The 114,645-nt window shown below is 65.7% G+C and carries 103 protein-coding genes (1 of these 103 only partly in view); 30 read left to right on the forward strand and 73 right to left on the reverse strand.

What is annotated here, in order from left to right; genetic code table 11:
* Positions 1 to 456: 456 nt before the first annotated feature.
* The gene (tyrS, locus tag AB4Y63_RS04920) at positions 457 to 1,758 is read right to left on the reverse strand and encodes a tyrosine--tRNA ligase (RefSeq protein WP_441789929.1); all 1,302 of its coding nucleotides are present in this window, start codon (positions 1,756 to 1,758) and stop codon (positions 457 to 459) included.
* Between the two features lie 165 nt (positions 1,759 to 1,923).
* Here tyrS and AB4Y63_RS04925 point away from each other — a divergent pair, with 165 nt between their 5' ends.
* Both AB4Y63_RS04925 and AB4Y63_RS04930 read left to right on the forward strand, forming a co-directional pair.
* The gene (locus AB4Y63_RS04925) at positions 1,924 to 2,589 is read left to right on the forward strand and encodes a DNA-binding protein (protein WP_441789930.1); all 666 of its coding nucleotides are present in this window, start codon (positions 1,924 to 1,926) and stop codon (positions 2,587 to 2,589) included.
* Positions 2,586 to 3,206, forward strand: a complete 621-nt coding sequence (locus tag AB4Y63_RS04930) for a hypothetical protein (protein WP_441789931.1) — start codon at positions 2,586 to 2,588, stop codon at positions 3,204 to 3,206. Before AB4Y63_RS04925 ends, AB4Y63_RS04930 begins: the two co-directional genes overlap by 4 nt.
* Before the next feature lie 135 nt (positions 3,207 to 3,341).
* Here the strand turns inward: AB4Y63_RS04930 and AB4Y63_RS04935 are convergent, their stop codons facing one another.
* From AB4Y63_RS04935 to infC, 19 genes are all read right to left on the reverse strand, one after another.
* Positions 3,342 to 3,938 carry a DNA-3-methyladenine glycosylase gene (locus AB4Y63_RS04935; protein ID WP_441789932.1) on the reverse strand — a complete coding sequence of 199 codons (597 nt, stop codon included), beginning with the start codon at positions 3,936 to 3,938 and terminating at the stop codon, positions 3,342 to 3,344.
* 31 nt (positions 3,939 to 3,969) lie between these two features.
* A complete protein-coding gene (gene argH, locus AB4Y63_RS04940) occupies positions 3,970 to 5,406 on the reverse strand; it encodes an argininosuccinate lyase (protein ID WP_441789933.1) in 1,437 nt (478 codons plus the stop codon).
* A gap of 8 nt (positions 5,407 to 5,414) precedes the next feature.
* Complete coding sequence (locus tag AB4Y63_RS04945; RefSeq protein WP_441789934.1) at positions 5,415 to 6,614, reverse strand: argininosuccinate synthase; 1,200 nt, start codon at positions 6,612 to 6,614, stop codon at positions 5,415 to 5,417.
* A 99-nt stretch (positions 6,615 to 6,713) separates the two neighbouring features.
* Positions 6,714 to 7,073: a hypothetical protein gene (locus tag AB4Y63_RS04950; protein ID WP_441789935.1), complete on the reverse strand. Its 360-nt coding sequence runs from the start codon at positions 7,071 to 7,073 to the stop codon at positions 6,714 to 6,716.
* A gap of 2 nt (positions 7,074 to 7,075) precedes the next feature.
* The gene (argF, locus tag AB4Y63_RS04955) at positions 7,076 to 8,005 is read right to left on the reverse strand and encodes an ornithine carbamoyltransferase (RefSeq protein WP_441789936.1); all 930 of its coding nucleotides are present in this window, start codon (positions 8,003 to 8,005) and stop codon (positions 7,076 to 7,078) included.
* Positions 8,006 to 8,066: 61 nt separating this feature from the next.
* Positions 8,067 to 9,287: an acetylornithine transaminase gene (locus tag AB4Y63_RS04960; protein ID WP_441789937.1), complete on the reverse strand. Its 1,221-nt coding sequence runs from the start codon at positions 9,285 to 9,287 to the stop codon at positions 8,067 to 8,069.
* A complete protein-coding gene (argB, locus tag AB4Y63_RS04965) occupies positions 9,284 to 10,216 on the reverse strand; it encodes an acetylglutamate kinase (RefSeq protein ID WP_441790124.1) in 933 nt (310 codons plus the stop codon). The genes AB4Y63_RS04960 and argB overlap by 4 nt, the downstream gene beginning before the upstream one ends.
* An 11-nt stretch (positions 10,217 to 10,227) precedes the next feature.
* Positions 10,228 to 11,409, reverse strand: coding sequence for a bifunctional glutamate N-acetyltransferase/amino-acid acetyltransferase ArgJ (gene argJ / locus AB4Y63_RS04970; RefSeq protein WP_441789938.1), 1,182 nt, complete (start codon positions 11,407 to 11,409; stop codon positions 10,228 to 10,230).
* Positions 11,406 to 12,449, reverse strand: a complete 1,044-nt coding sequence (gene argC / locus AB4Y63_RS04975; RefSeq protein ID WP_441789939.1) for an N-acetyl-gamma-glutamyl-phosphate reductase — start codon at positions 12,447 to 12,449, stop codon at positions 11,406 to 11,408. Before argC ends, argJ begins: the two co-directional genes overlap by 4 nt.
* 254 nt (positions 12,450 to 12,703) lie before the next feature.
* Entirely contained in the window at positions 12,704 to 15,241 is a 2,538-nt protein-coding gene (gene pheT, locus AB4Y63_RS04980; protein WP_441789940.1) for a phenylalanine--tRNA ligase subunit beta, read from the reverse strand.
* Positions 15,241 to 16,284 (reverse strand): phenylalanine--tRNA ligase subunit alpha, encoded by a 1,044-nt coding sequence (gene pheS / locus AB4Y63_RS04985; protein WP_441790125.1) that lies wholly within the window; start codon positions 16,282 to 16,284, stop codon positions 15,241 to 15,243. The genes pheT and pheS overlap by 1 nt, the downstream gene beginning before the upstream one ends.
* A 62-nt stretch (positions 16,285 to 16,346) precedes the next feature.
* On the reverse strand, positions 16,347 to 17,210 hold the full coding sequence (locus AB4Y63_RS04990) for an amino acid ABC transporter permease (protein WP_441789941.1): 864 nt from the start codon (positions 17,208 to 17,210) through the stop codon (positions 16,347 to 16,349).
* Positions 17,207 to 17,854, reverse strand: coding sequence for an amino acid ABC transporter permease (locus tag AB4Y63_RS04995; RefSeq protein WP_441789942.1), 648 nt, complete (start codon positions 17,852 to 17,854; stop codon positions 17,207 to 17,209). The genes AB4Y63_RS04990 and AB4Y63_RS04995 overlap by 4 nt, the downstream gene beginning before the upstream one ends.
* 112 nt (positions 17,855 to 17,966) lie before the next feature.
* Complete coding sequence (locus AB4Y63_RS05000) at positions 17,967 to 18,866, reverse strand: glutamate ABC transporter substrate-binding protein (protein WP_441789943.1); 900 nt, start codon at positions 18,864 to 18,866, stop codon at positions 17,967 to 17,969.
* A 57-nt stretch (positions 18,867 to 18,923) separates the two neighbouring features.
* Positions 18,924 to 19,712 (reverse strand): amino acid ABC transporter ATP-binding protein, encoded by a 789-nt coding sequence (locus tag AB4Y63_RS05005; RefSeq protein ID WP_441789944.1) that lies wholly within the window; start codon positions 19,710 to 19,712, stop codon positions 18,924 to 18,926.
* Positions 19,713 to 19,853: 141 nt separating this feature from the next.
* Positions 19,854 to 20,654, reverse strand: a complete 801-nt coding sequence (locus tag AB4Y63_RS05010; protein ID WP_441789945.1) for a TrmH family RNA methyltransferase — start codon at positions 20,652 to 20,654, stop codon at positions 19,854 to 19,856.
* A 126-nt stretch (positions 20,655 to 20,780) separates the two neighbouring features.
* Positions 20,781 to 21,167 carry a 50S ribosomal protein L20 gene (rplT, locus tag AB4Y63_RS05015; protein ID WP_441789946.1) on the reverse strand — a complete coding sequence of 129 codons (387 nt, stop codon included), beginning with the start codon at positions 21,165 to 21,167 and terminating at the stop codon, positions 20,781 to 20,783.
* A 32-nt stretch (positions 21,168 to 21,199) separates the two neighbouring features.
* A complete protein-coding gene (gene rpmI, locus AB4Y63_RS05020; RefSeq protein WP_179577345.1) occupies positions 21,200 to 21,394 on the reverse strand; it encodes a 50S ribosomal protein L35 in 195 nt (64 codons plus the stop codon).
* Complete coding sequence (gene infC / locus AB4Y63_RS05025) at positions 21,387 to 22,049, reverse strand: translation initiation factor IF-3 (protein WP_441789947.1); 663 nt, start codon at positions 22,047 to 22,049, stop codon at positions 21,387 to 21,389. The genes rpmI and infC overlap by 8 nt, the downstream gene beginning before the upstream one ends.
* Before the next feature lie 198 nt (positions 22,050 to 22,247).
* On the opposite strand from infC, the gene AB4Y63_RS05030 reads away from it, so the two are divergent.
* Positions 22,248 to 22,598 carry a DUF1844 domain-containing protein gene (locus AB4Y63_RS05030; RefSeq protein WP_345069105.1) on the forward strand — a complete coding sequence of 117 codons (351 nt, stop codon included), beginning with the start codon at positions 22,248 to 22,250 and terminating at the stop codon, positions 22,596 to 22,598.
* Between the two features lie 99 nt (positions 22,599 to 22,697).
* Here AB4Y63_RS05030 and AB4Y63_RS05035 read toward each other — a convergent pair whose 3' ends face one another.
* The 7 genes from AB4Y63_RS05035 to AB4Y63_RS05065 all read right to left on the reverse strand — a co-directional run bounded on the left by AB4Y63_RS05035 (position 22,698) and on the right by AB4Y63_RS05065 (position 31,907).
* Entirely contained in the window at positions 22,698 to 27,353 is a 4,656-nt protein-coding gene (locus AB4Y63_RS05035) for an ATP-dependent helicase (RefSeq protein WP_441789948.1), read from the reverse strand.
* An 80-nt stretch (positions 27,354 to 27,433) separates the two neighbouring features.
* Entirely contained in the window at positions 27,434 to 28,228 is a 795-nt protein-coding gene (locus AB4Y63_RS05040; protein ID WP_441789949.1) for an SseB family protein, read from the reverse strand.
* Positions 28,212 to 28,958: a bifunctional 1-(5-phosphoribosyl)-5-((5-phosphoribosylamino)methylideneamino)imidazole-4-carboxamide isomerase/phosphoribosylanthranilate isomerase PriA gene (priA, locus tag AB4Y63_RS05045; protein WP_441789950.1), complete on the reverse strand. Its 747-nt coding sequence runs from the start codon at positions 28,956 to 28,958 to the stop codon at positions 28,212 to 28,214. Before priA ends, AB4Y63_RS05040 begins: the two co-directional genes overlap by 17 nt.
* Positions 28,959 to 29,087: 129 nt before the next feature.
* Positions 29,088 to 29,723, reverse strand: a complete 636-nt coding sequence (gene hisH, locus AB4Y63_RS05050) for an imidazole glycerol phosphate synthase subunit HisH (RefSeq protein ID WP_441789951.1) — start codon at positions 29,721 to 29,723, stop codon at positions 29,088 to 29,090.
* Entirely contained in the window at positions 29,720 to 30,343 is a 624-nt protein-coding gene (gene hisB, locus AB4Y63_RS05055) for an imidazoleglycerol-phosphate dehydratase HisB (RefSeq protein WP_441789952.1), read from the reverse strand. The genes hisH and hisB overlap by 4 nt, the downstream gene beginning before the upstream one ends.
* A 9-nt stretch (positions 30,344 to 30,352) precedes the next feature.
* Positions 30,353 to 31,447: a histidinol-phosphate transaminase gene (locus AB4Y63_RS05060; RefSeq protein WP_441789953.1), complete on the reverse strand. Its 1,095-nt coding sequence runs from the start codon at positions 31,445 to 31,447 to the stop codon at positions 30,353 to 30,355.
* Between the two features lie 106 nt (positions 31,448 to 31,553).
* Positions 31,554 to 31,907, reverse strand: a complete 354-nt coding sequence (locus AB4Y63_RS05065; RefSeq protein WP_441789954.1) for a LysM peptidoglycan-binding domain-containing protein — start codon at positions 31,905 to 31,907, stop codon at positions 31,554 to 31,556.
* A 313-nt stretch (positions 31,908 to 32,220) separates the two neighbouring features.
* Between AB4Y63_RS05065 and lexA the strand changes: the two genes are divergently transcribed.
* Positions 32,221 to 32,925, forward strand: coding sequence for a transcriptional repressor LexA (gene lexA / locus AB4Y63_RS05070; RefSeq protein WP_441789955.1), 705 nt, complete (start codon positions 32,221 to 32,223; stop codon positions 32,923 to 32,925).
* 81 nt (positions 32,926 to 33,006) lie between these two features.
* Here lexA and metE read toward each other — a convergent pair whose 3' ends face one another.
* From metE to hflX, 3 genes are all read right to left on the reverse strand, one after another.
* Positions 33,007 to 35,337: a 5-methyltetrahydropteroyltriglutamate--homocysteine S-methyltransferase gene (metE, locus tag AB4Y63_RS05075; protein WP_441789956.1), complete on the reverse strand. Its 2,331-nt coding sequence runs from the start codon at positions 35,335 to 35,337 to the stop codon at positions 33,007 to 33,009.
* Positions 35,334 to 36,344, reverse strand: coding sequence for a methylenetetrahydrofolate reductase (locus AB4Y63_RS05080; RefSeq protein WP_441789957.1), 1,011 nt, complete (start codon positions 36,342 to 36,344; stop codon positions 35,334 to 35,336). Before AB4Y63_RS05080 ends, metE begins: the two co-directional genes overlap by 4 nt.
* A 424-nt stretch (positions 36,345 to 36,768) precedes the next feature.
* Entirely contained in the window at positions 36,769 to 38,295 is a 1,527-nt protein-coding gene (hflX, locus tag AB4Y63_RS05085; protein WP_441789958.1) for a GTPase HflX, read from the reverse strand.
* Positions 38,296 to 38,336: 41 nt separating this feature from the next.
* On the opposite strand from hflX, the gene AB4Y63_RS05090 reads away from it, so the two are divergent.
* Both AB4Y63_RS05090 and AB4Y63_RS05095 read left to right on the forward strand, forming a co-directional pair.
* Positions 38,337 to 38,948: a class I SAM-dependent methyltransferase gene (locus tag AB4Y63_RS05090; protein ID WP_441789959.1), complete on the forward strand. Its 612-nt coding sequence runs from the start codon at positions 38,337 to 38,339 to the stop codon at positions 38,946 to 38,948.
* A gap of 213 nt (positions 38,949 to 39,161) precedes the next feature.
* Positions 39,162 to 39,296 carry a hypothetical protein gene (locus tag AB4Y63_RS05095; RefSeq protein WP_441789960.1) on the forward strand — a complete coding sequence of 45 codons (135 nt, stop codon included), beginning with the start codon at positions 39,162 to 39,164 and terminating at the stop codon, positions 39,294 to 39,296.
* 246 nt (positions 39,297 to 39,542) lie between these two features.
* Here AB4Y63_RS05095 and dapF read toward each other — a convergent pair whose 3' ends face one another.
* From dapF to dapA, 15 genes are all read right to left on the reverse strand, one after another.
* Entirely contained in the window at positions 39,543 to 40,424 is an 882-nt protein-coding gene (gene dapF, locus AB4Y63_RS05100; protein ID WP_441789961.1) for a diaminopimelate epimerase, read from the reverse strand.
* 9 nt (positions 40,425 to 40,433) lie between these two features.
* Positions 40,434 to 41,363: a tRNA (adenosine(37)-N6)-dimethylallyltransferase MiaA gene (gene miaA, locus AB4Y63_RS05105; RefSeq protein ID WP_441790126.1), complete on the reverse strand. Its 930-nt coding sequence runs from the start codon at positions 41,361 to 41,363 to the stop codon at positions 40,434 to 40,436.
* A 4-nt stretch (positions 41,364 to 41,367) separates the two neighbouring features.
* Positions 41,368 to 42,972: a tRNA (N6-isopentenyl adenosine(37)-C2)-methylthiotransferase MiaB gene (gene miaB / locus AB4Y63_RS05110; protein WP_441789962.1), complete on the reverse strand. Its 1,605-nt coding sequence runs from the start codon at positions 42,970 to 42,972 to the stop codon at positions 41,368 to 41,370.
* 22 nt (positions 42,973 to 42,994) lie between these two features.
* A complete protein-coding gene (locus AB4Y63_RS05115; protein WP_441789963.1) occupies positions 42,995 to 43,759 on the reverse strand; it encodes a regulatory protein RecX in 765 nt (254 codons plus the stop codon).
* A 51-nt stretch (positions 43,760 to 43,810) separates the two neighbouring features.
* The gene (gene recA / locus AB4Y63_RS05120; protein WP_345069140.1) at positions 43,811 to 44,926 is read right to left on the reverse strand and encodes a recombinase RecA; all 1,116 of its coding nucleotides are present in this window, start codon (positions 44,924 to 44,926) and stop codon (positions 43,811 to 43,813) included.
* Between the two features lie 309 nt (positions 44,927 to 45,235).
* On the reverse strand, positions 45,236 to 45,460 hold the full coding sequence (locus AB4Y63_RS05125) for a DUF3046 domain-containing protein (protein WP_441789964.1): 225 nt from the start codon (positions 45,458 to 45,460) through the stop codon (positions 45,236 to 45,238).
* A gap of 15 nt (positions 45,461 to 45,475) precedes the next feature.
* The gene (locus AB4Y63_RS05130) at positions 45,476 to 45,784 is read right to left on the reverse strand and encodes a helix-turn-helix domain-containing protein (RefSeq protein WP_345069144.1); all 309 of its coding nucleotides are present in this window, start codon (positions 45,782 to 45,784) and stop codon (positions 45,476 to 45,478) included.
* 146 nt (positions 45,785 to 45,930) lie between these two features.
* Positions 45,931 to 46,548, reverse strand: a complete 618-nt coding sequence (locus tag AB4Y63_RS05135) for a CinA family protein (RefSeq protein WP_441789965.1) — start codon at positions 46,546 to 46,548, stop codon at positions 45,931 to 45,933.
* The gene (pgsA, locus tag AB4Y63_RS05140) at positions 46,541 to 47,137 is read right to left on the reverse strand and encodes a CDP-diacylglycerol--glycerol-3-phosphate 3-phosphatidyltransferase (RefSeq protein ID WP_441789966.1); all 597 of its coding nucleotides are present in this window, start codon (positions 47,135 to 47,137) and stop codon (positions 46,541 to 46,543) included. Before pgsA ends, AB4Y63_RS05135 begins: the two co-directional genes overlap by 8 nt.
* A gap of 5 nt (positions 47,138 to 47,142) precedes the next feature.
* Positions 47,143 to 50,010 carry a DNA translocase FtsK 4TM domain-containing protein gene (locus tag AB4Y63_RS05145; protein ID WP_441789967.1) on the reverse strand — a complete coding sequence of 956 codons (2,868 nt, stop codon included), beginning with the start codon at positions 50,008 to 50,010 and terminating at the stop codon, positions 47,143 to 47,145.
* 304 nt (positions 50,011 to 50,314) lie between these two features.
* A complete protein-coding gene (locus AB4Y63_RS05150; protein WP_441789968.1) occupies positions 50,315 to 51,601 on the reverse strand; it encodes an ABC transporter permease in 1,287 nt (428 codons plus the stop codon).
* Entirely contained in the window at positions 51,598 to 52,317 is a 720-nt protein-coding gene (locus AB4Y63_RS05155) for an ABC transporter ATP-binding protein (protein ID WP_441789969.1), read from the reverse strand. Before AB4Y63_RS05155 ends, AB4Y63_RS05150 begins: the two co-directional genes overlap by 4 nt.
* Positions 52,314 to 53,381 carry an efflux RND transporter periplasmic adaptor subunit gene (locus AB4Y63_RS05160; RefSeq protein WP_441789970.1) on the reverse strand — a complete coding sequence of 356 codons (1,068 nt, stop codon included), beginning with the start codon at positions 53,379 to 53,381 and terminating at the stop codon, positions 52,314 to 52,316. The genes AB4Y63_RS05155 and AB4Y63_RS05160 overlap by 4 nt, the downstream gene beginning before the upstream one ends.
* 177 nt (positions 53,382 to 53,558) lie before the next feature.
* Positions 53,559 to 55,235 (reverse strand): ribonuclease J, encoded by a 1,677-nt coding sequence (locus tag AB4Y63_RS05165; RefSeq protein WP_441789971.1) that lies wholly within the window; start codon positions 55,233 to 55,235, stop codon positions 53,559 to 53,561.
* Positions 55,236 to 55,264: 29 nt separating this feature from the next.
* Positions 55,265 to 56,242 carry a 4-hydroxy-tetrahydrodipicolinate synthase gene (gene dapA / locus AB4Y63_RS05170; protein ID WP_441789972.1) on the reverse strand — a complete coding sequence of 326 codons (978 nt, stop codon included), beginning with the start codon at positions 56,240 to 56,242 and terminating at the stop codon, positions 55,265 to 55,267.
* Positions 56,243 to 56,384: 142 nt separating this feature from the next.
* Between dapA and AB4Y63_RS05175 the strand changes: the two genes are divergently transcribed.
* Complete coding sequence (locus AB4Y63_RS05175; protein WP_441789973.1) at positions 56,385 to 56,801, forward strand: hypothetical protein; 417 nt, start codon at positions 56,385 to 56,387, stop codon at positions 56,799 to 56,801.
* Positions 56,802 to 56,868: 67 nt separating this feature from the next.
* Here AB4Y63_RS05175 and AB4Y63_RS05180 read toward each other — a convergent pair whose 3' ends face one another.
* A complete protein-coding gene (locus tag AB4Y63_RS05180) occupies positions 56,869 to 57,252 on the reverse strand; it encodes a hypothetical protein (RefSeq protein WP_441789974.1) in 384 nt (127 codons plus the stop codon).
* A gap of 230 nt (positions 57,253 to 57,482) precedes the next feature.
* Here AB4Y63_RS05180 and AB4Y63_RS05185 point away from each other — a divergent pair, with 230 nt between their 5' ends.
* The gene (locus AB4Y63_RS05185) at positions 57,483 to 59,702 is read left to right on the forward strand and encodes a S9 family peptidase (RefSeq protein WP_441789975.1); all 2,220 of its coding nucleotides are present in this window, start codon (positions 57,483 to 57,485) and stop codon (positions 59,700 to 59,702) included.
* Positions 59,703 to 60,269: 567 nt separating this feature from the next.
* On the opposite strand, the gene AB4Y63_RS05190 is transcribed toward AB4Y63_RS05185, so the two are convergent.
* From AB4Y63_RS05190 to AB4Y63_RS05220, 7 genes are read right to left on the reverse strand one after another with little or no spacing between them, the layout of a single operon-like run.
* A complete protein-coding gene (locus tag AB4Y63_RS05190; protein WP_441789976.1) occupies positions 60,270 to 61,451 on the reverse strand; it encodes a M20 metallopeptidase family protein in 1,182 nt (393 codons plus the stop codon).
* Positions 61,452 to 61,486: 35 nt separating this feature from the next.
* Positions 61,487 to 62,833: a glutamine synthetase family protein gene (locus tag AB4Y63_RS05195; protein ID WP_441789977.1), complete on the reverse strand. Its 1,347-nt coding sequence runs from the start codon at positions 62,831 to 62,833 to the stop codon at positions 61,487 to 61,489.
* Positions 62,834 to 62,848: 15 nt separating this feature from the next.
* On the reverse strand, positions 62,849 to 63,745 hold the full coding sequence (locus AB4Y63_RS05200; protein ID WP_441789978.1) for a MurR/RpiR family transcriptional regulator: 897 nt from the start codon (positions 63,743 to 63,745) through the stop codon (positions 62,849 to 62,851).
* On the reverse strand, positions 63,742 to 64,779 hold the full coding sequence (locus AB4Y63_RS05205; protein ID WP_441789979.1) for a branched-chain amino acid ABC transporter permease: 1,038 nt from the start codon (positions 64,777 to 64,779) through the stop codon (positions 63,742 to 63,744). The genes AB4Y63_RS05200 and AB4Y63_RS05205 overlap by 4 nt, the downstream gene beginning before the upstream one ends.
* The gene (locus AB4Y63_RS05210) at positions 64,776 to 65,651 is read right to left on the reverse strand and encodes a branched-chain amino acid ABC transporter permease (protein WP_441789980.1); all 876 of its coding nucleotides are present in this window, start codon (positions 65,649 to 65,651) and stop codon (positions 64,776 to 64,778) included. Before AB4Y63_RS05210 ends, AB4Y63_RS05205 begins: the two co-directional genes overlap by 4 nt.
* Positions 65,648 to 66,400 (reverse strand): ABC transporter ATP-binding protein, encoded by a 753-nt coding sequence (locus AB4Y63_RS05215; RefSeq protein WP_441789981.1) that lies wholly within the window; start codon positions 66,398 to 66,400, stop codon positions 65,648 to 65,650. Before AB4Y63_RS05215 ends, AB4Y63_RS05210 begins: the two co-directional genes overlap by 4 nt.
* A 1-nt stretch (position 66,401) precedes the next feature.
* Complete coding sequence (locus AB4Y63_RS05220) at positions 66,402 to 67,160, reverse strand: ABC transporter ATP-binding protein (RefSeq protein WP_441789982.1); 759 nt, start codon at positions 67,158 to 67,160, stop codon at positions 66,402 to 66,404.
* Between the two features lie 376 nt (positions 67,161 to 67,536).
* Here AB4Y63_RS05220 and AB4Y63_RS05225 point away from each other — a divergent pair, with 376 nt between their 5' ends.
* Positions 67,537 to 68,694, forward strand: a complete 1,158-nt coding sequence (locus AB4Y63_RS05225; RefSeq protein ID WP_441789983.1) for an amidohydrolase family protein — start codon at positions 67,537 to 67,539, stop codon at positions 68,692 to 68,694.
* A 4-nt stretch (positions 68,695 to 68,698) separates the two neighbouring features.
* Here AB4Y63_RS05225 and AB4Y63_RS05230 read toward each other — a convergent pair whose 3' ends face one another.
* A complete protein-coding gene (locus AB4Y63_RS05230) occupies positions 68,699 to 69,001 on the reverse strand; it encodes a helix-turn-helix domain-containing protein (RefSeq protein ID WP_441789984.1) in 303 nt (100 codons plus the stop codon).
* 66 nt (positions 69,002 to 69,067) lie between these two features.
* On the opposite strand from AB4Y63_RS05230, the gene map reads away from it, so the two are divergent.
* On the forward strand, positions 69,068 to 69,838 hold the full coding sequence (map, locus tag AB4Y63_RS05235; protein ID WP_441789985.1) for a type I methionyl aminopeptidase: 771 nt from the start codon (positions 69,068 to 69,070) through the stop codon (positions 69,836 to 69,838).
* A gap of 70 nt (positions 69,839 to 69,908) precedes the next feature.
* Here the strand turns inward: map and AB4Y63_RS05240 are convergent, their stop codons facing one another.
* The 5 genes from AB4Y63_RS05240 to mgrA form a co-directional block, all read right to left on the reverse strand.
* Entirely contained in the window at positions 69,909 to 71,174 is a 1,266-nt protein-coding gene (locus AB4Y63_RS05240; protein WP_441789986.1) for an ABC transporter substrate-binding protein, read from the reverse strand.
* Positions 71,175 to 71,244: 70 nt separating this feature from the next.
* Entirely contained in the window at positions 71,245 to 72,555 is a 1,311-nt protein-coding gene (locus AB4Y63_RS05245) for an aspartate aminotransferase family protein (protein ID WP_441789987.1), read from the reverse strand.
* A 46-nt stretch (positions 72,556 to 72,601) separates the two neighbouring features.
* Entirely contained in the window at positions 72,602 to 74,104 is a 1,503-nt protein-coding gene (locus AB4Y63_RS05250; RefSeq protein ID WP_441789988.1) for a GMC family oxidoreductase, read from the reverse strand.
* A 248-nt stretch (positions 74,105 to 74,352) separates the two neighbouring features.
* Positions 74,353 to 75,534 (reverse strand): pre-mycofactocin synthase MftD, encoded by a 1,182-nt coding sequence (gene mftD / locus AB4Y63_RS05255; RefSeq protein ID WP_441789989.1) that lies wholly within the window; start codon positions 75,532 to 75,534, stop codon positions 74,353 to 74,355.
* 610 nt (positions 75,535 to 76,144) lie between these two features.
* Positions 76,145 to 77,173 carry an L-glyceraldehyde 3-phosphate reductase gene (mgrA, locus tag AB4Y63_RS05260; RefSeq protein ID WP_441789990.1) on the reverse strand — a complete coding sequence of 343 codons (1,029 nt, stop codon included), beginning with the start codon at positions 77,171 to 77,173 and terminating at the stop codon, positions 76,145 to 76,147.
* A 187-nt stretch (positions 77,174 to 77,360) separates the two neighbouring features.
* On the opposite strand from mgrA, the gene AB4Y63_RS05265 reads away from it, so the two are divergent.
* The 10 genes from AB4Y63_RS05265 to AB4Y63_RS05310 all read left to right on the forward strand — a co-directional run bounded on the left by AB4Y63_RS05265 (position 77,361) and on the right by AB4Y63_RS05310 (position 89,770).
* Positions 77,361 to 80,540, forward strand: coding sequence for a DEAD/DEAH box helicase (locus AB4Y63_RS05265; protein ID WP_441789991.1), 3,180 nt, complete (start codon positions 77,361 to 77,363; stop codon positions 80,538 to 80,540).
* A gap of 118 nt (positions 80,541 to 80,658) precedes the next feature.
* The gene (locus AB4Y63_RS05270) at positions 80,659 to 81,795 is read left to right on the forward strand and encodes a baeRF11 domain-containing protein (RefSeq protein WP_441789992.1); all 1,137 of its coding nucleotides are present in this window, start codon (positions 80,659 to 80,661) and stop codon (positions 81,793 to 81,795) included.
* A gap of 84 nt (positions 81,796 to 81,879) precedes the next feature.
* Positions 81,880 to 82,470 carry an NADPH-dependent FMN reductase gene (locus AB4Y63_RS05275; RefSeq protein ID WP_441789993.1) on the forward strand — a complete coding sequence of 197 codons (591 nt, stop codon included), beginning with the start codon at positions 81,880 to 81,882 and terminating at the stop codon, positions 82,468 to 82,470.
* Positions 82,471 to 82,524: 54 nt separating this feature from the next.
* Complete coding sequence (locus AB4Y63_RS05280) at positions 82,525 to 83,397, forward strand: MurR/RpiR family transcriptional regulator (RefSeq protein WP_441789994.1); 873 nt, start codon at positions 82,525 to 82,527, stop codon at positions 83,395 to 83,397.
* Positions 83,398 to 83,608: 211 nt separating this feature from the next.
* Positions 83,609 to 84,760: an ABC transporter ATP-binding protein gene (locus AB4Y63_RS05285; RefSeq protein ID WP_441789995.1), complete on the forward strand. Its 1,152-nt coding sequence runs from the start codon at positions 83,609 to 83,611 to the stop codon at positions 84,758 to 84,760.
* Positions 84,761 to 84,823: 63 nt separating this feature from the next.
* Positions 84,824 to 86,176: an extracellular solute-binding protein gene (locus tag AB4Y63_RS05290; RefSeq protein WP_441789996.1), complete on the forward strand. Its 1,353-nt coding sequence runs from the start codon at positions 84,824 to 84,826 to the stop codon at positions 86,174 to 86,176.
* Positions 86,173 to 87,003 carry a tyrosine-protein phosphatase gene (locus AB4Y63_RS05295; protein WP_441789997.1) on the forward strand — a complete coding sequence of 277 codons (831 nt, stop codon included), beginning with the start codon at positions 86,173 to 86,175 and terminating at the stop codon, positions 87,001 to 87,003. The genes AB4Y63_RS05290 and AB4Y63_RS05295 overlap by 4 nt, the downstream gene beginning before the upstream one ends.
* On the forward strand, positions 87,000 to 87,902 hold the full coding sequence (locus tag AB4Y63_RS05300) for a phosphodiesterase (RefSeq protein WP_441789998.1): 903 nt from the start codon (positions 87,000 to 87,002) through the stop codon (positions 87,900 to 87,902). The genes AB4Y63_RS05295 and AB4Y63_RS05300 overlap by 4 nt, the downstream gene beginning before the upstream one ends.
* Before the next feature lie 2 nt (positions 87,903 to 87,904).
* Positions 87,905 to 88,849, forward strand: a complete 945-nt coding sequence (locus tag AB4Y63_RS05305) for a carbohydrate ABC transporter permease (protein ID WP_441789999.1) — start codon at positions 87,905 to 87,907, stop codon at positions 88,847 to 88,849.
* A 9-nt stretch (positions 88,850 to 88,858) separates the two neighbouring features.
* The gene (locus AB4Y63_RS05310; RefSeq protein ID WP_441790000.1) at positions 88,859 to 89,770 is read left to right on the forward strand and encodes a carbohydrate ABC transporter permease; all 912 of its coding nucleotides are present in this window, start codon (positions 88,859 to 88,861) and stop codon (positions 89,768 to 89,770) included.
* 96 nt (positions 89,771 to 89,866) lie between these two features.
* Here the strand turns inward: AB4Y63_RS05310 and AB4Y63_RS05315 are convergent, their stop codons facing one another.
* The 3 genes from AB4Y63_RS05315 to AB4Y63_RS05325 form a co-directional block, all read right to left on the reverse strand.
* Complete coding sequence (locus AB4Y63_RS05315) at positions 89,867 to 90,673, reverse strand: DUF4433 domain-containing protein (RefSeq protein ID WP_441790001.1); 807 nt, start codon at positions 90,671 to 90,673, stop codon at positions 89,867 to 89,869.
* Positions 90,674 to 91,062: 389 nt separating this feature from the next.
* Positions 91,063 to 94,668, reverse strand: coding sequence for a TM0106 family RecB-like putative nuclease (locus tag AB4Y63_RS05320; protein ID WP_441790002.1), 3,606 nt, complete (start codon positions 94,666 to 94,668; stop codon positions 91,063 to 91,065).
* Between the two features lie 132 nt (positions 94,669 to 94,800).
* Positions 94,801 to 95,172 carry a TM2 domain-containing protein gene (locus tag AB4Y63_RS05325; protein WP_441790003.1) on the reverse strand — a complete coding sequence of 124 codons (372 nt, stop codon included), beginning with the start codon at positions 95,170 to 95,172 and terminating at the stop codon, positions 94,801 to 94,803.
* 180 nt (positions 95,173 to 95,352) lie between these two features.
* Here AB4Y63_RS05325 and AB4Y63_RS05330 point away from each other — a divergent pair, with 180 nt between their 5' ends.
* Positions 95,353 to 95,637 carry a GNAT family N-acetyltransferase gene (locus AB4Y63_RS05330; protein ID WP_441790004.1) on the forward strand — a complete coding sequence of 95 codons (285 nt, stop codon included), beginning with the start codon at positions 95,353 to 95,355 and terminating at the stop codon, positions 95,635 to 95,637.
* Positions 95,638 to 95,817: 180 nt separating this feature from the next.
* Positions 95,818 to 96,858, forward strand: coding sequence for an NAD(P)-dependent alcohol dehydrogenase (locus AB4Y63_RS05335; RefSeq protein WP_441790005.1), 1,041 nt, complete (start codon positions 95,818 to 95,820; stop codon positions 96,856 to 96,858).
* Between the two features lie 381 nt (positions 96,859 to 97,239).
* Here the strand turns inward: AB4Y63_RS05335 and AB4Y63_RS05340 are convergent, their stop codons facing one another.
* Genes AB4Y63_RS05340 through AB4Y63_RS05360 form a run of 5 tightly spaced genes read right to left on the reverse strand, consistent with a single transcriptional unit; the run spans position 97,240 to position 102,898 of the window.
* Positions 97,240 to 98,238 (reverse strand): carbohydrate kinase family protein, encoded by a 999-nt coding sequence (locus AB4Y63_RS05340; protein ID WP_441790006.1) that lies wholly within the window; start codon positions 98,236 to 98,238, stop codon positions 97,240 to 97,242.
* Positions 98,239 to 98,267: 29 nt separating this feature from the next.
* Positions 98,268 to 99,557 carry a trans-sulfuration enzyme family protein gene (locus tag AB4Y63_RS05345; RefSeq protein WP_441790007.1) on the reverse strand — a complete coding sequence of 430 codons (1,290 nt, stop codon included), beginning with the start codon at positions 99,555 to 99,557 and terminating at the stop codon, positions 98,268 to 98,270.
* Between the two features lie 56 nt (positions 99,558 to 99,613).
* A complete protein-coding gene (locus tag AB4Y63_RS05350; RefSeq protein WP_441790008.1) occupies positions 99,614 to 100,564 on the reverse strand; it encodes a carbohydrate ABC transporter permease in 951 nt (316 codons plus the stop codon).
* Positions 100,561 to 101,556: a carbohydrate ABC transporter permease gene (locus AB4Y63_RS05355; RefSeq protein ID WP_441790009.1), complete on the reverse strand. Its 996-nt coding sequence runs from the start codon at positions 101,554 to 101,556 to the stop codon at positions 100,561 to 100,563. The genes AB4Y63_RS05350 and AB4Y63_RS05355 overlap by 4 nt, the downstream gene beginning before the upstream one ends.
* 37 nt (positions 101,557 to 101,593) lie before the next feature.
* Complete coding sequence (locus AB4Y63_RS05360; protein ID WP_441790010.1) at positions 101,594 to 102,898, reverse strand: ABC transporter substrate-binding protein; 1,305 nt, start codon at positions 102,896 to 102,898, stop codon at positions 101,594 to 101,596.
* A gap of 119 nt (positions 102,899 to 103,017) precedes the next feature.
* Here AB4Y63_RS05360 and AB4Y63_RS05365 point away from each other — a divergent pair, with 119 nt between their 5' ends.
* The 8 genes from AB4Y63_RS05365 to msrA all read left to right on the forward strand — a co-directional run bounded on the left by AB4Y63_RS05365 (position 103,018) and on the right by msrA (position 108,724).
* Positions 103,018 to 103,869, forward strand: coding sequence for a MurR/RpiR family transcriptional regulator (locus AB4Y63_RS05365; RefSeq protein ID WP_441790011.1), 852 nt, complete (start codon positions 103,018 to 103,020; stop codon positions 103,867 to 103,869).
* Positions 103,870 to 103,970: 101 nt separating this feature from the next.
* Positions 103,971 to 104,648 (forward strand): phosphoribosylanthranilate isomerase, encoded by a 678-nt coding sequence (locus AB4Y63_RS05370; RefSeq protein ID WP_441790012.1) that lies wholly within the window; start codon positions 103,971 to 103,973, stop codon positions 104,646 to 104,648.
* A gap of 335 nt (positions 104,649 to 104,983) precedes the next feature.
* Positions 104,984 to 105,670 (forward strand): DedA family protein, encoded by a 687-nt coding sequence (locus AB4Y63_RS05375; RefSeq protein WP_441790013.1) that lies wholly within the window; start codon positions 104,984 to 104,986, stop codon positions 105,668 to 105,670.
* Positions 105,671 to 106,004: 334 nt separating this feature from the next.
* Positions 106,005 to 106,448, forward strand: a complete 444-nt coding sequence (locus tag AB4Y63_RS05380; protein WP_441790014.1) for a DUF1294 domain-containing protein — start codon at positions 106,005 to 106,007, stop codon at positions 106,446 to 106,448.
* A 48-nt stretch (positions 106,449 to 106,496) separates the two neighbouring features.
* Entirely contained in the window at positions 106,497 to 107,072 is a 576-nt protein-coding gene (locus AB4Y63_RS05385) for a hypothetical protein (RefSeq protein ID WP_441790015.1), read from the forward strand.
* 77 nt (positions 107,073 to 107,149) lie between these two features.
* The gene (locus AB4Y63_RS05390; RefSeq protein ID WP_441790016.1) at positions 107,150 to 107,440 is read left to right on the forward strand and encodes a DUF4287 domain-containing protein; all 291 of its coding nucleotides are present in this window, start codon (positions 107,150 to 107,152) and stop codon (positions 107,438 to 107,440) included.
* A gap of 238 nt (positions 107,441 to 107,678) precedes the next feature.
* Positions 107,679 to 108,203: a peptide-methionine (R)-S-oxide reductase MsrB gene (msrB, locus tag AB4Y63_RS05395; RefSeq protein WP_441790017.1), complete on the forward strand. Its 525-nt coding sequence runs from the start codon at positions 107,679 to 107,681 to the stop codon at positions 108,201 to 108,203.
* A complete protein-coding gene (gene msrA / locus AB4Y63_RS05400; RefSeq protein WP_441790018.1) occupies positions 108,200 to 108,724 on the forward strand; it encodes a peptide-methionine (S)-S-oxide reductase MsrA in 525 nt (174 codons plus the stop codon). The genes msrB and msrA overlap by 4 nt, the downstream gene beginning before the upstream one ends.
* A gap of 164 nt (positions 108,725 to 108,888) precedes the next feature.
* Here the strand turns inward: msrA and AB4Y63_RS05405 are convergent, their stop codons facing one another.
* The 6 genes from AB4Y63_RS05405 to AB4Y63_RS05430 all read right to left on the reverse strand — a co-directional run.
* Complete coding sequence (locus tag AB4Y63_RS05405) at positions 108,889 to 109,545, reverse strand: TMEM175 family protein (RefSeq protein WP_441790019.1); 657 nt, start codon at positions 109,543 to 109,545, stop codon at positions 108,889 to 108,891.
* A 103-nt stretch (positions 109,546 to 109,648) separates the two neighbouring features.
* A complete protein-coding gene (locus AB4Y63_RS05410; protein ID WP_441790020.1) occupies positions 109,649 to 110,116 on the reverse strand; it encodes a hypothetical protein in 468 nt (155 codons plus the stop codon).
* A 312-nt stretch (positions 110,117 to 110,428) separates the two neighbouring features.
* Entirely contained in the window at positions 110,429 to 112,234 is a 1,806-nt protein-coding gene (locus AB4Y63_RS05415) for a SulP family inorganic anion transporter (protein ID WP_441790021.1), read from the reverse strand.
* 454 nt (positions 112,235 to 112,688) lie between these two features.
* On the reverse strand, positions 112,689 to 113,408 hold the full coding sequence (locus tag AB4Y63_RS05420) for a hemerythrin domain-containing protein (protein WP_441790022.1): 720 nt from the start codon (positions 113,406 to 113,408) through the stop codon (positions 112,689 to 112,691).
* A 150-nt stretch (positions 113,409 to 113,558) separates the two neighbouring features.
* Entirely contained in the window at positions 113,559 to 113,939 is a 381-nt protein-coding gene (locus tag AB4Y63_RS05425; protein ID WP_441790023.1) for a hypothetical protein, read from the reverse strand.
* Positions 113,940 to 114,073: 134 nt separating this feature from the next.
* Positions 114,074 to 114,645, reverse strand: partial view of a Na+/H+ antiporter NhaC family protein gene (locus tag AB4Y63_RS05430; protein WP_441790024.1) — the end only. Its footprint extends 865 nt past the window's final position; only the last 572 of its 1,437 coding nucleotides appear in the window; its start codon lies beyond the right edge, outside the window — the gene reads right to left on this strand; it ends in the stop codon at positions 114,074 to 114,076.

Here is a 114,645-nt window from a genome sequence, read left to right on the forward strand (position 1 = left end):
CAAACTCATCAAACAACAAACTCATCAAACAAAGAATGAAACGAACAAGTCCGTTTGTGTTTTGTTTGGGATTGGCCCCGCTTGAGGCCGCTCAGCTTGCCGCTGACCGAACCTTTGGGGTGACAAGAGATGACTATACGTGGGTTTTCGCAGACCCCGCAAACCGCACCTCATCCCGGGCGTGTCGCCAGCCGCCCCCACCCGGGCACCCCCGGCGCGGCCTGCCACCGTGTGCCGCCGAACCGCGGTAATTCACCATTTTTGTCGCCCGCAACTCGATCCCCCGAGAGGGCGCCCTTCGTGCGGGATCGGCTCCCCTCGGTCTCGACAAGCTCGACCACCGGCCCATCTGCCGGCCAACGACATCGACTTAACGAGAATCGGGCCCCAGCAAAAAGCTGGAGCCCGTTCGTGCGCGCGCTCCCCCTAGAGGGAGTTCGCACAGAGAGGAGAAAGTTACTCGACGAAGATTCCGGCGAGCGTCTTCTTGCCGCGACGCAACACTGCCACGCCCCCGGGAAGAACCGAACCCGCAACGGTTTGCGCTTCGTCGGTCACCTTCACGTTGTTGAGGTAAACCCCGCCCTGGGCCACGGCCCGACGCGCTTCGCCCAGGCTCGAGGTCAGTTCGGTGTCAACGAGAAGCTGCACGACCTGCGCGTTCGGCGCCGTTGTCGTGTTCGGGAGCAACCGCAATGCCGCCTCGAGCGTGGCCGGGTCAAGCTCGGCCAGGTCACCCTGACCGAAGAGTGCCTGCGCGGCGTGGATCGCAGCATCCGTTGCCGGCACGCCGTGAACCAGACTCGTCACCTCGAACGCCAGTGCGCGCTGCGCCTCACGCTTGAACGGCTCGGCCGCCACAGCCTGCTCGAGTCGCTCGATCTCGACGCGATCGAGGAACGTGAACACCTTGAGTCGGCCGATCACGTCGGAATCGTCGGTGTTCAACCAGAACTGGTAGAAGGCGTAGGGGCTCGTGAGCGACGGGTCAAGCCAGACGGCGTTGCCTTCGCTCTTGCCGAACTTGGTTCCGTCGCTGTTCGTGATCAGCGGGGTGCCGATGGCGTGAACGCTCGCACCCTCAGCCTTGCGAATGAGGTCGGTGCCGCTGGTGAGGTTGCCCCACTGGTCGCTGCCGCCGGTCTGCAACACGCAGTTGTAGGTGCGGTAGAGCTCGAGGTAGTCGAGGCCCTGCAGCACCTGGTAGCTGAACTCGGTGTAGCTGATGCCTTCGTCGCTGTTCAGGCGCGCGCTGACGGCATCCTTCTTGAGCATGGTGCCGACGCGGAAGTACTTGCCGATTTCGCGCAGGAAGTCGATGGCCGAGAGCGGCTCGGTCCAATCGAGGTTGTTCACCAGCGTGACGGCGTTACTGCCTTCGGCGCTGAGAAAGCGCGACACCTGCGACTGCAGGTAGCCCACCCACTCGGCGACGGTGTCGCGCGTGTTCAGGGTGCGCTCGGCGGTCGGCCGCGGGTCGCCGACGAGGCCGGTCGAACCGCCGACAAGGCCGAGCGGATGGTGGCCGGCGAGCTGCAGACGGCGCATCAGCAGCAGCTGCACCAGGTTTCCGAGGTGCAGGCTCGGTGCGGTCGGGTCAAATCCGCAGTAATACGTGATCGGCTCACCGGCGAGAAGATCGCGCAGTTCGGTCGCGTCGGTGGAGACATGAACGAGGCCGCGCCAGGTGATCTCCTCCCACACGTTGTCGAAGGAGGGATCGTTGGTCTGCTGGGTGAGGATGCTGGGGTCTGACACGTTGCCCAGATTACCAGCGCGACGCGCGTCGATTGCGTTCGTGCCGGGGCCACCTTCTTCTGATTGGCGTACCCGATGGTCAGTGAATTAAGGCCAGCAGCTTAATCGAGCTTGATTAAGTCTTGTGACTTGATTATGCTCGGTTCGAGATGGAGGCTTAACGCAATGTATGTCGTCACCGCCGATCAAATAGACAGTCGAACCGACCGCGACCGCGCCGGCGAACTGATCCACGCCCTGACCGATCAATTCGGGCCCGCATTTGTGCTGCCTCCCGATCAAACGGCGGGCGACGAGATCCAGGTCATGATCGTGGATGCCGCGGCAACGCTTGACGCGATCCTTCTGGCGCATCGCGCCGGTCACTGGAGTATCGGCCTCGGCCTCGGATCGGTGCGCACCCCGCTCCCTGCCGCAACACGGCAGGCCGCCGGCACTGCATTCATCGCGGCGCGCGATGCCGTCACCCGAGCGAAACGCAGCGACACCCGGTTCGCCGTGACCACGCTCGGTGCCGAATCTACGGCGAGCGGAGGCTCAGCCGATGAGCTCGAATCGAACAATCTCGCAGCGGCCGACCTCGAGGCGCTCCTCGGGCTGCTCCTGCTTCTGCGCCAACGCCGCTCGGACGAAGGCTGGCACGCCATCGACCTCGTGCAGTCCGGTCTCAGCCAGGCCAAGGCCGCAGCCCGACTCGGCATCTCCACCGCCGCGATCAGTCAGCGCCTCAAGACCGCGAGCTGGCGGGCCGAGCAGGCCGCGCGACCCGCACTCATTAAGCTCTTAACCGACCTGCACCGCCGAATAACCGAGACGGATCCCGCCGCATGAATTTCTATCCCGCTATCGACCTTTTCGGCTACGCGTATTGGTTGTTGCTGATTCTCGTCTCCGTCGCCTCGCTCGTCGCCGCAGCATTCGCCTTCAAGTTCGCGAAACCGGTCTACGCGATCGTGTCGGGCGGAACGCTTGCGGCCGCGTTGATCCTGGCGGCCATGCCGAACCCCGATGCGCATAGCTCGTTCGGCACGCTCCTCGGAATCATTGCGCTGGCCCTCTCGGTGATCGGTGGCGGCCCGGTTGCCGCCTACTCCCTCCGGCTTGCCACCCGCGGCTCGGTCGCCCCCGGCAGCCACGGCGGGATTCTGGTCGAAAACTCACCCAGCGCTGCCGCTGCCGTGTCGTCTGGCGCCGCGGGCGAGGGCGCCGCGGTGCACGAGGTGCTGCGCGGCGGCCTGGCCATCGGCATCCTGGAACGCCTCGCGGTGACCGGTGCGATTCTCGCCGGCTTCCCGGAGGCGATCGCCGTCGTCGTCGCGATCAAGGGTGTTGGCCGGTTCACCGAGCTGGCGGCATCCGAGGCCCGCGAACGGTTCATCATCGGCACCCTCGCCAGCCTGACCTGGGCCTGCGCCTGCGCTGCGCTGGTGTCGCTCGCGATCGCGTAACGGATCTCGAGAGTCTCGATCGGCGGACCTTCGGTGGTCGAGCTTGTCGAGACCACGCGTGCCGATCTCGAGAATCGGTCACCGGATCTCGACAGGCTCGATCACCGGTGCAGCTCGATCACCGGTGCAGCTCGATCACCGAGATCGAGGATGCCGCTTGTACGGCGACACCGATGGCTCCCCCGGCATCCAAAACCGCCACGGAAACTGTTCCGCAGCGCCGCCGTCGCCGCTGACCCCGGTGCGCGGACCGGTCTGGTACGCCACCGGATGCTCCGGCAACGTCAACTCGAACGGCTCCGCGAACAGGTCGGCGCCGTTTTCATCGAGCCTGATTCCGAGCGCAACGCTCAGGCGGGCCGGGCCACGGGCCAGATCCCGGTCGGACCGCGAGGTGGGGCGCCGCTCGCGAGCCAGTTCAAGCCCCTCGACCACGTCGCCCGCGCGCAGCAGCAGTCCCGACGCCTGCCCCACCGGTGAGCACACCACATTCGCGCAGACGTGCATGCCGTAGGTGAAGTAGGCGTAGAGATGGCCGGAGGGGCCGTACATGCTCGAGTTCCGGGCGGTCTGACCGCGGAAGGCGTGCGAGCCGGGATCGACTCCCCCGCCGAGATACGCCTCGACCTCGGTCAAACGTACCGAGACGCCCGCGTGGCTGAGCACGGCGCCGAGCAGAAATGGAGCGGCCTCGACCGCCGGCTGATCAAACAACGTGCGGTCGAGGCCCATGAGCGTCGCGGTGCGATCTACTCGGTTGTGATTATTCGGTCAGCGCCGTCGCCAGAACACGCACGCGTTCCACGAGGTGGGCGCGCTGCTCGGCGACACGAACAGGAGCGGTGCCCCCCTGTCCGTCGCGACTTTCAACTGAACCGCGGATGGTCAACACCTCGCGCACCTCGGGAACAAGGTGCACCGAGATGGACTGCAACGCAGCATCGTCGACCTCGTGCAGGTCGAGTCCGTGATCTTCGGCGTACTTGACCAGCGAACCGGTGATCTCGTGAGCGTCACGGAACGTGACATGACGCTTGACCAGCCATTCGGCGACATCCGTGGCCAGCGAGAAGCCCTGCGGGGCGAGTTCGGCCATGCGCTCGGTGTGAAAACGCAAGGTTGCGATCATGCCGGTGAAGGCCGGGAGCAACACCTCGAGCGTTTCGATCGAGTCGAAGACCGGCTCTTTGTCTTCCTGCAGGTCGCGGTTGTACGCGAGCGGCAGGCCCTTGAGCGTGGTCAGCAGACCGGTCAGGTTTCCGATCAGGCGACCAGACTTGCCGCGCGCGAGCTCGGCGATATCGGGGTTCTTCTTCTGCGGCATGATCGACGAACCGGTCGAGTAGGCGTCGTCGAGAGTGACAAAGCCGAACTCTTTCGTGTTCCAGAGAATGATCTCTTCGGCCAGGCGCGACAGGTCGATGCCGATCTGCGCGGTGATGTAGGCGAACTCGGCGACAAGGTCGCGGCTGGCGGTTCCGTCGATCGAGTTCTCGACGACAGCACCGAACCCGAGATCGGTGGCGACCAGGCGCGCATCCAGCCCGAGCGTGTTGCCGGCAAGTGCGCCGGAACCGTAGGGCGAGAAGTCGGCGCGACGGCTCCAGTCGGCGAAGCGTTCGAGGTCACGCACAATCGGCCAGCAGTGCGCGAGCAGGTGGTGCGAGAGCAGAACCGGCTGAGCGTGCTGCAAGTGGGTGCGGCCAGGCATGATCGCGTCGGCGTGCGCCTCGGCCTGCGAGGCCAACGCGTCGATGAGCTCGATCAGCAGGGTCGCGAGCTTTGCGGCGTGGTCGCGCAGCAGCATCCGGATGAGCGTGGCGATCTGGTCATTGCGGCTCCGGCCGGCGCGCAGTTTGCCGCCGAGCTCGACACCGGTCAGATCGATCAGGCCGCGCTCCAACGCCGAGTGCACGTCTTCGTCGGTGGCTGCCGGATGGAATCGACCGTCGATGACGGCTTCTTCCAACGTGTCGAGTGCGCTGATCATGCCGGCGAGCTCGTCATCGGTCAGGTAGCCGGCCGCAGCCAGCGCACGGGCGTGAGCACGCGATCCACGGATGTCGTACTCGGCCAGCTGCCAGTCGAAATGAGTCGACTTGCTCAGCCGAGCCAATTCGGGCGAGGGCCCGCCGGCGAAGCGGCCACCCCAGAGGGCACCCGCTTCACCGGCACGGTTTGCGACGTCGTCGCCAGACATGCGGATGCCTACTTGCCGGCGAGGTCGCGGCGTGCGGAGATCTTGCTCGGCAGCGACCACAGGTCGATGAAGCCCTTGGCCAGCGACTGGTCGAAGGTGTCACCGGTGTCGTAGGTGGCGAGGCTGAAGTCGTAGAGGCTCTGTTCCGACTTGCGACCGGTCACGACAGCGGTGCCGCCCTGCAACTTCAGGCGGATGTCGCCGGAAACGTACTTCTGGGTGTGGTCGATGAACGCGTCGAGCGAACGCTTGAGGCCGGAGAACCAGAGACCGTCGTAGACGAGCTCAGACCACTTGGCTTCGATGGAACGCTTGTAGCGGTTCTGGTCGCGCTCGAGCGTGACGTTTTCGAGCTCTTCGTGCGCAGCGATCAGGGCGATGCCGGCGGGAGCCTCGTAGACCTCACGGCTCTTGATGCCGATCAGACGGTCTTCGACGATGTCGATGCGGCCAATGCCGTGCTTGCCGGCGAGGGCGTTCATAGCGACGACCATTTCGAGCGGGGTGTGCGGCACACCGTCGATGGCGATCGGAACACCCTGGTCGAACGTGATGACGACCTCGTCGGCTTCGCGGTAGACACTGGGGTCCTGGGTGTACTCGTAAAGGTCTTCGATCGGCGCGTTCCACGGGTCTTCCAGGAAGCCGGTCTCGACCGCGCGGCCCCAGACGTTCTTGTCGATGGAGTACGGGTTCTTCTTCGACTGCAGAATCGGCAGGTTGTGCTGCTCGGCGTAGATGATCGCCTTGTCGCGGGTGAGCGCGAGGTCGCGCACGGGGGCGATGCTGGTCAGGTCGGGCGCGAGCGCGGCAACCGCGGCCTCGAAGCGCACCTGGTCGTTGCCCTTGCCGGTGCAACCGTGGGCGACGGAGTCAGCGCCGAGTTCTTTGGCGGTCGATGCCAGGTACTTCGCGATCAGCGGACGGCTGAGGGCGGAAACCAGCGGGTAGCGCTTCTGGTAGAGCGCGTTGGCCTTGAGCGCCGGAACGATGTAGTCGTCGGCGAACTCGTCTTTGGCGTCAACGACGATCGATTCGACGGCGCCGCAGTCGAGTGCACGCTGACGGATGTCATCCATGTTCTCGCCGCCCTGTCCCACGTCAACGGCGAGGGCGACGACCTCTTTGCCGGTTGCGTCTTTGAGCCAGCCGATGCCGACCGAGGTGTCGAGTCCGCCCGAATAGGCGAGGACGATGCGTTCAGCCATGGTTCTCCTTCAGAATTGATCACTTCGAGTTTACGCAGGTTACGGCTGGTGCCGTGCCCGGGTCTATCACTGGATGCCGTGCGGGCGACGAACGAGTTGCTACTCGTTCTCGTCGTCGATGTCGGCGATCAGGTCGTGCACGTCGGCTTCGAACTCGCCGGCCGCCTTCTCCAGGCGGGCACGCAATGCGGCCGCTTCGGCCGGGGTCGTGGTAGCCGAGTCGGCGACGGTCTGCAGACGGTCGCGCAGGATGCCGACGGTATCGAGATCGCCGTCGCTGATGACGCCTTGGCGGAGTTCGGCGCTGACGCGCCTGACTCGGTCAAGGGCGGAGGTGAGCTCGGTCGCCGCCGCGGTGATGACCCGCAGGTCGTCGGCATCCGTGTCGCTCAGCAGCTGGTCGAGCAGGTCGAGGTAGGCGGCAGCGGCGAGCAGGTTGTCGCGATCGTTGTCAGTCATGATCAGGCCGCGTTCTGAGCGAGCAGCCAGACGAGCAGAGCCTTCTGCGCGTGCAGGCGGTTTTCGGCTTCGTCCCAGATGATGCTCTGCGCGCCGTCGATGACGTCGGCGGTGACCTCAAAGCCGCGGTCGGCCGGGAGGCAATGCATGAAGTGGGCGTCGGTCTTGGCCAGCGACATCAGCGCGCTGTCGACGCGGTACGCGCCGAGGTCGGCCAGTCGTGCTGCCTTCTCTTCTTCCTTGCCCATCGACACCCAGGTGTCGGTGATCACGATGTCGACACCGGCGACGGCCTCGGCCGGGTCGGTGAACAGCGTCACGGAGCCGCCGGTCTGAGCGGCGATGGCCTTGGCATCCGCGACGACCTGGGGGTCGGGCGAGTAGCCGGCCGGCGATGCGATGCGCACGTGCATGCCGGCGGTGGTGCCGGCGAGCAGGTAGGACTGGGCCATGTTGCAGGCGCCATCGCCCAGGAAGACGAGGGTCTGCCCGGCGAGTTCGCCGCGGTGCTCACGAATGGTGAGCAGATCGGCGAGCAGCTGGCACGGGTGGAATTCGTCGGAGAGTGCGTTGACGACCGGAACCGTGGTTCCCTTCGACATCTCTTCGAGCCCGGCCTGGCCATAGGTGCGCCAGACGATGGCGGCGACCTGACGCTCGAGCACGCGTGCCGTGTCCGACGCCGTTTCCTTGCCGCCGAGCTGGCTGTTCGCGGTGCTGATGATCAGCGGGATGCCGCCCAGGTCGGCGATTCCGACCGCGAACGAAACGCGTGTGCGGGTGGAGGACTTGTCGAAGATCACCGCGACCGTCTGCGGCCCGGCGAGCGGCTTGACCGCAAATCGGTCTCGCTTCAGTTCCAGTGCAAGGTCGAGGATCTCGGCTTGTTCGGCCGGAGAGAGGTCATCGTCGCGCAGGAAATGGCGGGTCACGGGATCACTTTCGGTTGTGTCTGAATCTGTGTCTGGAATCAGACGGGGGGTTTGGACAACTCTAAAGGCTGGCGAGAGCAGACCGGAATCGTCGCTCGAACTCGGCCAGTTCGGCGTCACCGACGATCAGCGGCGGTGCGAGCCGAATCGTCGAGGCATTCGGGGCGTTGACGATGAGGCCATTGGCCATCGCGGCGGCCGCAAGCTCGGCGGCGACGGGCTGTGACAGGCCAAGGCCGAGGAGCAGACCGCGGCCGCGCACCTCAGTGATCAGCGGCGAGTCGATGCGGGCGATGATCTCGCGCAACTGCTGGCCACGGCGGGCGGAGTTGGCGACCAGGTCATCGGTCTCGATCACGGTGAGCACGGCGTTCGCGGCCGCGGTCGCCAACGGGTTTCCGCCGAAGGTCGAACCGTGCTGGCCACGGCTGAACAGGTCGGATGCCGCGCCGAAGGTGACCAACGCACCGATCGGCACACCGCCACCCAGGCCCTTGGCGAGGGTGAGGGCATCCGGCTGGATGCCGTCGTGCTGAAAAGCGAACCAGTCGCCGGTGCGGGCGACGCCGGTCTGGATTTCGTCGAGAATCAGCAGCACGCCGTGCGCGGTACAGAGTTCGCGGGCCCGCGCCAGGTATCCGGCGGGCAGGTCGAAGACTCCCGCCTCGCCCTGTACGGGTTCGACGACGAGGGCTGCGACGGTGTTGTCGATGGCCGCTTCATGCGCCTCGATGGTGGGTTCGATGTGGTCGACTCCGCCGGGCACCGGCAGGAACGGCCCACGCATCGCCGGCTTGCCCGAGAGGGCGAGGCCGCCCATCGTGCGGCCGTGGAACGAGTCGGTCAGGGTCAGGATGCGGGTGCGCGAGCCGTCGCCCATGTTCAGGCGGGCGAGTTTCAGCGCCGCTTCGTTGGCTTCGGTGCCCGAGTTCGCGAAGAACACCCGGCCCGCCGCGCCGGCGCCGGTCAGGCGCTGCAGGCGTTCGGCGAGTTCGATCTGTGGCGGCGAGGCGAAGTAGTTCGAGACGTGGGCCAGGGTGGCGACCTGCTCGGAGACGGCGGCGACGAGCGCCGGATGCGCGTGACCGAGGGCGTTCACGGCGATTCCGGCGAGAAAGTCGAGGTACTCGGTGCCTTGGTCATCCCAGACATAGCAGCCTTCGCCGCGCACGAGCAGGGCGAGCGGCATGCCGAACACCGGCAGCAGGGAGTCGCTGTAGCGCTGCTGCCAGGTCGCGGCTGCGTCGTTAATGCTGTCGCCGTTCAGGGTGTCGGTGCTCATGCGGGTACCACCTCGGTGCCAATTCCATCTTGCGTGAAGATCTCGAGCAGGATCGAGTGCGGGATGCGTCCGTCGATGATCGCCGCCTTCTCGACTCCGCCGTCGACGGCGTCGAGGCAGGCGGTCATCTTCGGGATCATTCCCGATTCGAGGCTCGGCAGCAGTGCGCGGAGCGCGCTCGTGTCGATGCCGGAAACGAGCGAATCCCGGTTGGGCCAATCGCTATAGAGCCCGGCGACATCGGTGAGAATTACGAGCTTGGCGGCGCCGAGAGCCACGGCGAGGGCCCCGGCGGCGGCATCCGCGTTGACGTTGAGGGACTGGCCCGGCACGTCCTCGTCGGGCGCGATCGAGGAGATGACGGGAATGCGGCCGGCGTTCAACTGGGCGTGCACGGCTTCGGGATCGACACCGACGACATCGCCGACGAGTCCGAGATCGACCTCTTCGCCGTCGATGACCACGCCGCGGCGGCGACCGCGGAACAGGCCGGCGTCTTCCCCGGAGAGTCCGGCGGCCAGCGGGCCGTGCTCGTTGATGTGGCCGACGAGGTCGCGGTTGATCTGCCCGGTGAGCACCATCCGCACGACCTCCATCGCCTCGGGGGTGGTGACGCGGTAGCCGCCGCGGAACTCGCTTTCGATGCCGAGCCGGTCGAGCATCGCCGAGATCTGCGGGCCGCCGCCGTGCACGACGACCGGGCGGATGCCGGCGTAGCGCAGGTAGACCATGTCCTCGGCGAACGCGCGCTGTAATTCTTCACTGACCATGGCGTTGCCGCCGAATTTCACCACCACGATCTGGTCGTGGAAGCGCTTCAGCCAGGGCAGCGACTCGATCAGGGTCGCGGCCTTGACCGCGGCTTCGGCGGGGGTGTTCGTGTCGGCGGCGGCGTCCGCTGCGGAGTCCGCTGCGACCCGGCTCGTCATCTCGTCGCCCATCAGCTGGAGTACGCGCTGTTCTCTTCGACGTAATCGTGGGTCAGGTCATTGGTCCACAGGGTCGCTGCGGCCGATCCCTCGTGCAGGTCGATGACCACCGAGACGGCGCGGGGTGTGAGGTCGACGAGCTCGCGCGGCTGGTCGGGCTCGCCCGCCGTGCACACCTGCACGCCGTTGATCGCGACGTCGATGCCGTACGGGTCGAAGGCGGCATCCGCCGGGTCGACGGTTCCGACGGCGGCGAGCACGCGGCCCCAGTTGGGGTCGTTGCCGTAGATGGCTGCCTTGAACAGGTTGCTGCGGGAGACGGCGCGGGCGACCCGCACTGCTTCGTCTTCGCTGCCGGCGTTCTGCACGGTGATCGCCACATCGTGAGCGGCGCCTTCGGCATCCGCCTGCAGCTGCAGAGTGAGGTCGGTGCAGAGCGCGGTGAGCGCGTCGGTGAACTCGGTGAGGTCGGCGTCGATGCCGCTGGCGCCGGAGGCGAGCAGGCTCACCGTGTCGTTCGTGGACATGCAGCCGTCGGAGTCGAGGCGGTCGAAGGTGACCCGGGTGGCCGCGCGCAGGGCCACATCGAGCTGCGGGGAGCTGAGAATCGCGTCGGTGGTGATGACGACGAGCATGGTGGCCAGGCCCGGCGCGAGCATGCCGGCGCCCTTGGCCATTCCGCCGATCGTCCACCCGGTCGGCGAGCGGTGGCTCGACAGTTTCGGCCGGGTGTCGGTGGTCATGATGGCCTGCGCGGCGGCCAATCCGGCGTCGGCGGATGCCGCGGCATCCGTGGCCAGGGCGGCGGTCGCCTCCTGCACGCCGGCGGTCAGTTTGCCGAGGTCGAGCTGTTCGCCGATCAGGCCGGTGGAGCAGACGAGCACGTCTCCGGCGGACACCTCGAGAGCGGTTGCGACGGCTTCGGCCGTGGCGTGCGTAGTCTGGAAGCCGATTTTGCCGGTGTAGCAGTTGGCTCCGCCGGAGTTCAGCACGATGGCGCTGACCCGGCCGTCGCTCATGACCTGCTCACTCCAGAGCACGGGGTTGGCCTTGCATCGGTTGCTCGTGAAGACGGTGGCCGCGTTCTGCAGCGGGCCGAGGTTCTGCACGAGCGCGAGGTCGAGGCCGCCCGACTTCTTGAGGCCGGCGATGACGCCGGCTGCGATGAATCCGGCGGGGGCGGTCACACTCACGGGGCAACTCCATTCACGCTAAGTCCCGAGGTTTCGGGGAGTCCGAGGGCGATGTTCGCCGATTGGATGGCGGCACCGGCGGTGCCTTTGGCCAGGTTGTCGACGGCGGTCACCGTGACGACGCGGCCGGCGGCCTCGTCGACGGCGAGGCCGATCAGGGCGGTGTTGGCGCCGAGCACGTCGGCGGTGCGCGGAAACTGCCCGGCCGGCAGCAGCTGCACGAACGGCTCGCTCGCATAGGCGTTCTCCCACGCGGCGCGCACCTCGGCGGCCGAGGTGCCGGGCACGATGCGCGCCGTCGAGGTAGCGAGGATGCCGCGCGACATCGGCACGATCACGGGCGTGAACGAGATGGTCGGGTCGACGGCCCCTGCCCAGCGCAGGTTCTGCTGGATTTCGGGGATGTGCCGGTGCACGCCACCCACCGCATACGGGTTGRCGGAGCCGAGGATCTCACCGGCCAGGTTCGGAACCTTCAGCGCCTTACCGGCACCGGACGGGCCGACCGCGAGCACGGCGACGATGTCGGTTGCTTCGATCACACCGGCGTGGATGCCGGGCGCCAGGGCGAGCGAGACGGTGCTCGCGTTGCAGCCGGGGGCCGCGATGCGGCGCGCGCCGACGAGGCGGTCGCGCTGTTTCCCTGTCGCCAGCGGGAGTTCGGGAACGCCGTAGGCCCAGGCGCCGTAGTATTCGCCGCCGTAGAACGCCGCCCAGTCGCTCTCGCTTTCGAGACGGTGGTCGGCGCCGCAGTCGACGACGAGAGTGTCATTCGGCAGGTGCGAGGTCAGTTCGCCCGATTTGCCGTGCGGCAGCGCCAGAAAGACGATGTCGTGACCCGAGAGGGTTTCCGGCGTGGTTTCGACGAGAGTCAGGTGGGCGAGGGAACGCAGATGCGGTTGTACCTCGACGAGTCGGGCGCCGGCGTTGCTGTTCGCCGTGACGGTTCGCACCTCGAAGTCCGGATGTCCGGCGAGCAGCCGCAGCAGCTCACCGCCCGCGTAACCGCTTGCGCCCGCCACTGCTACCGAAAAAGCCATAGAACAAACCTACCGGCCCGGACTGTTGCTGGTCGCCCCGGTCGCTCCTGGTCGCTCCTGGTCGCCAGTCGACCGCATCCGTGCACCGCCCGAACGCATCCGTCGCGTGCGGCGCGCAAAGCGAGAATCGCCGTTTGTGCCGAGAATCGCTGTTCTAGCGGCGACTCTCGGCAGAAACGGCGACTCTCGGCACAAACACCTCGCCGAGCTTGAGCGTTCCGGTCGAGTTTGCCTGGTACTGGGATTACGTGGAATTACTCGCGCAAGCTCGCGTTGAAACGCGCCGCCGCGACGGAGACGCCGTCGAGCTTGGCCGCACTGGCCTCTGCCGCGGTCAGCGTGCGGTCCGGCGCCCGGAAGCGCAGTGCGAAGGTAAGCGACTTGAGACCCGACGGAACTCCGGCGCCCCGGTAGTCGTCGACGAGTTCGATGTGCTCGAGCAATGCGCCCGCGCCATCCTGCACGGCGGTGAGAACATCGCCGGCCGGCACCGAGGCGTCGACGACGAGCGACAGGTCCTGCGTCGCCGCCGGCTTCGTGCCAATAGGGCTGGCCACGATCTGCGGATCGCTCAGCTCGATGATCAGAGACAGGTCGAGTTCGGCAACGCCGACAACGCTCGGAAGCTCTGCCGCGCGGGCGACGGCGGGCAGCAGCTCGCCGGCGTATCCGACGACCACATCCTCGCCCTCCACGCTCACGAACAGTTCGGCGGTGCGACCCGGGTGCATCGCCTGGTGGCTGCCCTGGCGCACGCCGATGCGGGCACCGGTCGCAAGGGCGACCTGCTGCACCGCGGCGAGGGCGTCTTCCCAGCTGGCCGCGATCGGAGTCTGGCCGGGCTGGTGGGTGACCACATTGCCGGTGAGCACGACGCCGATGAAGTGCGGCTGCGGCGGGATGCCCGCGTTCAGCTCGTCCTCGAGGGCTGCGCTCGGGCGTACCGCTCCGGCGGGCAGTGTGGCCGCGCCGTAGGTCACGCCGGGCTCCGGTCGGAAGACCAGGCCCTGTTCGAAGATCGACAGGTTCACCAGCCCGCGCGAGCGGTTGCGGTGTGCGATCTGCAGCAGGCCGGGCAGGATCGAGGTGCGCAGGAACGGCACCTCACCGTCGAGCGGGTTGGCGATCTTGATCTGGGGAACTCCGCCGGCAACCATTGAGCCGAAGAGGTCGTTCTGCTTCTCCGACACGAACGGGTAGGCGAGCACCTCGGTGTGACCGGCGGCGGCCAGGGTGGTCGCGACGGCACGGCGCAGCACCTGGGCGCGGGTCAGACCCCGGCCGGGAGGCGCGATCGGCAGCACCGACGGGATGCGGTCGTAGCCGACGATGCGGGCCACTTCTTCGGCCAGCGTCCACTTGTCGGTCAGGTCGGGGCGCCAGCTCGGCGGCGTCACGGCAAGTCCGGTTGCGGTTTCGGCCAGAGAGGCGCCGATCTCGGCGAGCGAGGTGCGTACCTCTTCTGCCGTGTATTCCAGGCCGATCAGGCCGGAGATGAACCCCTTCGGCAGGTCGATGGCGACGGCGTCGGGCGTGGCGTCGTGCAGCGAACCGAGATCGTCGGCCACTCCCCCGGCGAGCTCGACGAGCAACTGCACGACACGGGCCGCAGCAACGATCGCGACCTCAGGGTCAACGCCACGTTCGAAGCGCTTGGATGCCTCGCTCGGCAGCTTGTGACGTCGCGCGGAACGCGCAATCGACACGGGGTCGAAGTTCGCCGACTCGATCAGCACGTTGCGGGTGGTGTTGCCGACCTCGGTCGAGGCGCCGCCCATCACGCCGGCGAGGGCGATCGGGCCGGAGTCGTCGGCGATCAGCAGGTCTTCGGGGCTGAGCGTGCGGGTGACGCCGTCGAGCGTCTCCAGCTTCTCGCCCGGCTGGGCGCGACGCACGAGCATGCCGCCGGCCAGCTTGTCGAAGTCGTAGCCGCCGATCGGCTGGCCGAGTTCGAGCATCACATAGTTGGTCACGTCGACGACGAGCGACACCGAGCGCATGCCGGCCAGCTTCAGCCGGGCGATCATCCAGGCGGGGGTCGGCGTGCTTGGGTCGACGCCCCGCACGACACGGGTGACGAACACACTCGCGCCGACGCGGCCGCGAATCGGCGCCGCATCGTCGATGGTGACCGGGAACTCGGAGGCGGCCGTGACGGGCGGAACCGACAGGGCCGGGTCGCGGAAATCCACGCCGGTCGCGTGCGAGTATTCCCGTGCGATTCCGCGGATCGAGAAGGCGTAGCCACGATCGGGCGTGACGTTCACCTCAACCGCGGCGTCGTCCAGACCCAGCAAACTCAGCGCATCCGCACCCACCGGCGCATCGAGGCCGAGCTCGACCAGGCGCAGGATGCCGTCGTGCTCGTCGCCGAGACCGAGCTCGCGGGCCGATGCGATCATGCCGTCAGACACGTGACCGTACGTCTTGCGGGCGGCGATCGGGAACGGGCCGGGCAGCACTGCGCCTGGCAGGGTCACGACGACCTTGTCGCCGACGAAGAAGTTGTGCGCTCCGCAGACGATGCCGTGGACGGCCGGGCCGCCGTCGGCGGCGAGCGCGGTCCCCTCGGGTGCAACGCGCACCTGGCACCAGCGGATGACCTTGCCGTTGGACTGCGGTTCGTCGACGAATTCGAGCACCTCACCGACGACGACCGGACCGGTCACTTCGAAACGGTGAATCTCTTCTTCTTCGAGGCCCACACTGACCAGGGCAGCATGCACGTCTTCCGGTGTGGTTCCGGCTTCCAGGTCGACGTACTCGCCGAGCCAACTCAGTGGAACGCGCATCAGACGTTCATCCCATACTGCTGGCTGAACCGAACATCGCCCTCGACCATGTCGTGCATATCCTTTACATCGTTTCTGAACATCAGTGCCCGTTCGACGCCGACGCCGAACGCGAACCCGGAGTACACCTCGGGGTCGATTCCGGCCGAGCGCAGCACGTTGGCGTTGACCATGCCGCAGCCGCCCCACTCGATCCAGCGGGCCCCGCCGGAGAAGGTCGGGTGCCACAGGTCGAGCTCGGCGCTCGGCTCGGTGAACGGGAAGTAGTTGGGGCGCAGGCGCACCTTGGCCTCGTCGCCGAACATCGCCTTGACGAAGTGGTCGAGCGTGCCGCGCAGGTGAGCCATGGTCAGGCCCTTGTCGATGGCGATGCCCTCGATCTGGGTGAAGACCGGAGTGTGCGTGGCGTCGAGCTCATCGGTGCGGTAAACGCGACCCGGGGCAACAACGTAGACCGGCAGTTCACGGCTGAGCAGCGCGCGCAGCTGCACCGGCGAGGTGTGGGTGCGCAGCACGAGGTGCGCGTTGGTCGGCTCGATGAAGAAGGTGTCCTGCATCGCGCGGGCCGGGTGGTCCTCGTCGAAGTTGAGCGCGTCGAAGTTGAACCATTCGCTCTCGAGCTCCGGGCCTTCGGCGACTTCCCAACCCATGCCGACGAAGACGTCGGCGATGCGCTCCTGCAAGAGGGGCAGCGGATGACGCGCCCCGGCCGTCCAGGTGGAGGCGGCGGCCGTCACGTCAACGGCTTCAGCCGCGAGCTGAGCCGTGGCTTCGGCCTCAAGAATCTCGGTTTCCTGCGCGGTGAGCGCCTGGTTGACCCGGCCTCGGGCGGCGCCCACGAGCTTGCCGGCGGCGGCCTTCTGGTCGCCGGGAACGCTGCGCATCAGCGCGTTGAACTTCGCGAGCGGAGAAAACTCGCCGGTGTGCTCGGTGCGCACGGTCTTGAGGGCAGCGGAATCGGTGGCTGCGGAAATGGCGGCGAGGGCGGCATCGACAGCCGCGCTCACGCCTGATTCAGTGATTTCAGCGGGGTCGCTGTTCATAGGCTCTGACACGAGACCCAAGTTTAGTGCGTGCGGTTGCGTCAGCCACCTGCCGTCGATCGCTAGGCCTCGCCGACCCGGAGTTCGATCTTCTCGACGTCAATCGGCTTCGACTCCCGGTGGCTGCCGCGGCTGCGGATCTCGACCCACTTCGCGAGCCCGGCGAGCAACAGGCAGAGCGACACGTAGATGGCGCCGAAGACCAGTGTCGCCGGAATGATGGGCGAGCCGTATGTCACCTGCGATCCGTAGAACTTCGCCAGGTACAGCAATTCGTTGAACGTGACAATGAATCCGAGCGCCGTGTCCTTCAGCACGACGACCAGCTGTGAAATGATCACGGGCATCATCGCCCGGATCGCCTGGGGATAGAGCACGAGTCGCATCACGCCGCTCTTCCGCAGGCCGATCGCGTACGCGGCTTCCTTCTGTCCGTTCGGCAGCGACTCCACGCCGGCACGGAACACCTCCGCCAGGACCGGGCCGTTGTAGAGGGTCAGGGCCGTCACCACCGCGACGAGTGGGGTGACGAACGTCACCCCGAGCGGCGGCAGCCCGTAGTACATGATCATCATCAGGATCAGCACGGGTATCGCCCGGAACAGTTCGATGAATATCGTCACGGGAATGCGTATCCAGGCATGGGCCGAGAGGCGCCCGACCGATAGCAGCAGCCCGAGGATCAGGCTGAACACCGAAGCGAGACCGAACGCCGTGAGGGTGGAGAGAGTGGCTTTCACGATCGCCTGTTGCACGAGCGGGAACGTGAAGATCTGCCACTTCGCGGCCGTGAACTGCCCCGTCACCCAGAATCGGTAGACGATGAAAGCCAGCACGCCGAGAACAACGAGCACCGTGACGATCCCCCAGATCAGATTGCGCCGGATAGCGCGAGGGCCCGGCACGTCATATAGAACGCTGCTCATCGCAACACCTTCCATCGGCGCTCGAGATATCGCTGCAGGAGGGAGAGCAACCCGACCAGGAGCACAAAGATGGCGGCCACCCAGAGCAGCACCACGATGGCCGGTTCACCTCGTTCAGAGAGGGTAGCCCTGATCGCTCCCGCTTCGGCCACCGAGAAGCCGGCGGCGACTGTCGTGTTCTTCAAGAGCGCGATGAACACACTCATCATCGGCGGGATGACCGCGCGCATGGCCTGCGGCATGACGACGAGCGTCATGGTCTGCGCAAACGGCAGGCCGATCGCCCGCGCGGCCTCGGCCTGGCCGACGGGCACCGTGTTGAAGCCGGAGCGCAGCACCTCCGCGACGTACGTCGCCGTGTACAGGCTGAGCGCGATGATGGCGAGCACCTCGTACGGCCAGTGAATGAGGTTGAGCTTCGGATAGCCGAAGGCGAAGAAGAACATGATCAGCGTCAACGGGGTATTGCGCACCAGGTTGACGTACACGGTGCCGACACCGCGCATGATCGGTACCGGCGACACGCGCATCGCCCCGACGACGGTGCCGAGGATCAAGGCGAAGATCGCCGAGAAGAAGAAAAGAATCAGGGTGTTCCGAAACCCCGACACAAACAAGTCGAGGTTGTTGATCAAGGTGTCCATGCCGGATGCTTCTCACTCCCGCTCGTGACGTTCACATGCGACGGATGCCCACCGCACTCGATCCGCGCGGCGGCAGCCCCCGAAGGGAACTGCCCCCGCGCGCCGGTCGTCGTTAGTACTGATCGACCGCCGGCTGCTCGACACTGGTACCGGACTGGCCGAGTGTCGAGTCGTAGATCGCGGTCCACGTCTCGCCGCCATTGGTGAACATCTCATTGATGAAGGTGCGGAGTGCCTCGTCGCCCTTCGGAAGGCCGACACCGTACTTCTCGACGGTGAACGGTTCACCCACCACCTTGAGGGCATCCGGCTCTTGCGCCGCATAGCCGATCAGGATCGCGGCATCCGTTGTGACAGCGTCGACCGAGCCGTCTTTCAGCGCGTCAACGCACTGTGAGTAGGTGTCGAACTCGACGGTCTTGGTGTCGGGGAAATTGTCCCTGATGTTTTGGATGGGCGTCGAACCTGTCGCCGAGCAGACGGTCTTTCCGGCGAGGTCGTTTTCACTCTTGATGTCGGTGTTGTCGGAGGCAACCAGCAGTCCCTGCCCGGTCTCGAAATAGGGTCCGGCAAAGTCGACCTGCTCCTTTCGTTTGTCGGTGATCGAATAGGTGCCGACGTAGTAGTCGATGTCGCCGTTGACGATCGCGGCCTCCCGGTTCGCGCTCGGGATCGCGATAAACTCGATCTGATCCTCGGAGAACCCGAGCGAGGCGGCAATCCAGCGCGCGATCTCAATGTCGAAACCGGTACGTTCCCCCGTCGCCGCATCGAGGTAGCCGAGCCCCGGCTGGTCTTCCTTCACCCCGACCTTGACCGAGCCCCGTTCCGTCATGGCGTCAAACGTGGGGCTGCCGGTCAGGTCGACCGTCTTCGCCACTTCGAACGGCGCCCCCGACGGGCTGGACCCCGCGTCGGTGGAGCCGGTGGTTCCCGAGTCAGAACCCGAACATCCCGCCAAGGCGAGCGCTGCAACGGCCACGGTGGCCAGGAGAGTCATTCTCTTTCGCATTTTCGTCCCTTTCTTGGTGTGGGGCGGCTGGGCCGCCCCCGGCTCAGTGACTCGCAGTCAATGCGAGAGCAATTTCGACAAGAAGTCCTTGGCCCGGGTGCTGCGCGGGGCGGTGAAGAATTCTTCAGGCGTCGCCTCTTCGACTATCTCGCCGTCGGCCATGAAGATGACCCGGTCGGCCGCCTTCCGCGCAAACCCCATCTCGTGGGTGACGACGATCATGGTCATCCCGTCGTTGGCGAGATCGATCATCACCTCGAGCACCTCGTTGATCATCTCGGGGTCGAGTGCGCTCGTCGGCTCGTCGAGGAGGATCACCTTGGGGTCCATGGCCAGGGCACGGGCGATGGCCACGCGCTGCTGTTGACCGCCCGACAGCTGGGCAGGCATCTTCTTTGCCTGGTTCGCGACGCCGACCCGTTCGAGCAGTTTCATCGCGCGGGCGTCTGCCTCTCGTTTCGAGACGCCACGCACCTTGATGGGGCCCAGGGTGACGTTCTCGAGCACGGTCTTATGCGCGAAGAGGTTGAAGGATTGAAAAACCATTCCCACGTCGGCGCGCAGGTGGGCGAGAGCCTTGCCCTCAGCCGGGAGCACCGTGCCGTCAATCGTGATGACACCGTCGTCGATGGTCTCGAGTCGGTTGATCGCCCGGCACAGCGTTGACTTGCCGGAGCCGCTGGGTCCGATGACCACGACGACCTCGCCGCGGTTGACTTGGGCGTTGATGTTCTTCAGTACATGAAGCTCACCGAAATGTTTGTTGACATTGGTGACGACGACGAGTGGTTCGCCGCGTCGCACGCTGATGTTCGACGTTGGGGGCAGAGACTCAGATTGCTCCATGCCCCCCAACCTAGGGACAAGACGCGGTCTTCCCTATGGTTCCGGCCCGACGGTTACCGAGTTGTAACACACGCCGGCGTGCTTCTGCACGCCGGAGTTGTAACACACGCCGGCGTGCTTCTGCACGCCGACGTGTACGGCTTAGCTGCGCTGCGCGAAGGCACTCTCGTAGAGGCACACCGACGCGGCTGTCGCCAGGTTCATCGACTCGGCGTGGCCGTAGAGCGGTACCGAAACCGAGGTGTCGGCCAGCAGCAGGTCGTCGTCGGTGAGCCCGCGCGCCTCGTTGCCGAACAGCCAGGCGGTGGGCTTGGCCAGGAGTCCGGAGTTGCGCGCCTCCAGGAGGTCGCCACCCTTGACATCCGCAGCAAGAATCTGCAGCCCGGCGGCACGTGCACGCTCGCGCACATCGGCCAGGTTGGCGCCGACGGCGACCGGGAGGTGGAAGATCGAGCCGGTGGAGGAACGCACAACCTTGGGGTTGTAGAGGTCGACGCTGCGACCGGTGAAGATCACGGCATCGGCGCCGGCGGCATCCGCTGCACGGATGATCGTGCCGGCGTTGCCGGGGTCGCGCACCTCTTCGAGGATGGCGATGAGCTTGGGCTCGTCGTTGAAGATGTCTTTGACCGAGGTCGGGAACTGGTGGCAGACCGCGACGAAACCCTGCGGGGTGACGGTGTCGGCCATCGCGTCGAGCACCTGCTCGCTGACGAACTCGATGTCGACGCCGGCGTCGGTGGCCAACTGTGCGATGTCGGTGTAGCGCTCGAGCGCGGTCGGGGTGGCGAACAACTCAACGACCAGGTTGGGGCGGAAGGTCAGTGCTTCTGAGACAGCCTGGGGGCCTTCGAGAAGAAACATTCCCGTCTCTAAGCGAGCGGCACGCTTTTCGAGTTTGGCAACGGCGCGAACGCGCGGGGAACGGGGGTTATCAAGCATGGGTCAAGCCTACTTGAGGCTTTCTCGCCCGAAGTGCGTGGAGGAGCGTTAAAAACAGAACGGGAGCAGGCGGTGAAGCCTGCTCCCGTTCGGAGGTAAAGCGCGGGCGTGAGCCCGGGGGTCTGACTACGCAGCAACCTTCGGTGCTGAGGTGTCAGCCGGAAGAGCCTTCTTGGCGGACTCAACGAGTGCCGCGAACGTGGCGGGCTCGTTGACGGCCAGCTCGGCCAGCATGCGACGGTCAACCTTGATCTCAGCAATGCCGAGGCCCTGGATGAGACGGTTGTAGGTCAGGCCGTTGGCACGCGATGCCGCGTTGATGCGCTGGATCCACAGGCGACGGAAGTCACCCTTGCGGGCGCGACGGTCGCGGTAGCTGTAAACCAGGGAGTGTGTGACCTGCTCCTTGGCCTTGCGGTACAGGCGCGAACGCTGTCCGCGGTAGCCCGAGGCGCGCTCAAGGATGACGCGACGCTTCTTGTGGGCGTTGACGGCCCTCTTTACTCTTGCCATTTTTCTATATTCCTAACGAGATAACGAGGGTCTTAGTGACCGAGAAGCTTCTTGGCGGTCTTGCTGTCAGCCTTTGACAGGACCTGGTCCTGGTTCAGGCGAGCCTTGCGCTTGGCAGACTTGACCTCCAGGTTGTGACGCATTCCAGCCTGCTGCTTCATGACCTTGCCGCTACCGGTGATCTTGAATCGCTTCTTGGCCCCGGAGTGGGTCTTCTGCTTAGGCATTCTTTTCCTCCTGTTTCGCTGCTTTATCAGCAGCACGGTGTGCGAGGGCCTCGCCCTTGACCTCTGACTTGTTCTTCAGAGGGCCAATGACCATGACCATATTTCGACCGTCGATGGTGGGGGTCGATTCCACAGAACCGAACTCCGCCACATCCTCGGCAAATCTTTGGAGCAGACGTACGCCCTGATCGGGACGTGACTGCTCACGTCCACGGAACAAGATCATTGCTTTGACCTTGTCGCCGGCCTTCAGGAAGCCCTCGGCGCGCTTGCGCTTGGTTTCGTAGTCGTGCTTGTCAATCTTGAGGCGGAAACGAACCTCTTTCAGGATCGTGTTCGCCTGGTTGCGCCGGGCTTCTTTAGCCTTCTGCGCAGCCTCGTACTTGAATTTGCCGTAGTCCATGATCTTGGCAACCGGCGGCTTAGACGTGGGAGCTACTTCGACGAGGTCGAGATCTGCTTCCTGTGCCATGCGCAGGGCAACATCAATGGCCACGACCCCGATCTGCTCACCGGCGGGGCCGACGAGACGAACTTCAGGGACGCGGATACGGTCATTTGTACGGGGATCGCTGATGCGTCGCTCCTCTTTCTCAATCTTCGCGGCTACAACAGGTGACGGATGTCGCCCGTGACGAAGTGAGAAATCACGCATATGACTTGCACGAAATTAATTTCGCCAAACCACACACGACACCCTGTCTACCGCCTCGTTACTGAATCCAGTGCCGAGCCGGCGGAGTGCAAACTACCCGGTAACCTTGATGAAGCGGTCAAGCGCGGGTGGGAGATTATCCACTTTCGTACCGGAGCTATTGCCCCGGAGCCGCGTCGAGTCTAGCAGAGGATGGCAGTGAGTAACACATTTGATCAGGATGACGCAGCGCAGGCCACGCGGGACATCGCCGATGTCGCCGCAATTGAGGTCATCACGACCGCTGCAGTGCACTTGATGAGTGCCGCCGCGGTCAAGTGCGGACTGGCCGACGACCCCGAGAGCCAGCTCGATCTGGACGAGGCACGCAAGCTCATCACCGCCCTCGCCGGCCTGGTGACGGCATCCGCCCCCGATATTTCAGACATGCACGCGCGAAGCCTGCGCGATGGACTGCGTTCGCTGCAGTTGGCGTTCCGCGAGGCGTCGGCGATCCCCGACCCGATCGGCCAGGGCCCGGGCGAGAAGTACACCGGTCCGGTCAACTAGCCAGGCTTTCTCGATGCCCGGGTCGCTCTGGCGGCCCGGGCATTCGTGCGCGCGGCAACGTAGCTGTCATGTGTGGAACACGGTGTTACCTCCGGCATGTCAGCTCCTCATCTTCAGCCCGCGCGGAATCGCCCCAAAGCCAGCGGCCTGCAACGCGTATCCGAGTTGCGTGCCGAGGATGAACTGGCCGTTCACCGTTTCAACGCCGAGCTGCGCCACACCCCGGCGGGTGATCAGTTGGGCCACTGCCGCCGCGGCGGCGGACACGACCTGGTCGTCATCACCGAACGACAGAATCGACTTGCCTCCGCGTTCGATGTAGAGCGCCAGCTCACCCTCGACGATGACGACGAGCGCGCCGGCCTTGCGTCCGGGACGGTGGCTGGTGCCCTCCGGTAACCGCGGCCAGGCCAACGCCGCCCCATACGGATTCGCCGGGTCCGTCGCGGCGAGGGCCACCACCTCCAGCCGCCCGGCCTGCCGCCTGCGCTCCCGCTCTGACGGCGCGGGTAGCGACGCRCGCAGCCGGTCGACCGCCCCGCCGGTGGCGAACTGGGCGGCGCCGAGTCCATCGACGAAGTATCCACGGCGAGCGCGGCCGAGTTCTTCGAAGCCGGAGAGCGTGCGATACACGAGCGCGAACCCACCCGTGATTCCCTCGCTCATCACCGCGCCCCTGGTCACCACGCCATAGCGTTCGAGCAGCGTCTCCCCCAGCGCATGAGCTCTGACCGTGGGCGATTGCTCGGCCAGCGGCACGATCGACCAGCGCCCGGCGACCGTCGGCGGGCCGGTGCGGGTCGGCATGGTCGGCCTCGGCAGCGCTCGCCCCCGGTGCAGGCGTGAGCGCGGCGTCGGTCTGCTCGGGCGATGAGCGGTATGCCCGCCCGCGAGGAGCGCGCGAATGGGGGCGAAGGTGTCATTGTTCACCAGCCCGGCCCAGACGAGGTCCCAGAGCGCAGTGACCAGTTCGGTGTCGTCCTGACTGCCCACCGCATCGGCGAGCTGGCGGAAGAAGAAGGCACCGCCGCCGCCGAGCGTGGTCAGCACCTCCCGCTGAAGTGGTGTGGTCTCCACGTCGGGCAGCAACGACAGACTGAGCGGCGCGGTCTCCGCCAGGTGCAGGCTCACCCAACCGTCGTTGCCGGCCAGCGTGCCTGCCCCGGCCCACAACACTTCGCCGGTGGCCGTCAACTCGTCGAGCATCGTCGGTGAATAGTCGGACACCCGTGCGGGCAACACCAGGGATTCCCACGCCGACGCCGGGATCCGCACGCCTTCAAGCTGCTCAATGACGGATGCGACCCCGTCGATTCCCCGCAGCGCTCCTCCCACGTGTTGCCAGCCCGGCAGGAATCGGCCGATGGCCACCTGGTCGACAGGTTCCACCTCGCGCCGGAGCGCAGCCAGCGAACGGCGGCGGAGCCGCCGCAACACCTCGCTGTCACACCACTCTGCACCGTTCCGCAGGGGGTGGAACTCGCCTTCAATGACGCGGCGGGCCGCGGCGAGTCGGTGCAGCGCCACCTCGGCCACAGCAGCGCCCAGACCGAACCGGAGGGCGACATCTGAGCTGGTGAACGGGCCGCGCGTGCGTGCATACCGACTGACGAGGTCGCCGAGCGGATCGGACACCGATTCGGTGAAAGCCTCAGGGACGCCGAGTGGCAGCGGCACGCCCAGCGCATCTCGCAGCCGGCTCGCATCCTCAATCGCGGCCCACCAGTCATTCCCGGCGAATTGCACCTGGATCGCCCGCTTCGCGACGACCAGCTGATGCAGGTGCTCGTCGGCCTCGGCCGGATTCTCCAGCCGCTGTTCGACCTCCGCGCTCGTCAGCGGCCCGAGTCCGCGCAGCAGGTCGATGGCGCCTTCGAGCCCGCGCGCTTTGCGATCGGGGACGAGCCGCTGGAGTTCACGCTCCGTCTCGTTCGTCACCGTCGTGTCGAGGAGCTCCCGCAACTCAACCCGGCCGAGGAGTTCGGCCAGCAGCGTGGAGTCGATCGAGAGTGCTGTCGCCCGGCGTTCGGCCAGCGGTGAGTCGCCTTCGTACATGAACTCCGCCACGTATCCGAACAGCAGGGTGCTCGCAAACGGGCTGGCGACATCCGTTCTGGTTTCGACGAGGCGCACGGAACGGGCGGCGATCTGTCGTGCGATCTCGGTGAGCGCCGGGAGGTCGTAGACGTCTTGCAGGCATTCCCGCACGGTCTCCAAGATGATGGGGAACGTCGGGTACTCGCGGGCGACGTCCAGCAACTGCGTCGCCTTCTGGCGCTGCTGCCAGAGCGGCGAACGACGGCCGGGGTTGTAGTGCGGCAACAGCAGGGCGCGCGCGGCACACTCTCTGAACCGGGAGGCGAACAGGGCAGAGCCGCCCACCTCATCGGTCACGAGCTGTTCGAGTTCATCGGGATCGAATACGAACAGCTCGGCGCCGGGCGGCTCGTTCTCGGTGTCGGGGATGCGCACCACGATGCCGTCATCGCTGGCCATGCAGTTCCCGTCGATGCCGAAGCGCTCGCGTACCCGCGCACCGATAGCCAGCGCCCACGGCGCATGCACCTGCATGCCGAATGGAGAGTGCAGCACGACCCGCCAGTCGCCGATTTCGTCCCTGAAACGCTCGACCACCAGCGTGCGGTCGGTGGGCAGATGCCCGGTGGCCGCTCGTTGCTCCTCGAGGAAGGCGAGCAGATTGCTGACCGCGCGGGCGTCGAGCCCGCCAGCCGCACACCGTGCCTGCGCGTCTGCAGGGGAAGCGTCTGCCAGCTCCCGCACATACGCGCCGATGGCCTGGCCCAGCTCGACCGGGCGGCCGAGCCCATCGCCCTTCCAGAACGGCAATCGTCCCGGCTGTCCGAAGGCCGGAACGACCTGGACCCGATCATGCGTGATCTCCTGGATGCGCCAGCTCGTCGTGCCAAGCGCGAAGACATCCCCGACGCGCGATTCGTAGACCATCTCTTCGTCGAGTTCGCCCACCCTGCGGCCCTGACTGGTTGCCGAGTCGGTCGCACCGATCATGAACACGCCGAACAGCCCGCGATCGGGGATTGTGCCGCCGCTGGTGACGGCGAGACGTTGCGCGCCGGGGCGGCCGGTCAACGTGCCCGTGTCGCGATCCCAGATGATGCGGGGGCGCAACTCCGCGAACTGGTCGGAGGGATACCGCCCGGCGAGCAGATCGAGGGTGGCCTCATAGGCGGAGCGGGGCAGCGTCTGGAATGGCGCACTGCGGCGAAGCGTCACGAGCCATGCCTCGGCGTCGATCGATTCGAGCGCGCAGGCCGCCACCGTTTGTTGCGCGAGGATGTCCAGCGGGTTGGTCGGGACGGCGATCGATTCGATCATGCCCGCGGTCATCCGCTCTGCTGCGACAGCGGAATGAATGAGGTCGGCCCGATGCTTCGGATAGATGATGCCGCGGGAGATCTCCCCCACCTGGTGACCGGCCCGCCCCACGCGCTGCAAGCCGCTGGCGACCGAGGGGGGCGACTCCACCTGCACGACCAGGTCGACGGCGCCCATGTCGATCCCGAGCTCAAGGCTGGAGGTGGCCACCACGCACCGGAGGCGTCCGGACTTCAGCTCATCCTCGATCTGGGCGCGTTGCTCCTTGCTCACCGACCCGTGGTGGGCCCGGGCGAGAAGCGGCTCCGCACCGAAGGTCTGACCGGCAGCCCCCATCAGCTCGGCCGGGGCGCGGTGGGGCGCGGCCGACCGAGTCGCTGGCACGAGGGCGGGCGCGGGCACCCCGGCCGAGACCAGCTCTTGGCGTTCTGCGTAGATCTCGTTGAACCGCGCGGTGAGACGCTCAGCCAGCCGCCGGGAATTCGCAAACACGATMGCCGACGTATGCGCCAGGATTTGGTCGACGATCGCCTCCTCAACATGCGGCCAGATGGAACCGGCTTGGGGAGCGGCTGCCGAAGCGCTGCCCTCTCGCTCGGCCGGCGGGATGATCTGGCTCATGTCGTCAACGGGCACAACGACGGAGAGGTCGAAGCGCTTCCCGCTGGCCGGCGCGACGATCTCGACCGGCGCAGCCGCCGACAGGAAGCGGGCGACCTCGCTCGGGGGACGCACGGTGGCAGAAAGACCAATCCGCTGCGCCGGCCGCTCAAGCAATGCGTCGAGGCGCTCGAGCGACACGGCGAGGTGCGCACCGCGCTTCGTCGCGGCGACGGCATGAATCTCGTCGACGATCACGGTGTCGACGGCGCGCAGAGTGTCGCGCGCCGCCGAGGTGAGCATGAGGAACAGCGACTCCGGCGTCGTGATCAGGATGTCTGGCGGGTTCTTGATCAGCCGCCGCCGCTCTGAGCTCGGCGTATCGCCAGAGCGCAGCCCAACCGTGACAAGTGGGGGTTCGGCGCCCAAACGGCGTGCGGCCTGCCCGATTCCGATCAGCGGTGCCCGCAGGTTGCGTTCAACATCGACGCCCAGCGCCTTGAGCGGCGAGATATACAGCACGCGGGTGCCGGGTCTTGCCGGATGATCGGCGTCGCGCGCGGAGCCGGCCGAGTTGGAGCCGTCGGCCTGTCCTGCTGCACTGGCCTGTCCGGCGAGCCGGTCAATCGCCCAGAGGAATGCCGCCAGGGTCTTCCCCGACCCCGTGGGGGCAACGACCAGGGCGTGCGAGCCACGGGAAATCGCATCCCAGGCACCGAGTTGCACCTCGGTCGGAGCCGCGAACGCCTCGCCGAACCAGGCCAGTGTCGCAGGCGAGAATCGGCCACTGAGCGAGTCCATGTCACCATCCTGAACGACTCCTCCGACAATCCCTAGAGCAATTTGGTCGCGCCGGCCGCCCCATGGAACAGCGCTGCTGGCTACACCGACGCGACCAGCTGCACCCGCAGCGAGTCCACCCCGGTGGCGATGACGTCGCTGGCCGACCAGCGCGCAGCCAGACGGGCGAGCACGGCGTCGAGATCGGCCTGGGTCAGCCCGTCGATCAGCTCCAACCGCACGATCAGTTCCGGTCCGGCGAGACGGGAATCCGGATCCCCGGCCACGAGGGTGACGCTGAGCACCGAGAGTTCGGTCGCGATCGACTCCTCGAAAGCGGCAGCCACCGCGCGACTCGCATAACTGGGCGTCCACGGCAGACTCTGCGCGATTGCCCAGAGAGCCGGCCGACGCACTACGAACTCGGTGGGAGCGATCGGGTCGAGCACCACCAAATCTGTTTCTTCCTGCGCCGCGGCCAACGCCACCCGCACCGCATCCGCCGGCACCGGGCGCGCGTCGGGGTTCCAGACCGCCATCGCGGCCGCCGAGGTGAAGACGGGCATCACATTGCGCCCGTCGGGCCCTGCCACGGTGATGATCGAGAGCTCCTGACTCTTGTCAATCGTCAGACCGTGTTCACTGGTTCCGGCCTCACCGAGCTCGGCGATCAGCGGGATCAGCAGACGTGAACCTCGAAGCGCGTCGATGACGTTCTCCTCACCGACTTCGCGCGCACGGAAGGCCCGGAGCGCCTCGCCGAGTACCGGCGGCATCGTGCCGTCGTCTTCGGCGTGCTCGTTGGGTTCGAACTCGCGGCCGGCCCAGGGCTGGCCTGCCGAGTCGGCGGGTCCGCCCGGGCGGCCGGTGGAGCCGAGGTTATGAGCCGGAGACATCCAGCGCCTCAGGCAGCGTGAACGCACCCGCGTAGAGTGCCTTGCCGATGATGGCGCCCTCGAGCCCCTGGGGCACGAGCCGGCGCAGTTCGACCAGGTCGTCAAGGCTGGAGATGCCACCGGATGCGATCACCGGGCGGTGAGTGCGATCCATGACCTGGCGCAGCAGGTCGACGTTCGGTCCCTGCAGGGTGCCGTCTTTCGTGACGTCGGTAACCACGTAGCGGGCGCAACCGGCTTCTTCGAGTCGTTCGAGCACCTGCCAGATGTCGCCGCCGTCTTTGGTCCAGCCGCGGGCCGAAAGGGTGGTGCCGCGCACGTCGAGGCCGACGGCGATGGCGTCGCCATAACGTGCGATCACGCTGGCCGCCCACTCGGGGTTCTCGAGAGCCGCGGTGCCGAGGTTGATGCGCTTGACGCCGGTCCCGAGTGCCGCTTCGAGCGACTCGTCGTCGCGAATGCCGCCCGACAGCTCGACGTTGACGCCGCGAACCTGCTTGATGACCTTCTTGATCACGCTCGTGTTGTTGCCCCGGCCGAATGCGGCATCGAGGTCGACGAGGTGAATCCACTCGGCGCCCTGGTCTGCCCAATCGGAGGCGGCGTCAACCGGGTCGCCGTAGTTGGTCTCGGTGCCGGCTTCGCCCTGCGTGAGCCGCACGGCCTTTCCGCCGGCCACATCGACGGCGGGCAGCAGCACGAGACGCGGGGTGGTGTTGAACTCACTCATGGGAATTTCCTCAATCGGGATGGCTGCACATCGGCGGCCGAAATGAACACTCGATACTACTCGCGCGCACTGGGCGGCGCCTGTCACAACTGGTCCGAATGAAGCAGGGTCTGCCTCCACCCGGTCGCACTATGAGGTGCGCAGGGACTCCAGCCAGTTGGACAGCAGGCGGATGCCCGCCTCGCCGGATTTCTCCGGGTGGAACTGTGTTGCGGTGAGCGGACCGTTCTCGATCGCAGCCAGGAATCGGCCGCCGTGGTCGGCCCAGGTCAGGTGTGGGGCCGGGAACGGCGGCTGCACGTCAAGCGTCCACTCCTGCGCGGCGTAGGAGTGCACGAAGTAGAACCGCTCGTCGGCGAGACCGCGAAACAGCACGGAGTCTTCGGGGGCCTCGACGGTGTTCCAGCCCATGTGCGGAAGCACCGGGGCCTTCAGCTGCGTCACGGTGCCCGGCCATTCGCCGAGGCCTTCCGTGTCGACGCCGCGTTCGACACCGTGCTCGAACATGATCTGCATGCCCACGCAGATGCCGAGCACCGGCCGGCCGCCGGCGAGGCGGCGGTCGATGATCTCATCGCCATAGACATCCTTGAGCGACTTCATCACGGCGCTGAAGGCACCGACGCCGGGGACGACGAGGCCGTCGGCCTCGAGCGCGACCTTGCGGTCGGAGGTCAGGGTGACATCGGCGCCGGCCTGCTCGAGTGCCTTGGCCGCCGAGTGGATGTTGCCGGTCCCATAGTCGAGGACGACGACGGAGGTCACAGTGCGCCCTTCGTCGACGGGATGCCCACGACCAGCGGGTCGAGCGCCTTGGCCTGGCGGAAGGCGCGCGCGAATGCCTTGAACTCGGCCTCGGCGATGTGGTGCGGGTCGCGCCCGCCCAGCACGGTGACGTGCACCGTCAGCGCCGCGTTGTAGCTGATCGCCTCGAAGACGTGGCGCACCATCGAACCGGTGAAGTGGCCGCCGATGAGGTGGAATTCGAACCCGGCCGGCTCCCCCGTGTGCACGAGGTAGGGGCGACCGGAGATGTCGACGACGGCCTGCACGAGCGCCTCGTCGAGCGGAACGAGGGCGTCGCCATAGCGCGAGATGCCCGACTTGTCGCCGAGCGCCTGCTTGATAGCCTGGCCGAGCGCGATTCCGATGTCTTCGACGGTGTGGTGCACGTCGATCTCGACGTCACCGGTGGCCCGCACCGTGAGGTCGGTCAACGAGTGCTTGGCGAACGCCGTGAGCAGGTGGTCGTAGAACGGAACCGACGTCTGAATGTCGCTGACCCCCGTGCCGTCGAGGTTGATGCTGAGCTCGATGCTCGACTCGCTCGTCGCGCGGGTGATCTGCGCGACGCGGGGGGCGGTGGACACGGCGGAAGAAGTCATACCGCTAGCCTATTCGGCTGCGCCGGGCGCGACACGCAGGCCCGCCAGCGCGCTCAGGAAGGCTGTCGTCTCCGCTTCGGTTCCCGCGCTCACGCGCAGGTGGTTCGGGATGCCGATGTCGCGGATCAGTACGCCCTGGTCGAGGAGAGCCTGGAACGTGGCTTTCGGGTCGTCGACCCCACCGAACAGCACGAAGTTGCTACCGCTGCGGTGCGGTGCGTAGCCGAGGTTCTGAAGCTCAATCACGATGCGATCCCGCTGCACCCGGATGTCGTCGACCATCGCGAGCATCTCCGGGGTGTGGGCGAGCGCCGCGTTCGCTGCGGCCTGCGTCAGCGCCGACAGGTGGTACGGCAGTCGAACCAGGCGCATCGCATCCGTCACCGCCGGGTCGGCCGCCAGGTAGCCGACGCGGGCGCCGGCGAAAGCGAACGCCTTGCTCATGGTGCGGGAGACAAGCAGGCGCGGGCGCCCCTCAAGCAGGGTCAGAGCGGATGCCTCCCCGTCGGCCGCGAACTCGGCATAGGCCTCGTCGACGAGAACGATGCCGTCGGTGGCGTCGTAGACGGCGGCAATGGTCTCCAGCGAGAGCGGCGTACCGGTGGGGTTGTTCGGTGAGCACAGGAAGACCAGCGAGGGGTTGGTCTTCCTGACCCACTCGACGGCGGTCTCCGGGGACAGCTCGTAGTCGGCATCCCGCTCTCCGGCAATCCAGTCGGTGCCGGTGCCGGAGGCAAGAATCTGGTACATCGAATAGGTCGGCGAGAATCCCAGCACACTGCGTCCGGGGCCGCCGAACGCCTGCAGTACCTGCTGGATCACTTCGTTCGAGCCGTTCGCCGCCCAAATGTTCTCGGGGGTGAGGCCGTGACCGAGGTAGACGGCGAGGTTCTCGCGGAGCTCGGTGAATTCGCGGTCGGGGTACCGGTTGACGGTCAGGATCGCGCGAGCGAGGGAGGCGACGATGTCGTGAGCAACAGCCTCGGGAATCAGATGCGTGTTCTCGTTCACGTTGAGGGCCACCGGAACGTGAAGTTGCGGGGCGCCATAGGGAACGAGTCCGCGCAGATTGTCGCGCAGGGGAAGGTCATTGAGGCTGGTCACCCGAGCAATATTACCGGGCCGCCGTGGGCGTCTGAGGCGAGATGCCGACACCAGAACACGGGGCAGGGGCCGGGTGGGTCCGGCAGCGCAGCCGGGGTGGTGCTGACTAGTCTGTGGCCGGAAGAGCGAGGCGCTGGCCGGGCTCGACGGAGGCCGAGTCAAGCTGGTTGAGGGCGACGATGTCGGCGATGACATCGCGCGGGTCCGCTTCGGGGGCGATGGTCTCGGCGAGCTGCCAGAGGGACTGACCGGCCGAGACGGTGACGTAGTCGAACGTGGCCGTACCGACGGTGCCGTTGGAAGCGATTGCCGCTCCCCCGTTGATGGTGACGACGAAGGCGCCGACAACGAGCGGGAGTGCCGCCATCGTGCTGAAAACAATGCGACCACGTCGGGTCAGACGCAGACGGGTGGTGCCAATGGAGCCGTGCGGAGCTGCTGTGCTGACTGCTGTGCTCATGTTGAACCTCCTGGTAAGTACGGGTCCGGCTCCCGGGGAAGGGCGCCGCATCCGAATCTATGTTCCGAATATATATTCGATTGTTCGAAGAATCAAGCCTCTTTACGGTTGTTCTTCGAAACAATCGGGCAACACACTCGAAGAAGTGTTTGTTTTCCCGGGGTGCGGGGATACAGTTTTTCTTGACGGATCGAACACAACCAGACACCTCTGACATTCGAACGGAACGGCCGTCGCCGCCGCAGGAGTAGCGGCGGGGTTTGAGCAGTGGCGCAGTTTGAGACGCACAACATCGGCACGAGGAGCGAGTGACATGACGAAAGAGACAAGCGGCCCCCGCGAACGCGGCGGCACCCGTCGCCGAAAGAGCCTGAGCGAGAAGCAACTGGCAATTCTCGACGTGATCTCGCGTTCGGTCAGCAGCCGCGGTTATCCGCCGAGCATGCGCGAGATCGGCGATGCCGTTGGACTCGCCTCGCTCTCGAGCGTGACTCACCAGCTCAACCAACTGGAGTTGAGCGGCTACCTGCGTCGCGACCCCAACCGTCCGCGCGCACTCGAAATCCTCATCGAGCTGCCGCAGTCCACCGACGACAACTCGGTCGGCGATGCCGATTCGTCGGCGTCGAACGCGCAGATCGGTGACGCAGCGATGGTTCCGCTTGTCGGTCGCATCGCCGCCGGCATCCCGATCACCGCGGACCAGCAGATCGATGAGATCTTCCCGCTTCCTCGCCAGCTCGTGGGCAAGGGCGACCTGTTCATGCTCAAGGTCGTCGGTGAGTCAATGATTGACGCCGCCATCTGCGATGGGGACTGGGTGGTCGTGCGTCAGCAGAAGACGGCAGAGAACGGCGAGATCGTCGCGGCCATGCTCGACAACGAAGCGACCGTCAAGGTGTTCCGTCAGCGTGACGGCCACACCTGGTTGCTCCCCCGCAACACCAACTTCGAGCCGATCATGGGCGATCACGCCGAGATCCTCGGCAAGATCGTGGCGGTACTCCGGTCGGTCTAGCCCTGCACTCCCCGCGAAACAGCAATTGTCGGAGCCTCAACTCGTACCAGGCTCCGACAATTGCAGTTTCGCGCGAGAGGACTAGCGAACAGGCGCCTCCACGCGAGCCCGCACGATCTGTGTCGCCTCGACGATATTGGCCAGGGATTCGATCGTCTCGTCATACCCGCGGGTCTTGAGCCCGCAGTCCGGGTTGATCCAGACCTGACGCCCCGGAATCGACTCCAGGGCCCGCTCGATCAGCTCGGTCACTTCGGTGACGCTCGGCACACGTGGCGAGTGGATGTCGTAGACGCCCGGGCCGATTCCGTGGTCGAAGCCGCTGGACTGGATGTCGCTGACAACCTCCATGCGCGAGCGGGCCGCTTCGATGCTCGTCACGTCGGCATCGAGATTGCGAATCGCCTCGATCACAACGCCAAACTCCGAGTAGCAGAGGTGGGTGTGGATCTGGGTGACCTCCGCAACGCCGGCGGTGGCCAGCTTGAACGACCCGACCGACCAGTCCAGGTAGTCGGCCTGATCCTTCTTCTTGAGCGGAAGCAGCTCGCGCAGCGCCGGCTCATCGACCTGAACGATCGTGATGCCCGCCGACTCCAGGTCGCCGATCTCGTCGCGCAGAGCCAATGCCACCTGGCGAGCTGTCTCACCGAGCGGCTGGTCGTCGCGCACGAAGGACCAGGCCAGGATCGTGACCGGACCGGTCAGCATCCCCTTGACGGGCTTCTCGGTCAGCGACTGCGTGTAGACCGACCAATCGACGGTGATCGGCTTCGGTCGGGACACGTCTCCCCAGAGGATCGACGGGCGCGTGCACCGGCTGCCGTAGGACTGCACCCATCCGTTCTCGGTGACAGCGAACCCGTCGAGGTTCTCGGCGAAGTACTGCACCATGTCGTTGCGCTCTGGCTCGCCGTGAACGAGAACGTCGAGTCCGAGTTCGTGCTGCAGGTCGACGACCCGGGCGATCTCGGCGCGCATCAGCGCGGTGTACTCGTCGGCCGTCAGCTCTCCCTTGCCGAGCTGGGCACGGGCGCGTCGGATCTCACCGGTCTGCGGGAAGGATCCGATGGTCGTCGTCGGCAAGAACGGCAGGCCCAGCGCCTCCTCCTGGGCGACCGCGCGAGCGGCGTAGTCACCCCGGTTGAAGTCGGCCTCCGTCAGACCGGCGGTGCGGGCGCGTACCGCGCCGTCGCGCACACCCGGTGCGGCCAACCGGGCGGCCAGCGCCGCGGATGCCGCATCGAGCTCGGCCTGGATCGCCGACTTTCCGTGGGTCAGGCCGTGAGCCAGGGTCGCCACCTGATTCACCTTCTGGTCAGCGAAGGCGAGCCAGCTGGTCAGATCGTCGCCGAGTGAGGATTCGTCCTGCACGTCGTGAGGCACGTGCAGCAGCGACGTCGACGTGGACACGGCCACGCGCGGGCTGAGCTTCGCCACGGCGCCCACCGTGTCGAAGGCGGCAGCGAGGTCACCGCGCCAGATGTTGTGACCGTCGATCACACCGGCGACGAGCACCTTGTCGGCCAAGCCGGGAACGGCACCCGGCACCGATCCGCGCACGAGGTCGAGACCGATGGCTTCGACGGGCGACGCGGCCAGCACCGGCAGAGCGTCGTCGAGGCTGCCATAGGGCGCGGCGAGGAAGATCGCGGGGCGCGGTTCAAGCGTTCCGAGAACGGAATAGGCACGCTCGGCGGCGGCGAGAAGCTCAGCGCGCGGCACCTCGATGCTCTCACTGACGAGGGCAGGTTCGTCGAGTTGCACCCATTCGGCACCGACCTCGGCGAGACGCTGCAGCAGGGTGGCGTAGACCGGCAGCACGTCGTCGAGGCGTGACAGCGGCACGAAGCCGGCCGGAGCCTCATCGCTGGGCTTGCTGAGGGCGAGGAGCGTGACCGGGCCGACGATGACGGGCCTGGTGAGGTACCCGGCGGCCTTGGCCTCCGTGAATTCCCGCACGATTCGGTCGCTGGCGAGAGCGAAGTTCGTCTCCGGCCCGATTTCCGGCACGAGGTAGTGGTAGTTCGAGTCGAACCACTTCGTCATTTCGAGCGGCAGGTTGTCACCCTCACCGCGCGCCAGCGTGAAGTAACCGGCCAGGTCGATCCGGCCGTCTGAGTCGACGAGCGCGGAAAACCGGGAGGGGACGGCGCCAACGGTGACCGCGGCATCCAGCACCTGGTCGTAGTACGAGAACGACTCGGGGATCGACGAGTCGGCCTGGCCGAGACCCAACGCGACGAGGCGCGCGCGGGTGGCGTCGCGGAGTCCGGCGGAGGTGGCCTCCAGTTCGGCTTCGTCGATGCGGCCGGCCCAGAAGGCTTCGACGGCCTTCTTCAGCTCGCGGCGACGACCGATACGTGGGTAACCGAGGATGGTGCCGGTCGGGAATGCGGGAGTGGTTGTCATGCTCGTTCCTTGACTGTGAGGGCAGATACTGCGGTGGATTGGCTGTCGAATGGTTGGTAGTCGGCGGGCAGTGCACCGGCCCGGTCGAGCACCGAGAGCACGGTGCGGTGCTGGTTGAACGCATACAGGTGCAGGCCCGGGGCCCCGCCGGCCAGGAGCTCCTGGGCCAGATTGGCGGCATGGCTGATGCCGATCTCGCGCTGGCCTTCCTCGGTCGGCTCGATCTCCAGCTGGATCGAGAGCTCGGAGGGCAGCTCTTCGCCGGACAGCTGCAGGATGCGGGTGAGGCGTGCAGGGCTGGTGACCGGCATGATGCCGGGCAGGATCGGGAACTCGACGCCCGCCTGCTTGGCCCGCTGGATGAAGCTCAGGTAGTGGTCGGCGTGGAAGAACAGCTGCGTGATAGCGAGGTTCGCTCCGGCAGCCTGCTTGGCGAGGAGTGTGTCGATGTCCTGGGAGGTCGAGCGCGATCGGGGGTGGCCGTTCGGGAACGCGGCGACGGCGACGCGCACCTTGTCCCGCTCCGAGCTGACCGACCGCGCGCCGGGCAGGCCGGGAATGACTCCCTCGCGATACGGCACGCGCTCGGCCTGCACGCGGTGGATGAGCTGCACGAGCTCCCCCGCGCTCTTCAAATCGCCGAGGAACGTCTCCCCCTCCGGTGTGCCTTCCGGAGCGTCTCCACGCAGCGCCAGAAAGCTGCGCACGCCGGCATCGAGGAACTCACGGATGAGGTAGTTGGCTTCGGCATGCGAAGAGCCGACACAGGTGAGGTGTGCCATCGGTTCGACGCCAGTGGCCTGCAGGATGTAGCTCAGCACGTCGAGGGAGGAGGTGCGAGACGATCCGTTTGCCCCGTAGGTCACCGAGATGAATTCGGGCCGGGCCGCAGCCAGCCTGTCGATGGTGCTGTGCAGTGCTGTCGCTGCGGCATCCGTTCGAGGCGGATACAGCTCAAACGACACCGGAACGCGGCGAGGACAGTCTGGGTCCTTCGTCGTAGTCATGAAACCTCATTTGGCATAGGTGCTGCCGCAGCCGGGCAGCCGCGGACCGCCAACACAGGGCTGGCGATTTGTCGCGGGCGGGTGCCGGGCTCGGCTGTCGCTCCATGCCGATCAGAGTGGTCTGGTCGGCAACGATTGCAGCGACTCTAACAACCGAAAAGCCGATCCAAATGAGTGTGACCGAATGTTTCACGCGGTCGTCGAAGGGAGGCCAGAAATGCAGCGCCGAGCGCTGCGACTGTGACCGAATATTTCACGCGGTCGCCACAATTCATGTGGTCGCCGCCGTCGCGGGTCGGCGGCGACTCAGCCCCTCGCAGTGGCCGCATCGGACGGGTCGACGGTGCTCAGGTACGCGCGCTCAGGTGCACGCTCGGCTGTGGCGTGGCGGCCCGTCGAGGACCGCCACGTCAGCCGGTGAAAGCTAGGCGGTGACGGCGGGAACGACCCGGAACTCCGCAAACTGCGGCGCGATGTCGGGGTTCACCATCGCCTTGACCTCGGTTCCAGTCTCGGCGTATGCGGTTGAGAGAACCCGCCCGTGCTGATGCAGAGCGGAGATCAGATCGCCGCGCTCGTAGGGAATCAGCAGGTCGAGTTCGACCTGCGGGGTGGGGATGAGGTCGGCGATCGCCGCGAGCACCTCGTCGATGCCTTCGCCGCTGCGGGCCGACACGAAGATCGCTCGCGGTTCGAGGCCGCGCAGCAGCAGCCGGTCGTCTTCGCTGACCAGGTCGCTCTTGTTGAACACCACGATCTCAGGGATCTCGCGGGCCCCCACCTCGCCGATGACGTCGCGCACGGTGGCGAGCTGGCTGGCGGGGTCGGGGTGCGAGCCGTCGACGACGTGCACGATGACGTCGGAGTCGGCAACTTCTTCAAGTGTCGAGCGGAACGCCTCGACCAGCTGGTGGGGCAGGTTGCGCACGAATCCGACGGTGTCGGTGAGCGTGTACAGACGGCCGTCGGCCGTCGTCGATTTGCGCACCGTCGCATCCAGTGTCGCGAACAGCGAATTCTCGACCAGCACTCCGGCATTGGTGATGCGGTTGAGCAGGCTCGATTTGCCGGCGTTGGTGTAGCCGACGATGGCAACAGATGGCACGGCGTTGCGCTTGCGGTTGGCCCGCTTGGCCTCACGGGCCGGCTTCATCTCGACCATCTGCTTGCGCAGCTTCGACATGCGCGTGTGGATGCGACGACGGTCGAGCTCGATCTTCGTCTCACCGGGGCCACGGGAACCCATGCCGGCTCCGGTGCCACCCACCTGGCCACCGGCCTGGCGGGACATCGAGTCACCCCAGCCGCGGAGGCGTGGCATCAGATACTGGAGCTGGGCGAGTTCGACCTGCGCCTTGCCTTCCCGGCTCTTGGCGTGCTGGCTGAAAATATCGAGGATGACGGCGGTGCGGTCGATGACCTTCACCTTGACCGCGTCTTCGAGCGCGCGGCGCTGGCTCGGCGCCAGCTCGGTGTCCGCGATCACGGTGTCGGCGCCCATCGCCTGCACAATGGCGGCGAGCTCCTGCACCTTTCCCTTACCGAAATAGGTGCTGGGATCGGGCTTCGCCCGGCGCTGCATCAGGCCGTCGAGCACTGTCGCTCCGGCCGTCTCTGCAAGGGCGGCGAGCTCGCGCATGGAGTTCTCGGCGTCGTCGATCGTGCCCTGCGTGTAGACGCCGATCAGAATGACGTTCTCGAGACGCAGCTGGCGATACTCGACCTCTGTGACGTCTTCAAGCTCGGTGGAGAGTCCCGGAACCCGCCGCAACGCATTGCGGTCGGCGCGCTCCAGCTGCTCACCGTCGTATCCGCCGTCGGCAGAGTCGGCCTGCAGAGCCTGCGCGGTTCCGCTGGTGAAAAGCGAGTAGCCGGAAGCCCGGGAGTCAGCGCTGGCCAACACCCGCGCAACTACGTCGTCGTCGTCGTGTGGGGCAGTGGATTCAGTCATCGCTTTAACCCTAGTTCCTCGAACTCCGATAGTTTCCTACTATGGCACCAGAGCACTATTTCTCGTCTGCATCCGATAGCGAACTCAAATTGCGGCAGATCTCTGTGCAACTCGCCGGCCGTGAGTACACGGTGACGACGGCCAACGCTGTTTTCAGCCCGGAACACATCGATACTGGCACACGGGTTCTGCTGAACAACGCTCCCCCGCCCCCGAGCGACGGCGATTTTCTTGACATCGGATGCGGGTGGGGGCCCATCAGCCTGCACCTCGCGTTGACCTCCCCCGACGCCCGCATCTGGGCCGTCGATGTCAACGAGCGCGCCCTCGACCTGGTGCGGCGCAACGCCGCAGCACTCGGACTCACCAACGTGACCGCGGTTCTGCCGAAGGACGTTCCCGCCGATCTCACTTTTCGCACGATCTGGTCGAACCCACCGATTCGGGTCGGCAAGAACGAGTTGCACAACCTGATGACGACCTGGCTGCCGCGGCTGCAGCCCGGATCGGATGCCTGGCTCGTCGTGCAGAAGAACCTCGGCTCCGACTCGCTGCACCGCTGGCTCGACGAGGAGCTGAGCGACGAGTACACCGTGTCGCGGGCGACCACCAGCAAGGGTTTCCGTGTGCTTCGGGTGAGCCGGGGCGCGTAGTCCCGCCCGAACCCGCCCGAACCCGCGTTACCCCGCCGAACCAATCGCGGCGGATACCAAAATTAGGAGCGGAGGTGTGTCGCGGCCCTTTCGGGCCTGTTTTTCACGCGACACGCCTCTCCGCTCCTAATTTTGGTACGGGTTCCTAATCTTGGTGCGGGCGCGACAGCACAGAATCCGGTGGCCGAGGTGGCTCCCACCTAGACTGCGACCATGGCCGACACCCCGCCCGGCCCGCCCATCGTGACACTTGCGTCTCGCATCCGTGACCTTTTCGCTCAGTTCCCTGAACGCTTCACGGGAGCCGCGCAAGCCACGCTCGAGATTATGTTCTTCTGGCGCGACTGACCAGCGCGCACAGCCGGTGAGCCGACGCAGCCCCGCCGGCCGAACCCGTTGAGCCCCGGTACCAAAATCAGGAGTGGAGGCGTGTCGCGGCCCGGTCGGGTGGGTTTTTCGCGCGACCCGCCTCTCCGCTCCTGAATTGGGTACCGGGATGTCGAGCGTCAATCGGATCGGAGTGGTCGGTCTCGACAGGCTCGACCACCGAGCGTGCTCCTCGACCTACGGGAGGGTCACGGCCCATCGGGCGGGCTAGCCCAGGCCGAGCACCCCGTCGAAGACGAGCTCCGCCGGGCCGGAGAGCGAGACGTGCTCGCCATCCTCGGTCGGGAACATCCGCACACCGAGCACCCCTCCGGGCACCTCGACGCGCCACTGGTTCGGGGCTCCTGCACCGGCCCAGTGCCGGGTGGCCAATGCTGCCGCTGCCGCGCCGGTGCCGCACGACAGGGTTTCGCCGCTGCCGCGCTCGTGCACCCGCATGCGGATGTGACCGACACCATCAATGACGAGCGGGTCGCCCGGAACCACGAACTCCACGTTCGCGCCGGCGACGGGTTCGGGATCGAGCTGCGGAATGTAGCTGAGATCTGCCGCGTCGAGCTCGGCATCGTCGGCGAGGGCGACGACCACGTGCGGGTTTCCGACATTGATGCCAAGACCCGGCCGCGCGACCGAGAGATTGCGGGCACGCACGAGCGGTTCGCCGCCGTCGAGCGTCCAGCGCCCGAGGTCGACCTGGAAGCCCGTGCGGTTGCGCTGCACGTCACGCACGCCGGCGCGGGTGCCGACGGCGAGGGTGTCGCCTGGTTCCAGGGCGACGAGACCCTGGTCGATCAGGAAACGAGCGTAGACACGGATGCCGTTGCCGCACATCTCGGAAATGGTTCCGTCGGCGTTCCAGTAGTCCATGAACCACTCGGCGGCGCTGTCTTCAGCCAGTGCGGCCGCCCCGGCGTCGAGCCGGTTCGACTTCACGGCACGGATCAGACCATCGCCACCGACACCGAACTTGCGGTCGCAGACGGCACGAATCTGTTCGGGGCTGAGCTCGTTCTCACCCTCCGGATCGGCGAACAGCACGAAGTCGTTGCCGGTTCCTTGGCCTTTGGTGAAGTGCAGATCAGTACCCATTGATCCAGTTTAGGTGGCTGCCGTGACCCGGCTCTGATCAACGAGCTGTAGCGCTTGCTCGACGCGGTCGGTGGCCGTCGACGCGATCCACCGGGTGTCGACACCGCGTTTGAACCAGCTCACCTGGCGGCGTGCATAGCGGCGGGTGAGCTGTTGGGTCTGCTCAATCGCTTCCGCTTCGGTCAGCGTGCCGTGCAGCTGCCCGAGCGCCTGGGCGTAGCCGATTGCTCGGCTGGCCGTGACCCCGCGTTCCAGGCCGGCGGGGATCAGCTGCTCGACTTCACCGAGAAGCCCGCTCTCCCACATGCGCAACACCCGCTCGTCGAGACGCGGCGTCAGTTCGGCGCGCTCGGCCGTGAGCCCGAGCGTGCAGGTCGGACGCCAATAGACGGGTTCGTCGGGCAACGCCGCCGAGTGCGGCTCACCGGTAATCGCAATCACCTCAAGTGCACGCACCAGACGGCGCCCATTGCTGGAACCGATCCGAGAGGCGGCAACCGGGTCGATCTCCTTGAGCCGCGCATACAGCAAGCCGGGGCCGTCGGTCAACAGCTCGGCCTCCAGCCGCGCGCGCAGTTCGGGGTCGGTGCCCGGAAATTTGAAGTCGAAGACGACCGACGACACGTAGAGACCGGAACCACCGACGAGAATCGGCACGGCGCCGCGCGCGCGGATCTCATCGATCGCGCTCCGGGCATCCCGCTGGTAGTTCGCGACGGTCGCCTCATCGGTGACCTCGAGCACGTCGAGAAGGTGATGCGGGATGCCACGGCGTTCGTCAACCGAGAGCTTCGCAGTGCCGACATCCATGCCCCGATAGAGCTGCATGGCGTCGGCGTTGACGATCTCGGCCGGCTGACCACGATCGATCAGCCGTTCGGCGAGGTCGAGCGACAGTTCGGACTTGCCGGTTCCCGTGGGACCGACGATCGCGACAATCAACTCAGCGTTCGGAATCGTCGACAGTGTAAATCGGGATGGTCGTGGCGCCGCCCTGCAGGCGCAGCGACGGGAATCCGAGCGACACCGGGCCGGCGGCGCGCGGAGCACCGGAGGCGTCGGACGGCGTCGGCACGCCACAGGACTCGGCCTGCATGCGGTCCCAGGCGTCGCCGGAGATGGTGCGGCGCACCCGCAGCGGGGCGCCGTCGGTCGAATCGGCGATGAGGTGGAACGGGGCCGCCGCGGTGACGACGACGGTCACCATGTCGCCCGGGCGCGGAACCTCGGAGCCCGCCGGAACATCGAAGTGCACCAGACGACTGTCGGGGGCGCGGCCGCTCATGCGGTGTGTGTCGGCGTCTTTGCGGCCCTCGCCGTTGGCGACGAGCAGCTCGACCTCACGGCCGATCACCGCCTGGTTCTCTTCCCAAGCGATGCGGTTGGTCAGCTCAGCGAGACGTTCGTAGCGCTCCTGCACAACCTCTTTCGGAATCTGGTCGGGCATCGTTGCCGCCGGTGTGCCCGGGCGAATCGAGTACTGGAACGTGAACGCCGTGGCGAAGCGGGCTTCTTCGACGACTCGCAGCGTCTCTTGGAAGTCTTCTTCGGTTTCGCCGGGGAAGCCCACGATGATGTCAGTGCTGATCGCAGCGTGCGGAATCTGGGCGCGCACCCGTTCGAGAATGCCGAGGAACTTCGTTGAGCGGTAGGAGCGACGCATCGACTTGAGAATGGCATCGGAGCCCGACTGCAGAGGCATGTGCAGCTGCGGCATCACGGCCGGCGTCTCGGCCATCGCGTCAATCACGTCATCGGTGAAGGCGGCGGGGTGCGGGCTGGTGAAACGGATGCGTTCGAGGCCGGGAATCTTTCCGGCGGCCCGCAGCAGCTTGCCGAAGGCCAGGCGGTCGCCGAACTCGACACCGTAGGAGTTGACGTTCTGACCGAGCAGCGTGACCTCGATCGCGCCGTCGTCGACGAGTGCCTGGATCTCGGCCAGAACCTCGCCCGGGCGACGGTCTTTCTCCTTGCCGCGGAGAGCAGGAACGATGCAGAAGGTGCAGGTGTTGTTGCAGCCGACCGAGATGGAGACCCATCCGCTGTAGCTGGAGTCTCGCTTGGTCGGCAGCGTCGACGGGAAGGTTTCGAGAGAGTCGAGAATCTCCAGCTGAGCTTCACCGTTGTGACGGGCGCGCTCAAGCAAGCTCGGGAGTGAGCCCATGTTGTGGGTGCCGAAGACGACGTCGACCCACGGGGCCTTCTCGAGGATGACGTTCTTGTCTTTCTGGGCGAGGCAACCGCCGACGGCGATCTGCATCCCCTCGTGGCGGCGCTTGACCGAGGCGAGGTAGCCGAGGTTGCCGTAGAGCTTGTTGTCGGCGTTCTCACGCACGGCGCAGGTGTTGATCACGACGACATCGGCTTCTTCGCCGTTCGCCGAAACGTAGCCGGCGGCCTCGAGAGACCCGGTCAGGCGCTCGGAGTCGTGCACGTTCATCTGGCAGCCGAAGGTGCGCACCTCGTAGGTGCGGGCCTTGCCGTCTGCGTCAACCGCCGCGCTCGAAGGGGCGATCAGGGTGGGGCGTGCCAAAGTCTCACTGCTCATAGTGTGATCTAGTTTACGTTCACTACCTGAACCGAACGCCCGAGGCCTTACCGCTGCCACTTCGAGAGGCCATCGCCGCTTTCACGGCCGCGCGAACCGCCGCCGAGCTGTAGCCCTTGCGCAGCAGAAAACCGGTCAGCCGACGGTCAATGGTCTGATCGTCAAGGCGATCAAGTTGCCGGATGCGTTTGATCGCGAGTTCGCCGGCGCGCTCTGCTTCGTCGTCGGGAAGCTCCTCCAGCTTGGTGAGGATCAGCATCGGATCGATCCCGCGGCGACGCATTTCGGCTTCGACGCCGGATCGACCGAGGCCTTTGCGCTCGTGGTGGCTGTGCACGATCTGGTCGGCGAGCCGGTCTTCATCGATGTAATGCAGTTCACGGAACCGTTCGATGATCTCCTCCGACTCCCCCGCGTCGATGTCGGTGCCGGCCAAAACAGCGCCGGCTTCCTTCACCGAGAGGGAGCGGCTGCGCAGTTTTCGAAGTAGGAGGTGCTCCGCCTGCTCGCGCACTTCAGCCGGGTCAATCTCCTCGACGGCAGCTTCATCGTCGAGCACATCATCGTCGATCTCCTCGCGACCATCATCAGAGGAGTCGTCGAAAGCCGGCTCGGCATCGACGCCATCCGCATCGTTCGCGGCGGCCGAGCCCGGCTCAACGTGCCAACCCGGTGTCGCGCGCGGGGTGCGTACCGGAGCCTCACCGGGAAACACGCCGGGGAGGTAGGTCACGGGCGCCAGAGTGGTTTTCTTTGCCGTGTCATCTGCGGGTTCGAAATGAACCATGCCCGTGACCTTCCTTCTCGGTACTGCGTTGTTGCGCGGTTGCGACGCGCGCTACGCGCTCTTGCGCGCCGGCGCCTTGGCCGGTGCGGCCTCAGGAGCGCCGGCAGCCTTGGCCGCTGCTGCAGCGGCGGCTGCTTCCTTCGCCGCGGCGGCCTTCGCTGCGATGCCTTCCGGGCCGATGCCGAGCTTGGTCAAGATCTTGGTCTCGATCTCGTTGGCGATGTCCGGGTTCTTGAGCAGGAAGTTGCGGGAGTTCTCTTTACCCTGACCCAGCTGGTCGCCCTCGTAGGTGTACCAGGCGCCCGACTTCTTGACGATCAGGTGCTCGACGCCGAAGTCGATCAGGCTGCCCTCGCGGGAGATTCCGATGCCGTAGATGATGTCGAACTCGGCCTGCTTGAAGGGCGGAGCCATCTTGTTCTTGACGACCTTGACGCGGGTGCGGTTACCGACTGCTTCGGTGCCGTCTTTCAGCGTTTCGATGCGACGGATGTCGAGGCGTACGGAGGCGTAGAACTTGAGTGCCTTACCGCCGGCCGTGGTCTCGGGGCTTCCGAAGAACACACCGATCTTCTCGCGCAGCTGGTTGATGAAGATCATCGTGGTGTTGGTCTGGCTCAGGCCACCGGTCAGCTTGCGGAGTGCCTGTGACATCAGTCGGGCCTGGAGGCCGACGTGGGTGTCACCCATCTCGCCTTCGATTTCAGCGCGGGGCACGAGGGCGGCGACGGAGTCGATCACGATCAGGTCGATCGAGCCGCTTCGCACGAGCATGTCGGCGATCTCAAGCGCCTGCTCACCCGTGTCGGGCTGGGAGACGAGAAGCGCGTCGATGTCGACGCCGAGCTTCTTGGCGTATTCGGGGTCGAGCGCGTGCTCGGCATCGATGAAGGCCGCGATGCCGCCGTTCTTCTGTGCGTTGGCAATGGCGTGCAGGGTGAGCGTGGTCTTACCCGACGATTCCGGGCCGTAGATCTCGACGATGCGGCCACGCGGCAGCCCGCCAATGCCGAGCGCGACATCCAATGCGATCGATCCGGTTGAGATCGTCTCAACGGGCGCTCGCTCATCGCTGCCGAGGCGCATGACTGAGCCCTTGCCGAACTGGCGGTCGATCTGGGCGAGTGCAGTTTCAAGTGCTTTTTCGCGGTCTGCTGCTGAGGGCATGTCGGGCTCCTTATTGTCGTGCGTCGGTCGCCTATAGGCTGTCGGATCTGTGAGCGGGGAGGGCCCCACATCACTGTCTCGACAAGGCAAGTGCAGTCTGTCGTTGACAAAATCGACAGTACGCCGAGCCTCTGACATTGGTCAGAAAGCCCCGCACACCGTGGACGGTTCGCCACCGATAGCTGCTGTTGAGGAGCCTATCAAAACCCGAACACGTATTCGAGAGCAGCCCGGCGTGTCGGAGCGGAAAACTGGACACGCTCGAATCCCTGCCCGTGGGGCAGACCGGCGAACGCGAACACTGCGCGTCTATTTCGCGACGACCGGACGCCCGACGCCGTACCAACGGCTCTCGGGGACATCCGTTTCGGCGCAGAGCGCCAACCACACATCGCGTGCGGGAACGCCGCCGGAGAGGGCTTGTTCTGCCGTACGCCCCCCGAGCGGGGTCAAGACCAGATCATTCGTGACTACGCGCCCGTAGCCGTCACCGAATTCATCGCTGACGGCACGGCGAAATTCGCTCAAACGCATTGTGCGGGCGGGTGCCTAGCGCACCATCATGCCGGCATCGAAGTGAGCAACCAACTCGTCGGGCACGGTGTCGGGAAACCTGTCGATTCCCTCGATTACGGCCAGACGGTCGCCAACCTCACGCATGATGACCGAGATGGGGGTGTCGAGCGCATCTGCAACTGAGGCCAGAATCTCCGAAGAGGCTTCTTTCTGACCGCGTTCGACCTCGCTCAAGTAGCCAAGGGCCACACTTGCTTTACTCGCGACCTGACGCAGGGTACGACCTTTTTGCAGGCGGAAGTCCCTGAGCACATCGCCGATTTCCTGACGAACAAGAATCATCGGAACCTCCTTCTCTTGCCACTCAAACACGGAGGTTCATGTGGCGGATGTTCAACATTACTACGTACATCCGACACTATGACACTACTCACGATGACTGGGCTTTGTTTGTGAATGTGCTGTCTGTAACCGGGACATTACGGGAACTATTCCAGCCCTTCTGGGGCTATCAGCTGACGCACAGCTTCGATTGCCGCGGTCACTGTTTCTGCTCGAATCGTAGTCCTGTCCCCGGCAAGTTGCACCGGGATAGCGAGCGATCCGTTATCCGAGGAGACACCGATGAACACGGTTCCCGGCGTCTGCCCGTCTTGGGGATCAGGCCCGGCGACACCGGTGGTGGACACGCCGATATTGGCGCGGACTCCGCCGATGGCGACCGCGGTGCGCACGCCGACCGCCATCTGAATGGCGACATCCGCATGCACCGCTCCGTGCACGGCGAGCAAGCCGCCGTCGACACCGAGCAGGGTGCGTTTGAGTTCGGTGTTGTAGGCCACGATTCCGCCGTTGACCACGACGGAGGCGCCAGGGATGCGGATGAGTTCGGCCGTCAGGAGTCCGCCGGTCAGGGACTCGGCGACACCGATGGTGAGGTGTCGGGCGGTGAGGCTTGCAATCAGCTCCGCCGTCTCGTCAACGGCAGTCGCGCCAGCCGTTGCCGTACCAGCCGCAGTGGCGTCACCCGCTATCACACCTCCCGACGTCGCGTCGAGGCCACGCGGCGCAGCGGGGCCCGCGCTCCCCCCCGAGTGCTTAGGCATCGCGTCGTGACCGGTTCTCGCGCCGGGCGGCCAGCAGGTAGTCGATGCCGGTGACGACGGTGACGACCAGGGCAGCAGCCATCACGACGGCGTTGAGGTAGTGCACCCACTCGCCGAAGACGAGCCAGAGCGGTAGCAGGTAGAGCGAGATGGCGACCGCCTGCAGGAGGGTCTTGAGCTTGCCGCCGCGGGAGGCTGGGATGACCCGGTCGCGGAGCATGACGAAGCGGAACACCGTGATGCCGACTTCGCGCACCAGGATGACGATGGTGACCCACCACCACAGCTCGCCGAGGATGGAGAGGCAGACCAATGCTCCGCCGGTGAGCACCTTGTCGGCGATCGGGTCAAGCAGCTTGCCGAGATCGGTGACCAGTCCCTGGCGCCGGGCGATGGCACCGTCGATGCCGTCGGTGGCGATCGCCACGATGAAGAGGCCGGCCGCCCACCAGCGCAGGGGGCCGTCTTCGCCGTTGTCGGCCAGCAGCATCCACATGAACAGTGGGGCGAGCAGAATGCGAACAACCGTGATGAGGTTGGGCAGGTTCCAGTTGCTGGGAACCGCAGCCGGGACGTTGGGAGAAGCCATCGAAATCAGTCCCTGTCGGTCAAGTTCCAGGCATCCTCGTCGTCGGAGACCTCTACTTCAGGATAGCCCTCCGACATGCGGGAGACCGGGTCTTCGGCATACCGGGGATCCGGCGCCTCGGGCGGTGCAGCGGCCGGGGTGGCCAGGGCGTGTTGCTCGGCGTCGGACCCGCGCAGACGCGCCAGCACGGCGGGCAACTGCTCGGCGTTGACGAGCACGTCGCGAGCCTTCGAGCCTTCGGACGGGCCGACGATTTCGCGGGATTCGAGCAGGTCCATCAGGCGGCCCGCCTTGGCGAATCCGACGCGCAACTTGCGCTGCAGCATCGAGGTCGAGCCGAACTGGGTCGACACGATGAGCTCCGCCGCCGCGAGCAGTAGTTCGAGGTCGTCGCCGATGTCGGAGTCGATCTCCTTCTTCGCGGCGCTCACCGCGACATCCGCCCGGTACTCGGGCCGGGCCTGACGGGTGACGTGCGCGACGACCTTCTCGATCTCGGCCTCGTTGACCCAGGCACCCTGCACGCGCACGGCCTTCGACGCACCCATCGGCAGGAAGAGGGCGTCGCCCTGCCCGATCAGCTTGTCGGCGCCCGGCTGGTCGAGGATGACCCGGGAGTCCGTGACGCTGGTCACGGCGAAGGCGAGACGCGACGGAACGTTGGCCTTGATCAGACCGGTGACGACGTCGACGCTGGGGCGCTGGGTAGCGAGCACCAAGTGAATTCCGGATGCCCGGGCCAGCTGGGTGATGCGCACGATCGAGTCTTCGACGTCGCGCGGGGCGACCATCATGAGGTCGGCGAGCTCGTCGACGACGACCAGAAGGTAGGGGTAAGGCTTGAGCGTGCGCTCGCTCCCCTGCGGCAACACGATCTCGTTGCCCACGACCGCCTTGTTGAAGTCGTCGATGTGGCGGAAGCCGAAGCTGGCCAGGTCGTCGTATCGCATGTCCATCTCTTTGACCACCCAGGCGAGCGCTTCGGCTGCCTTCTTCGGGTTGGTGATGATGGGCGTGATGAGGTGCGGGACGCCGGCGTAGGGCGCGAGCTCGACCCGCTTCGGGTCGATCAGCACCATGCGCACCTCGCTCGGCTGAGCGCGCATGAGCAGGCTCGTGATCATCGAGTTCACGAAGCTGGACTTACCCGAACCGGTGGAACCGGCGACCAGAAGGTGGGGCATTTTCGCGAGGTTGGCGACCACGTAACCGCCGCCGACGTCTTTGCCGACACCGATGGTCATCGGGTGCGAGCTGTTCGTGGCGGCACCGGAGCGCAGTACATCGCCGAGGGTGACGATCTCACGGTCGGTGTTCGGGATCTCGATGCCGATGGCGCTCTTGCCGGGGATCGGCGAGAGGATGCGCACCTCGTTCGAGGCAACCGCGTAGGAGAGGTTCTTGCTGAGCGCCGTGACGCGCTCGACCTTGACGCCCGGGCCGAGTTCGATTTCGTACTGGGTGACGGTCGGGCCACGGGAGAATCCGGTGACCTTGGCGTCGACGTTGAACTGGCGCAGCACCTCGGTGATCGACTTGACGATGTCGTCGTTCGCCTCTGACCGGGCCTTGGCCGGGGGGCCGGCCACGAGGGTGGCGGCGTTCGGCAGTTGGTAGGGGGCCATCGGCTGCGATGACGACACCAGCTGGCGCATCCCCTCGCCGTCGGGGTCGTCGAGAGACTCGAAACCAGGAAGCTCGTCGGTGAGTTCTGACTCGTCGTCGGAGTGCAGGCCGATCGCCGGGTTGTGCACCGCGGTGTCGGGAACGAGGCTCTTGACCGCCGCCTCTGCCTTGGTCAGGTCGCCCAGGACGTTGAGCACCTCGGTGCCGGCGTAGTCCGGTTCGACCGGATGCGGGGTGTGCGGAACCCGCGGGGTCTCGGGTTCGAGCGCGCTGTCGAAGCCACCGCGGGAGTCGCCGGCGCCGCCGCCGAGCAGAACGCTCATCGGGTCGGCGTCGTGACCGCCGGCATCCGGATCGGTCACCATGGCACCCCCGAAATCGGGGTCTTCTTCACGCTTGCTCGTGTTGCGGCGCCACCACGGCAGGGCGTTCGGGTCTTCGTCGCCGTCGCCATCGATGCCGTCAAGTTCGATCTGCGCGGTCTTCTCGAGCTTGGCCGCCTTCGCCGCCTGACGCTCGTCGGCGTCGGGCAGTTGCGCGCCGAACAGCCACGCATAGAGTTCGCGGGCGCGTTCACCGATCTTGTTCGGCGGGGTCTTGGTGATGATGAAGAGGCTGAGCACCAGCAACAGGATGACGATGGCCGTTGCGCCGATCGAGGTGGTGAGCAGGATCAGCGGGGCGGCGATCATCCAGCCGATGACGCCGCCGGCCGCCGCGAGCATGTTCATGCCGTCGCTGGGTTCCGGCTGGCCGCCGAAGATGTGGCAGAGCCCGGAGACAGAGACAAGCAGCAGGGAGAGACCGATGCCGATGCGGCCGTTGTCGTGCACCGAACTGGGTTTGCGGAACAGCCAGATCGCGAAGATCAGCATGATCACGGGCAGGGCGAAGGCGACCCGGCCGAAGAGTCCGCCGAAGGTGTAGGCGTCGAGGTTCTGAGCGACCTCGTTGTTGATCAGGAACCATTCGATCACGGCGCCGAAGATCGACAGCAGCACGAGGAAGAAGGGCAGGCCGTCGCGGCGCTCGTCTTTCTGCAGCTTCTCGGGTCCGAGAGCGCGCGCAGCGCCGCCGGCGAGGTGTGCCAGCGCCATCCAGATGCGCACCAACAGGGCCGGTTTCGGCTCTGCAGCCGGAAACTTCACGGTCTTCGCGGTTGCTGTTTTGTTCGCCGGCTTGCGCGCGGTGCCGCCTGACGCAGGCGTGCTGCGCGCACGACCGGTCGACTTAGTGCTCGTAGCCATGGAATCAACGGTACCGCCGCCCGCCGACATTGGCAGTTTCCCACGCCCGCGATCCGTGTCTGCGGGGGCGTGGCGCGGCGTGTCGGCATCCGTCGTGCGCACCATGTGCCGAGCGTGCGCTCAAATCGTCGCCCCCAGATGACCGAGTCGACGATTCAAGCGCACGCGTCGAGGTCGTCCGGCCTCCTTCACCCGCGAGTGCGTTCACATGGTCGCTATCCAGAGCCGAATAGCGACCATGTGAACGCACTCGCGAGAAGGAAACGACGATTCAGCGCGAAATAAGAGAGCGACGAGGCGTCGGCTAGTAGCGGATGGCGTCGATCACCTTCACACGCACCGCCACGAGGGCGGGCAACAGACCGGCGAGGGCTCCGACGACCGTCGCACAGACGAGTCCGAGAATTGCCGCCTCGATGGGGAATGGCGGGAAGTCAGTCACCATGCCCTGGCCGATGAAGTTCTCGACCAAGGGGTTCTTGACGATCAACACGGCTGCGATCACACCGAACACGCCGGCGACGAATGTCGCGACCACGCTCTCCATCATTACCGAGAAGAACACCCGGCCTGCGGTCGCCCCGAAGCTTCGCCGGATCCCGATCTCCCGAATCCGCTGCTTGAGCGAGACGAGGGCGATATTGACCAGGCCGAGCGCCCCGAGGAGCAACACCAGACCCGCCACTCCCCCGACCATGAGCTTCATCGGGAGGAAGGGATCCATGCCGTCGTTGTAGGCGGCGTAGTCCTGCCGATTCACGCTCACCGACGCGCCGGCGCCGAGCGCTCCTTGGATATCCCGTTGCAGAGCGGTGGTGAGTTCGACCGCCGACTCGGGCGGAACCCAGGCTTCGTACGTCGGAGGCTGAGTGCCGAACGAGTTCATCATTCCGCCGTCGATTGCCATGCCGCCACCGCCACCGCCGCCGGGCGCCGCAGTGGTGGCGGGCACGAGCGCTTGCATCGCGTCGGCCAGCAGGTAGAGCGCCGGTTCGGTCTCCCACGACATCGACGGATAGACGCCGATGACGACGGCCGTCGTGTTCTGCTGTCCTACCAGGGTGGTGGTCGGATGCGTCGCCAGATCGGGCCGACCGATGCGGTCGTAGTACACCGAGTTCACGACGACCGCCGGAGCGAGCCGCTGGGCGTCGTCGGCGCTGAACCAGGATCCTTCGCTGAGGCGCACCCGATGCATCTCGCGGTACGACGGGTCGACGCCCTTCGCCTGAGCATTCACCGCGCCATCGGCGAACTGAATGAGCTGGGTCCCGGAGATCATGCGACTCGAATAGGTGATGTCGTAGCGTTCCAACGCCGACGTCCAGGCCGCGTTCATCGTCTCGGGACTCGGCGTGCTGCCGTCACCCATCGACGCGTTCACGCTCAGGTTGGCCGGGCGCCCGCCATACGTTTCGTTCTGCTCCTGCATGGACTGCCCGGCGACGGCACCGAGGCCGACCACCGTGGTGATTGCGCAGACGGCCACGGCCACCCCGATCAGGGAGAGCATGACGCGCGTTTTGTGGATGCGCACTTCCTGCCAGGCCTCGGCGAAGGCGCCAACAGTCCCGCTCAGAAAGCGCTTCATGCCATCACCGCCGGGGCAAGTGCCGGCGCATACGACTCGACCGAAGTCAGCACGCCGTGGTCGAGCCGAAAATGAGTCTGCGAGAGAGCGGCGATCGCCGGGTCGTGCGTGATCGTCACGAGAGCGGCGCCCGACACCGTCGCGACCTCGTCGAGCAGCTCCATCACTGTTGCACCGGTCTCCAGGTCGAGTGCTCCGGTCGGCTCATCGGCCAGGATGAGCCGGGGGCCACGCACCAACGAACGCGCGATGGCGACACGCTGTTGCTCGCCACCCGATAGCTTGTCAGGCATCGCGCTCGCGCGATTGCCGAGACCGACACGCTCCAGCATCTCGCCCGCTATTTTCGCGCGCTTCCAGAACTGGCGTCCTTCGGCGTAGAGCAGTGGGGTCATCACGTTCTCGAGCGCCGTACGCCCCTGCAAGAGGTTGAACTGCTGGAAAATGAAGCCGACATCGCGCCCTCTGGCCCGGTCTCTGGCATTCGCGGACAGCGATTTCACTGGCTTGTCATCGAAGAACATCTCGCCCGTCGTCGGGTTGTCGAGGAGGCCGAGAAGGTTCAACAAGGTGGACTTGCCCGATCCGGAGCGGCCCACGATCGAGACTCGGTCGCCGACCGACACCTCCAGGTTGACTCCGCTCAGGATCGTCAAGGGCGGCGCATCAATCAGCTGGACCGTGCGGGTCACTTCTTCCAGACGCAGCAGGCTCAACCCGACACCGCCATGTTGCCGGGGCAGGTCAAGCTTCCGTCAGGACCCGTGATACAGCCGTTCGCATCCGGTGCAACTGCGCCCGGAACGAATTGGTTGATCAGGTCGCCCTCGGCGAGTCCCTCGACGACCTGCACGTTGGTGCCGTCGCTCATCCCGAGCGTCACCGGCTTCTCCTCGGCCGCGCCCTTGGCATTCACCAGCCAGACCACACCGGTCTCGGCGGAGCCCTTGACCGCGGTCGTCGGCACGACGAGCACGTTCTCAGCCTTGCCGCCGGCGATGGTGATCTGTGCCGCGAGTCCGGGGAACACGGTGATGTCGCTCGGAATCGCACACCGCACGGTCGTTGCCGATCCGCCGCCGCTTCCGCCGCCGGTTGGCGCTCCCGGGGCGCCGGGCGTGGTTCCGCTGTCGGCGCCGGCGAGCGGCGTCGTGATGGTGAGGCCGGTGCAGGTGAAGGGGGCCGGGCCGTTGGTGATGGCAATGGATGCCTCGGTCGGCTGGGTGAGCAGGCGGTACTGCTGGTCGGGGCTGAGCGAACCGCTCACCGAGAAGGTGGGTGGGGCGATCTGACCGCCGGTCTCCCCCACGGCGACGGCCTGACCCGACAGGACGGTGAGCGAGCTGAGCACGCCGGTGATGGGTGCGTAGACCTTGGCGAAGGTGACCGTGGGACGCGGCTGCGTCATCCCGGTGACGTTGCCCGCGGCATCCTTCGTCTCGACCGGCTCGTTGATCTTCTCGACCTTGATGTCGTAAAGCTTGTCACCGGCGTTGACCTGCTGGCCGGCCTGGGCGAAGACCTCGTCGACGGTGCCGGCGCCGGTCGCCCGAACGGCAACGGCGGGGTCAGCCTGCACGGTGCCCGGCAGGGTGACGTCGTTGACGATGCTGCCGAGCGCCACGGGAATCTGCGGTTCGACGATCTGGCCCGTCGGCACGGCGGGGTCACTGGCCTCCGCGCTGTCGGGGAAGAATGCCACCTTCACCAGTGCGATGGCGATGGCCGCCACCAAAACCAACCGAATGATCGGAAAAATCCATTTTCGCGCGACGCTCAAACCGTGCCCCCAAAGTAGTGATTGGGTCGATCCTATGGGCCGGGCGCGCCGAAACCCGGCCATTCGCGCGGAAATCAGCCTTGAGGATGACCCCGCCGAAGCGGAGGGACGACGTCGTTAACGAAAGCTGCCGACCCCGGTCGAAACCGGGGTCGGCAGCAGTTCAGTGAGTGAGGGTTACGCCTCGATCACCAGGGGGACGATCATCGGGCGACGACGGAACGTCACGTTCACCCAACGGCCGGCGACGCGGCGCACCGACTGTGCGAGAGCGTGCGTGTCGCGCACACCGTTGCCGGCGGCCTCGGCCAGCGCAGCCTCGATCTTCGGCTTGAGGGCATCGAAGACTGAGTCGTCTTCGGCGAAGCCCTTGGCGTGAATTTCGGGACCGGTGATGACCTTGCCGTTGGCCTTGTCCACCACGACGATGATCGAGATGAAGCCTTCTTCGGCGAGGATGCGGCGATCCTTGAGGTCGGCATCCGTGATCTCACCGACGGTGGAACCGTCGACGTAGACGAAGCCGAGGTCAAGCTGACCGACGACCTTGGCGACACCGTCGTGCAGGTCGATGACGGTGCCGTCTTCAGCGAGGAACGTGTTCTCGCGGGGCACGCCGCTCTCCACTGCGATGTTCGCGTTGGCGACCAGGTGACGGTATTCGCCGTGCACCGGAAGAACGTTCTTCGGCTTCAGGATGTTGTACACGTAGAGCAGTTCGCCGGCGGCAGCGTGTCCGGAGACGTGCACCTTGGCGTTGCCCTTGTGCACCACGTTGGCGCCGAGCTTGATCAGGCCGTCGATGATGCGGTAGACCGCGTTCTCGTTGCCGGGGATCAGGCTGGAGGCGAGGATGACGGTGTCGCCCTGGCCCACCTCAATCTGGTGGTCGCGGTTGACCATGCGGGCCAGAACGGCCATCGGCTCGCCCTGCGAACCGGTGGACATGTAGACGATCTTGTTGTCCGGGATGTTCCCGGCCTTCTTGAAGTCGACCAGCACGCCCTCTGGCACCTTGAGGTAGCCCAGATCGGCGGCGATGGTCATGTTACGCACCATCGAGCGACCGAGCAGTGCGACGCGGCGACCGTTGGCGTGTGCGGCGTCAAGAACCTGCTGCACGCGGTGCACGTGACTGGAGAAGCTGGCCACGATGACCCGGCGCGGGGCGCGGGCGATGACGTCTTCGAGAACCGGGCCGATGGAGCGTTCGGTCGGCGTGAAGCCGGGAACGTCGGCGTTGGTCGAGTCGGAGAGGAAGATGTCGATGCCCTCTTCGCCGAGACGCGCGAAGTCGCGCAGGTCGGTGAGGCGGCCGTCGAGCGGCAGCTGGTCCATCTTGAAGTCACCGGTGTGCAGCACGGAGCCGCCGTCGGTGAAGATGGCAACGGCCAGTGCGTCGGGGATCGAGTGGTTGACCGCGACGAACTCGAGATCGAACGGGCCGATCTTCTCTTCCTGGCCGCCGGTGACCTGCAGGGTGTACGGCTTGATGCGGTGCTCTTTGAGCTTCGCCTCGATGAAGGCGAGGGTGAGTGCGGAACCGATCAGCGGGATGTCGGCGCGCAGCTTCAGCAGGTAGGGAACCGCGCCGATGTGGTCTTCGTGACCGTGCGTGAGCACGATGCCGAGGATGTCTTTCAGACGGTGCTTGATCGGCGTGAAGTCGGGCAGGATCAGGTCGACACCGGGCTGGTGTTCTTCGGGGAACAGCACGCCGCAGTCGACGATCAGGATTTTGCCGTTGATCTCGAAGGTCGTCATGTTGCGACCGATCTCGCCGAGACCACCGATCGGGATGATGCGAAGTGTGTCCGGTGCAAGTACCGGCGGGTCGTATACGTCGTTGGGCATATGCCCTCCTCAGGTGTTTATGTGCGCGTTCAGCGTGTAGTGCCGGCCACCTTCGGCAACGCGCCACCAGCGGCGGCGTTGCGGTCGGGCCGGAAGTTGGAAAAGTCGACGCCGGGAATGTTCTTCACGAGGTCGATCTCGTCTTCGATCTGTGCGGCTTCCCATTCTTCGGGGCCGACCAGCGGAAGACGAACGCGCGGGCTCTGGATGCGTCCGAGTCCGTGCAGGATGTACTTGGCCGCGACGGTGCCGGGCACGTGAGTCATCACGGCGCGCACGAGCGGTTCGAGCTGCTTGTGGGCAGCGGTGGCCGCCTTGAGGTCGCCGGCGTTGACCGCGTCGACCATCTGGCGGTAGGGGGTGGCTGCGATGTTCGCGGTGACGCCGATCAGGCCGGTGGCGCCGATCGAGAGGTGCGGCAGCACATTGGGGTCGTCGCCCGAGAAATACATCAGGTCGGTCTGGTTCAGCACGCGGCTGACCTGTGCCAGATCGCCCTTGGCGTCTTTGACCGCGAGGATGTTCGGGTGCTTCGCCGCACGCAGAATCGTCTCGTAGTTGATCGGGATGCCGGTACGGCCCGGGATGTCATAAAGGATGACCGGGAGGTCGGTCGCGTCGGCGATCATACGGAAGTGGGTGAGCACACCCGCCTGGGTCGGCTTGTTGTAGTACGGCGTGACGATCATGTTGCCGTCGGCGCCGGCCTTCTCGCTCTGCTTGGCGAGGTGGATGGCGTGGGCGGTTTCGTTGGAACCGCCACCGGTGATGATTTTTGCGCGGCCGGCGGCGACATCCTTGCCCACCTCGACCAGACGGATCTTCTCCGGGTCGGTCAGCGTCGACGTCTCCCCTGTCGTACCGGTGACGACGATGCCATCGGCACCGGCGTTGATGACGTCGTCGATGTGCTTTTCGACGTCAGACCAGTTCACCTCACCATCGGCGGTGAATGGAGTCACCAGAGCAACGAGCACCTGACCAAAGGGGTTAGAAGAAGTAGACACAATTTACAGGGTATCGGTTCACAGGCCCTCTCGTGACTGCTGACTTTGTCAGGTGCCCGGCGTAGCATCCGAAGTAGGTAGAAACGCACGACAGAGTGTCGGCAACCGTCGGTGCTCTCGGTCAACAGTGGGAGACACCGATATGAATATGGCAATGCAAATGATGGAGATGCACGCCGCCGAAATGCCGGCGACGGGCATGGACATGGCGATGATGCAGGAGTGCATCGAAGCCTGTGCGGCCTGCGAACAGGCCTGCACGATGTGCGCCAGCTCGCTCATGGGCGACGAGATGATGAAATGCAGAAGCATGTGCATGAACTCGGCGGACATGGCGAACATGATGATGCGGATGATGATGCGTCCGGCCGGCATGCACGCCCCGAGCATGATGACGGCGCTGCAAGCGACGATGTCGATGAGCAACGCCTGCGCCGACGAGTGCATGATGCACGCGGAGACGAGCGATGACGCCAAGATGTGCGCCGACGTCAACCGCGAGCTCGCCGCATGCTGCCAGAAGATGATGGACGCTATGGGGATGATGCCGACGAGCTAGCCAGACTGAGCAGACGGATGTCGCTCGCTAGTCGAGCGACGTCACGTGCACAGACGGATGTCGCTCGTTAGTCGAGCGACGTCACCAGAACATTGAACCGCTCCTGACCGACGGCGAGCGCGTGGTAGAGCGCGTGCACGGCGACGGGTTCGCCGATCGACAGTGCGGAGCCGAGGTCGCGGTGGTTCCAGAGCCAGAGGGTTTCAACGTTCTGGGTTTCAACGCCCTGGGTTTCAGCACTCTGGGTTTCAGCGCCGAGCAGCTCCACCCCGATCCAGCCATCGGTACCGAGGTGGCTGACGAATCCGTCGCGCCATTTGCTCGGGGTCGCAGCGGTCACCCGGTTCTGCAGGTCGTTTCCCGCGTGTCCGGCACCGTGGCTGAGGCAGGATTCGCCAGCGCTGCTGTCGCACTGCATGACCTGTCGTACTCCTGGTGTGAGATTGGTCATCCTGACCTCCTGTCCGGTGTCTGCTCCGGCGATAGTTCGCCCGAGACGGTGTTGACGATGTGATGAAGCTGAACTGTGAACCATTGATTGTGTGAAAACCAATATCGACGAGTGTAGGTTTTCGAAGCTGAACATTCACTCGGTGATGTCACACAACGAAACATAAACGAGCGTCGCTCAGTTCTCACGAGGCGGCCCACACGGGGCAGCTGCGAAGTACGCTGATTCACATGATCATTCCTCCGGTCGCAGCGAAGAAGCCCGTGGAACGGGTTCACCACAATGACGTCTATGTCGACAACTATGAGTGGTTGCGTGACAAGGAGAGTCCTGAGGTCATCGCTCATCTCGAGGCCGAGAATGAGTACACCGATGTGCGGACCGAGCACCTCACTCTCCTGCAGGAGCAGATCTTCGAGGAGATCACCGACCGCACCCAGGAGACCGATCTCAGCGTTCCCGTGCGACGCGGAGAGTGGTGGTACTACACCCGCACGGTCGAAGGGCTGGAGTACGGCATTCACTGCCGGGCGCCGATCAGCGGGCCAGAAGACTGGGATCCCCCCGTGGTCTCCCCCGCCACCGCCGCGACGGTGCACGGCCAGACCGACGGTATGCCGGCGGTTCCCGGCGAGCAGGTGCTGCTCGACGACAATGCCGAAGCGGCAGCACACGACTTCTATTCGCTCGGCAGCTTTGATCTGAGCTCCGACGGCGGCCTCCTGCTCTACGGCGTCGACACGGAGGGTGACGAGCGGTACACGCTGCGCATCCGGGACATCGATCCCACCCGCATCCGTCGCCCCGACAGCGTGGGCGACGACGACACCGACACCGTCGATCTGTCGGCCGACAATCTGACCGATGAGATCCCGGGCACCGCGGCCGGGGCCATGTTCGACCGCAGCGGCCGCTACGTCTTCTACACGACGGTCGACGAGGCTTGGCGGCCCGACACCGTGTGGCGCCACGAGATCGGCACGGCCCGCGAGACGGATGTCTCGGTCTTCCATGAGCCCGACGAACGGTTCTGGGTCGGCGTCGGCCGCACCCGCAGCCGCGCCTACCTCGTGATCGAAGCCGGCTCGAGCGTGACGAGTGAGACGCGCCTGCTCGCATCCGATGACCCGACCGGCGAGTTCGCGGTGGTCTGGCCGCGTCGCGAGGGCGTGGAGTACGACGTCGAGCATGCGGTGATCGGCGGCGAAGACCGCTTGCTGATCGTGCACAATCACAACGCGGTGAACTTCGAACTCGTCAGCGTTGCCGCCGCCGACCCGCAGGGGGCCGCGCTCACGATGCTGCCGCACAACCCGGCGGTGAGGCTGGAAAGCGTCGACGCTTTTCGTGATTTCGTCGTGGTCGAGTACCGCTCGGAGGGTCTCACCCGGGTGGCAATCGCCCGACGCGACGACAAGAAGAAGATCGGCCTCACCGAGCTCAAGTTCACCGAGGCGCTGTATTCGGTCGGCGCCATGGGCAATCCCGAATGGGAGCAGCCGACGATCCGGCTCAACTACACGAGCTTCGTCACCCCGTCGACGGTGTACGACGTGGTCGTGGCCACCGGCGAGCGCCGACTGCGCAAGCAGCAACCGGTGCTCGGCGGGTACGACCCCACGTTGTTCGAGCAGCGTCGTGAGTGGGCGACCGCGACCGACGGCACACGCATCCCGATCTCGCTGGTCTACCGGCGCGATCTCGTCACCCCCGGCGTTCCCGCCCCGACCCTGCTCTACGGCTACGGCGCCTATGAGCACAGTGTCGACCCGGGCTTCGGGATTTCACGGCTCAGCCTGCTCGACCGGGGCATGATCTTCGCTGTCGCCCATGTGCGCGGCGGCGGCGAGATGGGCCGGCTCTGGTACGAGAGCGGCAAGAAGCTGCACAAGCGCAACTCGTTCACCGACTTCGCCGACTGTGCCGAGCACCTCATCGACGCGGGCTACACCGAGGCCGACCGGCTGGTGGCCGATGGCGGCAGCGCGGGCGGACTGCTGGTCGGCGCCGTCGCGAACATGACCCCGCATCTGTTCTCGGGGATCCTGGCCGGAGTGCCGTTCGTCGACCCGCTCACGTCGATCCTCGACCCTGCGCTGCCGTTGACCGTGATCGAGTGGGACGAATGGGGCGATCCCCTGCACGACCCTGAGGTCTACGCGTACATGAAGTCCTACTCGCCGCTCGAGAACGTGCGGGAGACTCACTATCCGCGCATCCTCGCCACGACGAGCCTCAACGACACGCGCGTGCTCTACGTGGAGCCCGCGAAGTGGGTGGCCAAGCTGCGCGAGGTGAACGCGGATGTGCTGCTGAAGACCGAGATGTCCGCCGGGCATGGTGGGGTCTCTGGCCGGTACAACGCATGGCGGGAGCGGGCGTTCGAGTACGCATGGGTCATCGACGCGGCGGGCGCGCATCCGACGGGCGAGGAGCGCACCTTCTCGTAGGCGAGCCCCGTCGCACGCATCACGCTGGTCGCATCCGTCGCACCTGTCACGCCGCGAGCCATTCTTCTCTCCTGCGTGCGCGCAAATCGTCGCCCGACGACACCGGGAGGCGACAATTTGAGAGCACGCATGTGGATGTCGGCCAACGATTGCGTGACGCGCGCAGGTGCATCCGCCGCATGCCGCGCCCATGTCAGTCGTGGGTCGGTCCCGCCTGGTTCCGCGAGTGCGTTCACATGGCCGCTCTGACTTGTCGCATCGCGACCATGTGAACACACTCGCGAACAGAGGCACGCTACTCGCGTCACTTGCTTGCGTCACTTGCGTCACTTGCTTGCGTCACTCGCGTCACTTGCATCACTTGCGTCACCTGCGTCACCTGCGTCACTCGCGTACCGGCCGACACACACGACACACACCTACCGACGGAACGGCTTCTTCCCGCTCCGCGGTTGAACCATTCGACGGAGATTCTGCTGAGTTCGCCCGCTATGCGGCCGAAACTCGGCGATTTCGTGAAAATCTCCGTCGAATGGGACGAATGGGAGAGGACTCTGGGCGCTACGGCTAGCGCGCCACCAGCTCCGCAGTTGCCGCATACGCCGCCGCAAAGACCCGGGCGACGGATGCCACAGCCTCGTCATCGGGGCAGAAGTCGGCACTGTGCAGCGAGAGTCCCTCGCGATGCGACTCGGTGCCGAGGAACATCATCAGGCTCGGGTACAGGTCGCTGTAGAACGAGAAGTCATCCGACCCGCAGGAGCGCATCGGATCGATCACTTCGAATCCCTCGGCACGCAGCAGCGGGTCGACCACGGCGACCAGGCCGGGGTCGTTGCGAAGCACCGGCTCCCCCGAGGTGAGCTCGAGCCGGGCGGTGCAGTGGTGAGCCTCCGCGACATGCGAGACGAGCGCGGCCAGTTCGCGGGCGATCAGGTCGCGGTCCTCATAGTTCGTGGTGCGGATCGAGCCCGTCGCATACGCGGTCGTCGGAATGACGTTGGCCGCGTTGCCCGACAGCACGCTGCCGAAACTCAGCACCGCCGGATGCATCGGGTCGATGCGACGGCTGACGATGGTCTGCGCCGCGGTGATGATGCTCGCGAGGGCGACGATGGGGTCGGCCGTCTTGTGTGGGTAGGCCGCGTGCCCGCCGCTCCCCTCGACCACGATCTTGAACTCGTCGGACGCCGCGTTGACGACTCCCGCCCCGGTCGTGACCGATCCGCGCGGCACATTCGGGTGCACATGCACGCCGATGACCGAGCGCACATCGTGCGCTTCGAGCAGCCCGCTGGCCACGATGTCCTTCGCCCCCGACGGGTACGACTCCTCGCGCGGCTGGAAGATGAAGAGCAACGCGACCGGCAGGTCGACCTGCATCGCCGCCTTGGCCAGGGCCACCGCACCGGCGATGTGGACGTCGTGGCCGCAGGCGTGCATGGCCCCGGTCGTCGACGCGAAGGCCGCACCGCTCTGCTCCCGCACCGGCAGGGCGTCGAGCTCGGCCCGGATGCCGATGGCCGGGCCGGTGGCCGGGCCGATCCGCACGAGCCGACCCGTCTCGGCGACGGTCTGCTCCCCCACGACGCCGAGCGCCGAAATCACGGCGTCGGCGGTCGGTCCCTCGTGACCCGACAGCTGCGGGTCGCGGTGGATCTCGTGCCGGAGGGCGACGGCTGACGGGATCTGCTCGTCGATCAGGGAAAGGAGAAGCGTCAGGTCGAGCTGGGAGGTGGTGCTTGTCATCGGTAGCCTTTGATTCGATTCACTCACACGACGGCCTAGTAGGCGGCGGTGTAGGCCCGGTAGCGGTCGGCGGTAGAGAGCGACTCGACGTATTCGATCTCTGCACGTTTGACGGCCTGGAATGTTTCGTAGAAGCGCGGCGAGAACCAGCCGGTCACGACGGTGTCGCGGTCGAGCTGATCCAGCGCGTCACCCAGCGATGTGGGCAGGGTTCCGACGTCATACTGGTCGAGCTCGGCAGGCGTGAGTGCGTAGAAATCCCCGGAGATCACATGCGGAGCCGGCAGCTGGGCGCGGATGCCCTCCAGCCCGGCCCGGATCAGTGCACCGAGCACGATCCACGGGTTGGTGGTGGCATCGGCGGCGCGGAACTCCAGGTTGTACTGCTTCTCCGGCTTGCTGCCCGGCCGCTCGAACAGCGGGCAGATGCGCAACAGCGCCTCCCGGTTGTTCTCGCCGAGAAAAGCACCGCCGACGCTCCAGCGCCCCGGCGCGAGGCGCTCATACGAGACGACGCCCGACGCGGCCAGCGCGATGACGGCGTTGGCGTGACGCAGGATGCCGGCGGCGAAGGAGCCGGCCACCGCGGAGAGGCCGCCTTCCCGCGTCGGGTCATAGGTGACGGGAGTGCCGTCGGCATCGAGCAGGCTGACGTGCACGTGCACCCCGCTGCCGCCGCCGTTCTCTTCGACGACCGGGCTGAAGCTCGCGCGATGCCCCAGCTGGTGCGCGGTGTTGCGCACGATCTCACGCAGCAGGATGGCGCGGTCTGCGGCGGTGAGCGCGTCGGCCGGGCTCACCGTCACCTCCCATTGCTTGGCCGAATACTCGGGCAGCCACATCTCGGGCTCCAGCCCGGCGTCGTGCAGGGCGGCGAGGATGCTGGAGCCGAGCGGCTCCTTCTCGAGCAGATTCTTCAGTGAGAACGCGATGTTGGTGCTGACGCCATCGTCATCCGCCTCATCGTCTTCGAGCAGCATGAACTCGTGCTCGAACGAGGAGAGCACTGACAGACCGGTCTCAGCCTTGAGATCGGCGATCGCGTCACGGAGGAAGGTGCGCGGGCAGCAATCCCAGGGAGTGCCGTCTTGGTTCACGATGTCGGAGAGCACGAGCGTCGTCGGCTCCGCGCCGGCCGTGGAGATCTGGGACAGACTCGCCGGGTCGGGGCGAAGGCGCAGATCGCCGACCGAGCCGAACGGGTTCGGCTCCACGATCGCCCCGAACGGGTTCAGGGCGAGATTGGCCGGAACCCAGCCGCATCCGTTCGAGAGATACTTCTCGAAATCAGCCTGACGAACCGAACGTCCGCGGCACTGGCCGGACAGGTCAGACGTCAGGATGACGGCCAAAGGATCTTTGCGCATCTGTTGCTCACTCACTGTTTCACTGGATTGTCAGTTGTCGTCGAGGGGAACGCCTGAGGAACGCACGGTGCGATCCTGCAGGGCGTCGAAGGCTTCAATACGTTTGCGGGGGGACTCACCGAGCTCGTCAACCACTCCGGCGATCACCGTCTCCACCAGCGCGAACGCCGAGGTGAGGGAGTCGAACGGGGAGGCCGCGGTGACGGAGCACGACAACAGGTGGTCGGCATGCTTGGCCGCCGGCGACAGCCATGGGTCGGTGAACAGCACCGTGGTCGCCTTGGCGTGCTTCGCGTTCTTCAAGAATTCGACCGTGCTGTCCTGGTAGCGGCGGTAGTCGAAGGCGATGAGCAGGTCGCGCGGGCCGAAGTCCATCAGGGCGAAGGTGCGGTCGGCCTCGGTCGAGTTCACATGCTGCACGTCTTTGCGCAGCAGCTTGAGGTGCATGTTGAGGTACTGGGCGAGCAGGTTGCTGAACCGGCCACCGACCGTCCAGATGCGCAGGCGCGGATTGGCCAACAGCCGGGTGATCTCCAGGATCTCGCTCTCCGGGATCGAGCTGAACGTGGAGTCGAGCCCCTCCGTCAGCACCCGGCGCGAGTCCGCGACGAAGCCGAGACTGCTCTCGGGACCGGTCTCGCTCGCCGCCGTGCGCTCGCCATACATCTCAAGCGGCGAGGAGGTGCGGGCCGAGATCTCCCCGCGCAGCAGCTTCTGCATCTGCGGGTACGACCCGATGCCGAGCTTCGAGATCAGCCGCAGCACGGTCGGGGCGCTGACGTTGGCGCGTTCGGCGAGCCGGTGCACCGGCTCCAACCCGGCGACCGGGTAGTCGGCGATGAGAACGCGGGAGACGCGTTTCTCCGCCGGACTCATCGAGTCGTGCGCCATTTTCAGCTGTTCTGCGAGCGTCGTTGTTCCAGTCATGACCGAGTACCTTCCACGGGACGAATGGCGAGGCGAAGTTCTCTCGTGCCCATCAGGCCGAGAGGCGCTTTCACCAGCACCAGGAGCAGGACCGCCGCGAGGAGCAGGTCGGCAACGCCGGCCGGTAGTGAGTTCCCCGCAGTAAACGCCCCATCCTGAAACCTTCGCAGAACTTCTTGCAACACGGTTACCCCAATTGCGCCGAGTACGGCACCCGAGAGCGAGAGGTAGCCGCCCAAGACGACCATCATGATGAACGAGAAGGTCAGGGTGAGAAAGAACGTCTTCGAGTTGAAGGTGGTCATGTACCCGGCGTAGAGGGCACCGGCCATGCCGGCGGCGAGGGCGCTGAGCACCCAGGCGATCGCCCGGTGGCGTCCGACGGCGATGCCGGCGGCCGTGGCGGCCAGGTAATCCTCCCGGGAGGCCTGGAGCTGCAGCCCGCTGCGGGATTTCTTGTAGGCCCAGGCGATGATGATGGCCACGATGGCGACGCCGAGCGCCCACCAGACCGTCGTGGACTTCGGCAGCCCGATCATGCTCGACGAGCCCCGGGTCACGTCGGTCCAGCTGTTTAGCACCGTGAAGACCATCACGAGCAGCGCGAGGGTGGCGATGCCGGCCTGCAGCCCGCCGAGCCGGGCGACCGCCGGTGAAACGATCAGGGCGAGCAGCATGGCGGCCAGGCCGCTAACCAGGATGGCGACGGGAAAGCTGGCGTGCACGGTGGCCAAGAACCCGAGACTCTCGGGCAGTTCGGAGAACATCGATTTCTTCAGCCCGACCGGAATCGTCAGGTACGCGGTGACGTAGGCCCCGATCGCCATGAACGCGACGTGCCCGAACGACATCACCCCGGAGTTGCCGGAGAAGAGCGAGAGCCCGGTCACAAAGACCACAGCGATCAATGCTTGCACGGCGACCCGGGAGATCGTGGCGTCGGCGAACAGCCCGATGGTCGCAACCAGTACGGCGATCAGAATCAGCAGAATCGGGGTTTCGAACGCCCGACGGAATGACGATGAGGTTGTCATGAGGTGCGTACCTTCGTTCCAGACAGGAGACCCTGCGGACGGATGACCAGGATGCCGATCACTGCGGCGTAGAGGAACGCGTCACGGAACGCGATCAAGTCGGTGGGCAGCATCGCTTCCAGCGCGGCGGTGCCCATGCCGAGCAGGAATCCGCCGAGCGCGGCGCCCTTGAGGTTGCTCATTCCGCCGACGACCGCGCCGACGACGCCGATCAGCAGCGGGCTCAATCCCATCTCCGCCGATACGGCGCCCTGCCGGGCGACGAGGATCACGCCGGAGATGGCGGCCAGCACACCAGTGATGGCGAAGGCGCTCATGATCACGAAGCTGCCTTTGACGCCGAGCGTCTTGGCGATGGTGAAGTTTTCGGCCGCGGCCCGCAGCTGGATACCGAGCGGCGTCTTCTTCATGAGCAGCGCGAGGCCGATCAGCATGACGCCGCAGAGCACGATCGTGACGATCTGGAGCATGGTGATGCGCGTGCCGAAGAGGCTGAACGACTGGGTGAGGAATGGCTGCGGCGGCACCCCCTGCGTGCGCGGGAGAACGGTCATCCGCACCACGCTTTGCAGGGCGAGACTCACGGCGAACGAGGCGATCATCAGGGTGACCGGGTCGGCGTTCCGCAGCGGCCGGAAGGCGAGGCGTTCGGTGAGCACCGAGACGACCACCGCGAAGATGACCGCGCCGATCACGCCGACGATCCACGGGAGATCTTTGAACAGCAGCATCGAGAACGCACCGATCATGATGATCTCGCCGTAGGCGAAGTTCATCAGACCGAGGATGCCGAACAACAGGGCGATGCCGATGGTGAGCAGGGCGTAGGTGGCGCCGAGCCCGACCATGTCGACGAGGGTTTGCAGAATCACAGCACGTCTCCAGCCAGGGGGTCGCCGATCACGGCGACGGGTGAGAAGCCGAGGTACTCGCAGACCGCGGCGTTGTCGGCGAGCTCGGCGGCGGTGCCGCTGCCGAGAACCTTGCCGGGCGCCTGCATCACATAGGAACGATCGGACACCTCGAGCGAGCGCACCGCGTTCTGTTCGACGAGCAGAATGGTGACGCCCTCGGCGCGCAGCTGCTCGATCACGTCAAAGATCAGGTCGACGATGATCGGCGCAAGGCCGAGAGTCGGCTCGTCAAGCAGCAGCAGCTTGGGGCGGAGCAGCAGGGCCCGGGCGATGGCGAGCTGTTGCTGCTCACCGCCGGAGAGCAGGCTGGCCCCGCGACTCCAGTACTTCTTCAGAATGGGAAAGCGCAGCAGCTCACGCTCGATATCGGCTTCGATACCGGCCTTGTCTGTGCGGGACACGGCGCCGATCTTCATGTTCTCGCCCACGGTCAGGCTGGCGAAAATGCCGCGCTCCTCCGGAACGTAGGCGATCTTGTTCTTGATGATCGAGAACTTCTTCTCGGCCACCGACTGCCCCTGATAGGTGACCGTTCCGGAATGGATCGGCGCGAGGCCGATGATCGCCTTGAGCAGGGTTGACTTGCCGGCACCGTTCTGGCCGATCAAGGAGACGAGCTCCCCTTCGGCCACGTGCAGCGACGAACCCTGCAGCGCCATGACCGACTTGCCGTAGCGCACGTACAGGTCGTTGATTTCTAGAAGCATGTCAGTGTCGCTTTCCGAAGTAGATCTCGACAACCTGCGGGTTGCTCCGGATGTCGTGCGGCAGGCCTTCGATGACGGTCTTGCCGCTGTCGAGCACGTGCAATCTGTCGCAGGTGCCCATCACGACTGACATGTCGTGTTCGACGAGCAGTACCCCGCAGCCGCGCTGCTGGGAAATGTGACGGATGGCCTCGATCAGTTCGACGGCCTCCGATTCGTTCTGGCCGGCCGCCGGTTCGTCGAGCAGCAGAAACTTCGGCTGGGAGGCGAGCGCCCGGGCGATGCCGATGCGGCGGATGAGTCCGGCCGGCGAGGCGTCGGTGCGGGTGTCCGCGACCGGCTCCAGCTGCAGCTCGGCCAGGATCTCGGCGGTCAGCGCGCGCGCGTTCCTGCGGCTCAGTCCCCCGCCGAGAGCCGCGGCCTCGATATTCTCCGACACCGTCAACCGGCCGAACACCCGCACGCTCTGGAAGGTGCGCACGATGCCCAGCCGGGCCCGCTTGCGCATGGGCACCGCCGAGACATCCTTGCCGTTGAGGGTGATCGTGCCGGACGTGGGCTTCAGCATTCCGCTGATCAGGTTGAGTGTGGTGGTCTTGCCGGAACCGTTTGGGCCGATCAGCCCGACGACTTCGCCGCTCGCGATCGAGAGCGAGACTCCGTCGACGGCCTTGACGCCGGCGAAGTGCACTGCTCCCGCCTCGAGGGTCAGGGTGTCGGTGCGACGCGCGACCCGGGGCGCGGCGAGTGTTGCAGTCATCTCAGCACCCGGCCGACGCCGGCGCCGAGGCCAGAAGTACAGGGGCCAGAAGTGCTGGGGCCCGCAGTGCGGAGGCCGGCAGATCGTTCGCAGCGAACACTGGACGGGCGGCTGTGCGGTGAGGGCCACATTCCATGATTGTTCGACTCCATTTCTCGTATCACGTCGTTGGGTACTTCTGAATGGGCGGACAACATCGATAGGTTTGGCACGCCTTCTGCCAATCGCAACCGGAGAGAATATCCGTAGATCGCGATGTTACTATCATTAGGATTCAAGCGTCAACCATTCGGAATGTAATTTTCGTTACCAACTCAGTTGCAGTGTTGCATCGGCTTCGATGCGGCAGTGGCAGCATCAGACGGGGAGCCGCATCGTGACCATCAATCCAGAGATTCGCGACTATCTCGACGCCTTGGAACTTGTGGACCATCACGTGCACAGCACCCTGATTCCGCGGCTGACGCGCGCGGAATTCGAGCTCAACATGACGGAGGCCTCCGCCCCCATCCCGAGCTGGATGACCCAGTTCGACTCTCAGGTCGGCTTCGCGATCCGCCGGTACTGCGCCCCGCACCTCGGCCTGGACCGGCATGCCGACGCCGACGCATACTGGGCGGCACGCAGCGCCGTGAGCACCGAAGAGGCCACCCGGGCGTTGGCCGGGTCGTCGGGGATCGCCACCTCCCTGATCGACACCGGGTATGTGCCGACCGGAACAACCGGCCCGCTCCTCTTCGATCTGGACGAGTTCGCCACCCTCTCCGGCCAGCAGGTCTTCGAGATCGTGCGATTGGAGACACTGCTCGAGCGGCTCGCGTCCGCCGGCGTTCCCGCGGCCGAGCTCGAGCGAGAGTTCGATGCCGCGCTGCAGAAGGCAACGCAGACGGCCGTCGGATTCAAGAGCATCATCGCCTATCGCTTCGGTTTCGACTTCGACCCCAGAGAACCGACGAGCGCCGATTTCTTAGCGGCCGCCGAGGCCTGGCTCTCGACCCCCCAGACTCACCGCCGGGTCAGCGATCCGGTGCTGCTGCGCGCCCTGCTCTGGAAGGGCGCGCGCACCGGGCTGCCCGTGCAGATCCACGCCGGATACGGCGACCCGAGCCTGGACCTGGATCGGTGCAACCCGTTGCTGTTGACGCCCTGGCTGCGGCTGCTTCCCGCCGACGCCTCCGACATCATCCTGCTGCACTGCTACCCGTATCACCGCGAGGCCGGCTACCTCGCGCAGGTGTTCCCCCGCGTCTACTTCGACGTGGGCCTGGCCATCAACTACGCCGGGGCCCAGTCGGAGCAGATCATCGCCGAGAGTCTCGAGCTGGCCCCGTTCGCGAAGATCTTGTTCTCGACCGACGCCTGGGGGCTGCCGGAGTTGCACCACATCGGTGCCGCGCTCTGGCGCCGGGGCATGGCGCGCATCCTGTCGAAGTGGGTGGCCGACGACGAGTGGTCGCTGGCGGATGCTGTGCGCGTGGCCGACATGATCGGCCGCGGCAACGCGCGGCGCATCTACAAACTCGCCGACCGCTAGGCCCTTACGAGGCCAACCACTCACCGGCGTCGTAGCCGGTGCCACCCGGTTCACGACCGCGTTCGGATTGATTGATCTCGTCCCACACGGCGTCGAGAGAGAGTCCGAGGACATCAGCGATCGCCGCGATGGTCGGGAAGGCCGGAGTCGCTACGCGGCCCGTCTCGATTTTGCGGAGGGTCTCCGGTGAGACACGCGCGGCAAGCGCGGTCTCGAGCATCGAGCGCTCTCCCCTGGCGCGACGCAGCAGCGCCCCGAGGCGCTGCCCGCGCTCGACCTCTGCGGGTGTAAGCGGCAACCTGACCATGACTCCAATACTAGTACCGGGATAATATGGCCGGTATAGTTATTGGATCACTCAGAAAGGCGCCGCATGATCGAGATCCTGACCCCGACCGAACTGGACCGAGCACGAGAGACCGGCGCCCTCGTCGCTCACATCCTGCAGACTCTGAGGCGCCGCAGTACGGTCGGCACGAACCTCCTGGACATCGACGCGTGGGCCCAGGCCATGATCGCCGAAGCCGGAGCGCTGTCCTGCTACGTCGACTACGCGCCATCGTTCGGACGCGGACCGTTCGGCCACTACATCTGCACCGCCGTCAACGACGCCGTGCTCCACGGATTGCCGAACGACTACGCGCTTGCCGACGGCGACCTCCTCACACTCGACCTCGCCGTCTCGACCGGTGGAATCGCCGCAGATTCTGCCATCAGCTTCATCGTGGGCGACTCTCGGCCGCCGGAGAGCGTCGCACTGATCATCGCAACCGAACGTGCGTTGAGCGCCGGCATTGCGGCCGCCGGGCCCGGAGCTCGCATCGGCGACATTTCCTTCGCGATCGGCTCGGTACTCAGCGAGGCGGGGTATCCGATCAACGTGGAGTTCGGGGGCCATGGCATCGGATCAACCATGCACCAGGACCCGCACGTCTCAAACACCGGGCGACCCGGTCGTGGATACACACTGCGCCCTGGGCTGCTGCTCGCGCTGGAACCGTGGGTCATGACGGACACCGCCGAACTCGTCACCGACGCCGACGGCTGGACGCTCCGCAGCGCGACGGGCTGCCGGACAGCTCACAGCGAGCACACGATCGCCATCACCGACGACGGAGCCGAAATTCTCACCCTGCCGAAGTAGGGGCGATCACAAGCGAGCGCCCGCATCCGCTGGCGGGGGGGGGTCAGCGGATGCGGGCGCGGTCACCTCGCTACGACGCGGCGCAGGCGTTGCCGTCGTCGAGGTTCGGGATGCTCTTCAGCGTGTGCTGCTCGACGTAGGTGACGGCGCCGCCGCTGACCTTGACCACGCTGAGCGGCATGTCGATGATCTTGTGGCAGGTCGGCGAGAAGTACGTCATCGAACCGATGGGCGTTTCGACCGGTCCGGCGTCTTGTAGGGAGTCCCGCAGAGCCGCGCCATCGAGTGATGGAGCCTTCTCGATGCCGTTGGCCAGGGCGATCATCATGTTGTATCCGAGCAGCGCGTAGCTGGTCGACGGCGGGGCGTCGTACTTCGCGGTGTAGTTCGTGACGAACTCGTCGAGGGTCGCGGAGTCCTGGCCGCTGCAGTAGACGTAGCAGGCGAACGGCGTGTAATAGATCTCGTCGGCGTTTCCGACGATGTCGAGCAGCAGCTGTCCGTCGAGGGCGGCCGGGCCGACGATCGGGCTTTCGATTCCGGCCTCACGGATCTGGCGGATGGCCGTGGCCCCACCCGGGTTCCAGCTGGCGACGTAGATGAAGTCGGGTGCCGTCGGCAGCGCCTTCAGACGCGAGATCTGGCTGCTGACGTCGACGTTGTCACCGCCGGGAAAGCTGTCGTTGCCGGCGATGGTGCCGCCCAACTCCTTGAACTCGGCTTCGAAGTAGCGCCCGGCCGACTTCGTGTACTCGATGCTCTCGTCCTGCAGCAGGTAGGCCGACTTCCAGCCCTTCGACGACGCCCAGGATGCGCCCGTGGCGCCTTCGACGTCGCTGCCGGCGTTGGCGGTGAAGACAAAGTCTCCGAGAGTGGTGGCGTCGGCCATCTTCGGGTCACCGGCACAGATGGAGACGGCGGGGATGCCGGCGGTCTGCGCGTTGATGGCGCCCTGTGCGCTGAGGTCGAAGTCGCACGGGGTGACGAGCAGGTTGATGCCCTGGTCGATGAGTTCGGTGGCGACGGTGCCGACGGTGGCCTGGTCGCTGCGCACGTCCTTGACGATGGCCTTGATCTTCTTGCCGTTGATGCCGCCGGCCTTGTTGATCTCGTCGATCTTCAGGAGTGCCGCGTTGCCGGGCTCCACATCGAACGGCGCCATGTTGCCACTCTGCGAGAGGGCGAAGCCGATCAGAATCTCGTCGCTGCCGCCGCCATCGCCGCCGCCGCTGTCACCGCCGGCCGTGGCCGAACATCCGCTCAACGCGAGGGCGGCTGCGATGCCGGCGGTCACGAGGATGCGTGACCGTGTCACACGCTTCATTGCTGTGCTCATTGTCTCTTCCTATCTCTGTCAGTCAATTGGTGCAGGGATGGTGCAGGTGGAGCAGGTGGAACGGGTAGAACTATTCAGCGGCCGCCCGGAGGGCGACGCGGTTCGCTTCGATCGTGCGATCGATGTCTTCGAAGGTTGTCGACGCGTTCAGGCGGCGGTCACCGGTCGGGAAGGCGGGTTCGAGGATTCCCTGCGAGAGCAACGAGGCGTGATAGGTGGCGTAGCGGGTCGCATCCGATTCCATCGCCTGGCGAAAGTTCGTCGGCAGCTCCTTGCGGAAGTACACGGTCCATTCGGAGCCGAGGCCTGACACGCAGGCGTCGATGCCCACCTCGGTGATGGCGGCGGCGATGCCGGTACGCAGGCGCTCCCCCAGTTCGTAGAGACGCGGGATGACGTTCTCGGTCTCCATGAGTTCGAGGGTCTTGCTCGCGGCGGCCATCGCGTAGGGGTTGGCGTTGTAGGTGCCGTCGATGGTCGCCTCCTTTTTGGAGTACGCCCCGAGGTGGCCCATCCACTCGTTCGAGCCGGCCAGTCCGGCCAGCGAGTAGCCGTTGGCGACGGCTTTGCCGAACGCGGTGAGGTCGGGGGTGACGCCGCAAATCGACTGGAAACCGCCGATGGCCGAGCGGAACCCGGTCTTCACTTCGTCGAACACGAGCGCCGTGCCGTTCTTCGTGCAGAGTTCACGCAGCTGCTCGAGAAAACCGGGAGCGGCCGGAACGCAGCCGAAGCTGTGCACGTAGCCCTCGGTGAAGGCGGCGGCGAGATCGTCACCGTATTCGTCGAAAGCGGCGCGCACCCCCTCGAAGTCGTTCCATTCGACGACCACGACGTCGGCGACGGATGCGGGGTGAAGGCCGGCACCGTTCGGGGTGTTCAGCGGGGAGCCGGGCGTGAGGTCGGCGCGGGAGCTGCCGACCGCGACCTGGTCATTCCAGCCGTGGTACGAGCCGTGGAACTTGAGGATCTTCATGCGGCCGGTGGCAGCCCGGGCGATGTGCACGGCGTGCATCGTCGCATCCGTGCCGGAGGTGCAGAAGGCGACCTTGTCGGCCGACGGCATGACCTCGCAGATCTTCTCGGCGAGGGCGACCTCACCGAACTGCGGGCCGACGCCGGTGAGGTCGCAGGTGTTCGCCGCGGCGAAGACCGCCTCGTTGACCCGGCGGTCGCAGTGACCGAGCACGATCGGGCCCCAGGAGTTGATGTAGTCGATGTACTGGTTGCCCTGGTCATCCCAGATGTTGGCGCCGGAGGCCTTGACGAAAACCTGCTCCCAGCCGACCCTGTGCCCCGACGAGACCCCGCGCGGAACGACGCGGCGGGCGCGCTCCCAGGTGTCGGAGGCGGAGTTCAGAGTGCGTGTGTCTGTTGACAACTGTCGTTGTCCTTTCTCTCGGGTGGGGTGTGTCTGTTGGTGGGATCTAGCCGGCGCGAAGCGCGGAGTAGATCGGGGTGGACTGTTGTTCCGCGATGTGCAGCGCGGCTTGCGCGGCGAGCATCCCGGCAGTGATGCGTTCGGCGATCATCGCGGTGGGCAGGTGGGTGTTGGCGCTCGGCACCTCGGGCATGATCGAGGCATCGATGATGCGCACCTGGTTCAGCCCGTGGATGCGCCCCTCCTCGTCGACGACGGCGTTCGGGTCGTTTTTCGTGCCCATCCGGGCGGTGCCGCAGGCGTGAAAATAGTCGCCAACGTAGTTCGCCAGCCAGGCGTCGAAGACCGTCTCGTCTTGCAGCGCGGACACGCTGGTTCCGAACTCGTCGATGAACGCCTGCTCGACGATCTGCTGAAAGCTCGGCGCTTCGATGACCTTTTCGAGCGCCGTGATGGCGTCGTGCATGGCGGCACGGTCGTCGGGGGTCGACAGCATCCGTTCGCGTACGGTCGGCGGGGCGAGCGGGTTCTCGGGGTTCAGCGCCAGGCTGCCGACCGAGGTCACCTTCATCACGGCGGCCATGATCAGGCCGTGGTCGGGTTGGGCGCCGTTCAGCAGGGTGCCGTGTAGGGGAAGCAGGTGGATGTCGCCGGTTCCGGCGGTCGAGGAGAGCCGCATGACGGCCCCGATGCATGGCCCGGTGGAGGTCTCCCGGTACTCGGGCTTGAGGGTGAAGTAGACGCTGGCAGCCGGGTGATCCTGCAAATTGGCGCCGATGCCGGGGCGGGTGAGGCCCGAGCGCAGCAGGATCGCCGGGGTTTCGAAGGTGCCGGCACAGAGGATGACCTCGTCGGCGGTGAGTTCGGTTCCGTCGGCGAGACGCACGCCGGTAACGGTGGGCGTCTCGCCGGTGTCGTCGGTGATGAGCATCCGCTCAACCTGGCTCCCGGCCTGGATCGTGAGATTCGACCGGCCCCGCGCCGGGTCGAGGTAACGCTCGAGGCTCGAGAAGCGGCCCTCGGCGTTGGCGTTCCGCCAGAGTCGGCCACTGCCGTCGTCGGGCGTGTAGGTGTCGACCTCACTCGGCAGCCCGAGGGCGTCGGCCGCGTCGAGCAGCGCCCGGTCGACCGGTGTGAGTTCGTCGTCAGTCGAGACGACGAGGTCGGCCTTCAGCTGTTCAAACCAGGGAGCGACCTCGCGCCACGACCAGGTGTGGAGACCGTAGACATCCGCCCACCGGTCGTAGTCGGTCGGCAGCCCGGGCAAGGCGAGCATCGCGTTGACCGCTCCCGACCCGCCGACGCCCGTGCCGCGCTGATAGAGCTTCGGCTCGCTGCCCTCGAGCTTCGCGGCGAACAGATCGGGGTAGAAGGCCGACCGTTCGCCGAGTGCGTCGATCCAGTTGAGCGAGCTCAGGCCGGCCGGGGCGTCTGCGCGGCGGTCGGGACCCGATTCGAGAAGCAGCACGCTGGCATCCGGATCTTCGGAGAGGCGCGCGGCGACGATGCACCCGGCGGTGCCCGCCCCGACGACGATGATTCTGCGCATCTGAGTAACTCCTGGTCTGCAGAGCGATCGACGGCGACCGGGGGTGCCGGGATCGTCGCGGATCGAGTTCTGGTGGGTGGGATCACGAGGCAAGTCCCGTGACGTTTCAAGCAGGGTGTTGACGTGCGGGCAGTGCGTGGCTGCCGGCCGCTGGGTGCGACCGACCGACCCGACCGGGATATCCCGGCCGGTTGGTGGTGCTGCGAGGTGGTTCTGCGAAGTGGTTCTGCGAAGTGGCGACCTGCGCGTCAGCAGGCCGGTTTGACCAAGAAGTCCCGGTTCAAGATGAGCAGGTCGTCGATGGAGAGTTCGTCGAGTGAGCTCTTGCCGATTCCGAACATCGTCTCTTCGATGCCGTTCTTCAGAATCTCGAGCACCTTGTAGACGCCGTCTTCGCCCGAGACGGCGAGCCCGTAGAGGTAGGCCCGTCCGATGAAGACGGCCTTGGCGCCGAGTGCGATCGCCTTGACGACGTCGGAGCCGCGGCGAATTCCGCCGTCGACCATGACGTCGATGTCGCTGCCGACGGCGTCGACGATCGAGGGCAGGAAGCGGATCGGGGCGGGGGTTCCGTCGATGTTGTTGCCGCCGTGGTTGGAGACGGAGATGGCATCGGCACCGAGGTCGACGGCGCGCTTCGCATCCTTGATGCTCGAGATGCCCTTGACCATGAAGGGGCCGCCCCACAGCTCGCGCAGCCACTTGACGTCGTCCCAGGTGGGGGTGGGGGTGTCGACGAACTCGGCCCATGCCTCGCCGAACGTCGGAACCTGGTCCTTGGTGATGAAGAGGTTCGGAACCTTGAGTTCAGGGATGCGCCCCTTCACCAGGTAGCGCGCGAGCCAGGCGGGCCGCGACAACGCCGCCGGGGCGAGGCTGGCCATCGTCGGGATGTCGAGCTTCATCGGCGGGGCCGGCGGAACTCCCCAGTCGCGGCGCGGGGTGAACGACCAGTCGAGGGTGACGATGAGCGCCTTCGCGCCTGAGCGCCGGGCCTCTTCGACGCGGGCTTCGATGCGGTCGCGGGTGCCGACCCAGTAGAGCTGGAAGAACGATTTGTCGTTGGCGGCGGTCACCTCGCTGATCGAGTTCGACGCGTAGGAGCTCAGTCCGATTGCGGTGCCCATGCGGGCCGCGGCCCGAGCGGCGGCAACCTCGCCGCCGGGGTGGATGGCTTGCGCGCCGACCGGAGAGACGATGACCGGAAAATCGATATCCACGCCGAGGATGCTGGTGCGGGTGTCCTGACGTACGGGCCGGTCGAAGATGGTCGGCGAGAAACCGAGGTCGTTGTACGCGCGAATGTTCTCGTCGAGCGTCCAGCCCTGCTCGTTGCCGGCCTTGATCGCCAGCCAGACCGCACGCGGGAGACGCTTCTTGGCCAGCATCTCGGCTTCGGCAAGGTTGTTGAAAGGAACGTTCTTCCCCATATGTGTGGCCTAAATTCTTGGTAGTTATTGTCGACGCTGAATCAATATCTGTTCAATCAACATTCGTTGCCCGGGGCGATCTCTCGCCATCCGGACTATTAACGTTTGTTAGATTTAGGCTCGACCGTAACACTATGTTGCAAGAATTTCAATGATTTTGATTCACTGTTGGGCCACTGTCGGGTCGCCGATGGGTCACCGTTGGGCCGCTAATGTGCCGCTTCCGTGGAGGCGGAACGCCAAGTTGGGTGCGCGTGCGCCCAACTTGTCGCGTCCGACCAGGTGGTGGCGACGATTCGAGCGCACKCGCGAGGTCTGGGTGAGTGGCTCTCCATCCTTATCACGCGCGTGCGCACAACTTGTCGCGTTCGACCTGGTGGTGGCGACGATTTGAGCGCACGCGCGAGAACTCACTGGTCGCCGGCTCCGTCGGTCGTCCGCGAGCATCGGTCACTCCGCCGCGAGCATCCGCGCATCCGGATGGACGCCGCGCCCTCGCCTGGCCCGTACCGTTCGACGGAGATTTCGTCGATTCAGGCGACCAGACGGTCGAAACGAGGCCAATTCGTGAGAATCTCCGTCGAACGGGGTTGAACGGGATGGGCAGGCGCTACTTCACCGCGCTCGACGCCGCCCAGAGGTTGATGCCCTGGTCGACGGCGTGCTCGTCGATCGCTGCCAGCTCCTCTGCGGTGAAGGAAAGGTTATTCAGCGCGCCCAGGTTGGTCTCCAACTGAGCGACCGACGACGCACCGACGAGGGCGGAGGTCACGACATCGTTGCGCAACACCCAGGCCAGGGCGAGCTGCGCGAGCGACTGGCCGCGGGCATCCGCGATCTCAGTCAGGGCACGGATGCTGGCCAACGTCTGGTCGGTGAGCATCCCTCTCCACGCCGATCCCTCCTGGGCGACGCGGGAGTCACCAGGCACACCCTGCAGGTAGCGGTCGGTGAGCAGACCCTGCGCGAGCGGCGAGAACGGGATGCACCCGACGCCGAGTTCGGTGAGGGTGTCGAGGAGGCCCTCTTCGACCCAGCGGTTGAACATCGAGTAGGAGGGCTGGTGGATCAGCAGCGGGGTGCCGAGGTCGGCCAGGATGCGGGCGGCCCGGATGGTGAGTTCCGGCGAGTACGAGGAAATGCCGGCATAGAGCGCACGCCCGCTGGTGACGGCGGTGTGCAGGGCGCCCATGGTCTCTTCGAGCGGGGTGTCGGGGTCGGCGCGGTGGGAGTAGAAGATGTCGACGTAGTCGAGGCCCATCCGTTCGAGGGACTGGTCGAGGCTGGCCAACACGTACTTGCGGGATCCGAATTCCCCGTATGGGCCGGGCCACATGTCGTAACCGGCCTTGGTGGAGATGATGAGTTCGTCGCGGTGGGCGGAGAAGTCCTCACGCAGGATCTGACCGAAGTTGGTCTCGGCGCTGCCGAAGGGCGGGCCGTAGTTGTTGGCCAGGTCGAAGTGGGTGACACCGAGGTCGAACGCGCGGCGCAGAATCGCGCGCTGGGTGTCGAGGGGCTTGTCGTCGCCGAAGTTCTGCCAGAGCCCGAGCGAGATGGCGGGAAGTTTCAGCCCGCTCCGACCACTGCGTCGGTAGGGCATCGAGTCGTAACGGGTATCAGCGGCGATAAAGGTCATGCTTCATGGTGACAGTTCGGCCGGTACGAATGCGAGTGCCAAACCGACTTTCCTCGCGCGTCCCTCGCGCTTTCACTGGCGCCGAACTGTGAGTTATTGCGCGTCTCGGCCCGGAGACGCGCGTTGAGTCACAGTTCGGCGACGACGGAGTGAGTTTTACGTCAGTGGAGGGTGAGAGCATTGACGGATGCCGACCCCCGCGACCCCCACGGATTCCGGGGGCGATCGCGCGTGGAAGCGTGCCATCGGCGCGCTTACCAACCCGAGCGCGCCATCCGCCCCGTTCGGCTACACCCGAGCAAGCTCCACGGCGAGCGCGAGCGGCGACTCCCCGCCGGTGCCGATGGCCCTGCAGTTCGAGCTGCGCGAGCAGTTGCCGCGCACGCTGGAACGCTGGAGCGGACCGTCGGCACGCACCGTGACCGAGCCGGTCGCCGGTTCGTCGAGCTACCGGCTCGGCGTGCGTCCGGTGATGCGGGGCGCCTCCGGCAAGTGGGTCAAGGGCTCGCTGAGCTGGACCAATCTGTCGCACCAGGGCAACCGGCTCAATCTGCTGGCGGCGCATCACGAGTGGTTCAGTCAGTTCGCCGCGCTGCACCGCGCGGTGCGGGCTCTGTATTACGGCCAGGAAACGGACTGGCTCTACCTCGACGAGTTCACCAGCCCGCTGCTCTGGAATCTGTTCGCCCAAGCGCGACGCCTCGACATTGTCCTCGTCGGCACATCGAAAGATGTCGAAGTGCGAATCGGGAGCGAGGCGGAGGTCAGCCTCGACGCGATTGCGACGACTCCCCCTGGCACCGCTCGGCCGGGCACTACGCCGCCGGCGACTGGAGTGACCGTCAGCACGATCGTGCGCATCGACGGCCGCGCCTACCCGCCGGAGTTCACCGCACCGATCGGCGACCACGGCCTCTACGGATACGCTCCCGCCTCCCCCACGGTCTTCGCCCTTGCCCCGACCGGGCCGGCCCTCACCGAAGCGCAACGCGGCCTGCTCGGGCGAGAGGCCACGGTACAGGTTCCAGCGGATGACGTCGCCGAGTTCATGCACGACGATTTTCCCGAGCTCAGCCGATTCGTGACCATCACGAGTTCGGATGCGTCCGTCGAGTTTCCGGCCGCCCTCCCGCCGGTTCTGGTGCTCACGGCCAGCTACCGCCCGCGGCACATCCTGCAACTCGACTGGGCCTGGGAGTACCGCCGCGGATCGTTGGCGACGCGGGTTCCGGTCGGCCAGCAGTCGACAGATTCGGCTGAGTCGGCCGCTGTCGAGTCAGATCCGGTCACGAGCCGTGACCTCGACACCGAAAACGTGATCCTCGCACGAACCGTGGCGGCGCTCACCCCGGTTGCGGCGGTGCTGTTTCACCAGCCGCGAAGCCCTGACGATTTCGCACCGCGCCAGAGCCTCTCCGGCATCGACGCCGCCGAGTTCACCGAGCGAGCCCTGCCGGTTCTGGCCCGGCTGGCCGGGGTGCGCGTCGACATTGTCGGCACTCAGCCCCAGTACCTCGAGCTGACCGAGCCTCCCCAACTCACCTTCACAACTATCGAGACCGACCAGCGCGACTGGTTCGACCTCGGAGTGCTGGTCAGCGTCAACGGAAGGAACATTCCGTTCGGCCCGCTGTACAAGGCGCTGGCGAAGGGGCAGAAGAAACTGCTGCTCGTCGACAACTCGTACCTGTCGTTGCTGCAGCCGCAGTTCGAGCAGCTGCGCGAGCTGATCGAAGAAGCCAAGTCGTTGCAGGAATGGGAAACCGAACTGCGGATCAGCCGCTACCAGGCCGGGCTCTGGGCCGATTTCGAGGATCTCGCCGACGAGACCGAGGAAGCGGTCACGTGGCGCGCGGCCGTGTCGGGCCTCCGCGATCTCACGGAGGTGCCGGTGACCCCGCTGCCGACCGGCGTGCACGCGACACTGCGCCCGTATCAGGCCGAGGGATTCAACTGGCTCGCCTTTCTCTGGCAGCACCAGCTCGGCGGGGTGCTCGCCGACGACATGGGGCTCGGCAAGACGCTGCAGGCACTGGCGCTGATGGAGCATGCGCGGGGCGCGGCGGCGGATGCGCGGGGCGCGGATGCGGACCAGGTCACGAGGTCTCGACAAGCTCGACCAACGAAGGACCCCTTCCTCGTCGTCGCCCCCACCTCCGTTGTCTCGAACTGGGCGTCGGAGGCCGCACGCTTCACGCCCGGCCTCGTCGTGCGCACGATCAGCACCACCGAGGGCACGCGCGCCGAGAGCCTCGCGGATGTCGCGGCCGGGGCCGACGTGATCATCACGTCGTATACGCTGTTCCGTCTCGACGCCGAGGCCTACCAGGCACAGTCGTGGGCTGGTCTGATCCTCGACGAGGCGCAGTTCGTGAAGAATCACGCCAGCCAGGCGCATCTCGCCGCACGTGATCTCGACACCCCGTTCAAACTGGCGATCACCGGCACGCCGATGGAAAACAACCTGCTCGAACTCCACGCGCTCTTCGCAATCGTCGCCCCCGGGCTCTTCCCCTCGGCACGCAAATTCACCGAAGACTATGTGCGCCAAATTGAGCTGGCCACCAACCCGGTGCGACTTGCCCGACTGCGCCGACGCATCCGCCCTTTTCTGATGCGTCGCACCAAAGAGCTCGTCGCGAGCGACCTGCCGGCCAAGCAGGAGCAGACCCTGCAGATCGATCTGAACCCCGAGCACCGCAGGCTCTACGACACGTTCCTGCAGCGGGAACGGCAGAAGCTGCTCGGGCTGATTGAAGACCTGGACGCCAACCGGTTCATCGTGTTCCGGTCGTTGACCCTGCTACGGCTGCTCAGTCTCGACGCGTCCCTGGTCGACCCGGCGTATGCCGCGGTGCCGAGCAGCAAGCTCGACGCCCTGTTCGAGCAGCTGGAGGATGTCGTCGCCGAGGGCCACCGGGCCCTCATTTTCAGTCAGTTCACCTCATTTCTGAAGAAGGCCGCCGCTCGTCTCGATGCGCAGGGCACCCCGTACTGCTACCTCGACGGGTCGACTCTGCGCCGCTCCGAAGTGATCGACCGGTTCAAGACCGGCGCGGCTCCGGTGTTTCTGATCAGCCTCAAGGCCGGCGGCTTCGGCCTCAATCTCACCGAGGCCGACTACGTCTTTCTGCTCGACCCCTGGTGGAATCCGGCGAGCGAGGCGCAGGCCGTCGACCGCACGCACCGCATCGGTCAGACCAAGAACGTGATGGTCTACCGCATGGTCGCCACCGGCACCATCGAAGAGAAAGTGATGAAGCTCAAACAGAAGAAGGCCAAGCTTTTCACCGCGGTGATGGATGATGACGCCGCGTTCAGCGACGCGTTGTCGGCCGACGACATCCGCGGACTGCTCGCCGAGTAAACCGGCTCTGTTCAGCCACCCGTCGCGAACGTAGACTGGCGCCACGGTCGAGTTCGTGACGAGGTAGACCCAGCGGAAAGCCTCGCCGCTGGCTCTCATTGCGTCAAAGGAGATCCATATGCTGCACACTGATATCCCGAACCGACTCGATGTGGAAGCTCTCGCAACCACCCGGGAACCAGGGTGCGTTTCGATCTATGTCCCGGCCGGCACACTGCCGACCGAAGCCGATCAGGCCAAGATTCAGCTGAAGAATCTGCTGCGCACCGCCGTCGACCAGCTCGTCCCCGCCGACACCCCCGCCGCCCTCGTCTCGGCAATCACCGAGTCGGTCGAAGAGCTCATCGGCGACCGCGATTTCTGGCGCTACCAGTCGACGAGTCTCGCCGTCTTCGTCACAGCGACCAGCCGCACCACCTACCGGCTGCCGAGCGTTCTCGTGTCTGCGGTCGAAGTGTCTGACCGCTTCTACATCAAGCCGCTGCTGCGCGCAGTGACCTTCCCCCAGGCCGCCCTCGTGCTGGCCCTCGCCCAGAACTCGGTGCGGTTGATCGAGATTTCTGCCAACCAGCCGGCGAACCGGCTCGACATTGAAGATCTGCCCGAGGATGTCGCCGACGCGGTCGGTCTGGAATCCGTTCGAGGGCGCAACCCCGAAACCAACGATCGCGGCGGTCGGGTACAGGGCGATGAAGGCCACAAGGTGCGGATGCGGGAGTATTCGCAGGCGATCGTCAAGGCAATCCGCCCGAAGGTGGTCACCACCAGCCGCCCGATGATTCTGGCCGGCGCCGAGCCACTCGTCAGCATCTACCGGTCGGTCTCCTCGCATCCGCGGCTCACCGAAGACGTGATCGCCGGAAACCCGGAGGAGCGCTCCGACGAGCAGCTCGCCGCAGCGGCACGCCCGATTCTCGATGCCCTGTACGCGGCGGAGCTTGACGACATCAAGGAACGATTCGGATCCAACGCCGCGCATGGTCGCGCGGTCACCGATCTGACCGACATCGCCCGCGCGGCGATCGGCAATGCAATTGACACTCTGCTGTTCGACATCGACCACTCGATCAGTGGCTCGATCGACGAAACCACGGGGGCGATCACCTTCGATGACGAAGATGACGCCATCAACTACGGCGTCATCGACGAAATCGTGCGGCGCGCACTGCTGAGCGGCGCGAAGGTGTTCGCAGTCAGACAGGATGACGTTCCGGGCGGCAACGGTGTCGCCGCGATGGTGCGCTTTCCGTCGTAGACGTCGCGTAATCGGGCTTGTCGAGATCAGGTCACCGGGTCTCGACAGGCCCGACCACCGAGCCACACCCCTGAGGAGTGAACTATGCCCACCATTTTCGAACACGAACCGCCCTACAGCGTCGGCTATTTCGTCGGCAGTCTGTCGGTGCATTCGATCAACCGCACGCTGTCCAAGGCGCTGATTCGACTCGCACCAGACGACCTCGAGTTCACCGAGATCGTGATCAAAGATCTACCGCTCTACAACCGTGACCTCGACGCCGACTATCCGCCCGTCGCGCGGGAGTTCAAGCGGCAACTCAACGGCGTCGACGCGTTGCTGTTCGTCACCCCCGAGTACAACCGGTCGGTGCCGGGCGCGTTGAAGAACGCCCTGGACTGGGCGAGCCGGCCGTGGGGCTCGAATGCACTCACCGGCAAGCCGTGCGGCGTGATCGGGGCCTCGTCGGGGGCGATCGGAACGGCGCTCGCGCAGCAGAGCCTGCGGGGCACGCTCGCCTTCAGCAACGCCCCTCAGATGACGGCGCCCGAGGCGTACATTCACATGACGCCCGGCCTGATCGCCGAGGACGGCCGAGTCACGAATGAGGGAACCGAGGAGTTTCTGCGCGCATACATGGCAGAGTTCCACGATTTCGTGCTGCGGGTGCTGACCGTGTTGCCGCCGCGGTAGGCGTCTGGCCTAGTCTTTGCCCACTGGTCACCCGCGCATGGTAAGCAGTGCGGCATGACAGTTTTGACGATCGACCCGTTGCCGGGCGGAACCGTAAGCATGATCCGCTCGTTGATCCCGTCGTTGGTGCCGAGCGAGCAACGAGTGGCACAGGCTTGTGCCGACGACGCACCCCAGGTTGCCATGCTGTCGGTCGCCGATCTCGCGGCGCGCACCGGCACGTCTCCCGCCACGGTGATCCGTGCCTGCAAGAATCTCGGGTTTCGCGGTTTTCAACACTTGAGACTCCTGCTCCTCCGCGATCTGGGCGTGGCCGAGCACAATCGGGACCTTCTGGTCGACCCCGCCGCCGGCAGCCGCGGTCGTGTTCCCGCGCTGTTCGAATCTGCCGCGCGCGACCTGAACGGTGCACTCGGCGCCCTGGACTACGAGGCGTTTGACGCTGCAACCCAGGCCATCGTTGCCGCCCGGCGTGTTCTCCTCGTGTCCAATGGTGGCTCGGGTCCGTCGACCCAGATGATGGCGCTACGACTGCTCACCTCGGGGCGCCCGGTCGAGGCTCCGTACGATTCGGTGACACAACAGATGTCTGCGCGCACCCTCGGCCCGGATGACGTGTGCATTGCCGTCAGCGACAGCGGCATGAACAGCGTGACTCTCCGTGCCGTCAAGGCGGCCCGGACCGCCGGTGCCACCGTCATCGGCGTCACCAGCTACGGGCGTTCGCCGCTCAGCCAGCTGGCCGATCACTCCCTGGTGGCCGGCGCCACCTACCATTCCTGGGCCGACGGTGCCATCAGCGGCAACATCATCCAGATCCTCCTGCTCACGGCGCTGCAGGATGCGGTCGCAACAGCAATCGGTCATCCGGCCAACGCGTCGAGCGACCTGCTCGACGAAGTGTTCGACATCATCGAATCGGACTAGCCACCACGCTCTGAGCTCGATCGGCCGATGATCGGGGCGCTTCGTTGACCCCGCGTGCGGCCGGTCGCAACCGATTGTTACGTTCCCGCAAACCCTCAGTTCACCCACCCTCCCCTCGTCATTCATCGGCGCCAGCAAATCTCCATTGAAACGGAATTTCCGCAGCTATCCATCTGAGGAAGCGCCATTCCGCACCGAAGGAGAACAGCCCATGGGAACCATTCAGATCGACCAACTTTCTCGAGAGTTCGCGAACGTCGCGGCGGTCGACAACATCAGCTTGACGGTCGACGATGGCGACTTCCTCGTGCTTCTCGGCCCCAGCGGCTGCGGCAAGACAACGCTGCTGCGCATGATCGCCGGCTTGCTCGAACCGACGAGCGGCCGCATCCTCCTCGATGGCCGGGACATCACTCAGGAGCCGTCGAAGAAGCGCGACCTGGCCATGGTGTTCCAAAGCTATGCGCTTTACCCGCACCTGAGCGTCGCCCGCAACCTGGGATTTCCGCTGCGTGTCGCCGGTGTCGACAAGGCAACCATCCGCGAGCGCGTCACCGAAGTCGCCCGGATGCTCGAAATCGACCACCTCCTGCAGCGAAAGCCCAAAGAACTCAGCGGTGGCCAGCGCCAGCGCGTCGCCGTGGGCCGTGCCCTGGTACGCAATCCGCGCGCCTTCTTGATGGACGAGCCTCTCTCCAACCTCGACGCGAAGCTACGCACGGCCACCCGCCACGAGCTCACCAGCCTGCACCGCTCCCTCGGCGCCACCTTCGTCTACGTCACCCACGACCAGGTCGAGGCCATGACGATGGCCACGAAGATCGCCGTACTGAACAAGGGCCGACTCGAACAGCTCGGCACCCCGGAGGAGGTCTACGACCGTCCGGCCTCGGTGTTCGTGGCTGGCTTCCTCGGCAGCCCCGCCATGAACCTGCAGAACGTCGATGTCACCTCGATGTTCGGCACCGTGAACCTGAACGCCCCTGGAATCGACGGTCAGCTCTGGGACGGCATTGTTGCCCCGTTTGAGGCTGTCCTCGGAATCCGGCCGGAACATCTCGCCCCGGTCGCGGTGCGCTCGCGCATGACCGAGCCCGGCGTCACCATCACCGGCGTCGTCGACATCGTCGAGAACCTGGGCAGCGAAGAGGTCATCTATGTGAGCGTCGGCGAGCACCGGGTTGCCACACGGCGGCCCCGCCCGAGCAACATCACCGCGGGCGCCGAGATCACCCTGTTCGCCCCCGCCGACCAGGTGCACCTCTTCGACGCGGTATCCGGCCGCCGACTCGAATGGCGCCCCGAAAGCAGCGAGGCAGGCGGAAGCGTCGCAACCCCTGCCGACGCTCTGGCCGGCGTCTGATCCCCCACACTTCATCCCTCCCATCCGCACCATTCCTCACCCACCCAGAAGGAGTCCCCTCTCATGCGAATTCGTAAACCCCTGGGCGTCCTGGCCGTTCTGACGGCCGCGACGCTCGCGTTTTCCGGCTGTGCCGCCACCGCCTCGTCGACCGAATCGTCCTCCGGATCGATCCCCGAACTCAAGCCCGATCAGAAAGTCAGCATCGTCTTCGAGACCTACAACCTGCTGCAGGCCGGCCCGTGGACCGACACGGTCAATAGCCTCGTTGCCGACTTCATGGCCGAGCACCCGAACATCACGGTGACCGCCCAGCCGACTCAGGGCGACAGCGGCAACACCGTTGGCAGCGTTCAGACCCAGATGCTCGCGGGCGCAGCCCCGGATGTCGCGCAGATCACCTTCGACGCCCTCGACTTCACCGTCAACGAACTCGGTGCCCAGCCGTTGGAGAAGCTCGTCGGGACAGAAGCTATCGAAGAGCACTTCGGCGGAGACTACCCGTTCCACGAACGAGCGGCGACCCTGGCCGACTGGGACGGCGTGACCTACGGCATACCCTACGTCTTCTCCACACCGGTGCTGTTCTACAACGCCACCGCATTGCAAGCGGCCGGAGTGCCGGCCGATGCCGACCTTTCCACTTGGGACGCCGTCGCCGACGTGGCTCGCACCGTCACCGCGAAGACCGGCAAGCCCGCGCTGACCATGTCGTGCGCGGTCAAGGGCGGCAACTGGTGCATGCAGGGCCTCATCCGCTCGAACGGCGGAAGCGTGCTCAGCGACGACCGCAGCACCATCGAGTTCGGCGAGAAGAACGCCGTCGGCGCGGTTCAGGAACTTCGCGATCTGTTCGACGAGGGTGTCCTGGCCAATCAGGATGCGACCGCCCAGTTCGAGAGCTTTGCTCGCGGCGACTCGGTGATGCAGCTTCAGACATCGGCCCTGCAGGGAATGTTCATGGGCGCGGCGAAGGCCGGCGGCTGGGAGCTCAAGAACACGGGCATGCCCGCCTTCGGCGACAAGCCCGTCGTACCGACGAACTCGGGTTCGGCCCTCTTCACCTTCAGCACCGACCCGGCGAAACAGCGCGCCTCGTGGGAGTTCATCAGCTACATGACGAGCGCCCACGCCTACGAGAAGATCAGCAGCACCATCGGCTACCTGCCGCTGCGCACCACGATGACCGAGGGCGACGGGCCACTCGCCGACTGGGCTGCAGGCAACCCGCTGGTCGCCCCGAACCTCGCGCAGCTCGACCACCTCGAGCCGTGGGTCTCTTACCCGGGCAACAGCTACGTGCAGGTCGACGACATCCTCGCGACCGCCGTCGAAGAGTCAGTCTTCTATGGCAAGGACCCGGCGAAGACTCTCGGCGCAGCTCAGGACCGCGCCCAGGAGCTGATCAGCAAGTGAGCACCGAACAGTTGATCTCCCCCTCGGTCGAAACCGGCACCCGTTCAGTCCATCGCTCTCCCCTCCGGGTTCCCGGCACCTACAATCTGCGTGACGCGGGGGGCTACGCGACCACCAGCGGGCAGCTGCGTCTGGGCAAGCTCTACCGCTCGGACGGTCTGCACCAACTGACCGACGAGGGTCAGGAGATTCTTCGCCAGATCGAGATCGGACTCGTCGTTGACCTTCGCGACGCGACCGAGCTTGAGCGGGAGCCAAGCCGCCTCGACGGTGTCGGCGCCCGGGCCGTGCACGCGCCGATCTTCGAGGGCGCCGCCCCCGAGGCACTGGCCACGGCCGACGTCACGCTGGCGGGAATCTACGACGCGATGATCGACAGCTTCGGCGCCAACGTCGTTCGTGCGATCGAGCTGATCGCTCGATCCGAGACTCCCGTGCTCGTGCACTGCACGGCCGGAAAAGACCGCACCGGCGTCGTCATCGCGCTCGCCCAGCTCGCCGCCGGCGCCAGCCGCGCGGATGTTGTCGCCGACTACGCGGTGACGGAGGAGAACCTGCGCGGCGAATGGGTGGAAAACATCCGCAGCAAGATGCTGGCGCACGGCATCCCCGACACCGCGGAACTCAACACCATCATGAGCGCCAGCCCGCCCGAGCTGCTCGACACACTTCTCGACCGGATCGACCGTGAACACGGTTCGGCGGCGGAGTATCTACTCGCTCAAGGCCTTGGCACCGACGACCTGCACGCGCTCCGCCGGGCGCTCGTGCAGGAGAACACCGACTCTTCGATCGACACCGACACCACCCAGGAGAACCGAGCATGACCGCATCCACTGGCCAGTTTCCGACCGCCGACCACTTCATCCTGCACCTGAGCGACACGCACTTCGTCGAGACCGGCGACCTGCTGCACGACACCATCGACAGCGATGCCAACCTCGTGAAGCTGTTCGAAGGCTTCGCCAAGTCGGGCGCCCGCCCGGAAGCCATCGTCTTCACCGGCGACCTGGCCGACGCCGGGCAGCCGAACGCCTATGCCCGGCTCCGCGCGATCATCGAACCCGCCGCCGCCCAGCTCGGCGCCGAGGTCATCTGGGTCATGGGCAACCACGACGAGCGCGGCGCGTTCCGAGTCGGCCTACTCGACGAGCCGGCCGGCACCGACCCGATCGACCGTGTCTTCGACATCAATGGCCTGCGGATCATCTCGCTCGACTCGACAGTTCCCGGCCAGCACTACGGCGAGCTGAGCGACGAGCAGCTCGACTGGCTGCGCGCGGAGCTCGCCACACCGGCACCCGACGGCACCCTCATAGCCCTGCACCACCCGCCCGTGCCTAGCCCGCTCGGTCTGCTTGCCCTCGTCGAGCTGCGTGACCAGCACCGGCTCGCCGAAGTCATCGAGGGCACGGACGTCCGCGGCATCCTCGGCGGCCACCTGCACTACTCGACGAACAGCACCTTCGCCGGCGTACCCGTTTCCGTGGCTTCGGCCACCTGCTACACGCAGGATCTTCAGGTGGCCTACCCGGCGGCACGCGGTCAGAACGGCGGACAGTCGTACAACCTCGTGCACGTGTACGGGGACCGCGTGCTGCATTCGGTTGTACCGATCGGTGAATTTCCGACGGTCTACGAAATGTCGGCCGAGATGCTGGAGTCGTTCATGAAGTTGAGCGCCGACGAACAGCTCGCCCTCGTCAACGCCTCGACCGAGGCGTAGGCATGTTCGTTCCGTCCGTGGCGATGGCGCCGGCTTCTGCCGGCGCCACCCGCCCCGGGCGGCTGCGGCGTAAGCCGCAGCTCGCCCCGTACCTCTACCTCATCCCCGCTCTCGTTCTGCTCGTCACATGGATCTACAAACCCCTCGTCGAGAGTTTCTGGCTGTCATTTTTCGACTGGAACCTCATCCCGACCAGTCCGAAGAACTTCGTCGGAACCGAGAATTACGCCACGGTGCTCGCGCTGCCCGAGCTGCATCAGGCGCTCGTGAACACCGGCGTGTACGTGCTCGCCTTCCTCGTGTTCTCCCTTCTCCTCCCAGTAGCCATTGCGCTGCTCGCCCGCCGTGTGAAGGGTCGGGCCAAGACGGTTTACCAGGCCCTCATCTTTGTTCCGTTTCTCATCACCCCGGTCGCCACGAGTGCCATCTGGCGCTGGCTGTTCGCTCCGGAGGGCGGGACCATCCCCGCCATCGCGGCCACCTTCGGCTGGGACATCGGCAACGTCTTCCGCGATCCGGCGCTGTCAATCTGGGCGGTCATAGTGATCGTCGGCTGGCAGATGCTCGGCTTCGGCGTGCTCGTGATCTCAGCGGGTCTCGCCGGTATCAACCCCGATTACTCGGCGGCGGCAGCGCTCGACGGCGCCAGCAACCGGCAGATCACGTGGAAGATCATCGTGCCGCTGCTCTCGCCCAGCCTGGTTTTCATGGGGCTGATGACGATCCTGCTCTCCGCCCAGTGGACCTACCCGATCATCGACATCGTTACTCAGGGCGGCCCCAGCGGGTCATCCACCAACATCTACTACCTGCTCTACCAGTTCGGCTTCCGCAATTTCGACGCCGGGCTCGCTGCGGCGGCCGGCACCCTGTTCTTCGTCGGGTTCGGGCTCATCGCCCTGATCTTCGTCGAGCTGACCGAGCGACTGAGCTTCCACGACAACTAGGCGGACCGCATGGCTTTTGTAACAATCGACACCCCTCTCGTTCGCCCGACCCCGACCCGCTCCGCGGCATCCGCTGCGTCTCGCAGCAAGGCCAGCGACGAGCCTGTGGCCACCAGGTCCCGCCCCCGGCTCCTGGTCGGCCATATCCTGCTCATCCTGCTCGCGCTGTTCAGTGTCTTCCCCGTGTACTGGATGTTTGCGACAGCGTTCCGTGCGCCCGAGGATGCCCTCTCCCAGAACGTCGTCACCTGGCCACTGAGCCTCGAAAACTTCAGCTATGTGGTCGACGCGATCCCGATCATGGGCATGCTCGGCAACACGTTCGCCATGGCGGCGATCCTGGCGGTTGCCCAGTTGTTTGTCGCCCTGCTCGCTTCCTACGGTTTTGCGATGTGGGATTTCCCTGGCAAGAAACTGCTCTTCCTCCTCTTTGTCGGATCGTGGCTCGTGCCCTTCCAAGTCACCATGATCCCGAACTACGTATTGGTGTCACAGATGGGACTGCTCAATACGATCGCCGGTGTTGTGGTGCCGAACCTGTGCTCGGCTTTCGCCGTGATGCTCATGCGCCAGCACATGGAATCATTCCCCCGGGAACTGTTGGACGCGAGTCAGATAGACGGCCGGTCGAGTTGGGGAACACTCTGGCTGGTCGTCGTGCCGAACCTGAAGCCGGCATTGGCGGCACTTGGCATCATGCTGTTCATCTCGGCGTGGAATGAGTACCTCTGGCCGACCCTGATTCTGCAGAACTCGGATGCCCTCATCCAGGTGGGTATCCGCAGCTTCCTCGGCGCGGAGGGGAACAACTGGGGCGCGGTGATGGCCGCATCCGGACTCGCCTGCCTGCCGATCTTCTTGATCTACATCTTCCTGCAGCGCTACGTCGTTGACGCGTTCGTGCGCTCAGGGCTCAAGTAGGGCGTCGACACGACATCGAGCATCTAAACGACAATGGCCCTGCGCCTCGAGACCCGAAACGGGTTTCGAGGCGCAGGGCCAGCGGTGTTGGTGCTGTTAGACCTCGGTCGTCTCTTCGGACGGCAAGAACCACGGCGGGTAGACCGCGACCTTGGTGCGGTAGCCCGAGGGCTTGAGGATGGCCTTGACGGCATCCCGCACGCGGTCGTTCGAGACGCCGATCAGCACGATCTGCTCGAACGGGAACTCATCGCGCACAAGGAATTCAGCCCCGAGCAGCGCGCCGGCATCGGCGTTCTGACGCACGTGGTGCAGCAGACGCAGAGCCGAGTCGCGCGTCTCACCAAAACGGGTGCGCTCCAGCGCCGCGTCGGCATCCGTCACAACGATCGCCGCGTCGTTCTCGGCAACGTCGGCCGGGTGCAGCTCGGTGGCGTTCTTGACGGCGCTGACCAGAATGACGAAGTCGGTCGCCGCGGCATCTGTCGCCTTCTTGGTGAGGCGCGGGTCGAGCGAGTGCGAACGGATGCTCTCCCAGACGCTCGCATCAGGCGAGAGAAAGAAGGGCACATAGCTGGCGATGCTCTCGGTGTCGTCACCGGCGACGCGGGTGGTGCGGCGCCACTCCCGGTTGCCCTCCGACGACATGTCGAAGGCGGGGCGGGACTCGTCCCAGGCCTCGCTCGCGTCGGCGTACAGGGTGCCGCTTTCGAGGATGCTGGCCAGGTTCTTGATGTGGGTGAGGTGGTAGATCCGCTGGTCGCCGACCTTTACCGGGGCGGAACGCAGCGAAACGGTGGGCTTCAGCGCGCCACCCTTGGGAGCAACCGGTGCGGAGCGCAGGGTCGTCGGCGCCACCTTCTCGCGTGCCTTGCTGGCGCGCTGCGAAGGGTTCGAAACCACACGGGCTACATCAGGTACAGCTTGGGGAAAACAACTGGCACACAGTCCGTCGTCAAAGCCATGGATACATTCGTCGCTCACGGTAGTGCCTCTCCTGGGCGTGGCTCCAGTGACCTCGAAGTCCAAGATATGAAAACCACCTGTTAACGGTACGCGGGAAATGAGGCGTCCGTTTACCGTCAGAGGATTTCGCGCTGAGAAAAACGTGCGAATTGCGTGCAAGAACACCGTTCCGGTGGTCGAGCCTGTCGAGACCTGGTGACCAATTCCGTGCACGCGACGCACGTGTGAAGGTCGGCTCGCGGGGTCTCGAGACACGTGCTCGCTGCGCTCGCGCGCTCCTCGACCACCGAGACTGGCTACACCCCCGACTCGACCACCGAGACTGGCTACACCCCCGACTCGACCAGGGTGATGAACGCGCTCAGCTCGGCCACCCCGTCGGGCGTGACCGGCAGCCCCTCGGTGAGCGCCGGAGAGAAAACCAGGTAGGCCGCCCATTTGGCTCGCGAGATGGCCACGTTGAGCCGGTTCTTCATGATCAGGAACCCGAGACCGCGCGGCACATCGTCGGCCGAGGATGCCGCCAGGCTCACGATCGCAATCGCCGCTTCCTGCCCCTGGAACTTGTCGACGGTTCCCACCCGCACCGCGGCAAAACCCGCCGCGGCCAGGGCATCCCGCACCGTGTTCAGCTGGGCGTTGTACGGGGTGACCACGATCACGTCAGCCTCGGTCAGCGGGTCGGCCTCGCGGTGTTCGTGCGGGTCGGTCCACGGCGTGCCGAGCAGCGACTCGACGAGAGCGACCACCGCGGCGGCTTCTTCGGGTGATTCGACCGAGTTGCCGAGGTGCCGCACCGGCACGATGTGCAGGCCCGGCTCGATTCCGTCGAGGTGACGCAGCGCCGCGGCGGGGTGCGAGTGCAGCTCGCCCTCGTAGGAGAGGCGGGAGACCGGGGCGGTGACGGCGGGGTGCATCCGGCGACTCTCGGCCAGAAAGTAGCCGAGCGAGGTCGGCAGCACGTCGTGGCCGAAACTGACCCAGCCGAGCGCCGATTGGTCGATCGGCTCTGGGTGGGTGCCTTGGCTGACCTGCGGCAGCTGTTGCGGGTCGCCGAGCAGCAGCAGATTGTCGGCGGCGACACTGGCCGCGATCGTCGAGGCGAGCGAGAATTGGCCGGCTTCGTCGACGACGAGCAGGTCGAGGCTCTGCCGGGGCACCCGGGCCGGGTTGCTGAAATCCCACGCCGTGCCGCCGAGCACGAAGCCGGTGTCGGCGTTGTCGAGTCCGAAGAGCAGTTGGCCGTTCGGCGCGAGCACGGTGAACGGAGTCTCGTCGACATCGTCGAGGGGGTCATCTGCTGAGTCGGATGAACCGCTCGCCGCGGATGCTCCCGCCTCGCTGCTGGCCGTGCCCGTCTTCGCCACCTTGCCGACCAGGTCGCGGTTGAGACCGGCCTTCACCACGGCGCCGAGCAGGTTCTCGACGACGGCGTGCGATTGGGCGACAACCCCGATCTTCCAGCCGTGCTGCTGCACGAGCGCGGTGATCACGTGGGCGCCGAGATAGCTCTTGCCGGTTCCCGGCGGGCCCTGCACCGCCACATAGGAATGGTCGAGGTCGAGCAGGCTCGCCACGACAGCGTCGATCCGTTCGTTGCCGGCCGGGTCGTGCGGTGCCGGAGCGAGCATCCCCGAGCGGGTGCGCGGCGGCACCCGGCGCAGGATGTCGACCATCGGTTCGGCCGGCCACTCCGGCTGGGCGTCGACGATGGCCTGGGCCCACTCCTCGATGGCCGGCTTCTGCTGGCCGGCGGGCGGTGGAGCAGCGGGAGCGAGCGCGACGGGTTTCTGGCCGTGCTGGGCGGCATCCTTCGGCAGCGTCTCTTCGATCAGGTAGCTGCCGTCGTCGCTGACCTCGAGCACCTTCACGGTGCGCGCCGAGCGGGCGCCGGGCGACGCCCGCGGGTCGAGGTAGGGGCCGGGGTAGTCATAGAGCAGGTAGGGGCCGGCCTGGTCGCCCGGTTTGATGCTGCTGCCCGGAGCCAGCCGGCCCCAGACCCGGATCGTGCGGCGATCGGTGCGCTGGCGCCCCTCGCGGTACCAGTCCTGTTCGAGGTGGGCGCGTTCGATGCGCAGCACGTCGCGGGTGTCTTCCCATTCGTCGATCGGCTGGTCGAGCCGGGCGAAGTGGCCCCACCAGAAGCTTTTCTGCTCCCGCTGGTGGTAGTCGAGGGCGGCCGCGGCGAACGCGGCGGCGGTCTGATCATTGCTGCGATCCGGGTCGAGTGGGTCTCCGGCGAGCGCCAGCAATCCGTCGCGAAGCGGCGACGCGGGCAGCTCGCCCGGTTCGTCGTCGGTCGTGTCATGCAAGCCGACCGGGATGCCACCGGCCGCGGCCTGCTCGAGCAACCAGTCGCGCAGGCGCAACGTGGACACGCAGTCGTACCGGTTGTAGTCGGCAATCGAGTCGAGCATCCGTTGGGCTTCGACGCTGTCGCCGTGCGCCGCGAGCTCGCGGGCGTCGGCGTATTCGGTGATCGAGTCGGCCGCGTTGGTCACCTCGCCGCCGCGCAGCTCGTCTCCCATGTAGAGCGGTTCGAGTTTCTTGATCGAGTAGGAGCGGGAACCGACCCGCAGCGCCTTCCGCACCAACGGATAAAGGTCGACGAGGGCGCTGTCGCGCAGCAGCTGGTCGATCTCGTCTTCGCCGACTCCGTGCCGGGCGGCGATGCTGAGCAGATGCGTGCGTTCGTAGGCCGCGTAGTGGTAGATGTGCATGCCCGGAAACTGGGCCCGGCGGGCACGCAGGTAGTCGAGAAAGTCGCGCAGCGCCTGGCGTTCCTCGGCGAAGGTGTGCGCCCAGAAGGTGCGGAACGTGCCGTCGGGTTCGACCAGCCCGAACAGGTAGTCGAGCCCCCATTGCTGGGCGGCACCCTCGGTGTAGAGCGGATCGCCCTCGAAGTCGAAGAAGATGTCGCCCGGGTCGGGCGTCGGCAACGCGGCGAGCGCCGACGCGTTGTACACCTCGATCGGAGGGGCTTCACCGGGCACCGCGTTCATCTGCAGTTGAGCCTGCGTGCGGAGCGCCGCCAGAGTGTTCTCGGCGATCCCCTCGATCTGACCGCCTGTGGCGAGCTCCGCGGATGCGGCGAGCTCGTCGATCGAGCGGATTCCCGCCTGCACCAGCCGGGCACGCTGGGTGAGCCTGAGGCCGGCCACTAGGAGCAGGTCCCGGTGTTGCTGCACCTCTGCTTCACACGTCACGCACCGCCCACAGACCGTGTAGCGCGGGTCGCCCCAGGCCACCGGATTCTCGTCGGCAAGACGTTCACCGATCAGCTGCAGCAGGCGCTGCTTGCGCCGGCGATAGACCGGACGAATGTCGGCGAGCCGGTGCACGCTCACTCCCCCGTCGCCGAGCAGCAGCTCCACCGTGTCGGCCGGGCGCACGCCGATCAGTTCGAGCTGGTCGGCATAGGCAGCCAGCTGCAGCAGCGCCGTGACTTTCGCGCGGCGGGCCAGTTTGGTGTCTTGGATCAGGTAGCTGCCATCGGGTTGACGCACGATGAAGTCGGCGAAGCCGATGAAGGAGACGGCGCTGGCTTCTGCGGTCGTGTCCTCGGTTGCTCCCGCGCCGACCGCGCCGAATCCGTCGTCGAAGAACGTGGCCTGAAAGACCAGTTCGGCGCCGGAGGCGAATGCCGTGGCGGTGTCGACGGCCACCGCTTCGATGCCGTCGCGGTCCAGTTGCTCGGGACGCGCAATCTCGATGACACCGGCGCCCAGCTGGGCTCGGTAGCGTTCGAGCACCCGCAGTTCGTGGGCGTCGCCCAGTCGGGCGGTGCGGTCGAGCATGGCATCGACCGGGTCGGGTTCCGCATCTTTGTGGCCGAGCTTGGCGTCGAGTTTGCGCAAAAACGCGAACTCGCAGGCGGATGCCGCGGAGAGATCGCTGGCACTCGTGACCACGCTGCCGTCGAGCAAGAACATCGGGCCCACTTTCGATTGGTGATTCGAGCGTAGCGGCGACCTCCGACAGCAGCTGGGAAAGCACGCAGTACCCCCGGACCGCAAAGGGCCGGGACGACAGCGGTCGTCCCGGCCCAGTGAGTAGTTCCGAAGTTAGTTCAGGGTGGGCAGGGCGGACAGCTGCGTCAGCAGGTTGACCGTGCCGCTCACGGCGCCCACGACATAAAGGGCGACGGTCACAATGAGGGCAACCATCTTGTTCTCGGCATACCCGGCCAGCGGCAGGCCCTGCTTGTCACGGGTCGCGCCGGCAAGAACAATGATGAGGTCGATCAGGGCCCAGATTCCGAAACCGCCGAGCGTGATGAGCTTGAGGATGCCGGTGCCGACCTTGCCCAGGTAGAACCGGTCGATGCCGAGCGTGCCGAGCAGCATCGCGAGAAGCCAGGTCGCGACAAACGACTTCTGCGAAACGGGCTGGGCGGCGTAGCCGGGGGTTGCGGTCTGAGTGCTGTAGTCGGTCATCTCTGCTCCATCTGTTCAGTAGACGAGGAGAAGCTCGATGATCCCCCCGGATGTTTCTTATCAACGCTGACACCGTGCAGGTGCGTACGAACTTTAGCGGTGGGCGAGCTGTTGCGCCAAAAGATGTCGGGCACACGGCGGTCCCAGTCGTTTCGCTGGCGCCATGACTACGCTAAAACCATGGCCCACGAATTCGTTCACGAACCGGATGCCCGCCGCTACGCCCTGCGCATCGACGGCCAGCTAGCCTGCATTCTCGACTACTCGGTGAATGGCAACGCGATCGCGCTCACCCGCACGTTCACGCAGCCGCCGATGCGCGGTCACGGCTACGCCGGCGAGCTCGTCGAGTTCGGAATCAACGACATCGAGGCCAGCACGCCCTACCGCGTCGTACCCTCCTGCTGGTATGTCAGCGACTGGTTCGAGAAGAACCCCGAGCGCGTGGGGCTGCTCAGCCGCTAACGCCAACGTCGTCGCGAGCTGGGCATCCGCTTTTGCGAGCCGCCGCGTGCCGCATTCATCGCCGACGTCGGCGCATCGACCACCCGCCCGCGCCGAACCGGAGAGTAGCCTCGAGTGAGACGGGCGACCTCTCACCCACTACCGAGGACAGCGCGCCGCCCGGGATTGGTCACTATCACCATGAAGGCACTGCAGTACCGCACCATCGGGTCGCGTCCGGAAGTCGTTGACATTCCGATCCCTGAGGTCGGCCCGGGCCAGGTGCTCCTCAAAGTCACCGCGGCCGGTGTCTGCCACTCCGACGAATTCGTCATGAGCCTTCCCGCAGAGGCCTACACGTTCGGCCTGCCGCTCACCCTCGGCCACGAAGGCGCCGGCATCGTGCACGAGCTCGGCGCAGGCGTCACCCAGTTCGAGGTCGGCGATGCGGTTGCCGTCTACGGGCCGTGGGGCTGCGGCCGCTGTCACAACTGTGCGGCGGGCAAGGAGAATTACTGCAGCAATGCCGCAGCCGAGGGAATCGCCCCTCCCGGGCTCGGCGCCCCCGGCGCGATGGCCGAGTACATGCTGATCGACGACCCGCGACACCTGGTTCCGTTGGGCGATCTCGACCCGGTCGCCAATGTGTCTCTGACGGATGCCGGGCTCACCCCGTATCACGCCATCAAGAACTCGCTTCCGAAGCTCGGCGCCGGCACCACCGCCGTCGTGATCGGTACCGGCGGGCTCGGCCACGTCGGCATCCAGATTCTGCGCGCTCTGTCGGGCGCGACGATCATCGCCCTCGACGTGAACGAGGAGAAGTTGGCGCTGGCGCGCAAGGTCGGCGCACACCACGCCATCCTGAGCGACGCGGATGCCGTCGCCACGATCAAGGAGCTGACCGACGGGCTCGGCGCGAACGCAGTCTTCGACTTCGTCGGGATCCAGCCGACCGTCAACATTGCGGGCGCCGCGGTCGCGACCGAAGGCGATGTGACGATCGTCGGAATCGGCGGAGGCGCCCTGCCGGTCGGCTTCGGCGGAATCGCCTACGACGCCGCGGTGCGCGCTCCCTATTGGGGCAGCCGCAGCGAGCTGATCGAGGTGCTCGACATGGCACGCCGCGGTCAGCTTCATGTCGAGGTTGAGACGTTCTCGCTAGCGGATGCGCCGACCGCGTATGAGCGTCTGCACGCCGGAACGATCACGGGTCGCGCGGTGATTCTGCCGAACGGGTAGTCCGCGCGAGCTCTGCCCTCGAACGCGCTCTGAACTCGAACGAGCTCGGAGCACGAACGCGCTCGGAGCACGAACGCGCTCGGAGCACGAACGCGCTCGGAGCACGAACGCGCTCGGAGCACGTAAAGGAGGAGATTCTGCGCCACGCCGAGCCAACCTGTCAGGTTTGCGCGGGGTGTCGCCGAATCTCCTCCTTTGCGTAGTGTGCAGCGGTCTCAGTCGGCATCGCGAATCGGTGCCGTCCACGAGGCCGCGCCGCGCACGACCCCGTACGCAACTTCGGAGATTCTCGAGAATCGAGGTGAAATCGGGCCAGAACCGTTGGTTCTGGCCCGATTCGCCGAAGTTGTGCACGCGACCTCGACCAGAGGTCGGTCGGGCTCACCGCGCAGGCACGCTCAACACGTCCAGGGTGCGCTCGATACCAGCCTGATCTTCGTCTGAGAGCAACCGCGCAACACGGAGCACATCGGCCAGAGCCGGGAGATTCGCTCCCGCCCCAGTTGTTCCGACGGCCGCTGTGCCGCAGCAATTCGCGAGACGACCGATGACGGCGAGATCGGTCTCACCGGCCAGCTCGGCCGCGATCAGGCCGGCGCAATACGAGTCTCCGGCTCCCGTCGTGTCGACGACCAGCACGCGATGGGTGGGAACCTGCACCATGACGCCGTCGCGCAGGAGCAAGCTGCCGTCTGCGCCCTGTTTGATGGCGACGAGGGAGACTCCCAGCGCGGCCAACGCCTCGGCCGCACGCACGTCATCGCTGAACCCGGTGAGCTTCTGCGCCTCCGGAGACCCCACAATCACGGTGTCGACGAGAGCCATGAACCGGCACAGCGTCTCGGGGACCGCCGTGACAGGGTCGACCGGCACATCCAGTGAGACCGTGCCGCCACCGGCCCGCGTAATTTCTGCGGCACGGAACGCCGCCGTTCGCTGCGGATCACTGAGCAAGGCATAGCCCGACACGTGCAGGTGCCGAGCCGTCGACAACGCGGCGACCGGCAAGGCATCCGCCGAGTACTGCCCGCTCGCGCCCCGATAGGCCAGCATCGTGCGCTCCCCGTCGGGGGTGACCGCCACCACATTGAGCGAGGTCGGCTGGGTCGGGTCGCGCACAATGTGAGTCGGATCGATGCCCTCCTCGATGAGCTGCCCCACCGAAAAGTCACCCCATACGTCGGTGCCCACACAGCTGAGCAACGACGTCGGCAGACCCAACCGATGGATCATCAGAGCGCTGTTGGCCGCAGAACCACCGAACCCGAGGCGTTGTCGGTGCGCCACGCCATCCCCGCCCGGCGGCGGGAAGGCGGGGATGTCGAGGCCGAGATCGACGTTGAGGTCGCCGAGCACACACACCGAAGTCGCGCCGTTCACCGTGATCGTTCCTTTCGCGTTTCGTTCAGTTAGCCGAGTGCCGGTGCGAGATCGCCGATGAGATCGTCGGCAGCGTCAGCATCCGCACCATCTGCTGCAGCCGAACCCACCGCCCCGGCGATCGCCTGAGCGAAATCGTTGATGAGGTCCTGAGCGTTCTCAATGCCGACCGACACCCGGATCATGCCCTGCGTGATTCCCATCTCCAGGCGTTCTTCCTCTGAGATGTCCAAGAATGCCATCGTGGCCGGAATCTGCGTGACGGTGCGCACCCCGCCCAGGCTGGCCGCGAACGACGCGAGCTTGAGGCCCTTGCACACGGCTGCCGCCTCCTCGCCCGAGCCGACGCTGAAGGTCAGCATCGCACCCGACGAGTCGAACATCTCAGCGGCAAGGTCGAACTGCGGGTGAGAGGAGTGTCCCGGGTAGAAGATGCGGTTCACCGCCGGGTTCTGTTCCAGCCACGCGACGAGGGCCTTCGCGTTCTCCGTCATCCGTTCGACGCGCAACGGCAGCGTCTGGATGCCGCGCAGCAGCAACCAGGCGTTGAACGGCGACAGGGCGCCGCCGAGTTTGGTCAGCGTGCCCCAGCGCACCTGTTCGAGCCAGTCGGCGGGAAGGATGTCTGAGCGCAGCGTGATCACGCCACCCACCGCATCGTTGTGCCCACCGATGAACTTGGTCGCGCTCTCGACCACGATGTCGACGCCGAACTCGTGCGGGCGGCAGACCGCCGGGCTTGCGAAGGTGTTGTCGCAGATGAGCACGAGTCCGCGGCTGTGAGCGAGATCGCTCAGCGCACGCAGCGGCGCAACCTTCATCGTCGGGTTCGCGATGGTCTCGACGTAGATGGCCTTCGTGTTATCGGCGATGGCCGCGGCGACGGCGTCGACATCCGTTGAATCGACGAAGGTGACGGTGATGCCGAAGTCCTGAATGCGGTGGTCGAAGAACTCGTGGGTGGAGCTGTAGGTGGTGAGGTCGACGACGATGTGATCGCCGACTTTCAGCAGCCCGAAGATCGTGTGCGAGATAGCGGCCATGCCCGACGCCACCGAAAGTGCACTGTCGGCACCGTGCAATTCGGCCATCTGGTCGTCGAGTTTGTACTCGTTCGGGTTGCCGCACCGGCTGTAGATGTTCACATCGCGGCGGGCGCCGTCGACGACCTGGTCGTAGAGGTCGTCGGCGTACTGGTAGTTCGCCGACATGAAGATCGGGTAGCTGATCGATTGCGTGCTCTGCTCGGGCTCGTAGTAGACGGCGCGGCTGAAGATGCTCATCTTCTCGGATGCGGATGCGGAAGCGTCATTGCTCATTGAGAACTCCGTTTTCTGTTGCGTTGGTGCGTTGTGTTCGAAGGAAGAAAAGTGGGTCACTGTTTGACCGCGCCGCTGGTCAGACCGCCGATGACCTGGCGTTGGAAGATGACGTAGACCACGAATGATCCGAGCGCGGCGAGCAGGATCGCAGCCAGCAGCACCGGGTAGTTCGTCATGCGTTCGCCGACGAAGTCGGTCAGGCCGAGCGGCAGGGTCTTCTTGTCGGGACTGTTCAGCATCACCAGCGGGAAGAGGAAGTCGTTCCACACCCAGATGACATTGACGATGGCGGTGGTGAACATGGCCGGTTTGGCGATCGGCACCATCACCTTGAGAAACGTCGAAAACTCCGATGCCCCGTCGATCCGCGCGGCCTCAACCAGGTCGCGGGGAATCGTGGCGAAGAATCCGCGCATGATCAGCACCGAGACGGGAAGGTTGAATGCGACGGTCGGCAGGATGACGCCGAGGTAGGTGTCCATCAGGCCCATGTCGCGAATCGTGGCCACGAGTGGCACCAGCGCGATGTAGGCGGGGATCGCCATCCCGATGAGCATGATCAGCTCGACCGCGGGCATCCAGCGCGTTCTGAAAATGACGAACGCGTAGCCGGCCGCGGTGGCAATGACCACAGTGATCAGCACCGACGACAGCGTGACCAGCAGCGAGTTCGCGGCATAGAGCACGAGTTTGCCGTCGGCGAGCGCCTGCGCGTAGTTGTCCCATTCGAGCGCGGTGGGCAGGGTCCAGACGGATGCCTGGAACGCCGCGTTGGTTTTGAACGAGCTGTAGATCATCCAGACGAACGGGAAGAGCACAACCAGCAGGTGCACGGCCAAGACCCCGATGACGACGATCGCGCCCCAGCTCAGCGACACTCTCGGCTTCCGACGGCTGCCGCGCGGGGCAGCGCCCGTCGTCGCGCGGGCAGCCGCACGGGCGGATTCGGTTGTGGATGCAAGTGCGGTTGTCTGTGCAGTTGTCGGTGCGGTTGCAGTGCTCACAGTGCAGCTCCCTTCCCGCGGCGGCGGAAGATCCCGAGCACGAAGACTCCGATGACAACGGTGATCAGCAGTTGGGCGATGCCGATGGCCGAGGCGTAGCCGGCTTCGAAGTTTCCGAACCCGACCTTGAACAGATAGGTGGAGACGACATCCGTCGCGTTGCTCGGACCGCCCCGTGTCATCACGAAGATCAGTGAGAACGTCTTGAACGAGCTGACCACCGCGAGAAGGGTGGTGGCCTGCACGTTCGAGAGGATCATGGGCACGCTGATGCCGAAGAAGGTGCGGAAGTGCCCGGCGCCGTCGAGCGCTGCTGCTTCATACACCGACTCGTCGATGTCTTGGAAGGCGGCGACGAAGAGCAGGATGTAGAGCCCGAGGTAGGTCAGGTTCATCACGACGAGCACAGCCGGCATCGCGGTGTTTTTGTCGCCGAGCCAGCCCTGAGCAAGATCGCCGAGCCCGACCACGTTGAGAAAACCGTTGAGCAGACCGAAGTAGGGGTTGTAGACGAACGACCACAGCAACCCGATGCAAATCTCGCTGATGACGACCGGGATGACGTAGAGAAACATTGCCGCGCGCTTGAACCGGGGTACGACGCGCACCAGCCAGTAGGCGATGACCATGCCGAATCCGACTTGGAACAGCACCGCGGCGACGGCGATGAGTGCGTTGTTCTTCAGCGACGACCAGAAGACGGCGTCGCCGGCGAGGCGGGTGAAGTTGTCGAAGCCGATCCAGACCCGGGGCGAGAAGCCGTCCCAGGAGAAGAAGGAGAGCACACCGGCGGTCAGCAGCGGGTAGGCCACGAAGGCGAACAGGAATCCCAAGACCGGGGTCAAGAAGAGGATGGCGATGAGGGACTCGCGGCGCGCAGCCCGGCGACGACCTATTCGGCGGCGGTCAGGCTGCCGAGTCAGAGGTTGCTTCGAGGGCGCACCGCCATGACTGCGCTGGTCGGGCGCAGTCATGACGGAGGTGGTGGCCATGGTGGATCCTTACTTTCCGATTCCGGTCACTGTCTGGCTACTGTCCGGCTTTGACCGCGGACTCAATGGCGGCTGCCGCATCCTCGGCGCTGACCGAGCCATCGACCAGACCCTGCAGCGTCGTGTAGTAGGTCGTGGTGGCCTTGGGCGGCAGCGCGGTGTCGTAGAACGCGTCGAGGTGTCCGGCCTTCTCGATGAGATCGGTAACGACGCCCGAGAGCACGGGGCCGGCGACATCCGGGGTGGTCGCACCCTTCAGCGTCACCATCGTCTTGCGCACCTTCACGTACTCCTTCATGACGTCGGGGCTGGTCATGTACTTGAGGAAGTCGACGGCAGCCTCTTTGTCGGCGGGCTTGCTGGATGCTGCGAACGCGGCGGCGACGCCGGCGAGGACATCCGTTTGGTCGCCGGCCCCGCCCTTCATGCTGGGGAACGGGAAGTAGCCGAGGTCGAACCCGGCCGGGGCGTCGGCGGACATGCCGATCTGCCAGGTTCCGTTCAGCACCATCGCGGCCTGACCGTTGAGAAAGAGGATGTTGGCTTCCTGGTCGCTCATGCCGTTCGCCCCGGTGGGCAGATACTTCTTGTCGGCGAGGGTCTTGAGCACGTTCGCGGCTTCTGGGGCGTTCGGGCCGAAGGTGGCGTCGGGCTCCTTGTTCACGAAGTCGGTGACCACGCCGCTGCCCTGCTGGCGCATTTCGGCGTACTGGAACCAGAACGTGGCCGGCCAGCTGTCTTTGTTGCCGAGCGCGACGGGAACGATGCCATCTTTCGCGATGGTGTCGCTCAGGGTGAGGAACTCGTCCCACGTGGTCGGAACGGTCCAGCCCTTCTTCTCGAAGAGTGCCTTGTCGTACCAAATCGCTGCTGCGTCGATGTCGATGGGGGCGGCATACGCCGAGCCGTCGAACGAGACGGAGCTCATGGCGCTGGGGATGAAGCTGTCGCCCCAGCCGTCGGTGGCGAGGGCGTCGTCGAGGTTCATCACCTGTCCGCTGTCGACAAACGCCTTGAGGAAACCGCCGGGGAGCGTGTAGAAAACGTCAGGGGCGTGGCCGGTCGACATCGCGGTCTGCAGCTTGGTCTTGTACGACGACTGCTCGGCGGCGACCTCTTTGACGGTGATGTCCGGGTACTTCTTCTTGAAACCGTCGAGTGCCCAGTTGATGAATTCCACCTTGTCGGGCTGCCCGGCGTAGGCATGCCAGACCTCGAGGGTCTTCGAATCACCCGATGCTGCAGGCGCTGCTGCACCGCCCGCGCCGGCGCAGGCGGTCAGCCCGAAGAGCGAGGTGAGGGCCGCAACTGCGACGATGGATTTGAGGTAGCGAGACTTCATTGTGCACTCCCTTTGACAACACTGTCGGTACAAGTAGTATCACCATATACACCTCGTTCATAAAGTGGTAGCACTGCTTTTTGGAACGCGATGATGGTCAATCGAAGGAGATGGGCTTGATGACACAGACCGAGAAAGTCGGAGCTTTGGTGCGCCTACGTGCTGCACTTCCGGGCTTGTCGTCGACGGAGCGCATCGTCGCCGAGTGGATCTTGACCCAGCCGGAACACCTGCTGGCGGCATCCATGCTCGACGTCGCGCAGGCCTGCAAAGTGAGTGATACGACGGTGCTGCGGATGTGCCGCAACAGCAATTTCGCCGGCTTCACCGACCTCAAGCTCGCACTCGCGCGGGATCTCGCGTCGCCGATGCAGCTCATCCACGACGATGTCGCCACCGGGGACAGCCCGATGACCATCCTCAACAAGGTGTTCTCGCGCACGGCCCGCTCACTGGAGTACACGGTCGAGGCGGTGTCGGAGGAGAGCTTCCTGGGCGCCCTCGACCTGCTCGAACAGGCCAAGCATGTCTTGATCGGCGGCCTCGGCACCTCGGGAGTGGTCGGGCAGTCGTTCTATCAGCGCTGCCACCGCCTCGGTATCAGAGCGGATGCCCCGCAGGACTCGCAGCTGCAGATCATGCACGCCGCCTTGCTCGGACCGGGCGACCTGGTCGTGGCCATCTCCTACTCGGGTGCGACCATGGCCGTGGTCACCATGGCCGAGGAAGCGAAGAAGGCCGGCGCCTCGGTGCTCGTGGTCACGGGCAACCGCGACTCGCCACTCGCGCACGCGGGAGATGTTGTGCTGCAGAGCGTGTCGCATGAGATCCGCAACGAGCCGCTTGCGGCGCGCATCTGCCAGATGGCCCTGCTCGACTCGTTGTGCGTCGCGTTCAGCCATCGTCATCTCAGCGAGGTGTTGCGGCGTGACGAGTTGGCCGGTCAGGCCATCGTCAAGAGTTCGTACTGAGGCGCCGCGCCTCGTCTTGTCTTCCCGTCGTCTTCGTTCGCCTTCGTTCTCGTGTTCGTTCTCGTCTTCGTTCTCGTCCCACCAGCTCACAAGGAGTCACAGTGATTGTTCAGATCTACACGGCCCAGTCGGCAGCCGAAGCGCTCAACCTCGCCCGGTGCGGTGTCGACTATGTCGGGCTGACCCCCACCGACATCGGCTTGCCGGGTCAGATCTCCGATGCGACGGCGGCCGAAGCGGTGCGTGCGCTGAAGGGCGTTGCCGTCTCGGTCGCGCTGTCGGTCTCGGCCGACCTCGACGAGATCGAGCGGATGGCCACCACAGTGAAGCCCGACGTGCTGCACCTCTGCGCAGAGACCGGTGCGGTGAGCGTCGAGTCGGTTCGGCAGCTGCGCCGCCGCCTGCCCGACCTGAAGATCATGCAGGCGATCGCCGTCGGCGCTGACGGCGACTACGAGTTGGCGATGGAGTACGCCGGCGTCTCCGACTTTCTCATCCTGGACTCCGTCACCGAAGACGTCAGCGGTGTCGGTGCCGCGGGCGTGACCCACGACTGGTCACGCAGCGCGCGCATCGTGGCGGATGCCGGCATCCCGGTGATCTTGGCCGGCGGGCTCTCCCCCGATAACGTCGCAGAGGCTATTGAGGTGGTTCGCCCGTGGGGGGTCGATTCGCTGACCCACACCAGCCGTCACTTCGGCGACGGAAAGTTCGAGAAGGACCTCGATCTGGTGGAGCAGTTCGTGCGTGCGGCGAAGACGACGCGGGTCTTTGCCTAGCTGACGCTCCAATTTCTCTCGTAGCGGTGATTGAGAGAGCGCAAAGGAGGAGATTCTGCGCCACGCCGAGCCAACCTGTCAGGTGTGCGCGGAGTGTCGCCGAATCTCCTCCTTTACGTCGCGTCTAGGCAGGGGTCCGTAGCGTCGAGGCCGTCGGCCCGTTCGCAACTGCGGAGATTTTCGAGCATTCAGGCGAAATCGGGCCAGAATCGGTGGTTTCGGGCCGATTCTCCGCTGTTGTGCACCCAACCTCATCCTGCAGGCTGACCCACTGTTCATCAGGATGACACTTCGGACCGACGCGCCACCCACGGCCCGCTTTCTACGCTTGAAGCATGCCCATCCTTGAGTCACTCAGCGAGTTCGTCATCGCTCTCGCCGCGTCACCGTGGGTCTACCTGGTCGTGCTGCTTGTGGTGATCATCGACGGATTCTTCCCGCCCATCCCCAGCGAATCGATCGTCGTCGCACTCGGCGCCCTCGCCATCTCGACCAACGCGCCGAACCTGATCCTGCTCGTGTTCGTCACCGCCGTCGGCGCCGTCATCGGCGACTCACTCGCCTATCTCATCGGCCGCCGCATCGGACTCGATCGGTTCACCTGGATGCGACGCCCCCGCATCACGGCCGGCATCGCTCGAGCGCGCACCGCCCTGGACCGCCGTGCCGCAACACTTTTGCTGACTGCTCGATATGTTCCGGTCGGACGTGTCGTCGTGAACATGACGGCGGGGGGAACCGGTTTTCCACTGCGTCGCTACCTGCCGTTGGCTGCTCTCTCGGCGCTCGGTTGGTCACTGTGCACCGTGTTCATCGGAGTGCTCGCGGGCACCTGGCTGAAAAGCAATCCCGTGCTCGGGGCCGTCGCCGCGATCGTGATCGCCTTCGTGCTCGGGCTGCTCGTCGACGCTGTTCTGACATGGGTCGCGCGTCGTCGTGATGCGCGCCGGGTGGGCGAGAGCAGTTGTGACGTCACCGTCGATCTCGAAGAGCCGTTGGTCGAGCTCGTCGAGACCTCGTAGGTCGACCTTTGGACGCAACCAGGTTCGGGGGTTGAATCACGCGATCTCGACAGGCTCGATCACCGGCGTTTCGGTGGTTGAGGAGGCCCGCCAGTGCCGTCTCGAAACTTTGTGCGCCGATCTCCAGACACGACCACGGCTCGGGGGTTGACTCACGCGATCTCGACAGGCTCGATCACCGGCGTTTCGGTGGTCGAGCTTGTCGAGACCTCGCAGGTCGACGTCCAGACGCAACCACAGTTCGGAGATCGACTCGCGAGGTTTCGAGACAGGGGCTCGCAGGCTCGCACCTTCCTCAACCACCGGGAGGATGCCCGCCCGATACGCTCTGACAATGCCTTCCCCCACGAAGCGACCAACCGGCAGCACAAGCAATGCTCGCGCCAACGGCCGCCCCGGCACCCGCAACAGAACCGCCAGCTACCTCACCCTCCTCGCCTTCGTCGTCGCCGCGGTCGTCGTCAACTTCCTCTGGCCACTCCCGATCTGGGTCGCTCTGCTCTACCTGGGCGCCAGCATCCTGTGCTTCATCGTCTATGCGGTCGACAAGTCCGCGGCCAAGGCGGGGCGCCAGCGCATCTCGGAAAGCACCCTGCTCGCGCTCGGCGTGATCGGCGGTTGGCCGGGCGCGATCGTCGCGCAGCAGACGCTGCGGCACAAGACGATCAAGCGCAGCTTTCGTCGCTCCTTCTGGGGCAGCGTGATCGTGAATGTCGTCGCCTTCGCACTGTTCACCACTCCACTGCTCTCATCGCTCCTCTCATTGCTCCCGGCATAGCCGACGTCTCCGGTCGGGCGCACGGGTACCGCACCTAGACTTTTCATCATGAGACTCGTGATCGCCGCGGTAGCGCTGGCCTGCACGCTCGCCCTGACGGCGTGCACCTCCGGCGGCACGAGCGACACGGCGACCGGTTCGCCGGGCGCATCCGGATCGTCGACGGCGAGCCCCACCACACCGCCGACTCCGGCCGCTACTCACACGCCGACCGCACTCACCCCCATCGTTCCTGATCCAATCACCGAGGCCTCGGCCGCCACCGAATCGGTGCGCCTGGCCGACGCCATCCAGGCGCTTATCCCCGCCGATGCCATCGTGCACGTCGACGACCACAGCCAACTCCGCGACACCGGAACTGGTCCTCCCCACTTCGCCATCATCCGCACGATCACAACAACTCCGACGACGGATGCGCCGGCGACTGCCACCTCAATGGCCGCGTCACTGGTGTCGTCGGGTTGGATCAGCCGCGAGTCCTCGACGGATGCCACCAGCTCCCTCACCGCACTGAACAGCAGCGCCGACCCGGCCACCTCCTGGTTCGTCATCGTCGGTGCCGACACGAGCGACCCGAAGGCGCCCGTGATCTCGCTTCAGTTGCAGAGTCCGGATATCCCGTAGCGCGGTTCTCTCGCATCGAAACCACCTGATTCGCTAACATCGCACAGACCACACACACCTTCTGCGATGGAGCACAGATGTCATTTCAGGCGTACCTCGACAACATTGAAGACAAGACCGGGCTGACCCCTCGCCAGTTCATCGCCCTCGCTCACGACAAGGGCTTCGACGATCCGTCCACAAAAGCCGGGGTGATCGTCGACTGGCTGAAGGCCGACTACGACCTCGGCCGCGGTCACGCGATGGCGTTGGTGCACGTGATCAAAAAGGGCGAAAAGATCGACGCCAAGCACGTGGGAACCGGCACCACGCACAGCGATGATTCCGACACCCTCTGGCTCGACGGCAAGCAGAGCCGCCCGGTCTAAGGCCCGCGGCTGCTTGAGCCACGGCTGCCAAGCCCCGGCTACCAAAACTTCGCGAGGTCTCGACAAGCTCGACCAACGAAGGTTTGGCCACGGCCGCTAGGCCAGGGCTATCAAAAACCCACAGCCCGCTCCCAGCCAACCGGGAACAGCATCCGTCTCCCATCCGTTCTCTCCAGTGACTCCGAACAGAAGGTGTCACCAGGCGCCGCAGCCAGCGACGCCGAGAAGGAGGAATGACGTGTCAGACGAGTACCGCAAGACTCCCGAGGCGCTCGCCCGCCTCACGCCCGACCAGTACCGGGTCACGCAGGAGGAGGGCACCGAGCCCGCCTTCCGCAACGAGTACTGGAACAACCACGAGCCCGGCATCTATGTGGATGTCGTCTCGGGGCAGCCGCTGTTCGCCTCCACCGATAAGTACGACAGCCGGTCGGGCTGGCCGAGCTTCACTAGGCCGATCGAACCGGATGCCGTCACGTCGAAAACCGACCACTCACTGTTCATGAAGCGCACCGAGGTGCGGTCGTCGGGCGCGAACAGCCACCTCGGGCACGTCTTCGACGACGGCCCGGCGGATGCCGGCGGGCTGCGTTACTGTATGAATTCAGCGGCATTGCGCTTCGTGCCGGTCTCCGAGCTGGAAGCGCAGGGGTACGAACGTTACCGTTCGCTGTTCCCTGCGGCATCCCCCGGGGCTGGCACCCCGGCATCCGCTGCCACACCACCCACCATGCCCAATCTCTCGAAGGAGAACGAATCATGAGCACCGTGACCGAAACCGCTATTCTCGCCGGCGGATGTTTCTGGGGCATGCAGGATCTCATTCGCAAGCGCCCGGGCGTGATCTCGACACGGGTCGGCTACTCGGGTGGCGACGTGCCGAACGCGACTTATCGTCACCACGGCACGCACGCCGAGGCGATTGAGATCGTCTTCGACCCGACGCAGACGAGCTACCGCGAGCTGCTCGAGTTCTTCTTCCAGGTGCACGACCCGACCACGCGCGACCGGCAGGGCAACGACATCGGTTCGAGCTACCGGTCAGCGATCTTCCCGACAAGCCCCGAGCAGGATGCGATCGCGCGCGACACCATCGCCGACGTCGACGCGTCAGGCCTCTGGCCGGGAAAGGTCGTCACGGAGATCGCGCCGGCCGGCCCGTTCTGGGAGGCCGAGCCTGAGCACCAGGACTACCTCGAGAAGTACCCGAACGGCTACACCTGCCACTTCGCGCGTCCCGGTTGGGTGTTGCCGAAGCGGGATGCGGCGGAGTCGGTCGCGTAGCGCCTTGGTGTGACCGCCACCTCGGTGGTTGAGGAGCGCCCGACGTAGTCGGCCGCGTCTCGAAACCCCGTAAGCCGACCTTTGAACGTTGTTCGCGTTCAAGGGTGGCTAGGCCGAACGCCCCGGTCGATCGTGAGATCGCCGGGGCGTCTTGCGTTGGGGGGCTAGGACTGGGGCGGATGCGCATCCCGGCGAGCGCTCGGGCGCGCGCCTCGAGCATGCGCTCTGCGCTCGTAAAGTACCTGCAGCGGCCAGCCGAGGAACAAGACGAGCAGCGCCAAGAAGTTGATCGCGGGCACGAATGTGCCGAGAAGCAACGCCACGAGAAAGAGCGTCGTCGCCGTGATGCTGGCAAACACCTTGCGATTCTCGACCGGATTGCTTTCGAGTTCGAGCTGCGAGTTGCCGCGAATCATGAGGGTCATCGCGGTCAGCAACAGGCTACTGAGGGCCATCGTGCCGATGTAGAGGGCGACGGAGGTCTTGCTTGTGGGGAATTGGGAGATGATCTCGGTCGGAAGGGGCAGAAACACCACCGTGAACGCCCAGGCCAGGTTGATGATGAGAAGCCCGCCGGTGTAGGACTTGACGTGTTCGAAGATCGAATGGTTGGTGATCCACAGGCGGGCGATCACGGCGAAACTCAAGGCGAACGCGGCGAGCCCGTCGAGGTTGTCTCGCAAGAATTGATCAACGCTGATTCCCTGCTGTGCGGCGCCCGTCACGGAATCGACGAGCGGCAGAATGAGCAGGGTGATCGCGATGGCGGCCACGGCATCCGTGAAGAAGACAACTCGGTCGAGGCCTCGCGTCGTTGGCATGCGCTCAGTATCGCGTGATCGCTCCGCTGCAGCCAGACGCCACGCGACCAGTAACCCAAGGGCGAAGTACCGCCCGCCTCTCGAGAGAGATCGGCCGGCGCCCTCAGCTCGAATTCGCTTGACGCTCGTCTCGACGAATGCGTCGGAGCGCCGCCTTCTCCCGGTCGATCCCTACCCGGAGGTCGATGAGCTGGCAGCTCATCTGTTCTTGATCGATGAGGCGAGCCGTCAGCACCTGCGCAGTGAGGTATTCCGTCAACCGCAGTTGCGTGGCACGCTGCACCGGATTGTCGGGGAGCCAGGGATCTCGCACGAACAACATCAGGATGAAGATCAGGTCGTCGGCGTGCATCGTGCGGGCGACGGCTCCTTCCCAGGCAAACTGGCGTTCAGCAGCGAGGATTTCTTTGTCGTCGCTGACGAGAATCCGCTCTGCCTCTGATTCCAGGCATTCCCGGAGCCGACGCTCGACAAGCTCGATTCGGGACCGGGCTAGGCCGCTTTTGTTGGCGACTGAATCGTCGAAGAATTGCCGGAGGATGGGGTCAATTGTGGGTCGTTGAGTTTTCATGCGGCAATGCTCGCGCGCACGACCGACACAAGTCTTGGGTGCGAACACATCGGTGGTCGAGGAGCACGCGACGCAGGAGCGCGCGTCTCGAAACCTCGCGAGATGATCTTTGGAGTCGGGTTACGTCTGAGGGGTGGCTCGCGCGGTCTCGACAAGCTCGACCACCGGGATGGTTACGTCTGAGGGGTGGCTCGCGAGGTCTCGACAAGCTCGACCACCGGGATGGTTACGTCTGAGGGGTGGCTCGCGAGGTCTCGAGAAACGGGCTCGCTCCGCTCGCTCGCCCTCGACTACCGAGATGGCCGAGAAGGCTCAGATCGCCCCGCCGATGTCGTCGCGCAACTCGCCGCTCGCGGCATCCACGGCGGCGCCCACGGTCGGCGCGAACCGCTCTGGCGGGAACCGGTCGCCGAGACCGAAGGCCTGCAGCTGGTCTTTCACCGGCCCTTTCATCTCCGCGAGGATGAGCGTCATCCCCCGGGAGGCGAGGTACTCGTCGAGGTCAAGCAGCTCGTCGATCGCAGTCGTGTCGATGTCGGTGATGGGTTCGGCAGCGACGATGACGGTATGGATGGGCGTGCCCGCGTGGCCGGGACCGCCTGCGCGAGAAGACTCGCCGGCGTCGGCGCCCGTGCCCCTGCCTCCGGCCTGCGCCTCCTTCTCCGCCCGCCGAACTACCGAGCGCACGTAGTCGTCGAAGATGCCTCCGTTGGCAAAGAAAAGCGGGGCGTCGAAACGCACGATCACGATGCCGGGCACACGCTCGGCATCCGGATGCCGGAAACGGTCGTGGTATCCGCGCACACCTTCGATGCGCCCGAGCTCGGCCTTGTAGGGGCGCCACGCGCGGATCACGAACGCGATAAACGAGAGTCCGATCGCCACGAGGATGCCCTGCAAAACGCCCACCAGAAAAACGCCGAGGAACGCGGCGATCGAGAGCAGGGCGTCCGTTTTGTCGAATCGCCACAATCGCGCCAAGCCCGAGATGTCGAGCAGGCCCGCCGCGGCGACCATGACCACGGCGCCGAGGGTCGCCGACGGCAGATAGCCGGTGACGCCGGGGGCCAGGAGCATGAAAAGTACAAGAACTAGCGCGCCGACGACATTCGCCAGCTGGGACCGCGCGCCGGCCTGCTCAGCGACGGGCGTACGCGAAGCGGAGGCGGAGACCGGAAACCCGCCGAGGAATCCGCCCCCGATATTGGCGAGGCCGAGGCCGGCCATCTCCTGGCTGCCGTTCACGGTGTCGCCGCGGCGCGCGGCGAGCGTGCGGGACAGAACACCGGTGTCAGCGAAGGCGATGAGCGCGATGCCGAGCGCCGGCCCGAGCAGCGAGCCCACGTCGGCCCAGACGAGGCCGCCGAGTGCCGGCGCCGGGAGCCCCTGCGGCATGACACCGACAACCGGCACCACGTTTTGCAGCGAGAAGATCGCCGTGACCACGACGGATGCGACCACCGCGACGAGCACACCGGGGATCCGACCGCCGAGCACGAAACGCAACCCGATGATGACGGCGAGGGAGGCGAGTCCGAACAGCATCGCGGCAGGGTCGATGCTCCCCGCCGCGATGCTCTGCCCGATCGCGCCGATCTCCTGGATCGGGCCGGCCGCGTCGACAGAGAAGCCGAGCAGTTTGGGGATCTGCGAGATGATCACGAGCAGGGCGATGGCGTTGAGATAGCCGACCCGGATCGGTTTGGAGAGCAGGTCGGTGACGAATCCGAGTCGCAGCAGGCCGGCGATGAGCAGGGCGAGGCCGACCAGGATGCCGAGGAGTCCGGCGAGGGCGACCGCCCGTTCGGTACTGCCGGCGGCGAGCGGCAGGATCGAGGCGGCGATGATCGGGGCGAGTGCGGAGTCGGGTCCGAGCACGAGGATGCGCGACGGGCCGAACACGGCGTAGACGAGCAGCGGCACGATCGTGGCGTACAGGCCGGTGTAGGCCGGCAGCCCGGAGGCCTCCGCGTAACCCATCCCAGCCGGGATTAGCAGGAAGCTGAGCACGACGCCGGAGCGCAGATCGGGCACCAGCCACGCGCGCTGGTAGTGCAGGGCGGTGTCGAGACCCGGGATCAGGCTGAGGGCGACGCTGCGGGTGCGGCCGGTGGGCATGCCCTCAAAGTAGTCCCGACCTTGGTTACTGTCTGGTTCGTCTGCACCGGCTACACGGGCAGGTTCTCTTGTTGGCACTCGTCGCCTGCATGCTGCTAGATTGATCGCGCAGTCCCACCATGAGGTGGACACGGGCGCCGGCTATCAGGCCGGGCGCTCAGGTGATGGGCGGTATGAGCCGCAGCGCACCCCTTACAAAGGGTGCGACTTGCCATCTTCCACTTGCTACAAAATTGCTTACTCCAGCCGAAGCGCTGCCACGCAAGCGCTGCGTGCGATTCGCTTGAAGCATCATGATCGAGATCGCAAGATCCCCGTCGGGATCTATCCCTGTTCATCGTGTATCTCAGGCACCTGGCATCTGACGTCGCAATCGTCTATTTGGGTGTCAAAGTGGACGAATCTCGGCAAAACGACAATACCGACCGCTTGAGCAGGCGCTCCTCGTGCCCACCTACTTCACCAGCGCCGCCCGATACTTCTCATACTTCGACTTGCCGACGAGGCGCCAGATCATCCGAGCCGGCGCAGGCAGGTGCTTGTGCTGCCACTCAACGCCGCCATCCGGCTGCGCGGCGAGGATCGCGCCGAGCTGAATGAACGTCTTGCCCTTGGGCGTCGCGTGGCGACCGTGTTCGGAGAGGGCGTCGACATCCGCCGGCGCGAGCACCGTCTCCATGACGGGCACGATGTTGGTCTCCTCATCGGGAAGGTGCACGGCGAGCGCCGCATTGATCCCGTCGAGCGCGGCGGCGACGGATGGTGCCTCCGCGGCCCGCCCGCTCGCGCGCCAGGCCGGCAGGCTCGCGTCGAGCTCCTTGAGGTGCACGAGCATCTCGGCGTGCTGCTGCTTCATCCGCGCGACATGCACCGCGCACGAAGGGGCGCGGCCTTCGAGGCGGTCCCACAGCATCGTGTCCTCGCCTTCGTGGTGAGCGTGCAGCGCGATCGAGAGCATCGAGAGGTAGTCACCGACGTTCTCGGCGTGTGCCGCATCACCCTCGGCGACCCCGCGAACAAGCGTCGGGCCTTCGGCGAACCCGGCCCGGAACATCCGGTGGATCTCGGCCATGCCGCTCGCGTCACAGGTCTTGACGCCGCTCGCCCCGGTGCCGGAGCCGCCGGTGCCATCCTCGGGGCTGGCGCCGCTGGAAGGAAGTGCATGTGCTGGCATGGGGGCTCCGATCGTCAGAAAGCTGGCGCTGGAACCCTATTCGTGTGCTGCGCGACTGACAAGGGTACGGCCGGTGATCGAGCCTGTCGAGATCACGCGAGCCGATCTGAGTGCACTCGTCGGCACCCTTGAACTCCCACTTCTCGCGCGCTACCCCATCGCCACAACGAGACACAGCCCGGCGAGAACCACGCTCACCGGCGTCATCAGGTTGCGTTCGGGTTTGCTGCGGGAGATCCCGTTCATGAGCACGCCGAGCGCGAAGTAACCGGTGAGCACCCACATCGCGACGGTGACGAATGTCTCGCTCTGGATGAGCGACGTCAGCCCAGCTGCTTCAAGCACGATCAGTGCGAACAGTACGTAGAGCACGACGGAGACGGCACAGCCGATGCGCAACCGGGTGGGGAGTACCTCGTTCTGGCCGCCCCAGGCGAACCGTCCCAACGGCAAACCGGCGATCAGCAGAATCTGGAAGACAGTGAGGAGTCCCAGGATGATGCAGATGAGCACGGCGGCAACGGATGTCATGGGCCTCATCCTAGGGAACACCTGGCCAGCGACTGCGCCAGCGACCGCGCCTGGCATCCGTGTTCCCAATTGGATACGCCACAGGGGCACCCGCCGGATCACCGACGAATGCCCCTGTGAAAGAAACGCTCGAGCTAGCGCGACGCCTCGGCGAGCTCCGGCTCGACACCGGGCTGCGACAAGTCGCGGGTTCGCGACACTGCGCTGTCCGGCCCTTCGAAGCGACGCCCCCAGCCGGTGAGGATCGCGAAGATCATCACCGCCGTGAGTACCAGCGGGTAGAGCGTTCCAGCGAAGATCTGCGTGGTGCTGAGCGCCGGCACCCCGTCGTAACCGCTCGTGAGCAGAGCCGCAATAAAGAGGAACGCGCTCAGGAACGGCACCACACACGCGACACCCATCGCGAAGCAGTCCATGATGTTCGAGCGGCGGTAGGGGTGCAGGTTCATCCGCGAGCCGATCTCGTCGGCGACCGGGCCGAAGGTCATCATCGACGCCGAGTTCACCCCACCGAACAGCAGCGTCGTCACGCTCGACCCGATGGCGATCGCCGCCTCCGCACCGCGCGGGGTGCGGGCCAGCTTGCCGCGCACCAGTGCGTCGACGACCCGGTCCAGTACGCCAGCGGCGGTGAGCACGCCCATGATTCCGAAGACCGAGATGACGAGCGCAACCGTGCCGAGCATGCTCGCAACACCACCGACGA

Source organism: Leifsonia sp. YAF41 (assembly GCF_052113185.1).
Classification (GTDB): Bacteria; Actinomycetota; Actinomycetes; order Actinomycetales; family Microbacteriaceae; genus Cryobacterium.

Coding starts and splice junctions, on each gene's coding strand:
- AB4Y63_RS04925 (WP_441789930.1), top strand. CDS start 1,924: ATGTATGTCGTCACCGCCGATCAAATAGACAGTCGAACCGACCGCGAC.
- AB4Y63_RS04930 (WP_441789931.1), top strand. CDS start 2,586: ATGAATTTCTATCCCGCTATCGACCTTTTCGGCTACGCGTATTGGTTG.
- AB4Y63_RS04935 (WP_441789932.1), bottom strand. CDS start 3,938: ATGGGCCTCGACCGCACGTTGTTTGATCAGCCGGCGGTCGAGGCCGCT.
- argH (WP_441789933.1), bottom strand. CDS start 5,406: ATGTCTGGCGACGACGTCGCAAACCGTGCCGGTGAAGCGGGTGCCCTC.
- AB4Y63_RS04945 (WP_441789934.1), bottom strand. CDS start 6,614: ATGGCTGAACGCATCGTCCTCGCCTATTCGGGCGGACTCGACACCTCG.
- AB4Y63_RS04950 (WP_441789935.1), bottom strand. CDS start 7,073: ATGACTGACAACGATCGCGACAACCTGCTCGCCGCTGCCGCCTACCTC.
- AB4Y63_RS04960 (WP_441789937.1), bottom strand. CDS start 9,287: ATGAGCACCGACACCCTGAACGGCGACAGCATTAACGACGCAGCCGCG.
- argB (WP_441790124.1), bottom strand. CDS start 10,216: ATGACGAGCCGGGTCGCAGCGGACTCCGCAGCGGACGCCGCCGCCGAC.
- pheT (WP_441789940.1), bottom strand. CDS start 15,241: ATGCGCGTTCCACTGAGTTGGCTCGGCGAGTACGTCGACCTGGAAGCC.
- pheS (WP_441790125.1), bottom strand. CDS start 16,284: ATGAACAGCGACCCCGCTGAAATCACTGAATCAGGCGTGAGCGCGGCT.
- AB4Y63_RS04990 (WP_441789941.1), bottom strand. CDS start 17,210: ATGAGCAGCGTTCTATATGACGTGCCGGGCCCTCGCGCTATCCGGCGC.
- AB4Y63_RS04995 (WP_441789942.1), bottom strand. CDS start 17,854: ATGGACACCTTGATCAACAACCTCGACTTGTTTGTGTCGGGGTTTCGG.
- AB4Y63_RS05000 (WP_441789943.1), bottom strand. CDS start 18,866: ATGCGAAAGAGAATGACTCTCCTGGCCACCGTGGCCGTTGCAGCGCTC.
- AB4Y63_RS05005 (WP_441789944.1), bottom strand. CDS start 19,712: ATGGAGCAATCTGAGTCTCTGCCCCCAACGTCGAACATCAGCGTGCGA.
- AB4Y63_RS05010 (WP_441789945.1), bottom strand. CDS start 20,654: ATGCTTGATAACCCCCGTTCCCCGCGCGTTCGCGCCGTTGCCAAACTC.
- rplT (WP_441789946.1), bottom strand. CDS start 21,167: ATGGCAAGAGTAAAGAGGGCCGTCAACGCCCACAAGAAGCGTCGCGTC.
- rpmI (WP_179577345.1), bottom strand. CDS start 21,394: ATGCCTAAGCAGAAGACCCACTCCGGGGCCAAGAAGCGATTCAAGATC.
- infC (WP_441789947.1), bottom strand. CDS start 22,049: ATGCGTGATTTCTCACTTCGTCACGGGCGACATCCGTCACCTGTTGTA.
- AB4Y63_RS05040 (WP_441789949.1), bottom strand. CDS start 28,228: ATGTCTCCGGCTCATAACCTCGGCTCCACCGGCCGCCCGGGCGGACCC.
- priA (WP_441789950.1), bottom strand. CDS start 28,958: ATGAGTGAGTTCAACACCACCCCGCGTCTCGTGCTGCTGCCCGCCGTC.
- hisB (WP_441789952.1), bottom strand. CDS start 30,343: ATGACTTCTTCCGCCGTGTCCACCGCCCCCCGCGTCGCGCAGATCACC.
- AB4Y63_RS05065 (WP_441789954.1), bottom strand. CDS start 31,907: ATGAGCACAGCAGTCAGCACAGCAGCTCCGCACGGCTCCATTGGCACC.
- lexA (WP_441789955.1), top strand. CDS start 32,221: ATGACGAAAGAGACAAGCGGCCCCCGCGAACGCGGCGGCACCCGTCGC.
- metE (WP_441789956.1), bottom strand. CDS start 35,337: ATGACAACCACTCCCGCATTCCCGACCGGCACCATCCTCGGTTACCCA.
- AB4Y63_RS05080 (WP_441789957.1), bottom strand. CDS start 36,344: ATGACTACGACGAAGGACCCAGACTGTCCTCGCCGCGTTCCGGTGTCG.
- hflX (WP_441789958.1), bottom strand. CDS start 38,295: ATGACTGAATCCACTGCCCCACACGACGACGACGACGTAGTTGCGCGG.
- AB4Y63_RS05090 (WP_441789959.1), top strand. CDS start 38,337: ATGGCACCAGAGCACTATTTCTCGTCTGCATCCGATAGCGAACTCAAA.
- AB4Y63_RS05095 (WP_441789960.1), top strand. CDS start 39,162: ATGGCCGACACCCCGCCCGGCCCGCCCATCGTGACACTTGCGTCTCGC.
- dapF (WP_441789961.1), bottom strand. CDS start 40,424: ATGGGTACTGATCTGCACTTCACCAAAGGCCAAGGAACCGGCAACGAC.
- miaB (WP_441789962.1), bottom strand. CDS start 42,972: ATGAGCAGTGAGACTTTGGCACGCCCCACCCTGATCGCCCCTTCGAGC.
- AB4Y63_RS05115 (WP_441789963.1), bottom strand. CDS start 43,759: ATGGTTCATTTCGAACCCGCAGATGACACGGCAAAGAAAACCACTCTG.
- recA (WP_345069140.1), bottom strand. CDS start 44,926: ATGCCCTCAGCAGCAGACCGCGAAAAAGCACTTGAAACTGCACTCGCC.
- AB4Y63_RS05125 (WP_441789964.1), bottom strand. CDS start 45,460: ATGCGTTTGAGCGAATTTCGCCGTGCCGTCAGCGATGAATTCGGTGAC.
- AB4Y63_RS05130 (WP_345069144.1), bottom strand. CDS start 45,784: ATGATTCTTGTTCGTCAGGAAATCGGCGATGTGCTCAGGGACTTCCGC.
- AB4Y63_RS05135 (WP_441789965.1), bottom strand. CDS start 46,548: ATGCCTAAGCACTCGGGGGGGAGCGCGGGCCCCGCTGCGCCGCGTGGC.
- pgsA (WP_441789966.1), bottom strand. CDS start 47,137: ATGGCTTCTCCCAACGTCCCGGCTGCGGTTCCCAGCAACTGGAACCTG.
- AB4Y63_RS05145 (WP_441789967.1), bottom strand. CDS start 50,010: ATGGCTACGAGCACTAAGTCGACCGGTCGTGCGCGCAGCACGCCTGCG.
- AB4Y63_RS05150 (WP_441789968.1), bottom strand. CDS start 51,601: ATGAAGCGCTTTCTGAGCGGGACTGTTGGCGCCTTCGCCGAGGCCTGG.
- AB4Y63_RS05165 (WP_441789971.1), bottom strand. CDS start 55,235: ATGCCCAACGACGTATACGACCCGCCGGTACTTGCACCGGACACACTT.
- AB4Y63_RS05175 (WP_441789973.1), top strand. CDS start 56,385: ATGAATATGGCAATGCAAATGATGGAGATGCACGCCGCCGAAATGCCG.
- AB4Y63_RS05180 (WP_441789974.1), bottom strand. CDS start 57,252: ATGACCAATCTCACACCAGGAGTACGACAGGTCATGCAGTGCGACAGC.
- AB4Y63_RS05185 (WP_441789975.1), top strand. CDS start 57,483: ATGATCATTCCTCCGGTCGCAGCGAAGAAGCCCGTGGAACGGGTTCAC.
- AB4Y63_RS05190 (WP_441789976.1), bottom strand. CDS start 61,451: ATGACAAGCACCACCTCCCAGCTCGACCTGACGCTTCTCCTTTCCCTG.
- AB4Y63_RS05200 (WP_441789978.1), bottom strand. CDS start 63,745: ATGACTGGAACAACGACGCTCGCAGAACAGCTGAAAATGGCGCACGAC.
- AB4Y63_RS05205 (WP_441789979.1), bottom strand. CDS start 64,779: ATGACAACCTCATCGTCATTCCGTCGGGCGTTCGAAACCCCGATTCTG.
- AB4Y63_RS05215 (WP_441789981.1), bottom strand. CDS start 66,400: ATGCTTCTAGAAATCAACGACCTGTACGTGCGCTACGGCAAGTCGGTC.
- AB4Y63_RS05220 (WP_441789982.1), bottom strand. CDS start 67,160: ATGACTGCAACACTCGCCGCGCCCCGGGTCGCGCGTCGCACCGACACC.
- AB4Y63_RS05230 (WP_441789984.1), bottom strand. CDS start 69,001: ATGGTCAGGTTGCCGCTTACACCCGCAGAGGTCGAGCGCGGGCAGCGC.
- map (WP_441789985.1), top strand. CDS start 69,068: ATGATCGAGATCCTGACCCCGACCGAACTGGACCGAGCACGAGAGACC.
- AB4Y63_RS05240 (WP_441789986.1), bottom strand. CDS start 71,174: ATGAGCACAGCAATGAAGCGTGTGACACGGTCACGCATCCTCGTGACC.
- AB4Y63_RS05250 (WP_441789988.1), bottom strand. CDS start 74,104: ATGCGCAGAATCATCGTCGTCGGGGCGGGCACCGCCGGGTGCATCGTC.
- mftD (WP_441789989.1), bottom strand. CDS start 75,534: ATGGGGAAGAACGTTCCTTTCAACAACCTTGCCGAAGCCGAGATGCTG.
- mgrA (WP_441789990.1), bottom strand. CDS start 77,173: ATGACCTTTATCGCCGCTGATACCCGTTACGACTCGATGCCCTACCGA.
- AB4Y63_RS05265 (WP_441789991.1), top strand. CDS start 77,361: ATGCCGACCCCCGCGACCCCCACGGATTCCGGGGGCGATCGCGCGTGG.
- AB4Y63_RS05270 (WP_441789992.1), top strand. CDS start 80,659: ATGCTGCACACTGATATCCCGAACCGACTCGATGTGGAAGCTCTCGCA.
- AB4Y63_RS05275 (WP_441789993.1), top strand. CDS start 81,880: ATGCCCACCATTTTCGAACACGAACCGCCCTACAGCGTCGGCTATTTC.
- AB4Y63_RS05280 (WP_441789994.1), top strand. CDS start 82,525: ATGACAGTTTTGACGATCGACCCGTTGCCGGGCGGAACCGTAAGCATG.
- AB4Y63_RS05285 (WP_441789995.1), top strand. CDS start 83,609: ATGGGAACCATTCAGATCGACCAACTTTCTCGAGAGTTCGCGAACGTC.
- AB4Y63_RS05290 (WP_441789996.1), top strand. CDS start 84,824: ATGCGAATTCGTAAACCCCTGGGCGTCCTGGCCGTTCTGACGGCCGCG.
- AB4Y63_RS05300 (WP_441789998.1), top strand. CDS start 87,000: ATGACCGCATCCACTGGCCAGTTTCCGACCGCCGACCACTTCATCCTG.
- AB4Y63_RS05305 (WP_441789999.1), top strand. CDS start 87,905: ATGTTCGTTCCGTCCGTGGCGATGGCGCCGGCTTCTGCCGGCGCCACC.
- AB4Y63_RS05310 (WP_441790000.1), top strand. CDS start 88,859: ATGGCTTTTGTAACAATCGACACCCCTCTCGTTCGCCCGACCCCGACC.
- AB4Y63_RS05320 (WP_441790002.1), bottom strand. CDS start 94,668: ATGTTCTTGCTCGACGGCAGCGTGGTCACGAGTGCCAGCGATCTCTCC.
- AB4Y63_RS05325 (WP_441790003.1), bottom strand. CDS start 95,172: ATGACCGACTACAGCACTCAGACCGCAACCCCCGGCTACGCCGCCCAG.
- AB4Y63_RS05330 (WP_441790004.1), top strand. CDS start 95,353: ATGGCCCACGAATTCGTTCACGAACCGGATGCCCGCCGCTACGCCCTG.
- AB4Y63_RS05335 (WP_441790005.1), top strand. CDS start 95,818: ATGAAGGCACTGCAGTACCGCACCATCGGGTCGCGTCCGGAAGTCGTT.
- AB4Y63_RS05345 (WP_441790007.1), bottom strand. CDS start 99,557: ATGAGCAATGACGCTTCCGCATCCGCATCCGAGAAGATGAGCATCTTC.
- AB4Y63_RS05355 (WP_441790009.1), bottom strand. CDS start 101,556: ATGGCCACCACCTCCGTCATGACTGCGCCCGACCAGCGCAGTCATGGC.
- AB4Y63_RS05360 (WP_441790010.1), bottom strand. CDS start 102,898: ATGAAGTCTCGCTACCTCAAATCCATCGTCGCAGTTGCGGCCCTCACC.
- AB4Y63_RS05365 (WP_441790011.1), top strand. CDS start 103,018: ATGACACAGACCGAGAAAGTCGGAGCTTTGGTGCGCCTACGTGCTGCA.
- AB4Y63_RS05375 (WP_441790013.1), top strand. CDS start 104,984: ATGCCCATCCTTGAGTCACTCAGCGAGTTCGTCATCGCTCTCGCCGCG.
- AB4Y63_RS05380 (WP_441790014.1), top strand. CDS start 106,005: ATGCCTTCCCCCACGAAGCGACCAACCGGCAGCACAAGCAATGCTCGC.
- AB4Y63_RS05385 (WP_441790015.1), top strand. CDS start 106,497: ATGAGACTCGTGATCGCCGCGGTAGCGCTGGCCTGCACGCTCGCCCTG.
- AB4Y63_RS05390 (WP_441790016.1), top strand. CDS start 107,150: ATGTCATTTCAGGCGTACCTCGACAACATTGAAGACAAGACCGGGCTG.
- msrA (WP_441790018.1), top strand. CDS start 108,200: ATGAGCACCGTGACCGAAACCGCTATTCTCGCCGGCGGATGTTTCTGG.
- AB4Y63_RS05405 (WP_441790019.1), bottom strand. CDS start 109,545: ATGCCAACGACGCGAGGCCTCGACCGAGTTGTCTTCTTCACGGATGCC.
- AB4Y63_RS05410 (WP_441790020.1), bottom strand. CDS start 110,116: ATGAAAACTCAACGACCCACAATTGACCCCATCCTCCGGCAATTCTTC.
- AB4Y63_RS05415 (WP_441790021.1), bottom strand. CDS start 112,234: ATGCCCACCGGCCGCACCCGCAGCGTCGCCCTCAGCCTGATCCCGGGT.
- AB4Y63_RS05420 (WP_441790022.1), bottom strand. CDS start 113,408: ATGCCAGCACATGCACTTCCTTCCAGCGGCGCCAGCCCCGAGGATGGC.
- AB4Y63_RS05425 (WP_441790023.1), bottom strand. CDS start 113,939: ATGACATCCGTTGCCGCCGTGCTCATCTGCATCATCCTGGGACTCCTC.